The organism is Solibacillus kalamii (assembly GCF_002174535.1).
GTDB classification, from domain to species: Bacteria; Bacillota; Bacilli; order Bacillales_A; family Planococcaceae; genus Solibacillus; species Solibacillus silvestris.
In genome coordinates this window covers 1-115343 of sequence record NZ_NHNT01000009.1, presented here as the reverse complement: position 1 = coordinate 115343, position 115343 = coordinate 1, and the positions used below count along the sequence as shown (strand labels likewise).

Sequence of the window (115343 nt, the reverse complement as noted above, 5' to 3'; positions counted from 1 at the left end):
AAAGACATATGCCTTTATTTTCTTAGCGTTAGTATTTTCAGCAGTGGTGTCCTATTTATTAGGAGATACATTGGTCATCGTTGCAGCTTCAGCCTTGTCATTTTTAGTAGCAGAAACGACAGATACAGAAATTTATACACGTTTAAAATTACCGATGGCGTGGCGCGTGTTTTATAGTGGAATTGTAGGAGGCTTGTTAGATTCGGTTATTTTTGTAGTTGTAGGATTAAGTCCAATTGGTGCAGGCTTTATACCTTGGGTAGCCGTCCCTGCAGCTATAGTTGGTCAAGTGATTGTAAAAATAGTCATGCAAATGATTGGCGCGGCTTTATTAGCGCAAGGTTTAGTATATAAAGAAAAGCGTCTATCTAAAATGTCCGCCTAATTAATGTAATAATATGCTAAAGTATTTTTTACCGCACTTACATTAGTTAAGGTGAACCGTATCATAAGGTTTTTGAAACAGGCACATTCGCTTCATGCGATTGTGCCTGTTTTTCTACTAAAGTATAGGTTGTAACTAAGTAAGCACTTTAATTGGCAACTGTTTCTGAAAATTCATCTCTATCTGCCAAAAAATATAAACCGGTAGCAATGATCGATGTAGAATTAATTTAACTTTGGTTAATTGATCATTTCTATTCTGATGTATTTTGTTTTTGGTCTAATTGATGACTAAAGAAAGTTAGCAGACTTGCACAGACGGCAATTATCCCACCGACCCAAGCTACATTCATTAAATTTCCTTGATGGTACACAATTCCACCTAATGCAGAACCAAAAGCGATACCTACGTTGCTTGCCACTGGCATTAGTGAAGCGGCGAGTCCTGTTGCTTTTGGCTGATAAATTCCTGCAAGGTCAATTAAATATAGCTGAGTAGATGTTGTTAAAAGGATAGCCATTAACGACATTAATCCAATATTTATTAATCCTAAAACAAATTGATTGGTAGTCCAAAATAAACTTGTAAGAACAACTGCTTGCACGAGAAAAACAAACCGAAGGCGACCGATTGCATTTTGGCTAGCAATTTTACCAGCAAGGATGTTGCTGAAAATCGAAATAAACCCATAACTAAATAAGATTATACTAATTGACTTATTTGGTGCTCCCATTTCTTTCAAGATGGGTACAAGGTATGTAAAGACTGCATAAGTTGCGCCAAATCCGAGTGCAGGAATGAAAAAAGCCATCAATATACGAGGCTTGGTCAATAAAGAAAACTGATCACGTATCGAACTGCGTACTTGGCTGAGTCTATGAGGTAAGACAAAAAAGGATGCCAAAAACGCCAATCCTCCTAGGAAAGTGGTTAACATGAAAGTGGCATTCCAGCCGTACTCTTCGGCGATAACAATACCAATTGGCACTCCAACGACATTTGCAAGTGTGAAACCACCGAAAACGAATGAAATAGCAAGTCCGCGTTTTTTAATCGGTATGGTTTCACTTGCTACAATCATGGCTAGAGAGATTAAAACTCCTGTTACAATCGCTGTCATAATCCGTAGTGTAAGGAGCATGATATAGCTTGTCGAAATTACGCACAAAGCATTTAGAATGATGAAAGATGCTATTAAAAACAACATCCATTTTCGCTTTGGTAAATGACTTGTTACTGACATCACCAGTGGTGTAGCGATGGCAAACGTAATTGCAAACGCAGAAACGAGTGTGCCGGTTTTTACATTAGTCATATTAAGACTTGAAGAAATATCTGTTAAGATTCCGACAATAACAAATTCACTTGTCCCGAGAACAAATGTTAATAAAGAAAGTGTTAAGATCAGCAACCAATGTTGCTTTGATAATTTTGTGGAGTGCATAAATACCTCTTTCTTAGATGAATGTAAATGTGTGACATAGTAATTACACAACCTTAACATCATACCAAGAATATGTTTGCCTGAAAAACCCTATCTTAGTCAAGTAGAGGATAATGGATTTCCAGAATTGATATGGATGCAGAGTTAGCAAAAGACCATTAAAAAAAGCGCACTTCTGTTGAAATGCTATTGATAGTAGTAGGTAATAAAAAATATCTATGTAAATAGAAATCAATCGGTTTAAAATTATAATTATTTCTGTTTTAAGAAATAGCTTAATTCATAATCAAATTTATACGAAATAAAAAATCGCACTTAGGAAAGTCACGGTGAACCGTATCATAAGTAGTGGCGGTCAATAAAAAGAACGAAGGAATCCTGTTAGGTTCCTTCGTTTTCTAGTTTTTCTATAAATTTTTGAAGTGCTGTTTTGCTTCAGGCGAGTTTAAATTAAATTGAGATTCATCTTTTAATGATGAGATAGGTCCATTTAAAGGTATAGTGCTCGCTAAATTTTGAGTAGAGTTGTAAGTGACATTGATAGATTATCCATTGGGATAATTGCAATTAAAAATAATAGAATCTCTATTATTATACTTTTATAAACACATACACCTAAATGTACAAATAATGGTACTCTTAATAGGTTGGATTGAATAACTTACGAAAAATTGTAAATGGTGGCTTTAAAAAAATGGAAACTAGAAATGCATATATATATAATTCGCATCAAAGATGTCTCGATAGGAAATTGGATCCTTATACACTTCCGATTCCTGGAGGGAAATTGTCAAAAAGTGAGTTGGTACAAAAGAAGAGGATTCTTGATGATACCATTACAGTGGCGAGAAAATTTATGACGAAGTTAATAGCTGAACTTGATGGGACAGCTGTTTTAATCGTTATCACTGATCATGAAGGATACATTATTGAGTTGTACGGAGATGAAATGATTAAGTGCCAAAGTGAATCGTTAGGTTTATCTACCGGAATCAGGTTAAAGGAAGAAGAGGCGGGAACGAATAGTATTGAAATGGCACTAAAATTAGGGGAATCTGTCCAACTCATTGGATCAGACCATTTCTTCCATTGTTTACATGAAAGTGCTTGTTTCTCTGTACCATTCAATTCTTTAGGTAAAATAGGCGGGACTATTTCGGTGATGATGGCTGCTCATCATGCAAGTTCGTTCCATTCAGGATTACTCCAGTCTGCGGTGGATTCTATAGAACGAGAGGTTAAAGTAAAGCAGCAGAATAAGAAATTATTAATCTTAAATCAAGTGCTGATGGAAAACAGTCGAAACGGGGTCATTATGACCAATGAGGACGGAAAAATAATTGAGATAAATCCTTTTGCTGAGAAAGTATTATCTTGCAATAAAGAAGAAATATGCAATCGCCCTATTACAGAAATCGCAGTAATTGGCGGGTACATGGAAAATGTTTTGAAAGGGAGTAAAAAGTACGAAGATATTGAAATATCTATATCCAATAAAACGTATTTATTTGACTCATTTCCAATTTATAATGAATCCAATCAAATAATTGGAGTATTTGGCCAGTTTAGAGATATTACAGAAAGACTCGTATTAGAAAGGCAACTTATGCTAAGTGAGAAATTGTCAGCAATAGGAAAGATAAGTGCCGGACTTGCTCATGAGATTAGAAATCCTCTTACTTCAATCATAGGTTTATTAGAAGTCTTTAAGGTGAATTTAAAAACAGATAATGACAAGCAAAAAGAATATTTTAGAATCATCTTCAGTGAATTAGAAAGAATAAAAAATCTTGTTCAGCAATTTGTAATGATGGCTAAACCAGATGCAAAAGAAGTCTCTAAATCCAGAGTGAGTATACATGAAATTATAGAAGATATTTTAACGTTAATGGAAAATGATTTTAAAAATAAAAATATAAAGGTCCATTATCAGGCTACTTTTAAAAATAAAATTAATGTAGATAAGGATAAAATCAAGCAAGTTTTTCTAAACGTCCTGCGAAATTCCTTTGAAGCCATTGACTTTGAAGGCAATATATCAATTGCTGTCGATCAAAATCAATCTGATGGTGAGGTTGAAATTACAATCAGAGATGATGGATCTGGAATGGATAAAGATACGTTAGAAAAACTATCCACTCCTTTTCATTCAACGAAAGAAAGCGGGTTGGGACTGGGATTATCGATGAGCTATCACATTATTGAGTTGCATAGAGGAAGAATAAAAGTAAAAAGTGAGAAGGAAAAAGGCACAATCTTTACAATTTGGTTGCCGCAATCTTAAAAATTCAGTACCATTATTGGTGTGTAAGAAAATAGATATGAAAAAAGTTTAGAGGATATTAACTACTAATATCTTCTAAACTTTTTAGTTTCAAATTAAATATTGTTTAAAAACTGTAAAATTGTTTCGGAAACAAACAAAAAGGCAGCATCCCACTTGGAGATGCTGCGGTAGAATTCTTTGTTCCTAAAGAACTCTAATGGGTTTGGCACCCAATAATGCTGATTTAACGATCTTTAATTAACATTTTCGATGTCAAAAATACTACTATTTCAATATAACATAGTAAACCGTGGAATCATTAATAATTATGTATTCTGTGTTTAAGTTTATAAGAAAAACCATATTCGATAAAAGAGGAAATAAACCATCTCATAAGTTGGGGTAGTTTTAATAAATACCACCTAGAACGTTGATTTGTCATCGTTCTAGGTGGTTTTAATTTTTCATGCTTGTCTGTTTTAATATTCCTACTCAACTCGATTTTTTTATTCTATAGTCGTTTTATCCTGGACATTTTCAACATACATTAAAAAAACTTAGAGACATAGGGGGAATTAGTTGCTGCTGTTCTTTATTCTTTTCTCCATTTGCTGTCTTGCTTATGGACTAATTAAAAAACGTTTCATCGCTCTCACCTTTCCTATAATCGGACTTATTATTTTAATGGTTGTTAAGGTGATTTTAGTACCGCTTCCATTAAAGGAAACAATTCTTTTTATTTTTGATTTACGATAAAAATTTGAAGAAAGAAGGTCTAGATGAAAAAAATCGACAAAAAAGTTGCTGATGCCTATTTCCGTGAGAAAAATACGTACATGGCTATTTATTTTGTTATTTGGTTTTTAGTGTCTTTTGTTATGGTAGCGCTTGCAGACTCATTAACTGAAGTTCAATTTTTAGGGTTCCCGTTCCACTATTTTATGGGGGCAATTGGAGCTTTGCTTACTTTCATTATTTTACTTTTTGTAAATGCAATTGTTGGGGACAAAATTGATAAAAAGTATGGGATTAGTGAAGCGCGAAATGAAGAGATAGGCGCAAACAATATGATGAATCACTAATGAGAGGAGGTAATTTATGGATAATCAATTTATAGTGTCAATGTTAATTATACTGGCTACATTTGCTTTATATATTTGGATTGCAGTTTATAACACTGCTAAACAAACATCGGACTTCTATGTTGCTGGTCGTGGGGTGCCACCAATTTTTAATGGAATGGCAATTGGGGCAGACTGGATGAGTGCAGCATCCTTTATCGGGATGGCTGGTACGATCATGTTACTTGGCTATGATGGATTGGCTTATATTATGGGATGGACTGGCGGATATTTATTTTTAACGATATTACTTGCACCGCAGCTTCGTAAATTTGGTCGCTATACTGTACCTGAATTTATCGGGGACCGTTTTAATAGTAAAGCAGCACTAATAATAGCAGCTATATGTACAATTATTATAAGCTTCACGTATTCAATCGGACAGCTATCAGGTTCTGGTGTTGTAATTGGACGTCTCTTTGAAATTGATGCGAAAATTGGAACGCTAATCGGCGTTGTGCTCATTGCATTTTATGCTGCATTTGGTGGTATGAAAGGTATTACTTGGACTCAAGTAGCACAATACGTGATTTTAATTATCGCATATTTAGTACCTGTTATTTTTATGTCATTCCATTTGACTAGTAATCCCTTACCATGGATTTCCTATGGCGAAATTTTAACGAAAATGGGTGAACTCGATCGGGAACTCGGTATTTCGGAGTATTTTGCACCTTTTACAAATGGAACTAAGTGGCAGTTTTTAGCTCTTATGTTTACGTTAATGTGTGGTACAGCTGGACTTCCGCATGTAATCGTACGTTTTTATACAGTAGGTACTATGAAGGCGGCTCGTTGGTCAGGTGCATGGGCATTAGTTTTTATCGGGCTTTTATATTTTAGCGCACCAGCTTATGCAGCTTTTGCTCGCTTTATTTTAATGACGGAAGTGGCTGGTAGAAAAATTGCTGAGCTACCGGCTTGGACTCAATCATGGATTGATACAGGTAAATTAGGGATAGCCGATACGAATGGTGATGGCATTCTTCAATGGCTAGAACTGCAAATTGCCAATGATATTGTCGTAATGGCTACACCTGAAATTGCAAACCTAGGTGTATTTGTTATTGGACTCGTGGCAGCAGGCGCAATGGCAGCTGCATTATCTACAGCTGGTGGTTTAATGATTTCTATATCCTCGTCATTTGCACACGATATTTATTATCGCATCATCAATCCACAGGCATCTGAACAAAAACGCCTGTTAATAGGTCGTATTTCAATTGTTGTGGCAACACTGTTGGCTGGTATTATTGCATTAAACCCACCTGGTGCCATTACTCAAATTGTTGCATGGGCATTCGCGCTTGCAACAGGTACCTTCTTCCCAGCACTTGTTTTAGGTGTCTGGTGGAAGCGTGCTAATGCAAAAGGAACAATAGCGGGTATGCTTGTCGGTTTAGCGGTTACACTTATTTACATCTTTAGTGCGAAGTACGGTGGCTTTACGGTATTAGGCATCATTGATACAGGTGCTGGTATTTTCGGAGCAATTGCTGCCTTCGCTACTAATATTATTGTTTCGCTTTCAACACGGGCTCCTTCACAAGAACTTCAAGATGCCGTTATAAACCTTCGTTATCCAGAACAAATGGTTTATAAAGACGGTGAAGTTTATTTAAATGACGGGTCATCTAAAGAATAAAAATTGAGACCGCAGTTCAATGTACAAAGAAATTAAATAATAAATAAAAAACGTTATTTTGCCTTAAATGCAAAATAACGTTTTTTATGTGTTAGTTCTGTTGTTCTTTAACTTTTACCGATTTGAAAATAGACAGTAAGAAAATAACCAAACCTGCAATACCAATTCCTAAAATTGTGTTAAAGGATGCGCCTGTGTAAAATCCGCTACCGAAGTAGAAAATTTCTCGTAAACCTTCAGAAGCAAAGCGAATTGGTACCCAAGGACGAATGAAGTTTACGAAGAAACTTGGAAGCATTTCCTGTGGTGTCATAAGAACACCCATACCTAAAAGCATGACAACCATGAATAATGTAATGGCCGGTTTGCCGATCCATGCGGTAATTGCTGATACTAATAAGTAGAAACAGAATGCCGCAAATGATACAAAGAAGGCAACTAGGAAGTAGCTTGGCATGTTAATACCGGCGATCTGTGCAAGTGTTGCAACAGTAAAGCCTGAGAATAGGGCGATAATAATGCCGAATAATACTTGCCCGCCAATAAGGCCTAATGTTTGTTTACGTGTTAACAGTTCTTTCTTAAAGATGCCTGATGTTGCTAAAAATACAATGAATCCACCGATTAACGCACCTACCCATGCAGGTACTGCCAATAAAGTTGGAGCACTACCATTTGCAGTAGAAGCTGTAATTGGATTGTATATTTTTTCTTCAGGAACAATTGGATTTACTAAAACAGAAGCCTGTGCAGCATCAATCTTTTCAGTGCCAAGCTGAGCTAGGAAGTTGGCGGAATATTGACTATTTACCTCAGTTACAAAACCGTTTAAAGCAGTTTTTGCAAAGTTTGCACCTGTCATATTAAAGCCTTGGTTAATATATATTTGCAGTTTTGCCGCTTCATTGTTTGTTAGTGCATTTTGTAATGTGTCATTGTAGCCTTCAGGAATGACAAGTGCTGCATAATACTTTTTATCTGCAAAAAGTGCCTTGATATTTTCTTCATTCTCATTTGTAAATGCTATAACGGGTTCTGCACCGTCTATACCTTTACTCATTTGTTCAACAGCCTTGCGAACAGTATCAACGTGTTGCCCCTCATCGTTAACAATAAGAGCAACCGGCAGATTTTTTACTTGCGGATTTCCCTGTGCGAATAAGTTTACCGAAAATAGTGCAATGATTAATATAACAGCAATAGGAGCAGCCCATGCTAATTTTTCTTTAAATAATCTCAAATGAATTTCACCCTTTCTCAAATTTCAACATGTTGTTTATTATTACTCGTTTATTTTATAATTTAAGGGGAAATCAAAGCAATCAACAAAATAAACAGATTGTTCATTTTTGGTGAAAGAGGGTGTTTTTTTGAGCGTTTATACAGAAAAAAATCGAAGAACAAAAGAGCTTATTCAAAAATCATTTATGGAGATGCTGGAAAAGAAAACTTTCGATTCAATTACAGTAGGGGATATTGCGAAAACAGCCAAGATTAATCGTGGAACGTTTTATTTACACTTTATCGATAAGTTTGATTTGCTAGATCAGATTGAATTACAACTGTTTGAAGAGCTAGGGGATCATATTGATGAATTGCAATTAAAATACTCATCTACACATACGTTTGAAAAAGGACAAGAGCAATTAGCTTCCGCATTATTTAATTCGATAAAAATGCAGGCACCATTTTTAAAAATCTTTTTAAGTGAACATGGAAGAGCGGGTTTTCATCTTCGGTTTAGAGCAGCCTTTTCAGAAAAAGTGCGTGTAAACTTGGAGGGGAATGAAAGCTTTAATGCAAATTTAAAGGTCCCGATGGAGTACTTTTTAGCCTTTATCACATCTGCTTTTTTAGGATTAATTGAACAATGGGTTCAAAATAATTTAGACAAGACCCCTGAAGAGATGACTGCATTGTATATTGATATTATCTCCTTTATCCAAAAGAAAAATAATTAGGCTGTTGTGTAATTAGCGCAATAAAAAAAGAAGGTATAATACCTTCTTTTTTAAATACTGCTTGTACGTTGCTTTTTAATGAATCGAACCGCAACGATAATGGCAGCAATTGCAATAATCACATAAAATAGTTGTCTATATTGCTGTGAGACAGAGACAATTCCAAAAGAAATAGAGGCTAATACAAGTCCATAAATCATGTTACCAATTGTAGTAGCTGAGATAAAATACGATATTTTCATTTTGCTTAAGCCGGATACGATGTTAATTAAATTCGTAGGAAGGAATGGCAAAATACGGCCTGACAAAACAAATAGAAAGCTGTTTTGATTGATTTTCTGCTCATATTTTTTTAGTTTTTCCGAAGTAAATAAATTTGCAAAAAAATAGCGGATGGAAATGAAAATCGATGTACTTCCAATAACACTGCTGAATGTACTAAAAAAATAACCACGCCAAAACCCAAACAATGCAATATTAATTGTGATAACTAAAATTAACGGAATAAATGTAAATAAGTTTTGCAGGAGCATTAATAACATCATTATTAAAATAACGATAGTTAGATTATTATGAGCAAGCTCTAAAATAAGCTGGGGTGACAGATCGGAAACAGAAATACCGCTTTTGTAAAGTGCAAAGAATAAACCTGTTAAAATTGCTGGAAATAGAGTCCCTCGTATAAACAACGATTGTTTTTTCATTTTGTAACCTCTCTTAATATAATTCCATTCGATAGTTTAAATGTATTTAATGGAAATTGCTATTAACAAGATTTGAAAAATATGAAAAACGATTACACCTTCTGAGTTATATCTCGTTGTAACCTTTTTTAGTACTAATAAAGGTATATAATTTGATATGATATTCAAGTATAAATCTGGAAACTATAATTTAATTTTCCTTAACAAGATATTGGAAGGGGGAGATGCCATGAGTAAAAAAGATGAAGCATTAACACAAATTGAACAAGTATTGAAGGAATTGAAAAAGGGTGAGGAAGAAAGTGCTGCCACAGCGGTTATAGGACAGCACAGAGGAAACACCAATATTTCCGGAGCAATATTTAAGGTTATATTTAAATTTTGGGGATTTAAGATTTTATTAATTGCACTGCTTCTAAGCCTCATTACCTTTGGAGGTACTTGGTTATTTTTCGGAAATACATTGAAAAAAGATAGTACAGTATTTGTAGAACAGGTTCAGGAATTAGCAACGCTCGCAACGGCTGAAGCACATGTGAAAGTAGTCATTGAGCAAAAGGATAATAAGCTGTTCGGAAATGATATTTCGGTTAATTTACCAGGTACAAAAAGGGAGCTATTATTAATTGTCCCTGCCACAGTCATTGCAGGTGTTGATCTTAAAGGAATAACTTCGGATAATATCAAAATCAACGAAGATGATAAAGAGTTAGAGATTGTCCTGCCACGAGCAACACTGATACAGGATCCTGCAATTCAAATGGATGATGTCAAAACTTTCTCGGACGAAGGATTATTCCGTGGGGAAGTGAAGTGGGATGAGGGATTTGATCTGGCAGCAGTAGCGCAAAAGCAAATTAAAGATGAAGCCATTGAAATCGGGTTGCTGGAATCAGCAGAAAAAAGTGCGGAGAAAGTTCTCGCAGGTTTTTTCCGAAATCTAGGCTATGCTGTGAAAATAACATTTAAATAGATTTTAATTATATCCGTTTAAACAAGAAGATATATTTTGCTGCTTCAAACAGTCTAATTACTAAATTAGGCTGTTTTTTATTTTCTTAAGTACAGAATAATTTGAATAATATATGAATCATTTCTAGCAATTTAAAAATTATATTAAAATTATTATTCATTTATCATGAATATTATTATATAATCACTTTGTTAATGTTCGTGAAAATAAAATATTTAATCTATAAATCACTTATTATAATTAATAATATAGTTTATATACGAACTATATTTAATTAATTTTAATTAAAGTTCGTGTTTTTGGTTAAATGAATAATGAGGAGTTTTAATGTGGGGAAGTTTGAAAACAAGTGGATGCGTGCTGTCATTCCGGCTTTATTGATTCACTGTAGTATTGGTACAGTATATTGCTGGTCATTATTTAAGGGTGATATTGCCTCTTACATCGGAAAACCTGTCAGTGAAGTGGAATGGGCATTCAGTATAGCTATTTTTGTTCTTGGTATGTCTGCTGCTTTTGGCGGGAAATTTGTTGAAAAAGATATTCATAAGTCATCTTTGCTTGCGGCCATATTTTTTGTTGTTGGGATGGCAGCAACAGGATTCTTTATTTATCAAAAATCCTTAATCGGAATTTACATTTCATATGGAGTTGTTATGGGCATTGGGCTTGGAATTGGCTATTTAACACCTGTAAAAACACTGATGCTTTGGTTTAAAGATCAAAAGGGATTGGCAACCGGTCTTGCCGTTGCAGGCTTTGGTTTAGCAAAAGTTATTGCAAGTCCTTTGATGGAAAAGTTACTTGGTGATCGAAATAGTGAAGGGATTTTAGTAAATCCTACAAATATCTATACTATGTTTTATATTTTGGCAGCAATCTATTTAGTAATGATGGTTGTCGGACACTTAATTTTAAAAAAACCGGCTGGATATGAAGAGGAAAGTTTACAAATGCAAAGCTTTAGTTATAGAAAAGTATTAACGAATAAGACATTTATCGGTATTTGGCTGATGTTCTATATTAATATTACATGTGGCTTAGCGTTAATTTCACAGGAAAAAGGCATTTTAGCTTTCATTGGATTTGGAGCGATTGGTTTAGTTAGTTCGCTCACAGCTATTTTCAATGCAGGTGGACGAATTGCATTTTCTTCTTGGGGGGACCGTTTAAAAGATCGTAACTCCATTTATAAAATTATTTTTATTTCTTCTATCAGCATTATTTTATGTACCGTTATATTTGATGGAATAAATAATTCCATGGCCATTCTAATCATTGCCTTACTTTGTATTGTGAATGCAGGTTACGGTGGAGGATTCTCATCTTTACCGCCACTATTATCAGACCGCTTTGGTATCGATAGTATTTCAACTGTGCATGGCCTAGCCTTATCTGCCTGGGCGTTTGCAGGATTGACAGGCAACCAGCTAAGTGCCATTATTCTTGAAAAAACACAATCTTATGACATGGTATTATATGTAATTACAGCTTTGTTTACGCTTGCCACTTTAATTAGTATATTCGTGGTTAAACCGGAAAAAGTGAACTTGGAAAAAGAAGAGTTTGATGAGAAAAAAGAGATAATAATAGGATAAAGTGTGAAGGGTGCTTTAATAAAAGCATCCTTTTTCTTCGTAGGACAAAAAAGCCAAGTTTAGGCTCCATTGGGGATGAAGCTTAAACTTGGCTATATTAATTAAATTTCAAATTCGGTAATTTCATTGTTCTTTTTAGGACCTTTACCATTGCCGTTACCGTTGCCATTCCCATTCCCATTCCCATTGCCATTGCCATTGCCGTTGCCATTACCAGGCTTTACAACAGTCACATCAAACGTTAATGTATGCTCACCATATGTTACTGTAACAGAAGTAGTACCTTGGCCTTTTCCTTTTACAGTGCCTGCTTTAACAGTAGCAATCTTATCGTTTTCAACTTGGTAGTTTGCAAGGTTTGTAACATCTTTTTCTGATGTTTCACCGTTCAACGTTGATACTTCAGTAATTTTAACCTTAACTTCTTTCCCGATGCTTGTCTCAACTTGAGTTTGGTCGACTTCCAGTGTTACAACTGGCTCTTCTATTACAGGAGCTTTAACTGTTACAGTTACTGTTGCTTCATTTTCACCATGTTTAACAGTAATTGTCGTTGTGCCTTCCGCTACTGCAGTTACTAAACCGTTTACAACTGTAGCAACATTTTCATCTGCCACAACATACGTAGCTTGTGAAGTTACGTCTTTTTCTGTTGCATCGCCTTCAGCAGGTGTTGTTGTTTCAGTCACAGCAAGCTGTGCTGTTTCACCAGCTGTCAGATCAAGCTCTGTTGGAGTTACAGAAATAGTGACAACTGGTTCTACTAATTCTTTTTCAAAGATAATCGCTTCGCCAACATTTCCTGCAGCATCTGTAATGACTACTGTTACAGCATTTGTTTCTGCTGTTACCGGGAATGTAAAGCTGCCGTCCTGATTTAAATTGAATGCAACCGGCGCTTGTACTTCGCCGTTTACAGTCGCAACATATGAAGCTTTTAATTTATCATTTAAATTGTAGTTTAAGCCGTATAAATATAATTCTTCATTGTAGTCGATATACTTATCTGTTACTTGTCCTGAAACGACACCGTCAGCCTCTGAACCTGTAATTTCCGGTTTTGTCGTTTTTACAACTACCGGTCCTACATAATCCGATACTACTCCTGTAGCTGCAAGTCCCGTAAAGTCAATTGTATATAGACCATCCGGAATAGTAGTTGCAGGTGCACTGCCCCATGGTTTGTATTGCCCGCCAATATTTAGCGTATATGATCCTTTTCCAAGTGAAGTACCTGAATGCAGATAACCGATATACCCGTCCCCATATTCTCCGCCTTCAGGGTTCATAATATCCCAAAGCTCAATATAGTTTGTAGATACATCTCCAGTTAATGTGAATGAAAGTACAGCTGAGTCTTTAATACCGTCACCGTTAAATGACAGGTCTGACTCTGTAATTTTTAGATCTTTAATTTCAGTAGCTGCCGCGCTGCCAAAGTCAGCTGCGAAAGGTAATGAAGCTTCTGTAGATCCACCGTTTATATGGATAAAGCCTAAAATTTCAGAGCCATTTGGTGCCACAGCTTGTGAAGCAGTTAATGTAATGTTTAACAGCTGCTCACCAGCTAAATTAAAGGTAGACTGATCGACTGTAACAGCTGCATCGCCAAATGTTTTTGTCACATCAACGGATACGTTGTAACTGCCGCCATTTCCTTTCATATCTTTTACTAATACTTGTTTCGTTACAGAAATGTTTCCGTCTTTCAGTGATTGCGGACCAAAAGTAACCGTTCCTTTTTTGTTTTCTACAATTGCACCAGTGCTATCTAAAACTGCTGTATCAAGTGCATACGCAAGAATTTCCGGATGAGCTGCTGCATAAGCATTTACGCGTCCCGCACCTTGAGAGAACACATCATATTTTGCTGTATCCAGCACTTTTGCTGTATTCGAAAGGGCAACTTTTACATCGAAAGCATCCCAATCTGGATTTGCTTGTTTTACTAATGCTGCAATACCTGCAATATGCGGTGTTGCCATAGAAGTACCTGTTTTACGAGCATACGCTTCGTTGTAAACTGCTTCAGGGAAGTCCACTTTATACATAGGAATCGTTGACATAATATTTGTCCCAGGTGCCGTGACATCTGGTTTAATATCGAAGTTTGGTGTAGAAGGTCCACGTGAACTAGAAGAGTTTACATCATCTCCAGTTGTCGTAGTTGAAGCAAACTTGCCGAAGCTTACTTTCCCTGTTCCACCTGCCAATGCAGTGCGAATTGCATTGCCGTCTGTTACTGACATATCGAAAGTTGGCAGGAACTCAAAAGAGTCACCAAGGAATGTGCCTGAAATGTCCGGTGCATTCGTTCCACCGGCAAAGTTATGGATAATTGTAGCGACTGCACCGTTTGCTTTAGCATTTGCAATTTTATCAACAAATGCAATACTACCGCGCGAAATTAATGCCACTTTACCTTCAACATCAATTCCTTCAAAATCTTTCACTTCCCCGTTTCCAGGAATCGCAACTAGATCAAACTCACCTTGAAGCTGAGCTGCTAAGTTTTTACCAAAAGTTGTTCCCATTAAAGGAAGCTGTTTTGTAAAGTTATAGTCGCCAACTGTAATATTAACCTCTCCGTTATACATTGTTTCCGGATTTGTTGTGTTACCGACTGCAATCCCTAAGCGGGCAGTTGCAGGTGTGCCCATTGTTCCACGGTTTGGACCTGAGTTTCCTGTTGCAACAACACCGATTGTTCCAGCCATCATTGCGTTATTGATAGCAAATGATCCTGCATCCGTTTCAGTGTTAGCACCACCACCAAGTGAAAGGTTAATAACATCCATTTCTTCTATAACAGCTGTTTCAATTGCTTTAACAATACCTGATGTCGCACCGCTTCCGTATGCTCCAAGAACGCGGTAAGCATAAAGGTCTACTTTTGGAGCAATCCCTTTAATACCGAATTCGTTAGCGCCAATTGCCGCAATTGTGCCGGCAACATGCGTACCGTGAGAAGTATAGAACGAGCTTCCGTTTGCATTAAATTCAGGTGTTCCTGCTGGACGCTCTGAAGGTAATGTTTCCGATGCATCGTCATCTGCACGAGGTTTAGCGTAAGTTGAAGAGTTAGGAATAAAGTTCTTCCCGCCTTTATAAATGTCAGCAAATTCAGGGTGGTCTGCATCAATACCTGTATCAAGTACTGCCACTTTTATCCCTTGTCCTTCAATTCCTTCATTCCAAAGATTTTCAATACCAAGGAAAGAAATACTTGTATTCATTTGTGCTTCCAATTGCTCATCTTTAATAAGTTCTGATGATTTCGATTTTGTTGTAATTTCTTCTGATGCGTATACCGTTGCATCCGGTTCAATTAAAGTGATTCCTTCTACTGATAGCAGTTTTGGAATGTCATTTGCTTTAATTGTAGCTGCAAACCCGTTTAGTACCGTATCAAAAGTGTATCCTTGAGTCATTTGCACCTGTTTGGCAGTTAACTCTTTTTTTACTTTTGCCTGTTGTGCTTTTACATTTGCGCGAACTTCATTTGCGCGGGCATTAGAAAATTTTTTGCCTTTAATTTGGCTGATTCCTTGCTCTAATGCTACCGGTTTTTCAGATAGATGAACGATAACTGCAACCTCTTGATTGCCTGAAATATTTTGCAGGCTTTCATGAAGAGTTGGACCATCTTTAGACAAGCTTAGCTGTTCAGCAATCGCCGCTTTTAGCTGGAGGGTACTTTCACTCTGTCCATCCTGCTTAAATGGTTTTAATTCCTCAGCACTTGCATTCGAGAATGGAACTAATAAAGAGAGCACCATAACGAAAGCTAGAATACTGCTAAAGAATCTCGTAAATTTAAACTTTTTCAATCCTCATTTCCCCTTTGTATTAAATTTTCGCACTATTCTGTTTAATGCGGTATTACCAATTTATCACAATTGAATTTATCCGAATATCGAAATTTCTGTATTTTCCAAAAGATTGATAAATAGTATCAGTCTGGTAAATAGAGGGTAAATCTATCTTCCTAGTAATTTGGTAAAATAGTAGAACTTTCATACGAAGGAGGGAACTAATTCACTAATTAGGGGAAGGAGATTGTATATATTTTTAATAAAAGGAAGTAAGAGTGGTTAAACTTTAAAGTGAAAAGTATAAAGGGGAAAAGATATTTATACTTTTCAAATAAAAATCAATGGGGGATGGCAATGTCAAATATGGATTTTAAACGCAACTATGCAAAAGCAAGTGGCAAGCAAAGTGCGAATAAGCTAGAAGTAAATCAAAATCGTAAAAACTCCAAGCAAGAGGAGTTTGTATCAGAACTTGATTTTATTTTTAATGCAGCTCCAGCAAAAGAAAGCAATGTTCCTGCTAAAAGAAATAAAACAGGCATGAACGAACCTGAAAGTGAACGAACTGCCTGGAACTAATTTATATTTGACATCTATTTTTTACATTGAATTAAAGAACTAAGGCATAAGCCTTGGTTCTTTTTTATTAGTAGTTACTTTTTAAATTGCAAACCAGTTATATCATTTAACATTTTGGTTCGGCAATTACATAACTGATTGATTTAGTAATGATTTTCCTTATCTACCTTCTTTTCATTTTCGTCAATTTCTTTCATGTATTCCTGGTATTCTTTCTCCACTTCCGATGTTGAGGGGAGAATGTGTTCCTTTGATGAGTCGATCCGCTTTCCATAACGAATCATCTTATAAATTATCATCCCGTTATTTGGCTTTCCGTTAAATGTGGTCATCGGAACTGCATCGAATAATACATAATAAAATGCATAAAAAACAAAGCGATCCCAAAATGTTTTATATTCTTCAATCACCCCGTTAGCAATCAGAAAATTAATCGTAAGACCGAATACAAGATTGATTAAAATAGGTCCCGAATAAATGCTAATATAGGCAAACTTATTTTCATGTTTTAATTTGTCATACGAAAACCAGCTATAAAAATGATAGCAACTGCGGATATCGAACATACCAAACTTTAAAACTCTACGCCCGGATCCGATCGTTACTCTTGGTTTAATTACTCCGAAAAGCCAACTGACTATTACGTATCCCATCTCCCGAATAAATACAACAGCAGGCAGGATAATAAATGCAGAAATGACAAGTGAAATGAGATCGGATATGCCAAACATATTACTATCCCCTCCCAATGAATACTTGTAAGTTGATACCCCCGATTATCAATTCAAAACATAAGCAATCGCTTGATTAACAACACTTACATCCAATTTGTTTGGGGGAAAAAATAGTATAGAGAAATAGTAAAAAAAGTATTGGACTGTATAAATCCTCTAAAGAAACACAAGCCCTCATCACTCATTTTGGTAATTATATCGACCTAAAAAAATTTTTCGCTGAATAATTTATTGCTACTTCATTATGAATTTAACAATTAATTAACAAAAACACTTTTGAAAAAAGATAAAAACGGGTAAGGATAAGTTGTATCTAAAAATGAAAGGTGTGGAAGTGGAATGTCTGAAAAATTATTTACTGCTATTGCAACTGCTTCAGGAGGACGTGAAGGGAAAGTACAGTCGGATGATGGGGTAATTCAATTTGAAACAGCAATGCCAGGAACACCGCGAGCGAAAAAACTTGAAAATGCAACAAACCCGGAACAATTATTTGCTTCAGGTTATGCTGCTTGTTTTGATAGCGCTCTCCAATTAACGGCAAGTAAAGCCCGTGTTAAATTTACGTCTGAAGTAACAGCTAATGTCAGCTTATTGAAAGATGAACAAGATCAAGGGTTTAAGCTTGGTGTTGTGCTTCAGGTGAGAGGGACAGATATAGAGCGCGATCAATTAGAAGAACTGGTGCATAAAGCGCATGAAGTATGTCCTTACTCAAAAGCAACAAGAGGCAATATTGAGGTCACGCTTGAAGTGATTTAAATAAAGTGTCTGGCTTATAAAGATTACAAAATGTAGGTACTTTTAACCCATTTAAAAAAATTAGTGTAATAATAAAGTTTTGTTTTTATTATTTTTTAGAATATTTTGTTTAATTTTTACTGAGTGGGGTACGTATCAATTGAACCTATTTAATAATATTAAATTCCAAAACCCTTAATCTCTCTTCTATTATTTGCTAGGTAGTGTGAGGGTGTTTAAATCAATTGAGAATAAAGGACAGCATAAGAAGTTATAAATTCTACCTAGCTAATGAAGAGTAATTTTATGAAAAGTTACCATCATTTCATTAAAAATCAGCAAGACAGCAGTAAATTTTTACAGCTATGATTCGCTGCTTAAGAACGAAAGGATGAGATTTCATTTGAGAAAGATATTATTTATTTCCGATCATGGCGACCCTTTAATTCCACTTGGAAGTAAACAAGCAGGTGGACAAAACAATTATGTAAAACATTTAGCCCTGCAGCTTGATGGGCTTGGGTACAGTGTTGATATTGTTACCCATTGGAGTAGTGAACAAAAGCCGGCAGTTGAACAGCTGGGTGAGCACAGTAAAGTTTACCGCTTTGCAGGTGGTCAAAAAGGCTTTGTTGATAAGCGTCAGATGTTTACTTTACTTCCTCGTTTATACGAAGAAATGACCGAAACACTGGATATAAGCAGTTATGATGTTGTTCATACCCATTACTGGTTATCAGGAGTACTTGCATATAATCTGCAAAAAGAATATTCATTTTACTGGTGCCATACAAATCACTCCCTTGCCATTGCAAAAGAGCAAGGTACAGGCTTTATAGAAAGTAAGCGTAAGCACTTTGAAAAACTAATTATGGAGCAAGCGGATGTAGTTATTGCTACTACTCCAAATGAAAAGCAACAGATTGAAGTTTTTACAAAGAAAAAAAGTGCAGTATCTGTTGTGCCGGTAGGAGTTTCACCAGTGTATCTGGCATCCCCTGAGGAAGTGGACCAGTTTGCATTTCCATACTATTTTTATGCCGGCCGTTTAGAAACATCAAAAGGGATTTTTGATCTTTTAGAAGGATTCAGACATATGCTGAAAAAGTATGATGTCCCGGATAACGTGAAGCTGCTTATTGCAGGTGGCTGTCCGGAATCAATTGATATTAAAAACTATTGCCCAAAAAGCGAACCGCTAAAAGAAGCAATTAAAGGAATGGAAGATCGTGTATTATTCCTCGGCCCCAAAAATGAAAAACAGTTAAAGAACCTTTACGGTGGTGCCTTAGCAACCATTATGCCTTCACATTATGAATCATTTGGTATGGTAGCTGCAGAAGCGCAGGCTTGTGGCTGTCCTGTAATAGCGACACATGTAGGCGGACTAAAAGATGTCGTCAAATCCGGAGTGACTGGCCTTCATATACCAAAAGCAAATGTGCAAAAATTAAGCGATAGCATGGCGTATTTCTTAAATAGCTCGCCTAAACTATTAAAAATGCGTCGTGATGCAAAACAATATGCAATGAAAGAATTTAACTGGTCTCTCATTTCCCGCAAAGTAAAGGAGCTGTATGAACGAAAAAATGCTTACATTTCCTTACCTTAAACCTCGTGTTTTAGCAACAGATTTAGATAATACGATTGTTAGCGATAAGGTTCCACATACCGATTTGTGGGAAACGCTGGCACTTGAAAACACATCTCTTATATACATTACAGGAAGATACAGGCAGTCGGCGATTGATTTAATTGAACGCGAACAACTGCCAAAGCCGGACATTTTAATATGTGACGTTGGAGCTTCAATCTACCTTGGTCCTTCATTTGAGCTTGATCAGGAATGGGCGAGCAATATTAAGCAGGAAGACTTTGAACAGGTTAATACGATTGCAAAATCCATTGATATCGCCAGACAGCCAATTAATACCTCTTGGCGATTGGCTTATTTTGCGAATGAACTGCAGGTTCAAATACTTAAGAAAGCGATTAAGCAGCATAATTTAGCAGTTGATCTTATTTTCAGCAGTGAAAGAGATGTAGATATTCTCCCTGCAAAAATTAATAAAGGTGCTGCTCTGAAGTATGTACTTAATAAGTGTAAATATGAGGGCGAGGTAGTTGTAGCGGGGGATTCGGAAAATGATCTCAGTCTTTTCAATCTCGGCTATCCTGCAATTGCAGTTGGAAACGCATGTGACGCCATATTAGCAATATCGCAAAATGACCATATTCATTATGCAAAAGGGCACGCATCTGCCGGTGTAAAAGAAATATGGGAAAAACTTTACACGCCATTATCACAAAAGATTCAATAGGTTTTTACTAGACAAATATTTTTTGACTTTACTTCACTATTTTTGCAGATTACAGCCTATTCTTTAAAATTTGTTTCTAAACAATAGGCAAGTAAATAGGTTATTCCGAATTCCTTTCATACGTTAGTAAAGATACATCAAGATGAAGGAAGGAGGATAAAATTGGTTAATAGAAACTGGTTTAATTCTTTTAATGATGAAAGAGGTCAATCGTTTTTCAATAATGCACAGCAATTACCAACGCAAACGGGACCAACTCAGTATGCATCACCGCAAGTATCGCCAACGAGACAATATGTTCAAAGAAATATATCGAACACGGTGGTGCCACACGTTCATCCATCACATTTAACAACGGTCAACCAACATTATATTAACAACCAACACTATTTCCCTCATACACAATCTGTTGTGAATGAGTGTTTCGAAACTAATACAATGTGTGGAACACCGTTTAGACCACATGGTGACTGTGGTTGTTCAAAACGAAGAGGCTGGTAGTCGTTCCTCAATAATTGCATCTAAAAATTAATAAAAAAGATAATAGCACCGTCCTGTTAATGGATAGTGCTATTATTCATGAAAAATAACATAAATATTCCATCTATTTCTGTATATTTTTTTGGTTTTATCAATACATTGAAAGAAAATAACTCATATAAGGAGAAATTACTATTCCAAAAATCGCTTCAGTAAGTACGCATACACCGCCTTTCACATTAGCTCAGTCGAATATTGAGCAATTGACGAAAGAACTTTTTCAACATAAAATTCCAAAGTTAGAACGGTTATTAAAAGTTTTTGAGAATGGTGAAATAAAAACAAGAAATTTATGTGTTTCACCTGACTGGTATCGTGAAGATCATACATTTGAAGAACGCAATGAACTTTATATAAAACTGGCTACCGAGTATAGTGTTGAAGTCATTCAAAAATGTTTAACAAATCGTTCCTTTTTACAACAGGACATCTCTACTGAAGATATAGATGCTATTATTTTTATTAGTAGTACAGGCATTTCAACACCAAGTATTGATGCACGTGTTATGAATATTCTACCTTTTTCAAATGAACTAGTCAGAATCCCGATATGGGGGCTAGGCTGTGCAGGGGGAGCGGCAGGTATTAGTAGGGCTTCTGACTATTGCAAAGCGCACCCCAAGGCAAAGGTACTTGTCGTTTGTGTGGAACTATGCAGCCTTACATTCCAGAAAGATGATTATTCTAAAAGTAATCTCGTAGGTACTTCATTATTTGCTGATGGAGCGGCTTGTGCCCTCGTGTGCGGCGATGATGTTGAGCTAGAGCAAAATGTACCAATCCCATATATTAAGGGACGTGGCTCAAAGTGGATGCCGGATTCTGAAGATGTAATGGGCTGGGATGTAAAGAATAGCGGTTTGCATGTAGTATTTTCAAAAAGCATACCGGTCATTATTTCAAAGTGGCTTGGACCATTTATCCATGAGTTTTTAAATAAGTACGATGTTTTACCTGAACAAATTGTAAACTTTGTAGCACATCCTGGTGGAAAAAAAGTGTTGCAAGCATACGAGGAAACACTGAATTTAACAACGGAACATACAGATGTTTCACGTGAAATACTTCAAAAAAATGGAAACATGTCTTCTCCTACAGTCCTGTATGTTTTGGAGCAATTTATGTTAAATGAAAAAAGAGCGGATACTTTAGGTTTATTAGTTGCTCTAGGGCCAGGTTTTAGCGGAGAAGTCGTATTATTGGAATGGAGGGAGTAAGCTGGTTTTTTATATTGTACTAGCTTTTGTAATTATTCAAAGATTAGTAGAGCTAGTAATAGCAAAAAGAAATGAAAAATTAATGCTTGCTAGAGGAGCATATGAAGTAGGTGCCTCTCATTATCCATTCATGATTGTACTGCATACTGGCTTTTTTGTAAGCCTTCTTATTGAAGTCGTGTTTTTCAGTGGCCAGTTTACGCCGCATTATATATGGCTCATTTTATTTTTATTGTTGCAGATGTTAAGAGTATGGTGTCTAGTTTCATTAGGATCTTTCTGGAATACAAAAATTATTATTTTACAAGGAGCAAATGTAGTAGCGAAGGGTCCGTATTCTTTTATCCGTCACCCAAACTATTTGGTTGTATGTTTAGAAATTGCTGTATTGCCACTTATGTTCCAGGCATATTTTACAGCTATCTGTTTCACAATTTTAAATTTCATTATCCTTTCTATTCGTATTCCACTGGAGGAAAAAGCGTTAAAAGAAGGGACGAACTATACTGCCTATTTGGAACGTAATAATGTTAAGCAGCCATAAATAAAAACACTGATTCTTTATTAAAGGATCAGTGTTTTTTAGCTTTAAATAGAATACACAATGGCTGATTTTATGTATATTTTCTTGGCTGGAGGGTATAGAACTTACAGAATGACTTTACCGAAGTTTAATTCTAATACTTTATCCAACAGGAGGGGTCTTTTTGAAAGCAGTAACGTATCAAGGTGCCAAAAAAGTAGAAGTAAAAGAAGTTCCGGATGCAAAAATTGAAAAGCCAGATGACATTATTGTACGTATTACCTCAACGGCAATTTGCGGGTCAGATCTCCATATTTATCGCGGGGCAGTTCCGGCACGAGAAGATTTTGTTATTGGACATGAACCTATGGGAATCGTGGAAGAAGTCGGACCTGATGTGACAAAAGTTAAAAAAGGGGACCGCGTTGTTATTCCTTTTAATGTTGCTTGCGGCGAATGCTTCTACTGTCAAAATCAATTGGAAAGCCAATGCGACAATGCCAACGAAAATCCGGCGATTGATTCGGGTGCCTATTTTGGATATACAGAGCGCTATGGTAACTTCCCGGGTGGACAAGCAGAATACTTGCGTGTACCGTACGGAAACTTCATACCATTTAAAGTACCTGACAATTGTGAACTAGAGGATGAGGCATTGCTGTTTATATCTGATGTATTGCCGACTGCCTATTGGAGTGTGGAACATTCGGGTGTTAAAAAGGGAGATACGGTTATTGTATTAGGCTCTGGCCCAATCGGCTTAATGGTACAGAAATTCGCATGGATGAAAGGTGCGAAGCGTGTAATGGTAGTAGACCCTTTAAACTATCGTTTAGAACATGCAAAACGTACAAACAATGTGGAAATATTTAACTTTGATGATTTCGATGATGTAGGAAATCATCTTCATGAGCTTACACATGGAGGTGCCGATGTAGTGATCGACTGTGTAGGTATGGATGGTAAAATGTCCCTTGTAGAAAAGGCGCAGCAAAAACTAAAGCTTCAAGGCGGAACCTTAAGTGCGATTGATGTTGGAATTAAGGCTGTCAGAAAATTTGGTACAATTCAGCTGACAGGTGTATATGGTTCAAAATACAATATGTTCCCATTAGGCAATATTTTCGAGCGCAATGTAACAGTGAAAACGGGACAAGCACCGGCTATTCATTATAGTCCAATGCTTTATGAAATGGTTGCTGAAGGGAAGATTGATCCAACAGAAATCATTACCCATAAAGTGCCGCTATCTGAGGCTAGTGAGGCATATAAGAAATTTCATGACCATGAAGATCAAAGTATTAAATTTATTTTAAAACCATAGTAATCTTTTTTCTGTGAATTTAAATAAAAGCATTTTATATAACATCTAAAACATTGCGGATGCAAGGTTTTAGATGTTTTTTAATGAAAACACTGCTTCCAATTGATGCTCTTATATATATATCCGTAGTATGATGGAATTAAGTTGGAAAAAGGAGATGAATGTGAATGAAGAAGTATTATCAAATAGTTTTATTTACAGTGCTAATCGTCATTTTAGCTGCATGCGGTAAGGAAACGGCGGAAAACGAAGAACAGGAAACCACTGTAAATTATGCTGAAGAAGTTACAGAAAATCCAATTGTTACGATCACAATGGAAAATGATGAAAAGATCGTTATTGAGCTAGAGCCAAAAACATCACCTAATACAGTGGCCAATTTTATCTCCCTTGTAGAAGATGGGTTTTATGATGGACTAATTTTCCATCGTGTCATTCCCGGTTTCATGATACAAGGTGGAGACCCGGATGGTACAGGTATGGGTGGACCTGATTATACAATTAAAGGGGAATTTACCTCAAACGGATTTGAAAATACGTTAACACACGAGCGAGGTGTAATCTCGATGGCTCGTTCCCAAGATCCGGATTCGGCGGGCTCACAATTCTTTATAATGACGGAGCAAGCAACACATTTGGACGGTGACTATGCAGCATTCGGCAAGGTAACTGAAGGAATGGAAACAGTTGATGAGATTGTTGCTGCTGAACGCGCGAAAAATGATAAACCGCTGGAAGATCAAAAGATAAAAACAGTTGAAGTTGACACGAAAGGCTTTGATTATCCGGAGCCAGTCGTTCAAAAATAATATGTAAGGGAGTAACCGTAATTAATTATTCGGTTACTCCCTTTTTCCATCCTGCACCTTCTAATAAATAAAGTGAAGGCATGGAGAGCAGTTGTTTTACATCATAAGGACCTTTCTTTTGTAAAAAGGCTTCAACCAATCGATACCCGGTACAATACCCAATCCAAGGGGGTAAATTTAATGCCGAATCCCCGAATAAAAAGGCTTGATGTTCATGCAAACCTGACACATGCAATGCTTGGGTGAAATGAGTATCCCAATAACTTAATACTTCCTCCAAGGAATACCGTTTTGTCCATGAACTTAATGCATACTCTCCATATAAGCTTTCCACCGCATGCTCGGCCAGTCCTTCCATAAGCAATGAATCAAGTAATGTAGGGGGTTCTATTAAAAACCTGCGCCTGCAAATATGATGATATTCATGGGTAAACAGTGCATGAAGTTCTTTTATTGTGACGCGAGGGGATACATACAAACAAATGCCATTAGGATAGGCAACACCATTTTTTACAAATCCGTTTTTTATTGGCAAAATGGCAACAGGTATATCCGGACCGTTCCATAAAAGTATTAATTCCTCTAAAAGTCTTTTTGATATATGCCAAACATCCAATGTTAAGCGGAGTTCCTCATGTTGAAGCAGCCCCTGTTGTAAAAGTTCAAATTGAACGGCCTCAGGTGGAAATCGAGGGAAAATGGATTGGATGATTGGATAGGCTGCCAGCTCACGATGCTCCGTCTTTTCAAATAATAATTTTGTATCAAGAATGGGCATAATTTTCTCCTTTTTCTTAGTGTATGAACTAGACGATGCGCATGTATGTGCAAAAAGCTTGAACATATAGTAGAAAAACTTACAGAAAGGAGGAGAACTTATGAATCACCAAGAGGCATATGATTTGTGCTGCAAACATCACGGAAAACGTGTCAGAATAAATGATAATAAAGGAAATGTCCATGTTGGAAGAATTACGAAAGTAGACAATCGTATGGTTTGGATTATGCCTGATAGGGCGGGCTATGGAATTGGTTTCTGGGGATTTGGTGGAGGATATGGAGCACCAGGTTTTGGCTATGGTATTGCATTAGGAGCAATTACAGGTATTGCACTAGCATCAATTTTTTTCTGGTAATAATAAAAAGGCTGTCACAAAAAATGTGCCAGCCCTTTATTTTATTTATCATTTGTAAAGAAAATAGCAATTGTTCCTCGACCGACATGTGCACCGATCACCGCACCAATTGTTGTGGTTTCAATTGCTTTTGGGTGTAATGAATCTGCAATTGCGGCTTTTATTTCTAGCATTAATTCCTCATCATTACTGTGGGAAATACCGACAACTTTATTCGAAAAGTCTCCTCCACGTTCTTTCATAAGGGCAATCATACGTTGGGTAGCCTTTTTAAATCCACGTGTTTTTTCTATTGGTACAAGCTTACCATCATCCATATTTAAGATAGGCTTAATATTAAGTAATCCACCCATAAAAGCACTCGCTTTTGATACACGACCGCCTTTTGCTAAGTGGTTTAAATCGCCAACTGTAAATAGATGCTCCATTGAATTAGCCATTGTTGTTAGTTTTTCAACGGCTTCATTAAACTCAATACCAAATTTATTTAAACGTACGGCTTCTTTCACTACTAAGCCTTGCCCGTAAGAAGCACATTTCGTATCAATAATTTCTAATTTCAAGTTTGGATAACTTTCTAATACCTGATTTTTCGCCAAAATTGCTGTTTGGCATGTACCAGACAGTTGAGATGAAAAGGCAATATAAACTCCCTCTTCACCGGATTTTGCTAATTCTTCAAAAGCGTTGATAAATACTTCTAATGAAACTTGTGATGTTTTAAGTTGCTCACCTTCAGCAATTGCCGCGTATACCTGGTCTGTTGTGATGCCAATAATGTCATCATACTCAACACCTTTCACTAACACGCGTAACGGAAAAAGATGTACTTCTTCGTTATCAAAAAATGATTTCGGTAAGTCAGAACCACTATCCGTATAAATTTTCATAAACATCCCCCTTATCTCACTCAGATTTGATTTTAGTTTTAATTTAAATTATGAACTATTTAAATTTGTCATGTCTTTCCTATGATAACTGTATTTATTATATAGTTTATGCACAGAGCGATGCCTACTATTCTTACAAAATATTGCCGATATTTCAAGTTGATATTTATAGAAATTCCATTTAATGAAAAGTATAAGCTTCTCATTGTAGCATAACGTAAAATAGACAAAATAGTTAGAAAAAAGTTGTTAGAAAATAAAGAAAACATAAATAAATAATTTTAAGCTTCTACAAAATATGCTCATAAATGTTTCGCCTATTCTCGCAAAAGACAACCTTTTCACTTGCTTGCATTGTCTCGGTTTGTATATATTTTAATCTTTTCACAATTGTGTTACACTACAATAAGGTAATAAATGATATAGAATCAATGGAATCGTCTCCTATAAAGGGTTGTCGATAGTAAAATAGAGCGCTTACATTATTCTAAAAATCTTAATATATATGTAAGGGAAGGTAAAAATGAGTAACAAGCATATCAAATCAGACGTTATCTTAATTGGTGCCGGAATTATGAGTGCTACTTTAGGTACAATGCTTAAAGAATTAGCACCGGATTGGAAGATCAAAGTATTTGAGAACCTAGCTAAAGCGGGTGAAGAAAGCTCTCACGAATTAAATAATGCCGGAACTGGGCATGCTGCTTTATGTGAGCTTAACTACACAAGCGAGAAAAAAGACGGAACAATCGATATTACAAAAGCGATTAACGTTAACACACAATTCCAAGATTCACTACAATTTTGGACACATTTAGTTAACACAAAGCAAATCGAGAAACCTGAAGAATTCATTATGCCACTACCACATATGAGTATGGTACAAGGTGCTAGCAATGTTGAGTATCTTAAAAAGCGTCATGCAGCAATGACAGCGAATCCATTATTCGAAGGTATGGAATTCTCAGATGATCCTGAAACACTAAAACAATGGATTCCTTTAATTATGAATGAACGTAAATCAAGTGAACCAATTGCTGCAACAAAAATCGATTCTGGTACGGATGTTAACTTTGGGGCGTTAACTCGTACGCTAATTACGAATCTACAAAAGCAAGATGTAGATGTAAACTACAACCATAATGTTTTAGATGTAAAACGTTTAAAAGATGGTTCTTGGGAAGTAAAAGTTCATAACAAAGAAAACGGTAAAGTCGAATACCACATTGCGAAATTTGTATTCCTTGGAGCTGGTGGTGGTAGCCTTGAGTTACTACAAAAATCCGGTATTCCTGAATCAAAACATATCGGTGGATTCCCGATTTCTGGTTTATTCTTAGTGTGTAACAATGAAGAAGTAGTGAATCAACACCACGCAAAAGTATATGGTAAAGCAGCGGTTGGTGCGCCACCGATGTCGGTACCACACTTAGACACTCGTTATATCGATGGTAAAAAATCATTATTATTCGGACCATTCGCAGGCTTCTCTCCGAAGTTCTTAAAAACGGGTTCAAATATGGACTTATTTGCATCGATCAAACCACATAACTTATTAACTTTACTAGCTTGTGGTGTGAAAGAAATGTCGTTGAGCAAATATTTAGTTTCTCAATTAGTTCTTTCAAAAGAAGCACGTATGGAGGAATTACGTCAATTCATTCCAACTGCTAAGTCAGAAGACTGGGAAGTTAGCGTTGCAGGTCAGCGTGTACAAGTAATTAAAGACACAGACGCTGGTAAAGGGACATTACAATTCGGTACTGAAGTTGTAACTGCACACGACGGATCTATCGCAGCATTATTAGGTGCATCTCCAGGTGCTTCTACAGCTGTATCTGTTATGTTAAAAGTAATCAACCAATGTTTCCCGGAAGAGATGAAAGCTTGGGAGCCGAAGATTAAGGAAATGATTCCATCTTACGGTGAAAACTTAGTTGAAAATACAGAACTTCTTAAAGAAGTACATGAAACAACAACGAAAGCTTTAGGTTTAAACAAAGCATAATTGTTAATAGGAAGAACCTTTAATCATTGTCGGATTAAAGGTTCTTTTTTTTATAGAGAAATTACGCTATAGTAAATTTGGAGAAGGGAAGGAGGAATACGATGTATAAATTAGATTATGCTTCACCAATTGGCGTTATTGAGATTTCAGGAACTGAACATTTTATAGCATCGGTATTATTTGCAGAGCGAGAAGAAATTGTAAACTTTCCAGCTAATGATACCCCTCAGCTTTTATTGGACTGCAGTACAGAGCTGGATGAATATTTTAAAGGCCGACGCAAAGATTTTTCGGTACTTTATAAATTGCAAGGAACAATGTTTCAAACAACGGTATGGCAAGCATTAACAACAGTTCCTTATGGCAAAACCGCTTCCTATAAAGAAATTGCCCAACAGATTGAAAATGAAAAAGCTGTCCGCGCTGTTGGAATGACAAATAGCAAAAATGTGATAAGTATTATCGTCCCATGCCACCGGATTATCGGCAAAAATGGTAAACTTACAGGGTATGCAGGCGGTTTATGGAGAAAACAGTGGCTGCTTGAACATGAGCTTAAATATAGTTTCAATTTAGATTAACGTTATAGAAATATAATTTTTTTAACTAGTTAGTGAGGTGAATGAATGAACGAGCAGCAATATGATCATATGCTAAATATCGAAACAACCGGCTATCAATACGGTTTTCCCAAATTAGCAAAATACCATCGCTATGAACCTACACCCTATAGCGGACTGGAGCAATTATTCGAATCCTACGAGCTACCCCCTAAAGCACATTTTCTGGATATCGGCTGCGGAAAAGGGCGTGTTCCTATTTATATATATCATCGCTTCCATATTCCCGTTATTGGCATTGAAATGGATCAGAAGTTTTTTACGGAAGCGGAACATAATGCAGAGCAATATTTAAAAAAGGTAAAGAAGAAACAAGCACCGATTCAATTTTTGAACATCATCGCCGAGACATATGAAATTAAAAAATACGATAATGTCTTTTTCTTCTTCAACCCCTTTTCAGTACATGTATTTCGTGAGTTTATAAAGCATGTTATGGATTCCATCACGTTATACCCGCGAATAGTAGATATTATTTTATATTATCCATCCCCTGACTATATGGATTTCCTGCAACAAGAGCAGTCACTACATTGCTATTTAGATATAAAATTACGCCATGAAAAAAATGAAAATGAACGTATCGTCGTTTTTCGTATTCCGAAACAATAAACGGCGTTTTTTTATTATTAGAAAATAGTAGACTGTAAATTTAGAATACATAAAATTAACAGAATAATCGTACTAGACTAATAATTAGTATTCGATTACAATACAGAAGTTGGAATAATTGTTTATATTATTCTCGTAGATTTATTCTGAATATTGAAAATTTAGATTGTGCGAATGTAGGGTATTGGTTATAATTATCAGAAATATCAAACATTTGTAGTATGACTAAGGGGGAAATGATGATGACAAATCACAAAAAGACAAAAAAGTATGGTTCATTATTCATGGCAACAGCTTTATTAACAGGGGTGTTAGCTGGTTGTGGTACAGATGACTCTAGTTCTTCTGGATCAGGAGACGGCGGCAATGCAGCTGGCGACACGATTAAAATCGGAGCCAACTTAGAATTATCAGGTGCTGTAGCTTCATACGGATCATCGATTAATGATGGAGCAAAATTGGCGATTGAAGAAATTAATGCAGCAGGCGGTATAGATGGAAAAAAACTGGAGTACATTCCAGTCGACAATAAATCAGAAACAGCGGAAGCAACTTCTGCTGCAATGAAATTAGCAGAACAAGAAAAAGTAGTGGCAATGTTAGCGCCGGCTACTTCAGGGAACTCTGTTGCAACAGTACAAATTGCAAGTCAGCATAAAGTTCCGATGGTAACAGGGTCAGGTACTGCACCAAATGTAACAGTAAATGATGACGGAACAGTAAATGAATATGCATTCCGTACTTGTTTCATCGACCCATTCCAAGGGACGGTAGCAGCAAACTTCGCGACAAACGAACTACAAGCTAAAAATGTGGCAATTTTTGCGGATAATGCTTCAGATTATGCGAAAGGTTTAGCCGCATCATTTAAGGAAACTATTTCTGCAAATGGCGGAACGGTAGTCGCAGAAGAGGCGTATGTTGCAAAGGACGTAGATTTTAAATCTCAATTAACAAATATTAAAGGGAAAAATCCTGATTTCATTTTCATCCCTGGCTACTATGAAGAAGTAGGGATTATCGTAAAACAAGCACGTGAATTAGGTATTACCGTGCCGCTTATGGGTGCTGACGGTTGGGACTCGCCAACACTAATTGAATTAGCAGGTGCTGATGCGTTAAATAATACCTTCATTACTAACCACTACTCATCTGAAGATCCGGATTCAAAAATTCAGGACTTCGTTACAGCATTTAATGATGAGTACAGCAAATCACCGAATGCTTTCCATGCATTAGGTTATGATTCGATTTACTTTATCGTCGATGCGATTAAGCGCGTAGATGGAGATATTACAGGCGAAGCAATTCAAAAGCAGCTTGCAGCAACGAAAGATTTAAGCTTAGTAACAGGTACTTTCACAGTTGACGAAAACCACAACCCAGTAAAATCAGCAACAGTTCTAGAATTCGTAGACGGCAAACAACAGTTCAACTCTAAAGTTAATCCTTAATTTTTTACGAGTAAGGGGGGCGGAACTAGCCTCCCTTTTTTTTTCATACATCAATAGAGAAAAAAGGAGTGAACTGTATGGAATGGATCCAACAATTAGTGAATGGTATTTCGCTAGGTAGTATTTATGCACTAATCGCACTAGGCTATACGATGGTATACGGAATTATTAAGCTCATCAACTTTGCCCATGGTGATGTTTTCATGCTTGGTGCTTTTATCGGCTTTTATGCCATTGCACGTTGGGAAATGAATGTCTTTTTAGCCCTTATTATCGCGATGATATTATGTGCCGTTATTGGAGTAATAATTGAGCGTGTCGCCTATAAGCGACTGCGTAATGCAACGCGAATCGCAGCCCTTATTACGGCAATCGGTGTCTCACTGTTAATTGAATATACGGTAATTTTCTTTAGAGGTCCGTCACCAGAGGCGTATCCGTCTGTATTTGCAACGAAGAATATAGAAATTTTCGGTGCCCAGATCAGTACACTGGCGATATTCATCTTATCTGTTTCGATTTTCTTAATGATCTTATTACAATTCATTGTTCATAAAACAAAAATCGGTAAAGCAATGCGCGCCGTATCCCATGATGCAGATGCAGCTCGTTTAATGGGCATTAACGTAGATAATACGATTTCAGCCACATTTGCAATTGGTTCCGCACTGGCAGGAGCTGCAGGCGTAATTTTTGGCATTTACTATACACGTATTGATCCGTTAATGGGGATTATGCCTGGTATTAAAGCATTCATTGCCGCTGTATTAGGTGGTATTGGCATTATTCCGGGGGCAATGGTAGGCGGTCTTGTACTAGGGGTTGTTGAAACAGTTGTTTCGGCACTTGGATATTCATTATGGCGAGATGCAGCCGCATTTGTCATCCTGATTTTAATTCTAATATTACGTCCAGCGGGTATTTTCGGTAAAAATACGCGCGAGAAAGTGTAGGTGAACAGCATGAAAAAATCGAAAATCTTTTGGGGTTATGCCGTCCTAGCACTTGTGATTTATGCAGTTGTTCAATTATTGATTTCCAACGGTGTTATCCAGTTCTACTATCAAAACATGTTCATCGCAATGTGTATTAATGTTATTTTGGCGGTAAGTTTACATGTCATTATCGGGGTTACAGGTCAGTTCTCGATAGGGCATGCAGGTTTTCTAGCTGTCGGAGCTTACATATCGGCTATTTGTACAATGAAATTTGGCATGCCATTTATTACAGCCATTTTAATTGGCGCTATTGTTGCAGCACTTGCCGGATTGCTTGTAGGTATTCCTTCACTTCGTTTAAAAGGCGACTACTTGGCGATTGCTACGCTAGGGTTTGCTGAAATTATTCGAATTGTATTTGTGAATACTGACTATGTAGGTGGTGCAGCAGGCTTGCAAGTTGCCCATCAGTCAACATGGACATATGCCTTTTTTGCGACATTCATTACAATTCTCGTCATCTCGAACTTTACGAATTCACGTCATGGTCGTGCGTGTATTTCGATACGTGAAGATGAAATTGCGGCTGACGCAATGGGCATTAACACAACCTATTACAAAGTTGTCGCATTTGCAATCGGTTCGTTCTTCGCTGGAGTGGCGGGTGCCATCTATGCCCATAACTATTATATTATTCAGCCGACAGCTTTCGGGTTTTTAAAGTCATTTGATATTTTAATATTCGTCGTATTGGGCGGTTTAGGCAGTTTATCCGGTTCTGTTATTGCAGCAGTATTACTGACATTCGTCTCTACGTATTTACAGGACTTCCCGGAAACGCGGATGATTATTTACTCACTGATTTTAATATTAGTTATGCTTTATCGACCTACAGGTTTATTAGGTTCAAAAGAGATTACAGCATACTTCAAGTTTGGTAAAAAAGGAGGTACGCGCGTATGAGCAGTGCACTTCTAAAAGTGGAAAAGCTAGGTATTCAGTTTGGTGGTTTAAAGGCTGTTCAAAATGTAGAAATGCATTTGAATCAAGGAGAGTTGATAGGTTTAATCGGCCCGAATGGTGCAGGAAAAACAACAACATTTAATATGCTGACAGGGGTATATGCGCCAACGGAAGGGACAATTATATTCAACGGAAAAGCAATTGGCGGCCTGGATCCATATAAAGTAACACGCCAAGGAATTAGCCGGACATTCCAAAATATTCGCCTATTTAAAGAGTTATCTGTACTGGATAATGTAAAGGTCGCTAACCATGGTTTGGCAAAACATAATTTAGTTTCGAGCATTTTCCGATTACCAAGTCACTTTAAAGGCGAAGAGAAAATGGAACAGGAGTCATTAGCATTTTTGAAAATTTTCGGGCTTGATGTATACCGTGATGAGCTTGCGAAAAACTTGCCATACGGAATGCAGCGTCGCCTGGAAATTGCCCGAGCGTTGGCTGCTGCACCGAAGCTATTATTATTGGATGAACCGGCAGCCGGGATGAATGCAAAGGAAACGCATGATTTAATGGAGCTAATTGCTTTTATTCGTAAGGAATTTGATTTAACGATTTTATTGATCGAACATGATATGAACTTAGTTATGGGTATTTGTGAGCGAATCTACGTACTTGACCACGGACAATTAATTGCCGATGGGACACCTGAAGAAATCCGTTCAAACCCGAAAGTAATTGAGGCTTACTTAGGTGAGGAGGTTACAGAATAATATGCTAATAATTAATGATATCGATGTATTTTATGGTAATATCCAAGCATTGAAAGGAATCTCCCTCGAAGTAAAAGAAGGCGAAATTGTAACATTGATCGGTGCCAATGGAGCAGGGAAAAGCACATTGCTAAAAACAATTTCAGGTTTATTGAAGCCTAAGCGAGGTTCGATTGAATATTTAGGTGCGGCAATCGATGGAAAGCCGGCACAAACGATCGTAAAGGCAGGGCTTTCCCATGTACCGGAAGGACGTCGTGTATTTTCGAATATGACGGTGGAAGAAAATCTGGAATTGGGTGCCTATTTACGGAATGACCGAGAGGCTATAAAAAAGGATTTAAATCATGTGTTTGAGTTATTCCCTCGTCTGTTGGAACGACGCAAGCAGCTTTCAGGGACTTTATCAGGCGGAGAACAGCAAATGCTTGCGATGGGCCGCGCTTTAATGGCTAAGCCGAAGCTGATCATTATGGATGAGCCTTCAATGGGTCTTGCACCTCTTATGGTAAAAAACATCTTCAACATTATTGAAATGGTCAACAAAGAAGGTGTGACAGTATTGCTTGTAGAGCAAAACGCACATATGGCATTATCGGTTGCCCACCGCGCCTACGTTTTGGAAACAGGTAAAATCGTCCTAACAGGTTCAGCAAAAGAACTGCAGGAGAGCGATGAAGTAAGAGCCGCTTATTTAGGCGGATTATAAAATAAAAAAGTCCGCTACTTTCCTATCGGAAATAGCGGACTTTTTCTATAAAGACTCTAACAAATGCTGCCAAACAATGGATTCGTTATCTGATATTTGAATATTTCTTATTGCTTTGGTGTGTAGTTCAGTAACTTAAATAGTTCATTTCTTTCTTTATCTGTAAGGTCACGCCACTGTCCGACTTTTAAATTGCCGATATGAATATTCATAATACGAATGCGCTGTAATCGCTGTACAGAATAGCCAAGTGCAGAACACATTCGGCGAATTTGGCGATTTAATCCTTGTTCTAAAATAATCTTAAACACTTTAGAAGACACCTTCTCTACTCGGCAAGGCAATGTCGTTGTATCTAAAATTTCCACTCCCGAGCTCATATCATGAATAAATTGATCGGTAATCGGCTTGTCTACCTGTACGACATATTCCTTTTCATGATGATTTTCTGCCCTTAAAATTTCATTGACGATATCTCCGTCATTTGTAAGAAGCAGTAAACCTTCTGAATCTTTATCCAGACGTCCGATATGGAAAATACGAAGTGGATGATTTACAAAATCCACAACATTTCCTTCAATTTGTTTTTCTGTTGTACTCGTAATCCCAACAGGCTTGTTCAGTACAATGTAAACTAATTCTTCCTGTCTTTTTACAGGCTTGCCGTCAACTAATACTTCGTCGCCTGTTTCAACTTGGCTGCCGTTTGTCGCAACAACTCCATTGATTTTTACACGGCCATCTTCTACCCATTTATCTGCACCGCGACGGGACACGATACCGGTTTCTGCTAAAAACTTATTGATTCTCATAATTTTTCACCTACTAATAGAATATCTTCAGTATACAGGAGTCTATCTGTACTTGTAATACTTCGTTCGAAATGACAGTCGATCATCTAATGGATAAACTTATCTTTACTGGAATTTACCCATTTTATACATTTTTATTATAGTAATCTCTTCATTTTCAGTATAACAGAATAGGGAATAATAAAATAATCTGAAAATTGTAGTTTAATATTTGAAATGATTCAACTTTTCTGACAATATAATAGATGAAGATACCTCTCACAGAAAAGTGAGCTTTACAGCATGGATGTCAGCACTGCCTTTTTATGAGAAGGTATGGTCACCACAATTTGTGCAAAGGGGAGAGATTTCAATGGCAGCAGTGTATCAAAATCCAAACACGGATGGCGCATTAGTAAATTTCAAGGAGCGTTATGACAACTTTATCGGTGGTAAATGGACACCGCCAGTAAAGGGGGAATACTTCGACAATGTTACCCCTGTTACGGGCAAAGTATTTACCCAGGTCGCGCGTTCTACGGAAGAAGATATCGAGCTTGCTTTAGATGCAGCCCATGCGGCAAAGGATGCCTGGGGTAAGACATCGGCAACTGAACGCTCGAATATTTTACTGAAAATTGCAGATCGTATGGAACAAAATTTAGAAATGCTGGCCGTTGCAGAAACATGGGATAACGGTAAAGCAGTACGTGAAACTTTGAATGCAGATTTACCTTTGGGCATTGATCACTTCCGCTATTTTGCGGGTGCTTTACGTGCACAGGAAGGATCTCTTAGTCAGATTGATGAAAATACAGTGGCCTATCACTTCCATGAGCCGATTGGTGTAGTTGGACAAATTATTCCATGGAATTTCCCGCTATTGATGGCTGTATGGAAACTGGCGCCTGCACTTGCTGCAGGAAACTGTGTCGTATTAAAGCCGGCTGAGCAAACACCAGCATCAATTTTAGTGCTTGTTGAGCTGATTGAAGATTTACTTCCACCAGGTGTGCTGAATGTTGTAAATGGCTTCGGTTTAGAAGCAGGAAAGCCGTTAGCATCGAATCCGCGCATCGGTAAAATAGCATTTACAGGTGAGACGACGACTGGTCGCCTTATTATGCAATATGCATCTCAAAATCTGATTCCGGTTACTCTGGAATTGGGCGGTAAATCACCGAACATTTTCTTTGAAGACATTATGGATGCAGACGATGCATTTTTGGATAAAGCGGTTGAGGGCTTCGTATTATTCGCTTTAAACCAAGGTGAAGTATGTACATGTCCTTCTCGTGCACTTATTCAGGAATCAATCTACGAGAAATTTATGGAGCGCGTATTAAAGCGTGTTGAAGCAATTAAAACAGGCAACCCTTTAGATACAGATACAATGATGGGTGCTCAGGCATCATCGGAACAAATGGAAAAAATCCAATCCTATTTACAAATTGGTAAAGAGGAAGGCGCGGAATGCTTAATCGGCGGCGAGAAAAATGATTTAGGCGGTGATTATGCAGACGGCTACTATATTAAACCGACTGTATTTAAAGGTCATAATAAAATGCGTATTTTCCAGGAAGAAATTTTCGGCCCGGTTGTTGCTGTAACAACATTTAAAACGAAAGAAGAAGCGTTGGAAATCGCAAATGATACATTATATGGATTAGGATCAGGTGTATGGACACGTGATATGAATACTGCTTACCGCTTTGGCCGTGGTATTCAGGCGGGACGTGTATGGACTAACTGCTACCATGCATATCCGGCACATGCGGCGTTTGGGGGCTACAAAATGAGTGGTGTTGGACGCGAAAACCATAAAATGATGTTAAGCCACTATCAGCAAACGAAAAATCTTTTAGTAAGCTATGATGAAAACCGCTTAGGCTTCTTCTAAGAGAGGGGGTGCAGAATTTGGTTGATCGCGTTATAGCAACCGAAGCAGCACTACAGTTGATCGAGAAGTTGAAAGAGCGCCACGGACCGGTTATGTTCCATCAATCGGGAGGCTGCTGTGATGGTTCGTCTCCAATGTGCTATCCGGATGGCGATTTAATTATCGGCAACCAGGATATATTGCTCGGTCATATTGGCGGAAGTCCATTTTATATGCACAAAAACCAATATGATTATTGGAAGCATACACAGATTATTATTGATGTCGTCGATGGGCGTGGCGGAATGTTTTCGTTAGAGGGCGTCGAAGGAAAACGCTTTTTATCTAGATCACGGGCTTTCACAAAAGAAGAGCTTGATGAGCTTCAAGTATAAAGTTGTAAAAGGGAATGCTGGTTCAACAATCAGCATTCCTCTTTTTTGTGGAGTAAAAATCAAATTTTTTTCACTTTAAAATTTTAGGCGTATAATCAAGGTAAGGAGGGTGTACTGATGGATCAAACAGCTTTTATACAATTACTTAAAAATAATAATGAGCGGATGGAGCTTTTTTTCGATGCGGACGTACAAAGTGCTGCCAGGATACCATTAGCAGTACAATTTACATTTTCACGTGAAACATTTAATGGCCCTGCATTTGAGAAAAATGTAAAAGAAATACATAATCAAAAATCAAGGCAATCATTTTTCGAGTTTTTCTCTACACCATCAAATAATTCAGTTTTAACATATAAAATTTTAGCCCATTTCGCTTTGCACCCACAACCTGAACAGGAGCTTCATCGTATAAAGTTAAATGAAAAGGCATTATTGAATGCAGGGTTTAAATACAGCAGCTATCAAAGAATTGCGGCCCTTTTCTTAGTGGATGAAGCACATGCTGGAAAAGCAAAAGCATTACATGATGAAATGAAAAAGCATCATTTTTTCCTGACCGGTAAAGATGATATTCCATATGCAGTTTTACTGACAAAAAAGAAAAATAATCCGGTTAAGCTAGCTCAAACAATGCGGAAATACTATGATGCCTTGCACGGCAAAGGTTTTAAAAATGGGGATGCCTTGCAAGCAATGACACAGCTATTGCCATTGTATAACGAGGAGTTTCAGCCGGTATTAGTTGAGTATGTAGTCGCGATGAAGCAGTCATTTTTAAATAATGGTGTGAAAGTGAAGAAAAGGTCATATCCATATTTAGCTTTGCTGGCGTTAGTAGGGGCTACATCGGAAGTTGTCGATGAAATTGTTGAAATGGAACGAGCACTCGTTAAGCTCCCGATGTTTACTGGGATGCAAGCGTATGCTTTAATGACCGCTGCCCAGTATGTGCTGAAAAGGTTAATTGAAAACGAACTGTTATCTCATTTCAATGATAGTTTATTATTTTTGCAGGCTCTTGAGATGAGCGATTATATAGATGATATCCCAATTTTACTTGCCATCGATATTCTCGATATATTTTTTTAATTTGGGTAAACAATAGTAAGGAGTGAATAAAATGAAACAGACAAAATTATGGATTAACGGCATTTGGGAAAGTACAAATGAAACAAGTAAGTTAACGGCACCTTATACAGGAGAAGTGCTTGCAAATGTAGCAAAAGCATCGGCAGGGGACGTGGAGCGCGCAATCGAAGGCGCACATCAAGCATTCAAATCATTCAAAAATACGACTGCTTATGAGCGCGCAGAAATTTTATACAAAGTCGTGGAAATCATGCGTGAACGTAAAAACGAGCTTGCAGAAATTTTAGCAGATGAAGCGGCAAAACCAATCTCTGCAGGGCTTACTGAATTGGATCGTACTATTGCAACGTATCAATTTGCTGCAGAGGCGGCTAAACAAAGTACAGGCGAAACGATTCCGATGGATGCAGCACCAGGTGTAAAAGATCGAATCGGTTATACAAAGAGAGTACCTTTAGGCGTAGTTTCAGCAATTACACCATTTAATTTTCCATTTAATCTCGTAGCGCATAAATTAGGTCCAGCCTTTGCTGTAGGGAACACAGTTGTACTAAAGCCTGCATCTCAAACCCCGTTAAGTGCACTTGCGATGGCGGAAATTTTCAAAGAAGCAGGTTTACCGGACGGCGCATTGCAAATCGTGACAGGTAGCGGCGGGGAATTGAGCGAGACACTCGTAACACATCCGCTTGTGAAAAAAGTGACGTTTACGGGTAGTGGTGCGGTTGGCTTGAAGATTAAAGAAAAAGTCGGCTTGCGGAAAATTACACTAGAGCTCGGATCAAATGCGGCACTCATTGTTGAGCCTTCAACACCGCTTGAAAAAATTATGAAACGCTGTGTAGGCGGTGCATTTGGATTTGCTGGACAAGTATGTATTTCATTGCAACGAATTTATGTTCATTCTTCAATTTATGAAGCATTTACAAAGGCATTTGTAGAAGAGACAAAGAAACTAGTTGTCGGTGATCCGCATAATGAAAAAACGGATGTGAGTGCAATGATTCACCCGGATGAAGTTAGCCGTATAAAAGAATGGATTGAACAGGCAAAACAGCAAGGTGCAACGGTTGCAACGGGAGCTGAATTTACAGAGCGTACTTGCTCCCCAACTGTCATGACGAATGTGAAGCCCGATATGAAAATTGTTTGCCAAGAGACTTTTGCGCCGATTGTATCCATTGTGCCATATGAGACGCTGGACGAAGCAATTGCACTTGTAAATGAATCGGAGCTTGCGTTAAATGCCGGTATTTACACAAATGTATTAACAGATGCAATGAAAGCCGCGGAAGAAATTGAAGCAGGTGCGGTCATCATTAACGATATTCCAACATTCCGTGTAGATAATATGCCGTATGGGGGCGTCAAAATGAGCGGATATGGTAAAGAAGGCATTAAGTATGCAGTGGAAGAAATGACCGATTTAAAATTTATTACGATGAAGTTGAATTATGAATAGTTTGTACTAGCACTTCCATCTTCCGAATAGTAACATGGAGTGTAGTCTAGAAAGGAGGAAGATTATGAAAAATACTCTGCCAATGAGCTTTTCAAAATCTATCCAAACACGATTAGTACTGCCTCCTGATACAAATCATCATCAGTCGATATTTGGAGGGAAAGTGTTAGCATATATTGATGAAATTGCTGCGATTGCAGCAATGAAACATTGCCAAGGTGAAGTCGTTACTGCTTCTTTTGACTCAGTAGACTTCGTATCCTCTGCCTATGCAGGCGATATGATTGAACTGGAAGCTGTTGTATCTGGAACAGGTCGTACTTCGATGGAAGTATATGTACGGGTTGTATCAAGAAATATTAAAACAGGTGCAAAGAAATTAACGACGGAATCTTTCGTAACGATGGTCGCGATTGACGAAAATGGCAAGCCGAAAGAAGTGCCGGGAGTTGAACCGGAGACTGATTTCGAACGTCATTTATTTGAAACAGGCCCAATTCGTCAGGAACATCGAAAACAAAAGCGTGCATTATCAAAAAAACGTCGTGCATAAAAAAAGGGGATATCAAAGGCAAAATGCCAGTTGATATCCCCTTTTGTAATTAAGCAAAATTAATCATGCAGTTCCTGGACAATGTGCAGCAATGAATCGGATGATGTCATGACATCATTTGTTGTATGTGTCAAACCGGTAATAACAGAAGAAATGGCATGAATGTCCTCATTCGTGTTTTCATATTGCGTTTTAATTCCATGTACCGCTTCTGTAATCGATGTAAAGGAATCCGCCAAGCTTTTTTGCGTATCTACGCTCATTTTTACTTGCTCATCAACACTTGAAACAGAGTCGGACATTTGTGAAATACTAAGTTCGGTTTCTTTAATTAAATGAGAGACGTTTTGAACCGCATTTTTAGTTTCTTCAGCAAGCTTTCGGACTTCATCAGCTACTACGGCAAACCCTTTCCCGTGTTCACCTGCACGTGCTGCTTCAATCGATGCATTTAATGCAAGCAAGTTTGTCTGATCAGCAATACCTGTTACCAATCCTACAATTTCGGCAATTTTTTTAGACGATTGACGGAGTTTAACCATTGACGATTCAAGTGTATCCACACGATCCAAAATGTTGGTCATAATTGCTGTCTGGTTAATTAAATATGTAGTGCCTGTTGTTGATTTGTTTTCTGTTTCCGCTACTAAATTTAAACCTTGTTTTGTATTGGAAGCAATTTCTTCTGATTGGCTCGCGATTTCCTGTAATGATGCATTAGTTTGATCACTAATATGTGTTAACTCTTGTGCAGTATGTTGAATTCGCTCTACAATTCTGTATTTTACATCTAAACTTTCAGTACGTATTCGTTGCTCTTCTTTTTCATATGCTTCAATCACAAGCTGTTGCTCGAAGTTAATGAGTTTTGAAAAAGCATCAACTGCTTTAGCCATGTCAACATTCGACATTTCTATTTTACTGATGAATTCGATAAACGTTGTCATTAGCGATTGGAATGAAGCGATATACCACTTGGATTGAAGTCCGATTTTGACATGGACATGCGCAATCGTTTGTCGCTCCTCTATATATTGTGAATCGATATTACAGTTGAACATCGCTTCTAAATGCTTCGTTAATGTACCTTTTAGCCGATCCATTCGAGCTGAACTCCCAATAACATCTACGAGTTCCGGACTTAAACTGATTGCACCGTAAAACTTTTCCACCATATCCGGGACAACCTGTTGTGCAAAAGGTTCTAACTGTTTAATAACAGCTAAATCCTCTTTCGTTAATTTTAGCAACTGAAGCTGTTTATGTAAGTTAGGATAGTTTGAAACATCCAAATTTACTTGCTGTGCATAATTAGCTATATCAAAATATGGCTTGTTTGAAACTTTTGTCGCTCTTGAAAACAGAATACCCATGTTCTTCCTCGTTTCGTGTATTTATAGAATAATACTATCTTACTGCTTATATCGGATAATATCAGAATTATTCTATAAGGATAAAGAATTTACAGTAATTTGTATATGAGGTAATATAATAACTAATTAAAATGGATGCAGTAAATAGTGAAAGGCGTTGTATTAATGAAGTTTCATAAAGGGCGTTTGAAATTTGTTATACCATTGTCACTTGGGGTGGCGATCGCATCGTATATTATGCTTGTAAACAATTATGCAGAAGTAGGCGGCCGCGACCGGATATTAATAGTTATCGGAGCAACCATCTTAACGGCGATTATTTCCTACTTCTTATTTCCGCAAGAAGGGGACAACCCGAAAGATAGAGGCCCATATTGACCAATTACAGACATCACCGGAAATCTCGAAATAAAAATTCGGGATTTTTTGCCCTCTCTATGAAACTTTTACGAATATTATCCGTAAATAAGCTAATAAACTAAAGTGAGGTTGATAACAAATGGAATCTAAATGGTCGAAAATCATCATTCATGCCAGTGCATTCTTTGCGCCGTTCTTAGTACCGATTCTGTTTTTCTTAATAAGTTCTGAAGATGAAGTAAAGCGTACAGCGATTCAAGCATTGCTTTTCCAAATCGTATTCGGTATCTTCATAGCGATTGCAGGTGTCCTTTCAGTTATATTAATTGGTTTACCATTCCTGTTGGTATTTTTAGCCATCTTCTGGATTGCACCGATCATTGGTATTGTTAAAGCATTCTCTGATCAGCACTGGAATTATCCAATCGTCGGACGCTGGGTATAATTTATCCTCGTCTTGGCAAAGTTTATAAAAGCGGTAAGGTTTGTTTAAAAAACACCTTACCGCTTTTTTACATAAATAGGGATTTATTAATGTGAAAATAGGGAAACCTAAAACAAGAGTGATTAGTTGCATTTCGAAAAATAAATATTGTATATTTAAGTCAAAGATAGTCAAAGTCAGTTGATGAGAGGTGAGAGACAGCATGAGGAATATATCTGACATAATTGAAGGGTATTTGAAGGAAGTTATTGAATTAGAGGGACAGGGACATATTGAAATAAAGCGAAATGAATTAGCAAAGCAATTTGCCTGTGCTCCTTCCCAAATCAATTACGTTATCAATACGCGTTTCACGACCGAGCATGGCTACTATGTAGAGAGTAAGCGGGGTGGTGGCGGTTATATTCGGATTTTGCGTGTAACAATCCACTCTAAGAAAAATTTACTGGACGAAATGGAAACACAAATAGGTAACGCCATAGCCCAAACTAATGCTGAGCGTATTATTTTCCGTTTATTGGAAGAGGATATCGTTACAGAGCGAGAAGCAAGCATTATGAAGGCCGCTTTAGATCGTGTCACATTACAGGTAGCTTTACCACTGCGTGATCAGCTAAGAGCGCGGATTATGCACGCAATGCTACAAACGATTTCTTTTGAAAAGTAGAGGTGGATTATTATGATATGTGAGCATTGTAAACAGCGTCATGCCAATGTTACCGTTACTCAAGTTCACAATGGTCAAAAAGTCGAGCGTCACTACTGTGAAGTATGTGCAACTCAATTTCATCCATTTCAATTTGACGTAAATGAAGAGCCAGCATCTCTTCAGCAGCTTATTTCAAATTGGTTTAATTTCGTACCTGTGAATGCAAAGAAAGAAAGCACGACAACAAATACTGCCAGCCCAAAATCCTGCCCATCCTGTGGGTTTACGTACCGACAGTTTTTAAAGCAAGGCAAATTTGGATGCGGTCAATGTTACGAAACATTTAGTGAGCAATTACCACAGCTACTTGAACGTCTGCAGGCAGGTACTCAGCATGTAGGATATGTGGAAGAAGGACCTTCAAAAGAAAAAGTGGAACAACAAATCCAAGAGCTCCGTTCATCACTGCAGCAAGCAATTGAGGAAGAGCGTTTTGAAGATGCAGCTTCCATACGTGATGAAGTTAGGGAATTGGAAAGTAAAATAAAACAGGAAGGTGAGGGGAACGCATGAACATCGAGCATTTTTTAACGAATGCCAGTCCCAGCTGGATGCAGCACGAAAGCGATTCAGATATCGTCATTAGCACGCGCATTCGGCTTGCTCGTAATATTGCCAATACTCGATTTCCGATTAGTTTTACAGAACAGGAAGCACAAATGATCGAAGAAAAAATGATGCAGTCATTATTATCTTTAGATGACAATCCGTATCAGTTTTCTTATTTCCAAATAAAAGATATGCCCGTTTTACAACGCCAAATTTTAGTGGAGAAGCATTTGATTAGTCCGAATTTGGCACGAAGAAAAAAAATTGGATCATTTTTTTTAACAAAAGATGAATCCATTAGCATATTAGTAAATGAAGAGGATCATATTCGTATACAGAGTCTTACGCAAGGAATGAATTTAAAAGAAGCATTTGATAAGGCTCGTAATATTGACCGCTACTTAAGTAAGTCAATTAATTACGCATATGAAGACCGCTATGGTTATTTGACAAGTTGCCCAACAAATGTCGGAACAGGGCTTCGAGCATCTGTCATGCTCCATTTACCTGCACTCACAATGATGAAACAGATGAATCCATTAATTCAGATGATGACACGATTAGGAATGGTTGTGCGGGGTATATATGGGGAAGGCAGTGAAAATTTAGGCAATATTTATCAAATCTCGAACCAGATTACATTAGGTAAATCAGAAGAAACAATTTTACAGGAGCTTCAGGATGTTGTCGAGCAAGTTATCAAAAAGGAAGAGCTTGCACGCAAAAATTTATTGATGCGTGCCCCCTCCGCGTTGGAAGACCGTTTAAGCCGTTCACTCGGTACGTTAAAGTACGCAAAAATTTTAACGAGTGAAGAAGCGGCAAGCTGTTTATCAAATGTGCGTCTTGGGGTAAGTTTAGGATTATTAGAAGCAATTTCACAGCGTAAACTAAATGAGTGCATGCTTATTATGCAACCTGGACTCATTCAGCAATATATTGGTACTACGTTACAACCAGCAGAACGCGACATGTATCGTGCGAAGCTGTTGCAAGAAAAGTTAAACGAGCAAGATGAAGCTACAAACAATGGGGAAAAAGGAGAGGATTTTCTATGATGTTTAATCGATTCACACAACGTGCTCAAAAGGTATTACAACTTGCTCAAGAAGAGGCAATTCGTCTTAAGCATAAAGAAATCGGAACAGAACATATTTTACTTGGCTTAATTCGTGAAGGTGGCGGAATTGCCGCTAAAGCTTTGGAAGCAATTAATATTAGCCCTCAAATGATCGAAACCGGTATTGAGGAACTTGTTGGGAAAGGCACAGAAGATGTAGGTCCTATCGTTCACTACACACCACGTGCTAAAAAAGTAATCGAACTTTCATTGGATGAATCGCGTAAATTAGGGCATGCATATGTCGGAACAGAGCATATTTTATTAGCTTTAATTCGTGAAGGTGAAGGCGTTGCTGCCCGCGTATTGGCGAATACAGGTGTAAGTATCAATAAAGCCCGCCAACAAGTTTTACTGTTATTAGGTAACAATGACTCAAACACTAGCGGTAATTCCAGTATGACGCAAACAGTAAATACACCAACACTTGATAGTTTAGCCCGCGATTTAACAGCGGTGGCGCGTGAAGGTTCACTTGATCCGGTTATCGGCCGCTCTAAAGAAATTACACGTGTTGTAGAAGTACTGTCACGTCGTACAAAAAACAACCCGGTACTAATCGGGGAGCCGGGAGTAGGTAAAACGGCCATTGCAGAAGGATTGGCACAGCAAATCATCAATAATGAAGTACCTGAAACATTACGCGATAAACGTGTTATGACGCTCGATATGGGAACAGTTGTTGCAGGTACAAAATATCGTGGGGAATTTGAAGACCGTCTTAAAAAGGTGATGGATGAAATTCGTCAGGCCGGCAATATTATTTTATTCATCGATGAGCTTCATACATTGATCGGTGCAGGTGGTGCAGAAGGTGCGATTGATGCATCGAATATTTTAAAACCATCATTGGCACGAGGCGAACTGCAATGTATCGGTGCAACTACATTGGATGAGTACCGTAAATATATTGAAAAAGACGCAGCATTAGAGCGTCGTTTCCAACCGATTCAAGTTGATGAGCCATCTGTTGAAGAAACAATCCAAATTATTAATGGCTTGCGTGACCGTTATGAAGCACATCACCGTGTGAAAATTTCGGATGAAGCGGTAGAAGCAGCAGCAAAATTATCAGATCGTTATATTTCGGATCGTTTCTTACCGGATAAAGCAATTGACCTAATTGATGAGGCTGGTTCAAAAGTGCGCTTACGCTCTTATACTGTTCCACCTAATTTAAAAGAGTTAGAAGATAAGCTGGAAGGCATTAAGTCTGAAAAGAATGCTGCTGTTTCAGGACAGGAATTTGAAAAAGCTGCTGCATTGCGTGATACGGAGCAGAAGCTGAAACAAGAGCTTGAACAACTGAAAAAAGAGTGGAAAGAAAAACAAGGCAAAGAAGAATCTACAGTATATGTAGACGATATTGCACAAGTGGTAGCGATGTGGACGGGAATTCCTGTTTCGAAAATTGCTCAGGCTGAATCTGCGAAGTTATTAAATCTTGAAGAAGAATTACACAAACGCGTAGTTGGTCAAGGTGAAGCAGTAGAAGCAATTTCCCGTGCAATCCGTCGTGCCCGTGCCGGCTTAAAAGATCCAAAACGTCCAATTGGTTCATTTATCTTCCTTGGACCTACTGGTGTCGGTAAAACGGAACTTGCACGAGCACTTGCTGAAGTAATGTTCGGTGATGAAGATGCAATGATCCGTGTAGATATGTCCGAGTATATGGAGAAACATTCGACTTCTCGTTTAGTCGGTTCACCTCCAGGCTATGTAGGATTTGATGATGGCGGTCAATTAACAGAAAAAGTTCGTCGTAAACCATATTCAGTAGTATTGCTGGATGAGATCGAAAAAGCGCACCCGGATGTATTCAACATCTTATTACAAGTGTTGGAAGACGGCCGCTTAACTGACTCAAAAGGTCGTGTAGTTGATTTCCGTAATACAGTTGTCATTATGACATCGAATGTTGGGGCAGATGCACTGAAGTACCGCAAACATGTTGGATTCGGTGCCGGTTTAAATGCATCGAAAGATAAAGACATGAAGAGCACAATGCTGGAAGAACTGAAAAAGGCGTTCCGTCCAGAGTTCTTAAACCGTATTGATGAAATGATCGTATTCCATTCATTAGAAAAAGATCACTTAAAAGAAATCGTATCATTAATGGCGAATTCATTAAAGAAACGTCTAAAAGAGCAGGATATCGAACTGCAGCTTACAGATGCAGCGCTTGAGAAAATTTCAGAAGAAGGTTATGATCCACAATATGGTGCGCGTCCATTACGTCGTGCATTACAAAAACATGTGGAAGACCGTTTATCCGAAGAACTGTTAAAAGGTACTTTAGATAAAACACAAACAGTCGTACTTGACTATGTAAATGATGAGTTTGTCGTACGTACACAAGAAAAAGTAGCAACAAATTAACAAAACCAGACGAGTCGGGATAGTTCCTGCCTCGTCTTTTTTATGCAGACTGAAGTTGCTGGGTACGGGTACATTTACAAGCGAAACGCGTCGGTCACACATACGCAATTAAACGGAATCTACAGGAATTGCTATATGTATGAAAAGCTAACCGAAAAAGAAACTTGCGACGGAATAGTGGGTATTCAATTTTGTTTCGTGTACAATTATAGGAACAAACATTCGAAGGAGCTAGCAAAATGGCAAAAAAGAAATCTAAATTTATGTGCAGCAGCTGTGGCTATGAAGCAGCAAAATGGATGGGGCGCTGTCCTGGCTGTGGCGAATGGAATACGATGAATGAAGAAGTCGAAGTGATCTCAAAAGGGCCACGCGGGGCGTTCCAGCATTCTACAACGGCTACAAAAGCAACCCCTATTATTCATGTGGAAGTACAAGAAGAAACACGTATCGCTACAGAAATGAATGAATTTAACCGTGTACTCGGAGGCGGTATTGTACCAGGTTCACTCGTGCTGATAGGCGGTGATCCGGGTATCGGGAAATCGACATTACTACTGCAAGTATCAGCGCTTCTTTCCAATCAGGGAAAACGTGTTTTATATATATCCGGTGAAGAATCTGTACGTCAGACAAAGCTGCGTGCTGAACGTTTAGGTGTACATACGCCGGAGCTTTATATTTACTCGGAAACGAATCTGGAATTTTTAAATCAAACAATCGATGAAGTCCAACCGAAATTTGTCATTGTCGATTCGATTCAAACGGTGCACCATCCGGAAGTTACTAGTGCACCGGGCAGTGTGTCACAAGTACGTGAATGTACAGCAGAATTAATGCGTATTGCAAAAACAAAAAATATCGCTATTTTCCTTGTTGGTCACGTTACAAAAGAAGGGCAGATTGCCGGTCCGCGTATTTTAGAACATATGGTAGATACGGTGCTTTACTTTGAAGGGGAACGTCACCATAACCACCGGATATTACGCAGTCAGAAAAACCGTTTTGGTTCTACAAATGAAATTGCAATTTTTGAAATGCTTCATGGGGGATTAAAGGAAGTATTGAATCCGTCCGAGCTGTTCTTACAGGAACGTTCACAAGGTGCCCCTGGTTCAACAATCGTTGCATCGATGGAAGGGACACGCCCAATTTTGGTAGAAATACAGTCGCTTGTTACACCAACCAGTTTCAATTATCCGAAGCGTATGGCAACCGGGGTTGATCAAAACCGTGTTCAGCTTTTAATGGCGGTATTGGAAAAACGTATGGGCATGATGCTTCAGGCACAGGATGCGTATATTAAAGTTGCGGGTGGTGTGAAACTGGATGAGCCTGCGATTGATTTAGCTGTCTTAACAAGTATTGTTTCAAGCTTTAAAGATCAGACAGTACGTCCGACAGATTGCTTTATCGGTGAAGTGGGATTAACGGGTGAAGTACGTCGTGTTTCCAGAATTGAGCAACGTGTACAAGAGGCGGCAAAGTTAGGGTTTAAACGCGCCTTTATTCCAGCTTCTAATATTGGGGGATGGGAATTCCCACCGGACATACAAGTCGTCGGTGTCGAAACAATCAGTGATGCACTGCGGGAATCTTTCCAAAATTTATAGGGGACGGGTTTCCAGTAACTCGTACAAAAAAGAGGCATGGAAAGTCAAAACTTTTCATGCCTTTTTTTAAATTATGCTTTACTGTTTTTTCCTTCTTTAAAAATGCGTCTCTTGTGAAAATACCAAAAGGCTTTCCGATCGGTAAGAAATTGAAGCCGAAATGCTTGTTCAATACATTAGCACCTGCACCGTAAAGTGATAAAAGAGCAATGATTAATTCAGAGTTGGCTGCTAATAAATGCATGCCGTGCTCCATAGTTCCAAATGAACTTAATGCCAGACCAATAAATAAGAAGTCGATCATTACAAAGATCGCGAATAGAACTTTATTTGTTTCAGCTGCACCAATCGTCATAAATAGGGTAAAGATTAAATAACCTAAATACACAACACCGAGCTGAGATGTATACAGATGCCTGTAATGTTGCACCAAATACACCGGCTTGAACGAACCAGCTCATACCTACACCCATCCAGAATAAACCGTATGCGCCGAACGCAGTCGTACCGAATGTATTATTATGTTTTGAGTCTAAGACAGATGCGTAAAATTGCGCAATACCACCTAAAAATATTGCCCAAGGAATAACCAAACCTAAGCCCTCTGTCCAGCCTAACTTTTGAGTAGAAGCAACAAATGTTACAATCGCCAAACCGAATAGACCGATTGCAGACGGATCAGCAGTAGTAATTTTTACTTCTTTTGCAGTATTCAAAACGTATTCTCCTCTTCTAGGTTGAAATATTATATTAATATAATATATTCATTAGTTTGTTTAAACTACAGGGAACGGGAATTTAGAATGAGGTACTTCATTATTGAATTTATATCGCGCAAATCTAACTAAAAAAATAGGGAATAATCTAAAAAAATGGGTAAAATCCTAATATTGGAATGCAATTGGCGTTTGTTGTTTATTTACCCTTGCTTTTGGTACCTGGGCTTCGCATGAATGAAACTTTAGATGTATAATTATTAATTGGAGGTGAAACAAATGTTGAAGAAAATAATTCAAGTAGCATTTTTATTTATCGGTGGAGCATTAGGCCTCATTTTCTTACCGCCATTATATGCATTCATGAACTTATCATCCAATCCTTGGCTTAATAATCCATATTTCAGTGTTGCGATAGGTGCTGCTTTGTTATTCGTTTTATCGTTTGCATTATCTGATTACTTTGTGAAATTAATTACTTGGTTAGAGGAAGTATTATTCAAATTGCCTGCAGCGGATTTATTATTTGGTACGCTCGGTTTAATCGTAGGATTATGTGTAGCAACATTGGTCGGTGTCGCGATCAATCAAATGAACATTCCGGTTATTACCGCTGTTGTTCCTGCTATTTTATCCATTGTTCTTGGTTATCTTGGTTTCCGGTTAGGCTTTAGTAAACGGGATGAGCTGTTGCAGATTTTTTCCGGGAAATCGACGAAAAAGCGTCAGAGTGACGGTTCTGTCAAGGAAGTTCAGGATCAGGAGCAGTATAAATTACTTGATACAAGTGTCATTATTGATGGCCGTATTGCTGATATTTCAGCAACAGGGTTTGTTGAAGGGGTTTTAGTTGTACCTCAGTTTGTATTGACGGAACTACAGCATATCGCGGATTCATCTGATACATTGAAGCGTACGCGTGGTCGCAGGGGTCTAGATATTTTAAAACGGCTTCAGGACGAACGTGCGTCGAAGGTACTTATTACGGAAGTTGATTTTGAAGATGTGTCTGAAGTGGATTTAAAGTTGGTTCGATTAGCCAAAAACATGAGTGCCCAAATACTGACGAATGATTTCAACTTAAATAAGGTCTGTGAACTGCACCGTGTACAAGTATTGAATATTAATGATTTGGCAAATGCGGTGAAACCGGTCGTAATTCCGGGTGAAGATATGCAAGTCGTAGTCATTAAAGACGGGAAAGAACACAATCAAGGTGTGGCCTATTTAGATGACGGTACAATGATTGTAGTAGAAGGCGGCCGAAGCTATATTGGCCAGGCAATTACAGTGACGGTAACGAGCGTACTTCAAACATCGGCAGGGCGTATGATTTTCGCCAAGCCAAAAGAGGATTAGGATGTGAAGCATTTTGCGTTATGAAGTCGTTTTGCCGGCAGCAGGAAGCGGAAAGCGCATGGGTGCCGGGCAAAATAAATTATTTTTAAACTTAGCGGATAAACCGATTTTAGTTCATACACTTCTTGTTTTTGAACAAGATGAAAACTGTACAGGGATTTGGCTTGCCGTAAAAGATGAGGAACGGCCATTTATCCAGGCGCTCATCGAAAAACATAATATTACAAAAGTAAAAGGCCTGCCGACAGGTGGTGAAGAACGCCAACATTCAGTGCATTCGTGCATAAAAGAAATGAGTGCAGTGGATGTTGTCCTTGTTCATGATGCTGCAAGACCTTTTATTACCATTCCGAAAATTACCGAACTTGCAAAAGTCGCCTATGAAAAAGGAGCAGCTATTGCAGGAGTTCGTGCGAAGGATACGATGAAGGTCGTCCATAACGGTCTGATTAAAGAAACCGTTGACCGTGAGTCTTTATGGATGGTTCAAACACCACAAGCGTTCCGTTATGATTTACTGGCAGAAGCTGAGGATGTAGCTGAAAAGGTAGGTTTTTTAGGAACGGATGAAGCGATGCTCGTGGAGCGTTTAGGACATGATATTCATATTGTGGAATGCAGTTATGAAAATGTAAAAATGACAACGCAGGAAGATCTGATTTTTGGGGAAGCTATTTTAAAACAACGAAAATAGAAGATACCTTGAAAAGAAAATAGGTTTGCGAGGCTTTTTTCGCACAAGTTGATTATACTAATGATAATGAGATTACCAGAAAGAAGGTGAAGGCTAGTTTACTTTGTAGGCTAGCAACGATATGTTTCGAATTGGACAAGGGTTTGACGTTCACGAATTTGCAGAAGGACGTCCATTAATTTTAGGTGGTATTACAATTCCACATGAGCGCGGTTTAGTAGGTCATTCAGATGCCGATGTACTTTTACATACAGTAACAGACGCGGCATTGGGTGCAATTGGTGAAGGGGATATCGGCCGTCACTTCCCTGATACAGATCCGGAGTGGAAAGATGCAGATTCAGCGAAGTTACTTGAATACATCTGGAAGATGGTTGAAGAGCGCGGATATAAATTAGGCAATGTGGATTGTACGATTATGGCACAGCGTCCGAAAATGGCCCCATATATTTCACAAATGCAAAACCGTATCGCACAACTACTGAATGCGGAACCTTCGCAAGTAAATGTAAAAGCGACAACAACAGAGAAGTTAGGTTTTGTTGGCCGTGAAGAAGGAATTGCAGCAATGGCAACGATTCTTTTAGTAAAAGTATAAAGTGGGATAAAATTGAGGGCGTGTGTCAAAAATCGGCACACGCTACTTTAATTTAATAACTTACAGTGGTAGAATGGTTAAAGTTTAAAAGACATCTATTGTGCCGATATTGGACAATATAATGTCCGTTCATATCCATATAAAAGTAAACTTTTTATATGCGGAAAAGGTAGAGCGTTTTGACGCTAAAATTAGGAGGCAATATTATGACGAAAACAGTTCGCGTTCGTTATGCACCATCGCCAACAGGATTCTTACATATCGGTGGCGCACGTACAGCTTTATTCAATTATTTATATGCAAAACATCACAACGGTACTTTTGTAGTACGTATTGAAGATACAGATATTGAGCGTAATGTAGAGGGTGGGGAAGCTTCTCAACTTGATAACTTACGCTGGTTAGGCATTACTCCAGATGAGTCCGTTGATATCGGTGGCCCATATGCACCTTACCGTCAAATGGAACGTCTTGATATTTATAAAGAGCATGCAGAAAAAATGCTGGAAAACGGACAAGCGTATAAATGTTTCTGTACTTCAGAAGAGCTTGAAGCATCACGCGAAAAACAAAAAGCACAAGGTGTTGCAGCACCTGCATATGATGGAAAATGCCGTCATTTAACAGCAGAGGAAGTTGCAGAAAAAGAGGCTGCTGGTATCCCGCACACAATTCGTATGCGTGTTCCGGAAAATGTTACGTATAAGTTCACTGATTTAGTTCGCGGCGAAGTATCGTTCGAATCAAAAGATATCGGCGACTGGGTACTTGTAAAAGCAAACGGTATTCCAACGTACAATTATGCCGTAGTTCTGGATGACCACTTCATGGAAATTACACATGTATTCCGTGGGGAAGAGCATTTATCAAACACACCAAAACAAATGATGATTTTTGACGCATTCGGATGGGAATATCCGCAATATGGTCATATGACATTAATTGTAAATGAAGAGCGCAAGAAATTATCGAAACGTGATGAATCAATCATCCAGTTCGTTACACAATACAAGGACCTTGGTTACTTACCGGAAGCGATGTTTAACTTCTTTGCATTGCTTGGCTGGTCACCGGAAGGAGAAGAGGAAATCTTCTCACATGACGAATTTGTAAAGCTGTTTGATGAAAAACGCTTATCAAAATCACCATCTATGTTCGATAAAACAAAACTAACATGGATGAACAACCAATATATTAAAAAAATGTCTCATGAAGAGGTAGTTGCTTTAGCATTGCCACACTTGCAAAAAGCAGGCTTACTTCCAGAAGAGCTGTCAGAAGAGCAACATGCATGGGCTTCTGATTTAATCGCGCTTTACCATGAGCAAATGAGCTTCGGTGCAGAAATCGTAGAATTATCGAGCCAATTTTTCACAGAAGAAATTGCATATGATAAAGAAGCAAATGAAGTGTTAGCGGGTGAAACTGTGCCGGCTGTTATGGCTTCATTTAAAACTCAATTAGAAGCTTTAGAAACTTTTGATGCCGCTTCAATTAAAGCGGCGATTAAAGCTGTGCAAAAAGAAACGGGTGTAAAAGGTAAAAATCTGTTTATGCCAATCCGTGTTGTGACGACTGGTCAAACACATGGTCCGGAATTACCGAATGCCATTGCTTTAATCGGCAAGGAAAAAACAATTGCACGTGTTGAAAAATTTGCAAAGTAATCCATTTTGTATCTAGGGAGCTTACTTAACAGTTCTCTAGAATGGATAAAATGATTGATTTTTCTGAAAATAGATGTAAAATGAATATAATTCTATAAGTGATAGCACGTTGAGAAGGAGAAGTACGCTGCGCACCCCTTATTAGAGAGGATCACCACCGGCTGAAAGTGATCCAGGTTAAGGCAAAGCTGAAATGCACCTTTGAGTATTTAACTGAATTTGCAGTAGGTTAAATCGATTTGTCCACGTTACAGGACTTTAAGCGGAAAAAGTATGGCTACTTTTTCAACCAGAGTGGAACCGCGCATCTAGCGTCTCTGTCACCTTCTTTAGGTGATGGAGACGCTTTTTTCATTGGAATGACAAATTAATCCAATAAACATCGAAAAGAGCACTATGAAAAAGGAGAGGCAATATGACGATTCAAATCTTCAATTCGTTGACAAGACAAAAAGAACCATTTATTCCGTTGGAGGAAGGCAAAGTAAAAATGTATGTATGCGGACCGACTGTATACAATTACATTCATATTGGGAATTCCCGTCCGGTAATCGTCTATGATACAGTACGCCGCTATTTACAGTATGCAGGCTATGAGGTGAAATTCGTTTCGAACTTTACCGATGTGGATGACAAAATTATTAAAGCAGCAAATGAATTAGGTGAAGAAACTTCTGTCTTAACAGATCGCTTTATCGCTGCTTACTTTGAAGATATTACGGCGCTTGGATGCCAAAAGGCGGATGCCCATCCACGTGTAACAGAGCATATGGATGATATTATCGAGTTTATAAAAGTGCTGATCGACAAAGGCTACGCATATGAATCCCAAGGCGATGTTTATTATCGTACACGTAAATTCAATGGCTACGGTAAGTTAAGTCACCAATCTATCGATGATTTAAAAGTAGGAGCACGTATTGAAGCCGGCGAGAAAAAGGAAGACCCGTTGGATTTCGCATTATGGAAAGCGGCGAAAGCAGGCGAAATTAAGTGGGCATCACCATGGGGAGAAGGACGTCCAGGATGGCATATTGAGTGTTCTGTAATGGCACGCGAGCATTTAGGTGATACAATCGATATTCACGCAGGCGGACAGGATTTAACATTCCCTCACCATGAAAACGAAATTGCCCAATCTGAAGCGCATAATGATAAAACATTCGCGCGTTATTGGATGCATAACGGCTATATTAATATTGATAATGAAAAAATGTCAAAATCACTGGGCAACTTTATATTAGTGAATGATATCCGCCAGCAAATTGACCCGCAAGTGTTGCGTTTCTTTATGCTGTCTGTTCATTACCGTAATCCGATCAACTTCGCTCAGGACTTAGTGGAAGCAGCGAAAAATGGTTTAGACCGTATTCGTACATCTTATACGAATGTGGAGCACCGTCTCACATCTTCTGCAAGTTTAGGGGATAACAGTGAACAATGGCTTGAAAAAATTGGTCAGATTAAAGTTGATTTCGAAAACGCGATGAATGATGACTTTAATACAGCAAATGCGGTTTCGGCGCTATTTGAACTTTCTCATATTGCCAATGTGTATTTAAACGAAGCAAATACGGATAAAGAAGTATTGCAGGCAATTTTAACGATGTTTGATACAATTGGAAATGTACTAGGTATTCATATAAAAGTAGAAGCAGGCTTACTCGATGAAGAAATCGAGGCATTAATTGAGGAACGTAACCAAGCCCGCAAAAACCGTGATTTCGCTCGTTCAGATGAAATCCGTGACCAGCTGCTGGGCATGGATATTGTGCTTGAAGACACTCGTCAAGGTACACGCTGGAAACGAGGACAGTAAATGCAAAATTTAACACCACATGATGTCATACAGCTAAATGCACTGGCGCTCGCTTATATGGGCGACGCCGTGCTGGAACAAAGAATTCGGGAACATTTAATATTGTCGGGCCGCGCAAAGCCTAACACATTGCATAAAGAGGCGACGAAATATGTTTCGGCCAAGTCCCAGTCCAATATTGTACATCGTATGATCGAAGAAAATTATTTAACAGAAGAAGAGCAAGCTGTTTTCCGCAGAGGACGCAATGCCAAATCAGGATCTGTTCCGAAAAACACAGATGTACGCACATATCGTAATAGCTCAGGATTTGAAGCGGTTTTAGGCTTCCTATTCCTCAGCAATGAACATCATCGCGCAAATGAAATAATCGATTACGCAATCGAAATTGTCGAACAGGCAAAAGGAGTGTAACTATGGCAGAGAAAAGACAGCCAAGTCGTAAACCAAGAGATTTTAAAGGGCGCGATAAAAAAGCAGATACTTTTAAAACTCATGAGAAAAAGCAACAAGAAAAACCGCAATCTGCTCAGGAAGAAGTAACAGGAGAAATGATTGCAGGAAAAAACCCAGTACTTGAAGCACTTCGCTCCGGCCGTGAAATCAATAAGTTATGGATTGCTGAAGGCGTTAAGAAAACGGGTGTACAGGAGTTAATGGACTTAGCGAAAGAGCAAGGTGTCCTCGTGCAGTTTGTACCAAAGCAAAAAGTCGATAAGCTTGCAGAAAATCATCAGGGGATTGTGGCATCGGTCGCGGCATATGACTATGCAGAATTGGATGATTTATTTAACGTAGCGAAGGCAAAAAATGAAGACCCGTTTTTTTTAATATTGGACGAGTTGGAAGATCCGCATAACCTAGGATCGATTATGCGTACGGCAGATGCGATCGGTGCACACGGTATCATTATTCCGAAGCGTCGTGCAGTAGGTTTAACAGCAGTAGTTGCTAAAGCTTCCACAGGTGCTATCGAGCATGTACCTGTTGTGCGTGTGACCAATTTGGCCCAAACGGTGGATGAGCTAAAAGACCGCGGTGTATGGATTGCCGGAACAGATGCAAAAGGTTCGGCAGATTATCGTAAAATGGATGCAACATTACCGCTTGCATTAATTATTGGTAGTGAAGGTAAGGGAATGAGCCGTCTTTTAAAAGATAAATGTGACTTCTTATATCACTTACCAATGGTTGGTCATGTAACATCATTGAATGCTTCCGTAGCAGCGGCATTACTTATGTATGAAGTGTACCGCAAACGACAAGAAGCTAACGGATGAGGTCATGCAGAACATATTGCTAGTAGACGGCTATAACATGATCGGTGCATGGAGTGAGCTTCGTCCGTTACGCGAGCCTCACTTCGAAGATGCACGTGATCGGTTAATTGAACGAATGGCGGAGTATAAAGCGCATACAGGCTGGCGTGTTATTGTTGTATTTGACGCGCATCTTGTTCCGGGCACTGAACAACTTTATATTCAGCATGCCGTGGAAGTGCTTTATACACGTAAAAACGAAACAGCGGACGAGCGCATTGAAAAATTATCGAACGAATTAAAAGGGCGAAAAATCCAAATACACGTCGCAACATCCGATATGACTGAACAAAATGTTGTATTTGGTCATGGTGCATTAAGAAAATCGGCACGTGAGCTTGAAATTGAAATGCAAATTATTCAATCTAAAATTTCATCCAAAGTAAAAGAATCGACCGACGAAAAACCGGCCTCAAGAATCAAGCTATCAAAAGAAGTGGAACTACAGTTTGAAAAATGGAGAAGAGGGCTCAAGTAATAGATTGCCCGTTATTTCCAATTAAGTTATACTATTCCTAATTATTCTAGCGTAACTGAGGTGATTTTCATTGCTTAAAAGTGAGAAGTTACAAATGGTACTACGTTTTGAACATTTGACAGATGAAGAGCTTGTAGAACAAGTGCATCTAGGCAATACAGATGCGTTAGATTTTTTAATTTCAAAATACCGATTGTTTGTTAAGGCGAAAGCGCGGTCGTATTTTTTAATTGGTGCGGACAAAGAAGATATAATTCAAGAAGGAATGATTGGCTTATATAAAGCGATTCGGGATTTTAAAGAGGACAAGCTTGCGTCATTCCGTGCCTTTGCAGAACTTTGCATTACACGGCAAATTATTACGGCAATTAAAACAGCTACTAGACAAAAGCATATTCCGCTAAATTCATATGTTTCTTTAGATAAGCCAATTTATGATGAAGAATCAGAGCGCACACTGATGGATATTATTACGAGTCCTATTTCGGACGATCCTGAGTATTTGATGATTAATCGCGAAGATTATCTTTATTTGGAAGAGAAGATGGGTGAAGTATTAAGCGAACTCGAACAGCAGGTGTTGGTACGTTATTTGGAAGGACAATCCTATAATGAAATTTCTGAAGAATTGGATCGACATGTAAAATCCATTGATAATGCATTACAGCGGGTGAAGCGCAAATTGGAGCGTCATCTTGAACTAAAAGAAATGACTTAAACACCACGAGCCTTTATTGACAGTGGGAAATTTAGGTGTTAGTCTTTAAAGGACAAACTGCCGAAAAGGTGATAAACATGGCAAAGAAAGTCGTTTTAAGTTGTGAAAAATGTGGTTCGAGAAACTACAGTGTCCCGAAAAAAGAAGGGGCAAGCGAGCGTTTAGAACTGAAGAAATTTTGCTCTCACTGTAATGAGCATACAATGCATAAACAAACGTTATAAATGAAAATAGATTAATTCGTTGTTCGGAGGTTAGGCAAAGATGAGTAAAGTAACAAACTTTCTACAAGAAGTCGGCTCAGAAATGCGCAAAACAAGTTGGCCGAAAAGTAAAGAGTTAACGAAGTATACGGTAGTAGTAGTTTCTACAGTTATCGTAATGGCGTTATTCTTTACAGCAATAGATTTAGGAATCTCAGAATTATTCCGTTGGTTCTTGTCTCTGTAAGCTATATCATGTTAATATTTCGAAATAGCCCGTCCATGCCATATAACGGGTTTTTTCATTTGTTAAAAAATGCTGACAGCTTATATTTAAAGAAATAGATTATTGAAGTTTTGTGAACAGGGAAATATATACCCTAACACACTTAATGTAAAGGAGGGACGGACGATTTAGTCCTACCTATATGGAGAAAAATTGGTATGTAGTTCATACGTATTCCGGTTATGAAAACCGAGTAAAAGCAAATCTTGAAAAACGCGTTGAAACGATGGGGATGCAAGATAAAATTTTCCGTGTAATCGTAGCTGAGCATGAAGAAATCGATGTAAAAGAAGACGGCAAGAAAAAAGCAGTAATGCGTAAAATCTTCCCGGGTTACGTTTTAGTAGAATTGATTATGACAGATGACGCTTGGTATGTCGTTCGTAATACACCTGGTGTGACAGGATTTATCGGTTCTTCGGGCGGCGGTGTAAAACCAACTCCTTTATTACCGGAAGAAGCAGAACGTCTGCTTGCACAAATGGGTATGAACGAATCCTTATTAGGTGAAGTTGAGATTTCTGTTGGTGAAGTTGTAGAAGTTCTAGAAGGACCATTTGCACATTTCCAAGGTCGCGTAGAAGAAGTAGATGTGGACAAAGCAAAATTAAAAGTTCTTGTTGATATGTTCGGTCGCGAAACAGTAATGGAGCTAGACTTTAACCAAGTTCAAAAAATATAGAATTATTTATACTTGATTAAGCAATTTAAAAGTGTTATCATTTCAAAGGTCAGACTGTCCAAGTTTTGGGCGTGTGATTATAATTAGTTTTAATGTTATCGGCAAGTTAGCTGACGAACAGATATTTGAGTGGGAGGGGCAACCCAATTACCACATCACGGACTTAAGGAGGTGTGTCTCGTGGCTAAAAAAGTTATTAAAGTTGTAAAACTTCAAATCCCTGCTGGTAAAGCAAACCCAGCGCCACCGGTTGGTCCTGCATTAGGTCAAGCAGGTGTAAACATTATGGGATTCTGTAAAGAATTTAACGCTCGTACTGCTGATCAAGCTGGTCTTATCATTCCAGTTGAAATTTCAGTATTTGAAGACCGTTCATTCACTTTTATTACGAAAACTCCGCCAGCTGCAGTATTACTTAAAGTAGCTGCTGGTATCCAATCTGGATCTGGTGAACCAAATCGTAAAAAAGTTGCAACGGTTAAACGTGATAAAGTTCGCGAAATCGCTGAACAAAAAATGCCAGACCTTAACGCTGCTTCAGTTGAAGCTGCTATGTTAATGGTTGAAGGTACTGCGCGAAGCATGGGTATTACGATCGAAGACTAATCCCATCTTCAACACTTGATGATGTTTTTGTTTTTGGAAGGTTGCTGCACTCGGATACTTGTTTGATGAGTGCGCAACCTTTATTCGTGGGAGGTCAAATCCGTTACAACCACAATCAAGGAGGAAATTATAATGGCTAAAAAAGGTAAAAAACTGCAAGAAGCAGCTAAATTAATCGACCGCGCTACTTTATACTCTGTAGAAGAAGCAGTAGCATTAGCGCAAAAAACAAGCACAGTAAACTTTGATGCAACTGTAGAAGTAGCATTCAAATTAGGTATCGATACTCGTAAAAACGACCAACAAATCCGTGGTGCGGTAGTATTACCACACGGTACTGGTAAAACTCAACGCGTATTAGTTTTCGCTAAAGGCGAAAAACTTAAAGAAGCAGAAGCTGCTGGCGCAGACTATGTAGGCGATGCAGAATACATCCAAAAAATCCAACAAGGTTGGTTTGATTTCGATGTAATCGTTGCAACTCCTGACATGATGGGTGAAGTCGGTAAATTAGGTCGTGTATTAGGTCCTAAAGGTTTAATGCCAAACCCTAAAACAGGTACAGTTACATTTGACGTAACAAAAGCAATCGAAGAAATCAAAGCTGGTAAAGTAGAGTACCGTGCTGAAAAGTCTGGTATTATCCACGCACCAATCGGTAAAGTTTCTTTCGATACAGAAAAATTAGTAGAAAACTTCTTAGCTGTATTTGAAGTAGTTCAAAAAGCTAAGCCAGCTGCAGCAAAAGGAACTTACATGAAGTCTGTAAACGTTACAACTACAATGGGTCCTGCTGTAAAAGTTGACGCTGCTAACGTAACAGTTAAATAATTTCCGATTTTATAAAAATCGTAAAATAAAATTTGTTGACAACGCGCTTCTTACTTGGTAAGATGAGTGCTGTTGTGAATCATCCATTTGTACCGTAGACAGTAGGGGTGCCATATGCACTTAATGATCCTACCGAGGACATAGGAGTTCGGATTCTTTTTAAGATGATGTACTTTCAGCCTCTATGTCTATTTTGATGTAGAGGCTTTTCTTTGTCGGTATAAATGACTCATTCTAATAGGAGGTGTCATCATGAGCAAAGCAATCGAAACTAAAAAAGTTCACGTTCAAGAAATCGCTGAAAAATTCTCAGCTGCTGCTTCTATCGTAGTAGTAGATTACCGTGGTTTAACTGTAGCGCAAGTAACAGAATTACGTAAGCAATTACGTGAAGCTGGTGTTGAGTTCAAAGTATACAAAAACACTTTAACTCGCCGTGCTGCTGAAACTGCTGGTTTAGAAGGAATCAATGAATTCTTAACTGGTCCAAACGCTATCGCATTCTCTAACGAGGACGTAGTAGCTCCTGCTAAAATTATTAACGAATTCGCTAAGAAAAACGAAGCGTTAGAAATTAAAGCTGGTATTATCGAAGGTACTGTGGCATCAGTGGAAGACGTTAAAGCTCTTGCAGAACTTCCATCTCGCGAAGGTCTATTATCAATGCTTTTATCTGTACTTCAAGCTCCAGTGCGCAACTTCGCACTTGCAACAAAAGCTGTTGCAGAACAAAAAGAAGAGCAAGGCGCTTAATAGCAGCCTCATAACTTCAAAAATCAGGCAAATTGCCTAAAACTAATAAACATTCCATAGGAGGAAATTAAAATGAACAATGAACAAATCTTAGAAGCTATCAAAGCTATGACAGTTCTAGAGTTAAACGATTTAGTAAAAGCAATCGAAGAAGAATTCGGTGTAACAGCTGCTGCTCCAGTAGCAGTAGTTGCTGGCGGTGCTGCTGCAGCTGAAGAAAAAACTGAGTTTGACGTAGTATTAGCTTCTGCTGGTGGAGAAAAAATCAAAGTAATCAAAGTGGTTCGTGAAATCACTGGTTTAGGCTTAAAAGAAGCTAAAGAAGTTGTTGATAACGCTCCTAAAGCTCTTAAAGAAGGCGTTTCTAAAGACGAAGCTGAAGCTATCAAAGCTAAACTTGAAGAAGTTGGCGCTTCAGTAGAAGTTAAATAATTTTAGTTTAACTTTAATTGCTAAGCTATGAGCTTAGTTTAATAAGGAAAGCTCGTCACAATTTTGCGGCGGGCTTTTCTTTATTAACTTTTGTGGATATGAAAATATTGATTTTTATAGTAACCCACATGAAAAGACATCATTTTGCACAAATTAGCGCAAAATGTATTTTTTCTAAGGAGGCGTGTTGCATGTCTGAACATTATTATTCAAATAAGCCTCAAACTGAGAGTAAACCACGCCAATGGAAATTCACTTTATTAGGCAATACATTTACGTTTGAAACGGATACGGGTGTATTCAGTAAAAGCGAAGTAGATTTTGGTTCCCGTGTACTAATCGATGTGTTTGAAATGCCTAAAATTGATGGTGTTTTGCTTGATGTAGGTTGTGGCTATGGACCAATCGGATTATCGATTGCAAAAAACAACCCTGATCGTGAAGTTTACATGATGGATATAAATTCACGAGCGGTTAGTTTGTCTCAAAAAAATGCCCAGCTTAACGGGGTTCAAAATGTACGTATTTTTGAAAGCGATGGATTAGCGGCTGTAGAACCTGAAACGAAAGTGGCTGCTGTATTAACAAATCCTCCGATTCGTGCCGGTAAAGAAACGATCTTTAAGTTTTATGACGGTGCATATGAATTGTTGGAGGAAAATGGTGAGCTGTGGATTGTTATTCAGAAGAAGCAAGGCGCTCCATCAACTATGAGTCATTTAGAAGGAATGTTTTCAGAAGTAGATGTCGTTGAGAAGAAAAAAGGATATTGGATTATTCGTGCAAAAAAATAAGTAAGATTAGTTTCCAATATTGACTTGACAAATCGAGTATGATAACATAATAAAATGCAAAATTATTATTTTGAGGTAGTATGCCCTTTTGCATTAAATATTCAAAGTTACGGGTATACTGCTAAGAATAAGTTAAGTTTAACCGAAAATGAGGTTTAAAAAAAGTCTCGTTTTCTTTTTGTCTTTCGAAATCATACACTATTTGTATGTTTTTGCAAAGACCTATTATCGCTTTATTGAGGGGTGAATGAGTTGACAGGTCAACTAGTTCAGTACGGACAACACCGCCAGCGTAGAAGCTTTGCGCGTATTAGTGAGGTGCTGGAACTTCCGAATCTAATCGAAATCCAAACAGCATCTTATGAGTGGTTCCTTGAAGAAGGGTTGCGCGAGATGTTCCACGACATTTCTCCAATCGAAGATTTTACAGGTAATCTTTCATTAGAATTCGTCGACTATACTTTAGGAGAACCTAAGTATGATGTGGATGAATGTAAAGAGCGTGACGTTACTTATGCTGCACCATTACGTGTAAAAGTACGTTTGCACAACAAAGAAACAAACGAAGTGAAAGAGCAAGACGTCTTTATGGGTGATTTCCCATTAATGACGGAAACAGGTACGTTTATTATTAACGGTGCTGAGCGTGTTATTGTTTCACAGTTAGTTCGTTCTCCAAGTGTATACTTCCACGAAAAAACGGATAAAAACGGTAAAAAAGGCTTTGGTGCAACGGTTATTCCAAACCGTGGTGCATGGCTTGAATATGAAACAGATGCTAAAGACGTTGTTTATGTACGTATCGATCGTACACGTAAATTACCAGTAACGGTGCTTTTACGTGCATTAGGTTTTGGCTCGGATCAAGAAATTTTAGATATCATTGGCGACAATGAATATTTACGTAATACGTTAGAAAAAGATAACACGGAAGGTACTGAAAAGGCCCTTCTTGAAATCTATGAACGCTTACGTCCAGGTGAACCACCAACAGTTGAGTCTGCGAAGAACTTATTATATTCTCGCTTCTTCGATGCAAAACGCTATGATTTAGCGAATGTTGGTCGTTACAAAATGAACAAAAAGCTTCATATCAAAAATCGTTTATTCAACCAAACTATTGCAGAAACGTTAGTGGATCCTGATACAGGGGAAATTATCGTAGAAGCAGGTACATTATTAGACCGCCGTAATTTGGATAAGTTAATTCCTTATTTAGAAAGTGGTGTCGGTTTCCGTACATTAAACCAAGTTGGTGGTGTATTGGAAGATGATATTACAATTCAGTCGGTTAAAATCTTTGCACCAAATGATGAAGCGCAAAAAGAAATTAATGTTATTTCAAACGCCTATGTAGATGAAGAAGTGAAAAATATTACTCCAGCCGATGTATTGGCATCAGTATCATACTTCTTCAACTTATTATATGACGTTGGTAATACAGATGATATTGACCATTTAGGTAACCGCCGTTTACGTTCTGTTGGCGAATTACTACAAAACCAATTCCGTATTGGTTTATCTCGTATGGAGCGTGTAGTACGTGAGCGTATGTCAATTAACGACACAGCAGCAATCGTACCACAGCAATTAATCAATATCCGTCCTGTTATCGCTTCAATTAAAGAGTTCTTCGGTAGCTCTCAATTGTCTCAATTCATGGACCAAACAAACCCGTTAGCAGAATTAACGCATAAGCGTCGTCTATCTGCATTAGGGCCTGGTGGTTTAACACGTGAGCGTGCTGGTATGGAAGTACGTGACGTTCACTACTCTCACTATGGTCGTATGTGTCCGATCGAGACGCCTGAGGGACCAAATATCGGTCTTATTAACTCATTATCTTCTTTCGCAAAAGTTAACAAGTTTGGCTTCATTGAAACTCCTTACCGCCGTGTTGATCCAGAAACAGGTGCTGTAACGAGTGAAATCCATTACTTAACTGCTGATGAAGAAGATAACTATGTAGTAGCACAAGCGAACTCAATCTTAAATGAAGACGGTACTTTCGCGAATGAAGAAGTTGTTGGACGTTTCCGTGGTGACAACACTGTATTCTCTAAAGACCGCATCGACTACATGGATGTATCGCCTAAACAAGTAGTATCTGCTGCGACAGCATGTATTCCGTTCTTAGAAAACGACGACTCAAACCGTGCGTTAATGGGAGCGAACATGCAACGTCAAGCTGTTCCATTACTATATCCAAACGCACCATTCGTTGGTACGGGTATGGAACACGTAGATGCACGTGATTCTGGTGCTGCTGTAGTTGCCAAATTCGATGGTATTGTTGAACATGTAGAAGCACGTTCAATTCACGTACGTCGTATTGAAGTAGTAGATGGCAAAGAAGTTAAAGGCGATCTAACAAAATATAAATTACAAAAATTCATTCGTTCTAACCAAGGTACTTCTTATAACCAACGTCCAATCGTAAAAGTTGGCGACCGTGTAAAACCTCGTGATATTTTAGCTGATGGTCCATCTATGGAAAAAGGCGAATTAGCACTTGGTCAAAACGTACTTGTTGCGTTCATGACATGGGACGGCTTCAACTACGAGGATGCTGTAATTATGAGCGAACGCCTTGTTAAAGACGATGTATATACTTCTGTTCATATTGAAGAATATGAATCAGAGTCTCGTGATACAAAGCTTGGACCTGAAGAAATCACACGTGATATTCCAAACGTGGGTGAAGATGCACTTCGTAACTTGGACGACCGCGGAATTATCCGTATCGGTGCAGAAGTTCGCGATGGTGATATTCTAGTAGGTAAAGTTACGCCTAAAGGAGTTACAGAGTTAACTGCGGAAGAGCGTTTATTACATGCTATCTTCGGTGAAAAAGCTCGTGAAGTACGTGATACGTCTCTACGTGTACCACACGGAGCTGGCGGTATCATTTTAGATGTTAAAGTATTCAACCGTGAAGACGGCGATGAATTACCACCAGGTGTAAACCAACTAGTTCGTGCTTATATTGTTCAAAAACGTAAAATCCGCGTTGGTGACAAAATGGCCGGACGTCACGGTAACAAAGGTGTAATTTCACGTATCTTACCGGAAGAGGATATGCCGTTCATGCCGGACGGAACTCCAGTTGATATCATGCTTAACCCACTAGGGGTACCTTCACGTATGAACATCGGACAAGTGCTTGAGCTACACTTAGGTATGGCTTCACGTTACTTAGGTATTCATATGGCTTCACCAGTATTCGATGGTGCCAACGAAGCCGATGTTTGGGAAACGATGGAAGAAGCTGGTATGAACCGTGATGGTAAAACAATTCTTTATGATGGACGTTCAGGTGAGCCGTTCGATAGCCGTGTTTCTGTTGGTATCATGTACATGATCAAACTAGCGCACATGGTTGACGATAAACTTCATGCACGTTCAACTGGACCTTACTCATTAGTAACGCAACAGCCGCTTGGTGGTAAAGCACAATTCGGTGGTCAGCGCTTTGGTGAGATGGAGGTTTGGGCACTTGAAGCATACGGTGCAGCATACACGTTACAAGAGATTTTAACTGTAAAATCGGATGACGTTGTAGGTCGTGTGAAAACATACGAAGCAATCGTAAAAGGTGAAAGTGTTCCAGAACCAGGTGTTCCAGAATCATTTAAAGTATTAATTAAAGAACTTCAATCATTAGGTATGGATGTGAAGATGCTTACAATCAACGACGAGGAAGTGGAATTACGCGACCTTGACGATGAAGATGAAGTAGCTGCACCTGTCGAACGATCTAATGATAAAGAAGAAGACCCAGTAGAATCATTTGAATAACTTCAATTGAATCGGGCAGGTATATGCCCTGCCCGATTTTTCTTATATTTTAGATGCAAGTTTCATTATGGCCTAATATGAAATTTTGTAAGTGTAGAGCTACATTAAAAGTCATTTACGACTTATAACTAAAGGGAGGTAGGCTCCTTGATCGATGTTAATGAATTTGAATATATGAAAATTGGTTTAGCTTCACCTGACAAGATCCGTTCTTGGTCATACGGAGAAGTAAAAAAACCAGAGACAATTAACTACCGTACATTAAAACCAGAAAAAGATGGTCTATTCTGTGAACGTATTTTTGGACCAACTAAAGACTGGGAATGTCACTGTGGTAAATATAAGCGCGTACGTTATAAAGGTGTCGTTTGTGACCGCTGTGGCGTAGAAGTAACGCGTTCGAAAGTTCGCCGTGAACGTCAAGGACATATCGAACTAGCAGCACCTGTATCACATATTTGGTACTTCAAAGGTATTCCAAGCCGTATGGGTCTTATTTTAGATATGTCTCCACGTGCATTGGAAGAAGTAATTTACTTTGCTTCATATGTAGTAATCGAGCCAGGTCAAACGTCTTTAGGCTATAAAGACTTACTTTCTGAAAAAGAATACCGTGCATACCGTGAAAAGTATGGCAGTGAATTCGAAGCAGCAATGGGTGCTGAAGCCATTAAACGTCTTTTAGAAAAAATTGACTTAGAAGATGAAACACAAGTTTTAAAAGAAGAGTTAAAATCTGCACAGGGCCAACGCCGTACACGTGCGATTAAACGTTTAGAAGTAGTAGAGTCATTCCGTAACTCAGGCAACAAACCAGAGTGGATGATTTTAGATGTACTACCGGTAATTCCGCCAGAGCTTCGTCCGATGGTGCAATTAGATGGTGGACGTTTTGCTACATCTGACTTAAATGACCTTTACCGTCGTGTTATTAACCGTAACAACCGTTTAAAACGTTTACTTGACCTTGGTGCACCAAGCATTATCGTTCAAAACGAGAAACGTATGTTACAAGAAGCGGTTGACGCATTAATCGATAATGGTCGTCGTGGTCGTCCTGTAACAGGTCCTGGTAACCGTCCTTTAAAATCACTTTCACATATGCTGAAAGGGAAACAAGGTCGTTTCCGTCAAAACTTACTTGGTAAACGTGTAGACTACTCTGGTCGTTCGGTTATCGTAGTAGGTCCTAACTTAAAAATGTACCAATGTGGTCTTCCAAAAGAAATGGCAATCGAACTGTTCAAACCTTTCGTAATGAAAGAGTTAGTGGAACGTGGCCTTGCCCATAACATCAAGAGTGCAAAACGTAAAATTGAGCGTTTACACAATGAAGTTTGGGACGTATTAGAAGATGTAATTCGTGAGCATCCGGTATTACTTAACCGTGCACCGACATTACACCGTCTTGGTATCCAAGCATTCGAGCCTACACTAGTAGAAGGCCGTGCAATCCGTCTTCACCCATTAGTATGTACAGCTTATAACGCTGACTTCGATGGTGACCAAATGGCGGTTCACGTTCCATTATCAGCTGAGGCACAAGCAGAAGCCCGTTTACTTATGTTAGCGGCACAAAACATCCTTAACCCGAAAGACGGGAAACCAGTAGTAACTCCATCTCAGGATATGGTATTAGGTAACTATTACTTAACACTTGAGCGTGAAGGTGCTCGTGGTGAAGGTGCTGTATTTAATGATTCAAACGAAGTGTTAATCGCCTACCAAAACGGTCATGTACATTTACACTCTCGTATTGCGATTAAAGCAAGCTCATTAAATAACCCGACATTTACAGAAGAACAAAATAAAATGTTCCTATTATCGACTGTAGGTAAAGTAATCTTCAATGAAATTTTACCACGCTCATTCCCTTATATTAATGAGCCGACTTCAGTCAACTTAGAGCAAAAAACACCTGAAAAGTACTTCGTGAACTTAACAATTGACGAAGAGTTACTGAAAGAAATCGAAGCAACAGAAGGCTATGCTGATTTATCTGAATTAGAAAAAATTGAAGCACAACGCCGTGCTATGTTAGCGAAGCACTTCACAAATATGCCTGTAGTAGATCCTTTCCGTAAAAAATTCTTAGGGAATGTTATTGCTGAAGTATTTAAAGAGTTCCACATTACAGAAACTTCTAAGATGCTTGACCGCATGAAAAACTTAGGTTTCAAATATTCTACTCGTGCAGGTATTACAGTAGGTGTATCTGACATCGTCGTATTACCGGATAAAGGCGTAATCCTTGAGGAAGCCCAAAGCAAAGTAGATAAAGTAATGATCCAGTTCCGCCGTGGTTTAATTACTGAGGAAGAGCGTTATAACCGAGTTATTAACGTATGGACAGCTGCGAAAGATGAAATTCAAGGCAAGCTGATGAAATCTTTACAAAAAACTAACCCGATCTTCATGATGTCTGACTCTGGTGCCCGTGGTAACGCATCGAACTTTACACAGTTAGCTGGTATGCGTGGTCTGATGGCCAACCCGGCTGGTCGTATCATCGAGTTACCAATCAAGTCTTCATTCCGTGAAGGTTTAACAGTATTAGAGTACTTCATCTCTACACACGGTGCGCGTAAAGGTCTTGCCGATACAGCACTAAAAACTGCCGATTCAGGTTACTTAACTCGTCGTTTAGTAGACGTAGCACAAGATGTTATCGTTCGTGAAGACGACTGTGGTACTGACCGCGGTTTATTAATCGGTTCATTAATGGAAGGAAACGAATTGATTGAAGCGTTAGACGAACGTATTGTTGGTCGTTACGTGAAGAAAACAGTTCGCCATCCAGAAACAGGAGCTGTTATTGTAGAGCGTGATGGTTTAATTACACAAGATATTGCTCGCGTAATCGATGATGCAAATATCAAAGAAATTACAATCCGTTCTGCATTTACATGTAATACAAAACACGGTGTATGTAAAAAATGTTACGGTATGAACTTAGCTACTGGTGAAGGGGTAGAAGTTGGTGAAGCAGTTGGTATTATTGCTGCACAATCTATCGGTGAACCAGGTACACAGTTAACGATGCGTACATTCCATACTGGTGGGGTAGCCGGTAATGATATTACACAAGGTCTTCCACGTATCCAGGAAATTTTCGAGGCGCGTAACCCTAAAGGTCAAGCAGTCATTTCTGAAATTACTGGTACAGTGATCGAAATTGAAGAAATTCGTGAAGGTCTTAAAGAAGTAACGATCCAAGGTGATGTGGAAACACGTAAATACCAAGCACCTTACAACGCGCGTCTAAAAGTAGCAGAAGGCGACACAATTATAGCGGGTCAAACATTATCTGAAGGTTCTATCGATCCGAAGCAATTATTAAAAGTTAAAGATGTATCGACAGTTCAAGAATATTTATTAAAAGAAGTACAGAAAGTATACCGTATGCAAGGGGTAGAAATCGGAGACAAACACATCGAAGTAATGGTTCGCCAAATGCTTCGTAAAGTGCGTGTGATTGAAGCAGGTGACACTGAGTTATTACCAGGTTCACTTCTTGATATTCACCAATTCTCTGAGGCGAATGCTGAAGCCGTACTTAGCGGGAAAACACCAGCAACTTGCCGTCCTGTCATTTTAGGTATTACAAAAGCTTCTCTTGAAACAGAATCATTCTTATCAGCTGCATCATTCCAAGAAACAACACGTGTGTTAACGGATGCTGCAATTAAAGGTAAACGTGATGAGCTTCTAGGTCTGAAGGAAAACGTAATTATCGGTAAACTAGTTCCGGCTGGTACAGGTATGCAACGTTACCGTCAAATCCGTATGGAGCAAGAAGAATCAGCAGAAGTAACTACAGCTGAATAGCAGTATTTAATGAAGAGATCCCCGTCAGAGACGTATTCTCTGACGGGAGATTTTCTTGAAAACCTCCTTGAAATAAATATTAACCAACATACTTTCATAAGAAATCTGTTGACAGTGTAAGTTTGGAATGATAATATATTGAAGGTTGATAGTTAACTGTCTGTACTTAGGAGGATATGAAAATGTCTTACGATCAAGTAAAACAGGCCAGTAAAACAATCATAGGTATAAAGCAAGCAGTGAAAGCAATGTATGCTGGACAAGTAACAGCTCTTTTTGTCGCAATCGATGCAGACAAATGGGTAACCGATCCGGCCATTCTTCTCGCGAAAGAAATCGGTGTACCAGTTAATTACGTCGATTCAAAGAAAGAACTTGGTAAAGCTTGCGGCATTCATGTTGGAGCTGCAGTTGTTGCGATTACTGCGATGTAGTTTTTGTGTAAAGTACACAAAGACTTTGTTTTTACCCAAAAAATGAACCACCTGGATGTGTGGTATTGAAACAAGGAAAAAATGAAGGGAGGACAAATCGATGCCTACAATTAACCAATTAGTACGTAAGCCTCGTCAATCTAAAAGCACGAAATCAAAATCTCCAGCGTTAAACAAAGGATATAACTCATTTAAAAAATCTTTAACTGACGTTAAGTCTCCTCAAAAACGCGGAGTTTGTACTCGTGTAGGTACAATGACACCACGTAAACCGAACTCGGCTTTACGTAAATACGCTCGTGTACGCTTAACTAACCAACTTGAGGTTACTGCGTATATCCCAGGTGAAGGTCACAACTTACAAGAGCACAGTGTAGTTCTTATCCGTGGCGGACGCGTAAAAGACTTAGCTGGAGTACGTTACCACATCGTTCGTGGTGCACTTGATACAGCTGGTGTTAACGGTCGTTTACAATCTCGTTCTAAATACGGTACTAAACGCCCTAAAGAAAAAAAATAATTTAAGTTTAAATATACAACGATTTGAAAGGAGGAAAACACATGCCTCGTAAAGGTCCTGTTTCCAAACGTGACGTGTTACCAGATCCACTTTATAACTCAAAATTAGTAACTCGTTTAATCAACAAAATGATGATTGATGGTAAAAGAGGTACTTCTCAAAAGATTTTATACGGAGCTTTCGAATTAGTTCAAGAGCGTTCGGGTCAAAATGCTTTAGAAGTATTTGAAGCTGCATTAAACAACGTAATGCCTGTATTAGAAGTACGTGCTCGTCGTGTTGGTGGTTCTAACTACCAAGTACCAGTAGAAGTTCGTCCAGAACGTCGTACAACTTTAGGTTTACGTTATTTAGTAAACTATGCTCGTCTTCGTGGAGAAAAAACGATGGAAGAGCGCTTAGCTAACGAAATCTTAGATGCATCTAACAACACAGGTGCTTCAGTTAAGAAACGTGAAGATATGCACAAAATGGCAGAAGCGAACAAAGCATTCGCTCACTACCGTTGGTAATTTGATCTTTGCTCTAGCATTGCTGGGGCTAAGATTTTTACCATCTATACAGTTAACCCAATATGGAAGGAGAAATTTCCTATGAAACGCGAATTCTCTCTAGAGAATACTCGTAATATTGGGATCATGGCTCACATTGATGCTGGTAAAACAACAACTACTGAGCGTATCCTTTATTACACTGGTAAGATTCACAAAATCGGTGAAACTCATGATGGCGGTTCTCAAATGGACTGGATGGAGCAAGAACAAGAGCGTGGTATCACGATCACTTCTGCTGCAACAACAGCTCAATGGAACGGTCACCGTATTAACATCATCGATACTCCAGGACACGTAGACTTCACTGTTGAAGTTGAACGTTCTTTACGCGTACTTGATGGTGCTGTAACAGTATTAGATGCTCAATCTGGTGTTGAGCCTCAAACTGAAACAGTATGGCGTCAAGCTACAACATACGGAGTTCCTCGTATCGTATTCATCAACAAGATGGATAAAATGGGAGCTGACTTCCTATATTCTGTAGGTACATTACATGAGCGTTTACAAGCTAATGCTCACCCAATCCAATTACCAATCGGTGCTGAAGACGAGTTCCGCGGAATTATCGATTTAATCGAAATGAACGCTACTTTCTACGGTAACGATGAAGGTACAGATGTAACTGTAGGAGAAATCCCTGCAGAATTCATGGATCAAGCTGAAGAGTACCGTGAGAAATTAATCGACGCTGTTGCAAGTGTTGATGAAGAACTTATGGAGAAATACTTAGAAGGCGAAGAAATTACTAAAGAAGAATTAAAAGCAGCAATCCGTAAAGCTACTATCGCGGTAGAATTCTACCCAGTACTTTGTGGTACAGCATTCAAACACAAAGGTGTTCGTAAAATGTTAGATGCTGCTGTTGATTATCTTCCAGCTCCAACAGACGTAGAAGCTATTAAAGGTACGGATGTTGACGGTGAAGAAGAAATCATCCGCCATTCTTCTGATGAAGAGCCATTCTCAGCTCTTGCATTCAAAGTAATGACAGACCCATTCGTAGGTAAGTTAACATTCTTCCGTGTGTACTCAGGTACATTAGAAGCTGGTTCTTACGTACAAAACTCTTCTAAGGGTAAACGTGAGCGTGTAGGACGTATCCTACAAATGCACGCTAACTCTCGTGAAGAGATTGCAAAAGTATACTCTGGTGATATTGCTGCTGCAGTAGGTCTTAAAGATACTACAACAGGTGATACTCTATGTGACGAGAAAAACCTTGTTATCTTAGAGTCAATGGAATTCCCAGAACCAGTTATCTCTCTTTCTGTAGAACCAAAATCTAAAGCTGACCAAGATAAAATGGGTCAAGCTTTACAAAAACTACAAGAAGAAGATCCAACATTCCGTGCACATACTGACACTGAAACAGGTCAAACAATCATCTCTGGTATGGGTGAACTTCACCTTGATATCTTAGTTGACCGTATGAAACGTGAATTTAAAGTTGAAGCTAACGTGGGTGCTCCAATGGTATCTTACCGTGAAACATTCCGTAGCGAAGCTAAAGTTCAAGGTAAATTCTCTCGTCAATCTGGTGGTCGCGGTCAATACGGTGACGTAACGATCGAGTTCTCTCCAAACGAAGAGGGTAAAGGTTTCGAATTCGAAAACGCTATCGTTGGTGGTGTTGTACCTCGTGAATACATCCCTGCAGTAGAAGCGGGTCTACGTGACTCTCTTGACCGCGGTGTTGTTGCTGGTTACCCATTAATCGACATTAAAGCGAAATTAGTATTCGGTTCTTACCATGACGTTGACTCAAGTGAAATGGCGTTCAAAATTGCTGCATCTATGGCTTTAAAAGAAGCAGCTAAAAAATGTAACCCAGTTATCTTAGAGCCAATGATGAAAGTAGAAGTTGTAATTCCAGAAGAGTACCTTGGTGATATTATGGGTAACATTACTGCTCGTCGCGGTCGCGTAGAGGGTATGGAAGCTCGTGGTAACTCTCAAGTAGTACGTGCTATGGTTCCACTATCTGAAATGTTCGGATATGCTACAACTTTACGTTCTGCAACTCAAGGTCGCGGTGTATTCTCAATGACGTTTGATCACTATGAAGAAGTACCAAAATCAATTGCAGAAGATATTATCAAAAAAAATAAAGGTGAATAATTGAAATTTCACCTTGCATCAAGTATAAATAATTTGTAAGCTATGATTGACTGACTATAGATGGGGCCCGTTTATAGTCGGCATCTTAGAATAATTTTAAAAAAATAAAACATATCTCTGAGGAGGCATTTTCTAATGGCTAAAGAAAAATTTGACCGTTCTAAAACGCATGCTAATATTGGTACAATCGGACACGTTGACCATGGTAAAACAACTTTAACTGCTGCTATCGCAACAGTTCTTTCTAAAAAAATGGGTGGTGCAGCTAAATCTTACGCTGACATCGATAACGCTCCAGAAGAAAAAGAGCGCGGTATCACAATCAATACTTCTCACGTAGAGTATGAAACTGAAACTCGCCACTATGCACACGTTGACTGCCCAGGACACGCTGACTATGTTAAAAACATGATCACTGGTGCTGCACAAATGGACGGCGGTATCTTAGTAGTATCTGCTGCTGACGGTCCAATGCCACAAACTCGTGAGCACATCCTTTTATCTCGTCAAGTAGGTGTTCCTTACTTAGTAGTATTCATGAACAAATGTGATATGGTAGACGACGAAGAATTATTAGAATTAGTTGAAATGGAAATCCGTGACTTATTATCTGAGTACGACTTCCCAGGCGACGATATTCCAGTAATCAAAGGTTCTGCTTTAAAAGCTTTAGAAGGCGAAGCAGAATGGGAAGAAAAAATCGTTGAGTTAATGGACGCTGTAGATTCTTACATCCCAACTCCAGAACGTCAAACTGACAAACCATTCATGATGCCAGTAGAGGACGTATTCTCTATCACTGGTCGTGGTACAGTTGCAACTGGCCGTGTTGAACGTGGTCAAGTTAAAGTTGGTGACGTAGTTGAAATCGTAGGTATCGAAGAAGAAGCGAAACAAACTACTGTAACTGGTGTAGAAATGTTCCGTAAATTATTAGACTATGCTGAAGCTGGTGACAACATCGGTGCTTTATTACGTGGTGTTGCTCGTGAAGACATCCAACGTGGTCAAGTATTAGCTAAACCAGGTTCAATCACTCCACACACTAACTTCAAAGCTGAAGTTTATGTTTTATCAAAAGAAGAGGGTGGACGTCACACTCCATTCTTCTCTAACTACCGTCCTCAGTTCTACTTCCGTACAACTGACGTAACTGGTATCTGCATGTTACCAGAAGGCGTAGAAATGGTAATGCCTGGCGACAACATCGAAATGACTGTTGAATTAATCGCTCCAATCGCTTTAGAAGAAGGTACTAAATTCTCTATCCGCGAGGGTGGCCGTACTGTAGGCGCTGGCGTAGTAGCATCTATCCAAAAATAATTTTAGCTTATCGCTAATTTTCAAAAACATCTTGCAGGGACGCTTGCAAGATGTTTTTTTGTGCCCTTTATAACGTAAATGCATAATGTTTATTCAATATATGTATTTCATTTATATATAATGACTCTTGTATAATGAAACGTAAGAACAGGGGATTCTAATTCATTATTAGAAACGTTCATTTAAAAGGGGGATTTAATGGTGACAAATTACGTGCAAGTGGGGAACTTACAAGTAGCAGAAGTGCTATTTCAGTTTATTAATGAGCAAGTATTACCAAACAGTGGAGTAGAGCAAACGGCATTTTGGGACGGCTTCGATAAGCTGGTTCATGAGTTGGCACCTGAAAATAAAGCATTGCTTGCTCAACGTGATGCACTGCAAGAAGAAATTAATGAGTGGCATAAAGGAAATAAGGGGAATTTCCAATTTGCCGAATATAAGACGTTTTTAGAAGAAATCGGTTATGTAGAACCAAAAGCAGAAGACTTCCAAGTGGAAACAGAAAACGTAGATACAGAAATTGCTTATCAGGCAGGTCCGCAATTAGTAGTACCTGTCAGCAATGCACGCTATGCAATTAATGCAGCAAATGCACGTTGGGGAAGTTTCTATGATGCACTATACGGTACAGATGTCATCAATGACGAAGACGGTACTGAAACAGGAAAAGGTTATAATCCGATTCGTGGTAACAAAGTAATCGATTATGCGAAAAAGTTTTTAGATCAAGCGGCTCCTTTAAAAGCAGCTTCACATAAAGATGCAATAACATATAAAATTGCAGAAAGTAAATTAGTAATTACACTCGTAAATGGTGAAACGACGACATTGGCAGAGCCGGAAAAGTTAGTAGGCTACCAAGGAACAACAGAACAGCCGACTGCGATTTTACTGAAAAATAATGATTTACACATTGAAATTCAAATTGACCGAAATCACCCAATTGGAAAAGATGATGCAGCTGGGGTAAAAGATATTTATTTAGAGTCAGCTATTACAACAATTATGGACTGCGAGGACTCGGTAGCAGCAGTAGATGCAGAAGATAAAGTGGAAGTTTATGCGAACTGGTTAGGGCTAATGAAAGGCGACTTAACGGCAACTTTTGCAAAAGGATCGAAAACGGTAACACGTACATTAAATCCTGACCGTGTATATACGGGAGTTAATGGTGATACGGTAACATTAAATGGCCGCTCTTTAATGTTTATTCGCAATGTAGGTCACTTAATGACAAATCCGGCTATTTTAGATCAAGATGGCAGCGAAGTGCCTGAAGGAATTATGGATGGTGTCGTAACGAGCTTAATAGCGAAGCATGAAGTTATTGGCAATGGTTCGTATAAAAATTCGCAAAAAGGCTCTATCTATATTGTAAAACCAAAAATGCACGGCTCAAAGGAAGTAGCGTTTGCAAATAAACTATTTGAGCGTGTAGAAGATTTAATCGGATTGGAACGATTCACGTTAAAGATTGGTGTTATGGATGAAGAACGACGTACATCACTTAACTTAAAAGCATGTATACGTGAAGTGAAGAATCGTATCGTATTTATTAATACAGGATTCCTGGATCGTACAGGGGATGAGATCCATACATCAATGGAAGCGGGACCAATGATTCGCAAAGGAGAAATGAAAACATCAACATGGCTCACATCTTATGAAAAATCCAATGTCATCGTTGGGTTAAATGCAGGCTTGCAAGGCCGTGCACAAATCGGAAAAGGGATGTGGGCAATGCCGGACTTAATGGCGGATATGATTGAGCAAAAAATCAATCATCCAAAAGCAGGGGCAAATACTGCTTGGGTACCATCGCCGACAGCCGCAACATTACATGCAACACATTACCATGAAGTAAATGTAAAAGACGTTCAAAAAGGTATTGTGTCATCGGAAGATTTACAAGATGCGATTTTGGAAATCCCAGTAGCGGCAAATACAGATTGGACACGTGAAGAAATTCAACATGAGCTTGATAATAATGCACAAGGAATCCTAGGATATGTAGTCCGTTGGGTGGAACATGGTGTGGGCTGTTCAAAAGTGCCGGATATTAATAATATCGGCTTAATGGAAGATCGCGCAACGTTGCGTATTTCAAGTCAGCATGTTGCAAACTGGCTGCATCACGGTATTTGTACGAAAGAACAGGTAGAGGAATCATTGAAACGTATGGCAAAAGTTGTAGATGAGCAAAATGCAGACGATCCGGAATATTCACCAATGTCAGCAAACTACGAGGATTCTGTAGCTTTCCAAGCAGCAAGTGAACTGATATTTAAAGGTTATGCTCAACCAAATGGTTACACAGAGCCGATTTTACACAAAAAGCGTATTGAAGCGAAAGCAAAACAAAAAGTAAACGCATAAGGTTTACTAAGCTACTACTATTTCTTCTGAGATAGTAGTCTTTTTTGTTTAAGTATCTGAAATTAATGGAAATTTAATCAATTTAGAGTGAAAATGGTATAATAGTAATAAAATAGTAAGGGCAACAGGAAAGAAGAGAGTTAAATATGCTAAATAAAATTGAATCTTTAGATGCGCTAATTTCCATGATAACGATCGTGAAAGAAGCAATTCCAGCAGACTTATCAATTGCAATATGTGATTTAGAAAAGTTTGTAGCCTATTTCCCTGCGGAAGATTTAGACCTGAAAATACGTGTTGGTCAACAATTAAATCCGGAAGAGCCATTAAAGATGGCATTAAATAAAAAGCGCCGTTTAGAGGCCATTGTACCAGCCGATTATTATGGTTTTGAATTTATGGGTACAGCGACGCCATTATTTGATAAAACAGGTAAAACAGTCGGAGGAATTGCTGTTCAATTGAGAAAGCACTCGGAGTTAATAGAAATTTCCCAAGCAATAATGGGTTCTCTATCAAATGCGAACAAGCAGATTGGCAGTATTGCAGGTGGTTCTACAAAATTGAAAGAATCAGCAGATGAGTTATTAAAACAATCAAAGCAGGCTGAAATGAATGTTCAACAGACTTCCGACATTTTAACGTTGTTGAAACGTATGGCGGACCAAACCAATTTGTTAGGATTAAATGCGGCAATCGAAGCTGCCCGTGCAGGTGAAAAAGGGAAAGGATTTGAAGTCGTAGCGACGGAGATCCGTAGATTTTCGAAAGAAACAGTTGAATCAACACAGAAAATTAGAGAAACGATCGCCCAAATTAGTGAGGCTACACAAAACATTACGAACTCTATTGCCCAAATCTCCACTATTGGAACATCACAAAGCGAATCTATTCAACATGTTTCCGACTTTGTGATTGAAATTCAAACAATGTCTGCGCAGTTAAATGAGTATGCAAATAAATTATAAAATGGTTGCCTAGAGATTCAAATTTTCTAGGCAACTTATTTATTGGGAAACAAATTCACGGGCAAGTTTAATAAATTCCCGCACTGCAAAAGGCAAGTATTTATTTTTCTTCCACGTAACCCCCAGTTCAAGAAAAATGGCTTCTTCCTGAAAAGGGATGCATTTAATCGAAGTGTAAGGAATTTTCTCGGCAAGCTTTTCCGGAAGCAGTGCAATCCCCAATTTTGCCTGAACCATTTCGATAAATAAATCTTTCTGAGTCGTTTCACAGGCAATCGTAGGGAAAAACCCGTGTTTGGAACACTCCTCGATAATGCGATCATATAAAATAAAGTCTTTCCGATAAATAATAAAAGTTTCACTCGCTAAGTCACTTAGCTGGATCGACTCCTTCTTTGCCAAAGGATGGCTTTCATGTACGATTAACACTAAAGGGTCTTTTAAAAATCGTATTGTTTCCAAAGATTCATTCGAGGAAGTTACACTGCATACTAAACCAACATCCAGTTCGCCTGCTTCAATTTCGTGGCGTATACGCTTCGTTCCGACTTCCGTTAATAAAATTTCGATATATGGATTAAGCTCTTTATAATAGCTGATTAGTTTCGAAAAAAACTCTGCCCCAACGATTGGTGGAATCCCGATACGGATTTGTCCTTTTTTTAATTGCATTAAGTCCGTTAACTCGGAACGTAAATTTTGAAATGATTCAAGTACTTGCATTGAATTCACAAGAACGGCATGACCGGCATCTGTTAGTTCAAGCTGTTTGGATGACCGGTAAAATAACGGGACACCCAGTTCCGATTCAAAGTTTTGAATTGCTTTACTAATTGATGGCTGTGACACATGCAAAGTAGCTGCCGCTTTCGTAAAACTTAAATGCTTTGCCACTTCAACAAAGTATTCGATTTGGCGTAAATCCATTTTTCTTTCCCCACCTCTTCTCTAATTCCTGTAATTGAATTGATTATAGCAAAGTTTGGAAGTGTTGGACTGTTAGTTTTTTGTATAATGGGAGTATATAGAAGGAGTGATGTTCTTTGAAGGTGTTATTAATAGAAGATGATGTCTCCATTTTTGAACTGATAGGCGAACGATTAGCACAGTGGAATATACAAGTAATCGGACCAGAAGACTTTCAACATATAATGGTGACGTTTAAAGAAGAAGAACCTCAGCTTGTTATTATCGATATTCAGCTGCCTGCATTTGATGGCTTCCATTGGTGTCGTGAAATAAGGGCAATATCGAATGTCCCTATTTTATTTCTTTCCTCACGCGATCACCCGATGGATATGATCATGGCGATGCAAATGGGAGCAGATGACTTTGTGCAAAAACCTTTCCATACGGAAGTATTAATCGCAAAAGTACAAGCATTGCTCCGACGCGCTTATAATTATCAGGAAGCACAGCAAAGTAATATTGAAAAATGGAATGGAGCTGAAATTCATTATGACCGCGCGATTGTTCATTTTAAAGACCAGCAGATAGAGTTAACGAAAAACGAGCTGTTTATTTTAAAGGTGCTCGTAAAGGCGAAAGGGCAGATCGTTTCCCGTGATGAACTAATGCGTAAATTATGGGATGATGAACGCTTCGTAAATGACAACACATTAACGGTCAATGTAAATCGTTTACGCCAACGGTTAGAGGATATTGGTCTTATCAATGTGATTATGACGAAAAAAGGCCTTGGCTATTTGGCGGTGGATGCATGATCCGCTTGTTTATAAGACAATATATTTCTATGATGCTGTTTGTCATCATTCTTCAACTGCTATTGAATTTAATACTATTTCTAGATAAAGGTTTCCACGATGTTTCGCTACTCTATTTAAACATCATTTGGTTTACACTCGTTGCCGGTTATTTCAGTTTACGTTATGTGAAAGACAGGAAATTGATGAAGCCGTATGTGAAGTTTAAAGGAAACTATTTTGATCTTATTCATGAAGATTATAAAGAGCAGTTGGCTAATAAGAATGCAAAAGTACAGGAACAGAAGCAAATTGTATTAGAACGGCAGGACGAGCTTTTAGCATGGGTACATGAAATGAAGTCCCCATTAACCGCAATGCAGCTGTTGCTGGAAAAAGTAGAGAAAAGCGAAGTAAAGGAACGCATTGAAAATGAATGGCTGCGTCTTTATTTACTATTAGACCAGCAGCTTCATGCAACACGTCTTATGACGATCGAGCTTGATAACCGAATTGAAAAAGTACACGTAAAAGATGTACTTATTCAAGAAATTAAAGCACTGCGCACCTGGTGTTTTGAAAAGAAAATCGCTTTCGACCTGGAAGTGGACGATCTGACTGTACACTCAGATACAAAGTGGCTAGGTTTTATCGTACGGCAAATTTTATCGAATGCGGTAAAGTATAGTGATGTCGGGGGAGAAGTTAGAATAACCGCTCATATGACGAACGAGCAAGCTGTTCTCATCATTCAAGATGAGGGAATCGGTATAAAGAGTGAAGATTTGCCTCGTGTATTCCGCAAATCCTATACTGGAACAATTGGCCGTGAAACGAGTGCTGCAACAGGAATGGGGCTGTACCTCGCTAAACAGGCGGCAGAATCACTGCATATTCTTCTGGCAATCGAATCAACAGAAGGGATAGGTACTACTGTGAAAATTACTTTCCCAAAAATGAATGATTACCAAAAAACGCTTGGAATGTGACGAACTTGTCACTTACCGAGCTTTTTTGTCATGTAAATCAAACGATTCACATGACCGGAACATGTAGAATGAAAATAACAAGAAAGGATGGAGAACAATGAGCATTTTAATCGCACGTAAAGTTCGAAAAACATATGGTAAGCGATCGCTTGCGCAAGAAGTATTAAAGGGCATTGATTTAGAAGTGGAAAAGGGTGAATTTGTCGGCATTATGGGTGCTTCAGGTTCGGGAAAAACTACGTTATTAAATGTACTTTGTTCCATAGATCAAGTGACAGACGGATTTGTCGAGATCAATGGGCAAAAGCTTCAAGGGATGAAGGAACGTACATTAGCAAAATTCCGCCGGGATGAGCTAGGTTTTATTTTTCAGGACTATAATTTACTCGACACTTTGACGGTGAAGGAAAATATTCTACTGCCGTTATCGCTAAGTTCAATTCCAAAGGCAGCGGCAGAGCAACGTTTAAAGGAGCTTGTATCGATTTTAGGGATAGCAGATATTTTATCGAAATACCCGAATGAAATTTCCGGTGGTCAAAAGCAGCGTACTTCCGCAGCAAGAGCATTAATATCGAATCCATCCCTTGTGTTTGCAGATGAACCAACAGGGGCACTTGATTCAAAAGCGGCCACTGCACTGCTCGATAATTTAGCAAAAATTAATAAAGCAAAAAATGCAACGATCATGATGGTTACCCATGATGCCATTGCAGCCAGCTTTTGTTCCCGTGTACTGTTTTTAAAAGACGGCCAAATTTATACGGAACTGTATAAGGGCGATAAATCACGCAAAGAGTTTTTCCAGCAAATTTTGAATACGCAAAGTGTTTTAGGCGGTGAGCAGAGTGAAGCTTAGTCGGCTTGTATTTAAAAGCATGCTAAAAAATATGCGTCACTATTACTTATACTTTTTCGCACTCATTTTCAGTGTGACGCTATTTTTCTCATTTGTGACATTGCAGTACAATGAATCGATCATTGAAGCGACGAAAGCGAGCGGAACGGCAGCTTCCGGATTTGAAGCGGCATCGTATATGCTGTATTTTATCGTCCTGTTCTTTGTGTTGTATGCCAATCACTTATTTATTAAACGTCGCAGCAAGGAAATTGGGTTGTATCAATTGGTCGGCATGACAAAAGGGCTTGTGACACGCCTGATTGCCTTTGAAAATATCCTGCTATTTATAGGTGCGGTAAGCATCGGAATTTTACTTGGTTTTTTAAGTTCACGTTTGTTTGCGATGATTTTACTGAAGCTACTAAAATTTGATGCGGTCGTAACATTAAGTATCAGCAAAGTAGCGGTTGTGAATACGTTAAGTGTATTTGGTATTTTGCTCGCAGTTCTTTTAGCACAAATGGCATTTATGGTACACAGAACTACATTACTCTCGTTATTTAACGCTTCCAAGCAAGCGGACGAGCGTGTGAAACGCTTTAGTGTATTCCCTATGGTGATGGGGGCTATCGGATTAGCGTTGATTATTTATGGCTACTATAAAAGTACGTTATTATTCTCAGGGCAAACAACAAATCTATTTTTAAGCATGGTTATTATTTTAGCGACGACAATTGGCGGGACTTACTTTGTTTTCCGCTATTCGGTTGCATTCATATTAAATATGTTCCGCCTAAGAAAGAAAGGGCATTTAAATCTGAACGATGTTTTGGCGCTGACACCAATTATGCACCGAATGAAGGGCAATGCTAAATCACTGACGCTCATTACTGTCATTACAGCGGTATCGCTTGCAATTACGACACTTTCCTATATTAGTTACTATTCGGCAGGCAGTACAGCAGAAAATTCTGTACCAGCAGACTATATAATGGTAGATGGACGTGGAGAGTCTTTCATTGAAGCGTTGAAGAGAGAAGGAATCGCATTTGAGGAAAATAAGTTTAGGTTAACGAGCGCCCAATTTGATATGGCGGAAATTTTTTCTGGTGAAATAGTAGAAATGCTTCAAGGCGATACGTTAGCGGATGTCCTAATGATTCCGCTTTCGGACTATCATCAGCTCGATCCTGATGTCATGCTTTCAGAGGGTGAGGCAATTATTGCAGGCTATAACGGGTTCCAGGCAAATATATTGCCGCTAGAAGCACCACACGACTTTATATTCCTGCATCAAGAGCACCAGTTTCCGCTAAAAGTTAAGGAAGTGAACGATACTTCGATTGTGGCATGGCGTATTACAGGAGGCGGTTTTGTAGTTATCGTTGAAGATACTCTGTTTAACCAGATCCAGCAATTAAACAACGAGCATGAAATTGGCTATCTAACAAAAGAGCAAACATCCATTAACCTGATTGATGCGAATGATGAAACATATGAAGCTGCTGAAAAGCTCTACAAACAAACAGGTGCCAACATAGTATTTGAAGATGATGAAATAGACCGTGGGGTAAATAAATTAAGCTCACTGCGATCAACGGTTGAATATAATTTAAATCTATATGGAACGACAATTTTTACAACCGCGTTTTTAGGTTTAGCCTTTTTACTGGCAACGGGCAGTATATTATACTTTAAACAAATGTCTGAAGCGGATGAAGAAATGGAATCCTATAAGATTCTCCGAAAGATTGGCTATACAGAAGAGGAATTAACGCGCGGTATAATGAAGAAGCAGTTATTTAACTTTGGTGTACCATTACTTATCGGATTACTCCACAGCTACTTTGCTGTAAAATCCGGCTGGTTTTTATTCGGCACAGAATTGACTACGCCTCTTCTTGTTACAATGGCTTTATATATTGTCATGTACATCGTGTTTGCAGCATTAACAATCAATTATTACAGAAAAATTATAAAACAGGCTTTATAATACTTCAAACCGTCAATTTTCTCTTATTTGACGGTTTTATTTTATCTTTATCCGTTGACTCGCGTTCGTTTTTCTTGTAACTTTAACACATTAGTAATTTAGCAGACGAAAGTGAAGTGTACAACATGAATGCTGTTTTAATAGCGGTAGGGGTTATGCTTATTTTAAGCCTACTACGTATAAATGTCGTTTTATCTCTGACGGTCGGGGCGATTATTGGTGGCCTTGCCGGCGGATTAAATATAACAGAAACAATCAAGGCCTTTGTCGACGGTCTTGGCGGTGGTGCAACAATTGCGCTAAGCTATGCACTGCTTGGTGGATTTGCACTTGCAATCTCACGTACCGGTATACCTGAAGTATTAGTGAAAGCAATTTTAAAAATTGTACAGAATGAAGGCGATACTCAAAAAAAAGGTGCTGCCAAAGCATTAATATTCTTAGTGCTGCTGGCAATGGCGATTATGTCGCAAAACCTGATTCCGGTGCATATTGCATTTATTCCATTAATCGTACCGCCGATGATTAAAATTATGAACATGCTGCAAATTGACCGCCGTTTAATCGCATGTATTCTAACATTCGGGTTAGTAATGCCGTATATGTTCATTCCTGCAGGGTTTGGTTTGATCTATCAGGGGATTATAGTCGATCAAATGGCCTTAGCGGGGTTAGACGTTGCTTTGGGAGATGTTCCAAAGGCGATGGCTATAGTAGCGTTAGGGATGGCTGTAGGGCTTGTAGGTGCCTTCGTTGCCTATCGTAAACCAAGACAATACGAAAACGTTGAACTGGAAACAACGAATGACTTAAATAAAGAAGTAAATAAACTGCACATCATATTCGCTGCAGTAGCACTAGTTACTTCTATAGCAGTACAAGTAATGACGGATTCAATGATTGTCGGATCAATTGCCGGTATTATAATTTTGTATATAACAGGGACGCTAAAAGTAAAAGAAGCAGATGCAGTCCTATCGGATGGAATGCGGATGATGGCGTTTGTCGGTTTCGTTATGATTTCAGCAAACGGGTTCTCTGCTGTCATTAATGCGACAGGAGATGTGGAGTTATTAGTATCCGGTGCAATGGATATTTTTAACGGGAATGTAAGTATTGCAGTTTTAATTATGTTAATTGTCGGTTTAATCGTCACAATGGGAATTGGTTCTTCATTTGCAACAATTCCAATCATTGCAGCAATCTTTGTTCCAATTGCAATGGAACTGGGACTAAGCGAATTAGCGATCATCTGTTTAATCGGAACAGCGGGTGTACTTGGTGATGCTGGCTCACCGGCATCCGATTCTACATTAGGACCGACAGCAGGATTAAATGTCGACGGACAGCACAACCATATTTGGGATACATGTGTACCGACATTTCTCTTCTATAATATTCCACAGATTATTTTCGGCTGGATTGCAGTCGTTTTCTTCCTATAATACAGTCGTCGCTTTCAGCAAAGAGAAAGCGACGATTTTTTCATTTTCTGTAGCAATTATTTTCAGAATAATATATTTAAAGCATATTACTCCCTTTTCAGTTGCTTTCACCGTCATAAACTTATATACTAGAAAACGGCTCAAAAAGAGCGAACCTATTTATAAAGAATAAAACATTATGAAAAGAATTTTGCTAAAAGACTTGCGAACTTCTTTTTTATTGTATATAATGTTGAATGTTGGTCTTTGACTGCGATGAAGCGAGAGGTTGCCGACACACCCGGCCGCTTTGCCATGGCGGTGTGTAGGAGAAATTTTCGTGGAGAATGTCTAGAAAATAGGCGAGAAGGAGGGAAAGTAATGGCAAAACAAAAAATTCGTATTCGTTTAAAAGCATATGATCACCGTATCCTTGATCAATCTGCTGAGAAAATCGTTGAAACTGCGAAACGTTCAGGTGCTGGAGTATCGGGTCCGATCCCACTACCAACTGAAAGATCTGTATACACGATCTTACGTGCGGTTCATAAGTACAAAGATTCTCGTGAGCAATTTGAAATGCGCACACATAAACGTCTTATCGACATCGTTAACCCGACACCACAAACTGTTGATGCGTTAATGAAGCTTGATTTACCATCTGGCGTTGATATCGAAATCAAACTTTAATGGTAAAAACAAATATAAACTTTTTTCTAAAATTTACAGGAGGTGTGACAAATGACTAAAGGAATCTTAGGTAGAAAAATTGGTATGACTCAAGTTTTCGCTGAAAACGGAGATCTTATCCCAGTAACAGTAATCGAAGCTACTCCAAACGTAGTTTTACAAAAGAAATCTGTTGAAACTGATGGCTACGAAGCGATCCAATTAGGTTTTGAAGATAAGCGCGTTAAGCTTTCAAACAAACCTGAACAAGGTCACGTAGCAAAAGCAAATACTGCTCCTAAGCGCTTCATCCGTGAGTTCCGCAACTTAGAAGCTGCGACTTACGAAGTTGGTCAAGAAGTCAAGGTTGAAATTTTCGCTGAAGGCGATGTAATCGATGTAACAGGTGTAACAAAAGGTAAAGGTTTCCAAGGTGTTATTAAACGTCATGGTCAATCTCGCGGCCCTATGTCTCACGGTTCTCGTTACCACCGTCGTCCTGGTTCAATGGGTCCAGTTGCTCCGAACCGCGTATTCAAACAAAAGAAATTACCTGGTCAAATGGGTGGCACAGTTGTTACTATTCAAAACCTTGAAATCGTTAAGGTTGATGTAGAGCGCAACTTACTACTTGTTAAAGGTAATGTTCCTGGTTCTAAAAAAGCATTAGTAACAGTTAAAACTGCTATTAAATCAAAATAATTCTCTTAAAGAAAGGAGGAAACAGGAATGACAAAGGTTTCAGTACTTAGTCAAACAGGTGCTTCAGTTGGTGAAATCGAATTAAACGATGCGATTTTCGGAATCGAGCCAAACGAAGCTGTATTATTCGACGCTGTAGTTGCACAACGTGCTTCTTTACGTCAAGGTAATCACAAAGTTAAAAACCGTTCTGCAGTTGCTGGTGGTGGTCGTAAGCCATGGCGTCAAAAAGGAACTGGTCGTGCTCGTCAAGGTTCGATCCGCTCTCCACAATGGCGTGGCGGTGGTGTTGTATTCGGTCCTACTCCACGTAGCTACTCTTACAAACTACCTAAGAAAGTTCGTCGCTTAGCGATTAAGTCTGCTTTATCTGCAAAAGTATTAGAGCAAAACTTAGTAGTACTTGATGCATTATCATTTGATGCACCAAAAACAAAAGATTTCAAATCAGTATTAGCTGCTTTAGAAATCAGCAAAAAAGCATTATTCGTAACTGCTGAAGTTAACGAAAACGCTATTTTATCTGCTCGTAACATCCCTGGTGTTACAGTGTTAACAGCTGAAGGAATCAACGTATTAGATCTATTAGGTCACGATAAAGTTGTATTCACTCAAGATGCTGTAAAAAAAGTTGAGGAGGTGCTTGGATAATGGAAGCACGTGATATCTTAAAACGTCCGGTCATTACTGAGCGTTCTTCAGAAATTATGGCAGAGAAAAAGTATACTTTCGAAGTAGACACTCGCGCTAACAAAACTCAAGTTAAAGACGCTGTTGAAGAAATCTTCGGTGTTAAAGTTGAGAAAGTAAACGTAATGAACTACAAAGGTAAGTTCAAACGCGTTGGTAAATTCGGTGGATACACTAACAAACGTCGTAAAGCGATTGTTAAATTAACTGCTGATTCAAAAGAAATCGAGTTATTCGAAATCTAATTTCAAATTTATATAAGTAACCTTAAAGAAGGAGGGAATACAAATGGCGATTAAAAAGTATAAGCCAACCTCAAATGGTCGTCGTAACATGACGTCTTCTGACTTTGCTGAAATCACTACTAATAAACCTGAAAAGTCTTTATTAGAACCGACTAAACGCAAAGCTGGTCGTAACAACCAGGGTAAAATTACTGTTCGTCATCACGGTGGCGGTCACAAGAAACAATACCGTGTTATCGATTTTAAACGTCTTAAAGACGGCATTCCAGGACGCGTTGCTACAATCGAGTACGATCCAAACCGTTCTGCGAACATCGCTTTAATTAACTATGCTGACGGTGAAAAACGTTACATCTTAGCTCCGAAAGGTCTTGAAGTAGGTCAAACTATTTATTCAGGTCCAGAAGCGGATATCAAAGTAGGTAACGCATTACCATTAGCAAACATTCCAATGGGTACTACAATCCATAACATCGAAATGAAACCTGGTAAAGGTGGACAATTAGTACGTTCTGCTGGTACTTCTGCGCAAGTATTAGGTCGTGAAGGCAAGTACGTAATCGTTCGCTTACAATCTGGTGAAGTACGTTTAATCCTTGCTACTTGCCGTGCAACAATCGGTCAAGTTGGTAACGAACAACACGAACTTATCAACATCGGTAAAGCAGGTCGTTCTCGTTGGTTAGGTAAACGCCCAACAGTACGTGGTTCTGTAATGAACCCTAACGATCACCCACACGGTGGTGGTGAAGGACGTTCTCCAATCGGACGTAAATCTCCAATGACACCATGGGGCAAACCAGCTCTTGGTTACAAAACTCGTAGCAAGAAAAATAAATCATCTAAATTTATTATTCGTGGACGTAAAAAATAATGTGGTAAAACTACGGTTCAGTTCGAGAGCCGTGGTCGTATCACGGAGGGAGGTTCCTAAATGGGTCGCAGCTTAAAGAAAGGACCTTTTGTTGATGACCACCTAATGAAAAAGGTGGAAGCACAAGAGGCTTCTGAGAAAAAACAGGTTATCAAAACTTGGTCTCGCCGTTCTACTATCTTCCCAAACTTCATCGGTTTAACAATCGCTGTATATGATGGACGTAAACACGTTCCTGTATACGTAACTGAAGATATGGTAGGTCATAAACTTGGTGAGTTCGCACCAACTCGTACTTATAAAGGTCACGGTGCAGATGACAAGAAAACAAGACGCTAATTTTGAGAGGAGGTAAATCCTAATGACACAAGCTAAAGCTATCGCTCGTACAGTTCGTATCGCTCCTCGTAAAGTTCGTCTAGTAGTAGACTTAATCCGAGGCAAGCAAATTGGTGAAGCAGTTGCAATTTTACGTCATACTCCAAAAGCGGCGTCTCCAGTCGTTGAGAAAGTATTAAAATCTGCAGTTGCTAACGCTGAACATAACTATGAGTTAGATGTTAATAACTTAGTTGTATCTGAAATCTTTGTTGATGAAGGTCCAACATTAAAACGTTTCCGTCCACGTGCACAAGGTCGTGCGTCGGCAATCAACAAACGTACTAGCCACATTACAATCGTGGTATCTGAGAAGAAGGAGGTTTAATCCGTGGGTCAAAAAGTACATCCAATAGGACTACGTGTTGGTGTTATTCGTGACTGGGAGTCAAAGTGGTTCGCTGAGAAAGACTACGCTAACTTATTACACGAAGACATCAAAGTACGTAAATATATCGAAACTAAACTTAAAGATGCATCTGTATCTAAAGTAGAAATCGAACGCGCTGCAAATCGCGTAAACATCACTATTCACACTGCGAAACCAGGTATGGTTATCGGTAAAGGTGGTACGGAAGTTGAAAACTTACGTAAACACTTAACTGAAGTAACTGGTAAACGTGTGCATATCAACATTATTGAAATCAAACGTGCAGATCTTGACGCTAAATTAGTAGCTGAAAACATCGCTCGTCAACTTGAGAACCGCGTATCATTCCGTCGTGCTCAAAAACAATCAATCCAACGCACAATGCGCGCTGGTGCAAAAGGTATTAAAACACAAGTATCTGGTCGTTTAGGTGGCGCTGATATCGCGCGTGCTGAACACTATAGTGAAGGAACTGTTCCGCTTCATACATTACGTGCTGACATTGATTACGCACATGCTGAAGCTGATACTACTTACGGTAAACTAGGCGTTAAAGTTTGGATCTACCGTGGTGAAGTCCTTCCTACTAAAAAGAACTCTGTGGAAGGAGGCAAATAATATGTTATTACCTAAACGCGTAAAATATCGTCGTGAACACCGTGGTAACATGCGTGGAGAAGCGAAGGGCGGTAAAGAAGTATCTTTTGGTGAGTTTGGCTTACAAGCTACAACAGCATCTTGGATTACAAACCGTCAAATCGAATCTGCTCGTATCGCAATGACTCGTTACATGAAACGTGGCGGTAAAGTTTGGATCAAAATCTTCCCACATAAGCCTTACACGAAAAAGCCTCTAGAAGTCCGAATGGGTTCTGGTAAAGGTTCTCCTGAAGGTTGGGTAGCAGTAGTAAAACCAGGAAAAGTAATGTTCGAAATTGCTGGTGTATCTGAAGAGGTGGCACGTGAAGCACTTCGTTTAGCATCACATAAACTTCCTGTTAAATGTAAAATTGTAAAACGTCAAGAAACTGGTGGTGAATCTAATGAAAGCTAATGAAATCCGTGACCTTGCCACTAATGAAATTGAATTAAAAGTAAAATCACTGAAAGAAGAGCTTTTCAACCTTCGCTTCCAATTGGCGACTGGTCAATTAGAAAACACAGCTCGCATCCGTGAAGTTCGCAAAGCGATTGCACGTATGAAAACTGTGATTCGTGAAAGAGAAATCAGTGCAAATAACTGATAAAGGAGGGTTTTAAGTATGACTGAGCGTAACCAACGCAAAGTTTACACGGGCCGTGTTGTTTCAGACAAAATGGATAAGACAATTTCTGTATTAGTTGAAACTCATAAAAAGCACAAGCTTTATGGCAAGCGTGTAAAATACTCGAAAAAGTTTAAAGCTCATGATGAGCTAAACACTGCGAATATCGGTGATATCGTACGTATCATGGAAACTCGCCCGCTATCAGCTACTAAACGCTTCCGTTTAGTTGAAGTTGTAGAAAAAGCGGTTATTATTTAATAACACATTTCGGAATAAAATATATTTCCGAAGGGAGGTAACCTAAGTGATTCAACAAGAAAGTCGTATGAAAGTTGCTGACAACTCAGGTGCACGTGAAGTTTTAACGATTAAAGTACTTGGAGGTTCTGGTCGTAAAACTGCAAACATCGGAGATATCGTTGTTTGTACAGTTAAGAAAGCAACACCAGGTGGCGTTGTCAAGAAAGGTGACGTTGTTAAGGCTGTTATCGTTCGCACAAAATCAGGTGCTCGTCGTAAAGACGGTACTTACATTAAATTTGATGAGAATGCTTGCGTAATTATCAAAGATGATAAATCACCACGCGGAACTCGTATTTTCGGACCAGTTGCACGTGAATTACGTGATGGCAACTTCATGAAAATCGTTTCTTTAGCTCCAGAAGTTCTTTAATTTCATGACAGTACCAATCAAGGAGGTGCGACACATAATGCATGTTAAAAAGGGCGACAAAGTAAAAGTAATTACTGGTAAAGACAAAGGTAAAGAAGGCGTAATCTTAGCTGCTTTCCCTAAACAAGACCGTGTTCTTGTTGAAGGTGTAAACATCGTTAAGAAACACGTTAAACCTAACCAACTTAACCCACAAGGTGGAATTGTATCTCAAGAAGCTGCAATCCACATTTCGAACGTAATGCTAATCGATCCTAAATCTGGCGAGCCGACTCGTGTAGGTATTGAGATCAAGGATGGCAAAAAAGTTCGTGTTGCAAAAAAATCAGGTGTAGTAATCGACTAATAAGTAAATTGAGAAGGGAGGTACACACATGAGCCGCCTAAAAGAAAAGTATTCAAATGAAGTTTCACCTGCTCTAATGAGCAAGTTCGAATATAAATCAGTAATGCAAGTTCCAAAAGTGGAGAAAATCGTAATCAACATGGGTGTTGGTGACGCTGTTCAAAACTCAAAAGCTCTTGATGTAGCTGTAGAAGAATTAACAATAATTACTGGTCAAAAACCAGTAGTAACTAAAGCGAAAAAATCTATCGCAGGTTTCCGTTTACGTGAAGGTCAAGCGATCGGTGCTAAAGTTACATTACGCGGTGAGCGTATGTATGAATTCCTGGATAAATTAATCTCTATCGCACTTCCACGTGTACGTGACTTCCGTGGTGTTTCTAAAAAAGCATTCGATGGTCGCGGTAACTATACATTAGGTGTTAAAGAGCAATTGATTTTCCCAGAAATCGATTACGATAAAGTTTCAAAAGTACGCGGTATGGACATCGTGATCGTAACTACTGCGAATTCTGACGAAGAAGCTCGCGAGTTATTAACACAGTTCGGTATGCCGTTCCAAAAGTAATAAAATAAGGAGGGCGAAGACGTGGCAAAAAAATCAATGATCGTTAAACAACAACGCACGCAAAAATTTAAAGTTCAAGAATATACACGTTGTGAACGCTGTGGCCGTCCACACTCTGTATACCGCAAATTTAAACTTTGCCGTATTTGTTTCCGTGAACTTGCATATAAGGGACAAATTCCTGGCGTTAAAAAAGCCAGCTGGTAATCCCCTAATTTGGGAAGGAGGTAAATTTTCATGACAATGACTGATCCGATTGCAGATATGCTTACACGCATTCGTAATGCGAACATGGTTCGTCACGAGAAGTTAGAAGTTCCTGCTTCTAACGTTAAGAAAGAGATCGCTGAAATTTTAAAGCGTGAAGGTTTCGTACGTGATGTAGAATATGTAGAAGACAACAAGCAAGGTATCATCCGTATTTTCTTAAAATATGGTAAAGAGAACGAGCGTGTTATCACTGGTCTTAAACGTATTTCTAAACCAGGTTTACGTGTATATGCTAAAACAAACGAAGTACCTAAAGTATTAAACGGTCTTGGTATCGCTTTAGTATCTACTTCAAACGGTTTATTAACTGACAAAGAAGCTCGCGCTAAACAAGTTGGCGGAGAAATCTTAGCATACATTTGGTAATTAGTAAGAAAAGAACGGAGGTGCAATATAAATGTCTCGCGTAGGTAAAAAAGTTATCGAGGTACCTGCTAACGTAACAATCGAAGTCGGTGCCGACAATCTTGTTACTGTTAAAGGTCCTAAAGGCGAATTAACTCGTCAATTCAACCAAGATATGAAAATCGAGCAAGAAGGCAACGCTTTATCAGTTGTTCGTCCTTCTGATTCTAAAGAACACCGTACAAACCACGGTACAACTCGTGCGTTACTAGCTAACATGGTAACAGGTGTTTCTGAAGGCTTCACTCGTACTCTAGAACTTGTCGGTGTAGGTTACCGTGCACAGTTACAAGGTACTAAGCTTGTACTAAACGTTGGTTACTCTCACCCAGTTGAGTTTACACCTGAGCAAGGTTTAGAGGTCGAAGTTCCTTCGAACACGAAGATCATCGTTAAAGGTATTTCTAAAGAGCGTGTTGGTGCATTAGCATCTAACATCCGTGACGTACGTCCACCAGAGCCATACAAAGGTAAAGGGATCCGTTACGAAGGTGAATTCGTTCGCCGTAAAGAAGGTAAAACAGGTAAATAATGCGGCATAAACCGCATTAATTTTTGAAAGGAGTGACCACTGTGATTACGAAACAAGATAAAAATCAAGTTCGTAAAAAACGTCATGGGCGTGTTCGTTCTAAAATTTCGGGTACTGCACAACGTCCACGTTTAAACGTATTCCGTTCTAACAAGAACATCTATGCACAACTAATCGATGACGTAGCTGGCGTAACTTTAGTTTCTGCTAATACTCAAGAAAAAGCTTTCGAAGGTATGGGCGCAAACGTAGAAGCTGCTGCTAAAATCGGTGAAACAATCGCTAAACGCGCTGCTGAAAAAAATATTACTACAGTAGTATTTGACCGTAGCGGTTACTTATATCACGGACGTGTAAAAGCTTTAGCTGAAGCTGCACGTGAAAACGGCTTAGAATTTTAATAAGAAGGAGGGACATACTTCATGAGTCGCATTGACGCAAACAAATTAGAACTTGAAGAACGCGTAGTTACAATTAACCGTGTTGCTAAAGTTGTTAAAGGTGGTCGTCGCTTCCGCTTCTCTGCTCTAGTAGTAGTAGGAGATAAAAATGGTCATGTAGGATTTGGTACTGGTAAAGCCCAAGAGGTTCCAGATGCAATCCGTAAGGCTGTTGAAGACGCGAAGAAAAACTTAATCGAAGTACCACGCGTGGGTGGAACTACTCCACACTTAGTGCAAGGTCGCTTCGGTGCAGGTTCAATCTTAATCAAACCTGCAGCTCCTGGTACAGGAGTTATCGCTGGTGGTCCAGTACGTGCCGTACTTGAACTAGCTGGTATTACTGATATTCTTTCAAAATCTCTTGGTTCAAACACACCAATCAACATGGTGCGTGCAACTGTAGCAGGTTTAACTGAATTAAAACGCGTAGAAGAAGTTGCAAAACTACGTGGTAAATCAGTGGAAGAGTTATTAGGATAAGGGGGGGAATTATAATGGCTAAATTACAAATTACCCTTAATAAATCTGTCATCGGTACTAAACCAAACCAACGTAAAGTTGTTGAGGCTTTAGGATTACGTAAATTAAACCAAACTGTGGAACAAGCTGATAACGCTGCAATCCGCGGGATGATTACAAAAGTAGCTCACTTAGTTACTGTTAAAGAAATTTAATTTCAATTATACGAACAAGGAGGTGCCACCCAAATGAAACTTCATGAGTTAAAACCAGCAGAAGGTTCACGTAAAGTACGTAACCGCGTTGGTCGTGGTATCGGTTCTGGTAACGGTAAAACTTCTGGTAAAGGTCATAAAGGTCAAAACGCTCGTTCTGGCGGCGGCGTTCGCCCAGGATTTGAGGGGGGTCAAAACCCACTTTTCCGTCGTTTACCTAAACGTGGCTTTACGAACATTAACCGTAAAGAATACGCTATCGTTAACCTTGACGCGTTAAACCGTTTTGAAGATGGTGCAGAAGTAACACCTGCATTATTATTAGAAACTGGTATCGTGAGCAACGAAAAAGCTGGAATCAAAATTCTAGGTCATGGTACGTTAAGCGTTAAGCTTAATGTTAAGGCTCACAAATTCTCTGCTTCTGCTAAAGAAGCAATTGAGAACGCTGGCGGAACAACTGAGGTGATCTAATGTTTCAGACAATCTCTAACTTTATGCGCGTTCGAGATATACGAAATAAAATCATCTTCACACTTTTAATGTTAATCATTTTTCGTCTCGGAACATTCATTCCGGTACCAAATGTTAACGCAGATGTATTAAAGGCAACTGATGAGTTCAGCTTAGTAGGTTTCCTTAATACGTTTGGCGGTGGTGCATTGGCAAACTTCTCAATCTTTGCGATGGGGATTATGCCGTACATCACAGCCTCAATTATTGTTCAGTTACTTCAAATGGATGTAGTTCCTAAGTTTGCAGAATGGGCGAAACAAGGTGATGTAGGTCGACGCAAGTTGGCTCAATTCACTCGTTATTTCACGATTGTATTAGCATTCATTCAATCTTTCGCAATGAGCTTTGGGTTTAACCAATTTTATGGCGGATCATTGATTACGGATACTAGTATTCAATCATACTTAACGATTTCAATCGTATTAACTGCAGGTACAGCATTCATATTGTGGTTATCTGAACAAATTACTGCATATGGTGTTGGTAATGGTATTTCTATCATTATCTTCGCTGGTATCGTAGCTGCGATTCCTAACGCAGTAAACCAAATCTATGCACAACAAATTGATGGGGCTGGCGAGCAATTGTTTATCAATATTGCCATTTTAGTTCTATTAGTTCTAGTGCTGCTTGCTGTTGTCGTTGGAGTTATTTATATTCAACAAGCGTTGCGTAAAATTCCAATCCAATATGCAAAACGAGTTGCTGGGAATTCACCTAAAGTTGGTGCACAGCAAACGCATTTACCGTTAAAAGTAAATGCTGCAGGGGTTATTCCGGTAATCTTTGCGGTTGCGTTTATTGTTACACCTCAAACTTTAGCAACATTCTTTGGAGATAATAATGTAACAGCGTTTATTACGAACACGTTTGACTATACTAAACCTGTTGGTATGTTAATCTATGTTGCTTTAATTATCGCCTTCACATACTTCTATGCTTTCATTCAGGTGAATCCGGAAAATGTGGCAGACAACTTGAAAAAGCAAGGTGCCTATATCCCGGGTATTCGCCCAGGTAATGACACTCAAGCTTACTTAACAAAAGTTCTTTATCGTTTAACATTAGTTGGTGCTTTATTCTTAGTAGTTATTTCAGTAATGCCGATTTTATTCATTAACTTCATGAACCTGCCAGCTTCGGCTCAAATCGGGGGAACAAGTATGATTATCGTAGTCGGTGTTGCACTTGAAACAATGAAACAGTTAGAGTCTCAATTAGTGAAGCGTCATTATAAAGGCTTTATGAAATAATGCAGGTTTAGGAAACATTCTCGTTTCCTTACCGGCTTATGCTATAAAGGGGAGTATTACGTATGAATATCGTTTTAATGGGTCTTCCAGGTGCCGGTAAAGGTACTCAGGCTGACAAAATTGTTGAGAAGTACGCAATCCCTCATATTTCTACAGGCGATATGTTCCGTGCCGCTATTAAAGAAGGTACAGAATTAGGTTTACAGGCCAAAGCGTTTATGGATCAAGGTGCATTAGTACCTGATGAAGTAACGATTGGTATTGTTCGTGAACGTCTTTCACAACCAGACTGCGAAAAAGGTTTCTTATTAGACGGATTCCCGCGTACAGTTCCTCAAGCTGAAGCTTTAGACAGCATCCTTGAAGAATTAGGACGCCCAGTTGAGCATACAATTAATGTTCAAGTTGAAAAAGAAGAATTAATCGCACGTTTAAGTGGTCGTCGTATTTGTAAGACTTGTGGTACATCATATCATTTAGTGTTTAATCCTCCAAAAGTGGATGGCATTTGTGATAAAGATGGAGGCGAGTTGTACACGCGTGCAGATGATAATCCTGAAACTGTTACAAACCGTCTGGAAGTAAATATGAACCAAGCACAACCTTTACTTGATTTCTATAAAGCAAAGGGAGTACTTACAAATATTAATGGACAGCAAGAAATTTCAAAAGTATTTGCTGATCTTGATGCTCTATTGCAGAGCAGCCGCAGCTGATATCCGTCCGGGCGCTAGACAGCTTCCGCGGTAGTCATGCGGAGGCAACAACGAAACATAATTTTTTGAGAGTTGCAAAAGCATATTGTGCCCGGTATATACTATAAAGGTTGAGCACTAAATTAGTGTGATGACATCTTTGTAACGTATAATGGGTTTCGTGGAAGCATCTGTGTAACGGGTATGAATCTCTCATCAAGACATTCCGGCTATCGTGTTAACATAAGGATGCGGTTCCTTATAGGATACTGTTTCCATGGATTGTGTGAAGCGAAACCAGACGAGCGTCTTATTCTACATCTCTCATGCAATCCAAACCATATGTTGAAACGAGTTGCTTCTTAATTAGGAGAAACAGTTGCAAGAGCTCGCATGAGTTTTTTGATATAAGCATATAGAAGGGAGTCGAGAAGATGGCGAAAGACGATGTAATTGAAGTCGAAGGGACAGTTCTTGAGACTTTGCCAAACGCGATGTTTAAGGTAGAATTAGAAAATGGGCACACTGTGCTTGCACACGTATCTGGAAAGATCCGTATGCACTTTATCCGTATCCTACCTGGAGATAAGGTTACTATTGAGTTATCTCCTTATGATTTAACTCGCGGTCGTATCACATACCGTTTTAAATAATCTTTTGCACTCCGGACTATTAAGGAGGTTAGGTTAGATGAAAGTGAGACCATCTGTGAAACCGATCTGCGAAAAATGTAAAGTAATTCGCCGACGCGGTAAAGTAATGGTAATCTGTGAAAATCCTAAACACAAACAAAAACAAGGATAATTAATCAAGGAGGTGCACTAACGAATGGCACGTATTGCTGGTGTTGATATTCCTCGCGACAAACGCGTTGTAATTTCATTAACATACATTTACGGTATTGGTAAAACTACTTCTCAAAAAGTATTAGCAGGTGCAGGTATTGACGAAAATACTCGCGTTAAAGACTTAACAGAAGATCAATTAAACCAAATTCGTGAACAATTAGATTCATACAAAACTGAAGGTGACTTACGTCGTGAAGTTTCTTTAAACATCAAACGTTTAATGGAAATTGCTTCAAACCGTGGTATCCGTCACCGTCGTGGTTTACCTGTTCGTGGTCAAAATACGAAAAACAATGCGCGTACGCGTAAAGGTCCACGTAAGACTGTAGCGAACAAGAAAAAATAATTAAGTAAAGGAGGTTCCTTCTTAACATGGCTCGTAAACAACAAACTCGTAAACGTCGTGTGAAAAAGAACATCGAATCTGGTGTTGCTCACATCCGTTCTACATTCAACAATACAATCGTAACGATCACTGATATGCAAGGTAACGCATTATCTTGGTCTTCAGCTGGTGCTTTAGGTTTCCGTGGTTCACGTAAATCAACTCCATTCGCAGCTCAAATGGCTGCTGAAACAGCTGCAAAAACTTCAATGGAACATGGTTTAAAAAACATTGAAGTAACAGTTAAAGGTCCTGGTTCAGGTCGTGAAGCTGCAGTACGTGCACTTCAAGCTGCTGGATTAGAAGTAACTGCTATTAAAGACGTTACTCCAGTTCCTCATAACGGTTGCCGTCCGCCAAAACGTCGTCGTGTGTAATGGGTGCAGCTTAGAAGTATAATTACTTCTACGTACATCATGTTACTTTGTACAAAAGTCTTGTGCATTTTATAGTCTAACTCAGATTAACAACTTGATGATAAGAACCTATACATTAGATGTTTTGAAGGAGGGTAAATTGGAATGATCGAAATTGAAAAACCAAAGATTGAAACAGTGGAGATTAGCGAAGATGCCAAATACGGCAAGTTTGTTGTAGAACCGCTTGAACGCGGTTATGGTAATACTTTGGGGAATTCTCTACGTCGTATCCTTCTGTCTTCATTACCTGGAGCTGCTGTTACGTCAATTCAAATTGACGGCGTATTACACGAATTCTCAACTGTAGAAGGCGTTGTAGAAGATGTCGCTTCGATTATCTTAAACGTGAAAAAGCTAGCTTTAAAAATCTACTCTGACGAAGAAAAAGTTATTGAGATTGATGTAAAAGGTGACGGAACGGTTACTGCAGCTGACATTACACATGACAGTGATGTAGAAATTTTAAACCCAGATCTATATATCGCAACAATCGCTAAGAACGGTCATTTACGTATGCGTATGTACGCACAGCGTGGCCGTGGTTATACTCCTGCTGATCAAAACAAACGTGAGGATCTTCCTATCGGCGTGATCCCGATCGACTCTATTTACACTCCAGTTTCACGCGTCAACTTCCAAGTAGAGAACACTCGTGTTGGACAAAATTCTGACTACGACAAGTTATCACTTGATGTATGGACAGATGGAAGCATCGGTCCTAAAGAGGCGATTTCACTTGGAGCGAAAATTTTAACTGAACACTTAAATATCTTCGTTGGCATGACGAACGAGGCACAAACTGCTGAAATCATGGTCGAAAAAGAAGAAGACCAAAAAGAAAAAGTATTAGAGATGACTATCGAAGAACTTGATCTTTCTGTTCGTTCTTACAACTGCTTGAAGCGTGCTGGTATCAATACGGTACTAGAATTAGCTAACAAGTCAGAAGACGATATGATGAAAGTACGTAATCTTGGTCGTAAGTCTCTTGAAGAAGTTAAGCATAAGTTAGAAGAGCTTGGTTTAGGATTGCGTAAAGAAGACTAAGCGAAAAATTATAAAATTTAGCTAGATCAGATATATTTAAAAGGAGGGAAACGTCCATGGGTTACAGAAAACTTGGTCGTACAAGTTCTCAACGTAAAGCATTATTACGCGACTTAGCTACTGATTTAATCATCAACGAGCGCATCGAAACTACTGAAGCGCGCGCTAAAGAAACTCGTAAAGCTGTTGAGAAAATGATTACTTTAGGTAAACGCGGAGATTTACATGCTCGTCGTCAGGCAGCAGCATTCATCCGTCGTGAGCTAGTAACAGTTGGAGAAGGCGAAGAAGAAAAAACTGTTTTTGCACTTCAAAAATTATTTGACGATATCGCACCTCGTTATGCGGAGCGTCAAGGTGGTTACACTCGTATTCTTAAAGTAGGTCCTCGTCGTGGAGACGGCGCACCAGTAGTAGTTATCGAATTAGTTTAATTCTTAATAACATACAGGTGGAAAAGGGGTGTCCGGTTCACCGGTTGAACCCGCACCCCTTTTTTATATAAACAAAATTGATTTATACGACATAATTAAGCTGAGCGTTATGATGAGCGGGGTAGTAAATACTGGCGTCTCGTTTAGCTCTCCGCACCTCATTCAACGGATTCTCGGGCTTGAGCACCCGCGAATTTTGTAAATGTAACGACAAGCGCATTTCTCTGAATGAGGTGCGCGCTTTTTTATTTATGGAATGAAGGGTTGAGCCCCTAAATTCCCAATACATATGCAAACATAAAGTACGTTTAAAGAGGTGGCCGTTCGCGCAAAACTTGTTTGAAAACGTGCTTTATTTTTATATAGGTATCATTTCCTGGGAAATTTAAACTGACTACTAATATGTCATACAATAGCGAAGCAGAGGGGAGATTAGCTGCGCATGAGTGAAATTTTATCATTTAATCAAGTAACCTACTCCTATACACCGGAAGAGCCTCATACACGCAATGCAGTAGAGGATGTTTCTTTTACGATCAATAAAGGGGAATGGATTACGATTGTCGGCCATAACGGTTCCGGAAAATCGACAATGGCTAAATTGATGAGTGGCTTACTAATGCCACAGCAAGGGGAAATCCGGATTAAACGTGAAATCCTCACAGAAGAAAATATATGGGATATTCGATCACAGATTGGGATAGTCTTTCAAAATCCGGACAATCAGTTTGTAGGGGCTACTGTGCAGGATGATGTAGCTTTCTCGCTGGAAAACAACGGTGTTCCGCATGAAGAGATGGTTAAACGTGTGCAAAATGCACTGAGACAAGTAAAGATGGAAGACTTTATCAACCACGAGCCTCATCATTTATCAGGCGGACAAAAGCAGCGTGTTGCCATTGCAGGGGCATTAGCGATGCATCCGCAAATATTAATATTGGATGAAGCGACATCGATGCTGGATCCTCAAGGCCGTGAAGAAGTGTTAACAATCGTGGAAGCATTGCGTAAAGAAATTGAACTTACGGTACTCGCGATAACTCATGATCTCGAAGAAGCATTATTGGCCGATCGCATTATTTTTATGAATGCAGGAAAAAAATACGCTGAGGGAACGCCGGAAGAGATTTTTGCTTTAGGTGATGATCTCGTACAGTTTGGTTTGGATATGCCGTTTGCGATGAAAATGACGAAGCTGTTGCAAGCACAAGGTGTACAACTTGTAGGACAACATATGACAGAAGAAGAGCTGGTGAATGACTTATGGACATCCAACTTCAACAAGTAAGCTATGCCTATGCAAAAGGCACTCCATTTGAAAAGCAAGCTTTACATGAGGTTGACTTAACAATTAAAAGTGGAACATTTCAGGCGATTATCGGACATACAGGTTCTGGGAAATCAACAATCCTCCTTCACTTTAATGGATTATTAAAACCTTCGAGCGGTACAGTGAAAATCGGGGACCGAATCATTGAAGCCGGAAAAAAGGCAAAAGATTTAAAAACAGTGCGTCAAAAAGTAGGCATCGTGTTCCAGTTTCCTGAGCACCAACTTTTTGAGGAAACCGTATTAAAGGATATTATGTTTGGTCCGATGAATTTTGGGGTGTCTGAAGAAGAAGCGGAAAAACGAGCCCGTGAGCTGATTTCGTTAGTAGGGTTGCCGGAAGAAATATTGGACAAATCCCCATTTGACCTATCAGGTGGACAGATGCGCCGTGTTGCCATTGCGGGTGTACTGGCAATGGATCCTGAAGTAATCGTTTTGGATGAGCCAACAGCGGGTCTTGATCCACGTGGTCAAAAGGAAATTATGGACTTATTTTATACGCTACATAAAGAGCGCGGTTTAACAACGATACTTGTAACACATAGTATGGAAGATGCAGCACGCTATGCGGATTCGGTTGCGATTATGCATGAAGGACGGTGTGTGTTAACTGGAGATCCGCGTACGATTTTCAGCGATCGTCAAACGCTTGCCCAATTCCGTCTGGAGCCGCCACGTATTGTTCGTTTTCAGCATCAGGTGGAGAAGATGATGGGTAAAACGTTAGCAAAAGTATGCTTAACTGAAGAAGAGCTTGCCGTAGAAATAGGACAGGCCATTCCAAAGGGGCGTGAACAGCAATGATGGAAAAAATGATTTTTGGGCGCTATATACCAGGGAATTCATTTGTGCATAAGCTCGATCCGCGCTCAAAGCTGCTTTTTGTTTTTGCATTTATTATCGTAGTCTTTTTTGCCAATAATGTGGTAACCTATGCGATGCTTTTGGCGTTTACATTACTCGTTATTTTACTGTCGAGAATACGCCTTTATTTTTTAATCAACGGCTTAAAACCTGTCATATTCTTAATGCTCTTTACTTTGATTTTGCATTTGTTTATGACGAGGGAAGGACCTGTATTAGTTGATCTTGGCTTTATGAAAATATATGAAGAAGGCTTACGACAAGGGATGTTCATATCAATGCGCTTTTTAATGCTAGTATTTATGACATCGATCTTAACGTTAACGACTTCCCCTATTTCAATTACGGATGGTCTGGAAGTACTGCTCGATCCGTTTAAAAAGGTAAAGCTGCCTGTTCATGAGCTTGCACTAATGATGTCGATTTCTTTACGTTTCATTCCAACATTAATGGATGAGACAGATAAAATTATGAAAGCACAGATGGCTCGCGGTTCAGATTTAAGTGCAGGACCAATTAAAGATCGTCTAAAGGCGGTCGTGCCATTGTTAGTACCGCTCTTTGTCAGTGCATTTAAACGAGCGGAAGATTTAGCCACTGCAATGGAAGTGCGCGGCTACCGTGGAGGCGAAGGGCGTACGAAATACCGTCAGCTAAAGTGGATGGTTAGAGATACAGCTATTTTAGTTGTACTTGTATTATTGGGCGTCCTGTTATGGATGCTGCGCAGTTAGAGGAGTAAAGATATGGTGAGATTAAAAGCAACGATTAGCTATGACGGTACCGGCTTTGCTGGCTATCAGGTGCAGCCGGGTGAACGTACAGTACAGCTTGAAATCGAAAAAGTATTAACAACAATGCAAAAAGGGACACAAGTTAAAATTACAGCAAGTGGCCGTACAGATGCGCGTGTCCATGCAACGGGTCAGGTTATACATTTTGATACAGCTCTAGAGATTCCGCCCGAGAAATTTCAAAAGGCATTAAATGTCCAATTGCCGCGTGATATTCGTGTACTCCACATGGAGCAAGTAAAGGAAGACTTTCATGCCCGCTATGATGTATCAGGCAAGCGTTACCGATATATTTGGGATTGCAGCACTGTTCAAAGCCCATTTAGAAGGCATTATACAGTCGAGACAAGTGGAATTAAGCCGAATGTAGAAGCAATGCGTGAAGCCGCACAAGCAATTGTCGGGACACATGACTTCAGCTGTTTCTGCGCGGCGAATACGAGTGTTGTAGACAAAGTACGTACGGTTGAAACGCTGGAACTTGTCTGGCAAGGGGAAGAGCTGCATATGACAATTAGCGGCAACGGCTTTTTATATAATATGGTGCGGATCATTGCAGGTACATTATGGGAAGTTGGCATTGGACGAAGAGAAGCTTCTTCATTAGAAAAGACGATTGCTTCGATGGACCGTGCACAAGCAGGTAAAACAGCACCAGCACATGGTCTTTATTTAGAACAAGTTTTTTATCAAGATTTGTGATTTTTTTTGAAAAACTTTTCCGTTTCTCTATAAAATCCGAGAGAAATCGGCTTGTGAAAAGGGTTAACAACCTCTCCAGGTGTTCAATTAAATATCTTGACTTTAAACGCGATCCAGTATATGATGATGTATGGTATTTTCATTACCACCACAAAAATAAGCCCCGAAACTTATAAAGTGTATATAATGAAAAATAACGGTAATTCATATCGATTAGGAGGATACAAACATGCGCACAACTTTCATGGCTAAAGGTCAAGAAGTAGAACGTAAATGGTTAGTAGTTGACGCAGAAGGCCAAACGTTAGGTCGTTTAGCTTCTGAAGTAGCTTCTATCTTACGCGGTAAACATAAACCAACTTTCACACCAAACGTTGATACAGGAGATCATGTGATCATCATCAACGCTGATAAAATTGAGTTAACAGGTAACAAATTACAAAAGAAAATTTACTACCGTCACACTCAGTTCGCTGGTGGTTTAAAACAACGTACAGCTGGTGAAATGAAGGAAAAATACCCAACTCAAATGCTTGAATTAGCAATTAAAGGTATGCTTCCAAAGAACTCTTTAGGTCGTCAAATGTTCTCTAAATTGAACGTTTACACTGGTTCTGAACATCCACATGCTGCACAAAAACCAGAAGCTTACGAGTTACGTGGTTAATCAATAAACTATAATAGGAGGAAATAACTTTGGCACAAGTACAATACATCGGCACAGGTCGCCGTAAAAGCTCAACTGCTCGCGTACGTTTAGTACCAGGCGAAGGTAAAGTAGTAATCAACAACCGTGATGTTGCAGATTACCTACCATACGAAACTTTACACTTAATTATCAACCAACCATTAGTAGCTACAGAAACTAAAGGTTCATATGACGTTCACGTTAACGTAAACGGTGGTGGATTCACAGGTCAAGCTGGAGCAATCCGTCACGGTATCGCACGTGCATTATTACAAGTTGATCCAGACTTCCGCCCAGCTTTAAAATCAGCGGGTCTATTAACTCGTGATTCACGTATGAAAGAACGTAAAAAACCAGGTCTACGCGGCGCTCGTCGTGCACCTCAGTTCTCAAAACGTTAATCTTTACGATTACTATTTTGCGAAATTACAAAACCCTTTCTTGGAATTTTTCCGAGAAAGGGTTTTTTTTATTCATTGGCAAAGCCAAATGTTGAATGCAGTTTTCCTTTAATTTTTGTGAGAGGCAAATGATTTCCCCTTAGCCACGATTTAAAGTCAATGACTACAGGCAACGCATCTCCACCTAAAGCAAAAACACATTTACCTTCAGTTGGAACATAGCCAACCGTATGGAGAGTACCATCCCATGCTCCGTATTTTGTAGCAAAGACACCGTTTTCGATACCGTTCATTAATTTAAACGCATTTTCAAAAGCAAGTGGATTTGCCTGGGCATTCGAAATAATATGTTCGCGCGCTAATGAATCCTCTGTTCGGTAACGGTTTTCTTCTATCAGAACTTTAAAGTGATTCGTGCAGGCTGTTGCATCCCGAACGGCAATATTGCGCGGGGATGCTTCTACTGCCACCATCATTTGGTCTGCATCAAGTAATACATAATTAAATGAATGCTTATGGGGAATATTCTTTAGTAATGAAATGCCCTCTTCAACATTCGCGCAACGTTCCAATAATAGACGTCCAATCATATTGCACACAAAGCCATCCGCCCTGTTTTTCGTATTTACAAAGTTATAACCGACAACCAGCCCTTTTTCATTCATTCCATCCATACGTCCTGTAATTTGCATAGAAGGTCCGAGTGTCGCGTAGCCACCATCAGTTGGGGCATATAACACAAAACGCCCATCGTAAGTTTGGGGGTCATTGTCATAGTTGCGGATCATATAAGATAGGTTTGTCGTAATAGAGCAGCCGCTTTTTTTATGTGCTGCATAATAGCCTCCATAATGCAGTAAAGCCTGTTCTTCCTTATAACCAAGTGCATAAGTAAGACCTTCTATTTCCTCTTCAATTCCTGGACCGAACCGGGTTAAAAGTTGCTTAACATATGTTTTATCTATAGAAAACCTATGATCCAATTGTTTATAAAGTCTTTCTCTATTATAAAAAAGAGGCGAATTATTTAAGAGCTCTCCTTGGTAGACACCGAACTCATAATGCGATCCTCTAAATTGGATAATATCGCTCGTCACGTTTTTCATGATGTACTCCTTTAATGAATCTGTTTTTTTCATAGTAACGATTTTTAATGAACAAACAAAATAAAAGGATTTGAATAAAGTACTCTTCCTAAATACTTTAGTGGTAGTATTTTTGTATACATTAGTATACAATGGTATTCAAAAAGGATGGGGTTAAAAATATGAGGTCTGAAACCAGAGGGAGACATCGAGGCGAAGGAGAACATGGTAGTCGCCGTTCAAAGGGTGCACAAACATTCCGGCGCGGGCGTGCATTGGAGTTTTATCGCCAACTCGAAATGAAGCGCTCAACATTGAAACAACAGCTGGAGTCCTCGGAATTGAAATCGATTCATCCTGTCATTGCAGGGGAATTGAAAGCAACTGAAGCAATTATGAATGATTTTGTCGGCTTGTTTCAGCTGAATGAATTGTTGGAAGAAGCACAAGCAACAGAAGAGGAATAATTTTTCACAACATAAGGAAGTGAACTTGTTTAATGCAAGCAGTATGGAAACTCTCAAAATATATTAAGCCATATATATTATTTGCGATCATCGCTCCTGTAATGATGGTTATTGAGGTAAGTATGGATTTACTGCAGCCTACAATATTACAGCATATTATTGATGATGGGATCGCTCAAAATGATACGTCATATATTGTGAAAATGTTTGGCTTAATGATAGCGACATCCTTAATCGGCTTAATTGGCGGGATAGGGTGTTCGATTTATGCATCACGGACGGCCGTAAACTTTTCAACCGATCTACGGCAGGATTTATATGAAACGATTACGTATTTTTCAAATAGCAGTAAAGATAAATTTACGCTCGGAAAGCTTGTTACAAATTTAACGAGTGATATGGAAATGCTTCAGCGGGCATTGACGATGTTATTGAAAGTATTTGTCCGTGGACCAATGATGTTTATCGGGGCCATTGTCATTGTCTTTATTACAGCGCGCGAGCTATTTCCGATTTTATTGGTCGTGGTTCCGATTTTGGCATTTTGCATGTATTATTTTACGGCACTTTCAGGAAAGCTTTTTCATAAAGTGCAGAAGGTTGTCGATATGGTAAACACGAAAGTTCAGGAAAATTTGGCAGGTATTCGAGTCATTAAGGCATACAACAGGAAAAATCACCAAATTGAACAGTTTACCGAAGTGAATACACAGCTGATGAAACGCAGTATGGCAGCCGATCAAATTATAGGTGTACTCGCACCGCTTACGATGTTTGTCGTGAACTTAGGCATTGTAGCAGCACTTTGGATGGGTGCGATCAAAGTGGATAACAACACGTTGCAAGTAGGGGTTATTCTTGCCTTTATCAACTATTTAATGATGGTCATGCAGGGGCTGATGAGTTCATCAATGGTACTTGTACAGCTGGCACGTGCAATACCAAGCGCGGGGAGAATTGTAGAAGTGCTGGAAGAGAAAACAGACTTAACGAGCCCTTTAAAACCAGAGATAAAAGAAATTCAGGGAAGTATTAGTTTCGAAAATGTAAGCTTCTCCTATTTAAAAGAAACAGAATCCGTGTTGAAAAATATTAGCTTCCACGTGAATGCTGGAGAAACAGTCGGCATTATCGGAATGACAGGAAGCGGGAAATCGACATTAGTTAAAATGATTCCACGCCTGTTTGATCCTGACAGTGGCAGCGTAAAAATAGACGGAGTGCCAATTGGCAGCTATTCATTGGAACATTTACGACAGTCAATCGGTTTTTCCCCGCAAAAAGCCACATTGTTTTCGAAAACGATTGCCGACAACTTGCGCTACGGTAAATCCGATGCAACGTCAGAGGAAATTGTACAGGCATTGCAGTCAGCAAACGCAAAGGAATTTGTCGACAAGCTGGATGCAGGGACAGAATATTTGCTCACACAAGGGGCGACAAACTTGTCCGGTGGGCAAAAGCAGCGTTTGGCAATGGCGAGATCCTTTATCCGGAAACCGAGTATTTTAATTTTGGATGATGTGACAAGTGCGGTTGACAGTATTTCTGAAAAAACGATTCAACGGGCGATTGAAGAACAGTTCAGTGATGCTACAAAAGTGATTGTTTCGTCGAAAATCTCTTCTATTCGCCATGCCGATCAAATACTTGTAATGGACGACGGGAAAATTGCTGCACAAGGAACACATGAGCAACTATTGCTGGAAAGTATATTGTATCAAGAAATGGCAAAAACACAGGCAGAAAAAGGGGTGACCTTAAGTGAATAAACAACAAGGGGAACCGCCTGTACCAATGAGGCATCCAGGTGGGCGATTTACTGGTCCAGTTGTGAAGCCAAAAAATCAAAAGGAAACACTGCTTCGGATTTGGAGCTATTTACGTGTTCAAAAGGTAGAGCTGATCAGTGTCGTAATTTTCGTTATTATTAGTACACTATTAAGTTTAGTCGGACCATTTTTAATCGGAAAAACGATCGATGATTATATTGTGAAGCTCGATGTGCCTGGGGCGATTCGCATGGCACTTATTTTGGCAGGGGTCTATATCGCATCGTCCGTACTCACTTGGCTTCAAACATTTGTCATGATTCGTGTTTCACAGAAGACCATTCGCCGGTTGCGTCAACAGCTGTTTGAGCAGTACCAGTCACTGCCGCTCGCCTTTTATGATAAAAAACAGCAGGGCGATTTAATGAGCCGGATGACCAATGATATCGAAAATTTAAATGCGGCATTGTCCCAAAGTGTCATACAAATTGTTTCAAGTTTTTTAACGATTGTGGGGACGGCCTTTGCACTCTTTTATTTAGATTGGCGATTAGCACTAGTAACGCTCATTATTATTCCGCTTATCGTTTATGCGACAAAGCAGATTATTAAACGAAGCAGCGTGAACTATAAGGCACGTCAACGGGATCTGGGCAATTTAAATGGTTATATTGAGGAAACCATTTCGAATGCGGATATTATCACACTTTTCGGGCAGGAAAAATCAACGCTTGCTGAGTTCAAAGAAGCCAATGAGCAATTGCGCGGTTCAGCGATGCGAGCCGATATTATTTCAGGCTTCATGGGTCCGATCAATAACTTTATGAATAACTTTGGATTAAGCCTTGTTATTGGCGCAGGTGCCATTATGGCTGTCACAAGCGGACTGACAATCGGTGTAATTGCTTCATTCGTTACGTATACCCGTCAGTTTTTCCGGCCAATCAATCAGCTATCCAACCTGCTCAATACATTCCAATCCGCTATTGCGGGTTCAGAGCGTGTTTTTGAAGTGTTAGATGAAACAAAAGAAGTAGCGGATATCAAAAATGCAAAAGCGAAAGAACAGTTCAGTGGGGATGTAAAGTTCGAAAATGTTCAGTTTGCATATGAAACAGGCAAGCCTGTATTGCACGGAATTGATTTTGAAGCAAAAGCAGGAGAGACAGTTGCCATTGTTGGTCCGACTGGTTCCGGGAAGACAACAATTATTCAGCTGCTAACACGATTTTATGATGCGACAGGTGGCCGGATTTTATTGGACGGCGAACCAATTCAGCATTACAGAATGACGAACGTGCGCGACCATGTGGGTGTCGTGCTGCAGGATACTTATTTGTTTTCAGGAACCGTGCGTGAAAATATCCGTTTCGGCAAGCTTCATGCAACGGATGATGAAGTTGAACAAGCAGCAAAAATTGCGTATGCACATAATTTTATTAAGTATTTGCCTGAACAGTACGATACCGTGCTGACAAGCGGGGGCTTAAATTTAAGTCAGGGGCAGCGCCAGCTTATAGCGATTGCCCGTGCGATTCTAGAAGATCCGGACATTTTAATTTTAGATGAAGCAACTTCAAGTGTTGATACGATGACAGAAGTGCATATTCAGAAAGGCTTGAACAATTTGATGGAAGGGCGAACAAGCTTTGTCATTGCACACCGTCTTAAAACAATTGAAAATGCAGACAAGATCCTTGTCATTAAAGACGGTCAAATTTTAGAACAAGGAAATCATGATTCTTTAATGAATGAACAAGGTTTTTATGCAACATTACAACGTCAGCTCCAGTCTCAATGATAAGGCGAATATTCCGCCGTCCTTTTGCGTATAGTAGGCAAAAAGGACGGTGTTTTTTTTGAAACGTTGGCTTGCACTAATATTCGTAATTTTTTGTTCGATGCTTGTCGTTGTATATGAGACGAACGCATCCGACCGGCGATTTTTTTTACCCGAGCCATTAGGTGGGGTAAGAATTGTGTTAGATGCTGGTCATGGAGGAATTGATGGTGGTGCTTCAAATGGAGAGGTAATTGAAAAAGACGTGACACTGGCAATTACAAAAAAAGTAGCTCGTCAATTGACACGTTTAGGGGCGGAAGTAGTATTAACACGTTCAACGGATGGAGATGTTTTAAGTGAACATGCACCAAGTGAGACATTTCCAACACTTCGTGAGCGTAAAAAGCAGGACATTTTTCTACGTGAAACATTAGTGGAATCACATGAACCGGATCTGTTTATTACGATTCACGCAAATGCAATCCCAAATAGTAAATGGCGAGGGGCACAAGTGTTTTACCATCATACTGGACATGAGAAAAGTCAGGCGCTCGCACAGGCTGTACAACAATCAATTCGAGAGACAATGGAAAATACGGATCGCGAAGCACTGGCGATAAAAAATGTGTATTTATTAAAGAAGGTTGAAAAACCTGCTGTATTAGTAGAAACAGGATTTTTAAGTAATGAGGAAGAGCGAGATTTACTGGCAAATGACAGCTACCAGGAGAAAATGGCTTTTGCGATTGCGCGGGGCATTGAAAATTATATTCACGTAAAATACGAGTAGGCAACATGTAATAACAATACGAATCGATTATGATATACTAACAATGGAAATTTCATTCAGGGGAGTGTTTGATATGTTAAATGAGGAACAAGTCCGAGAACTGTTAGGAGAACTACAAGATCCGTTTTTACATAAATCACTAGCAGAAACTAAAGGTGTAACAAACGTTTCGATTAAAGCAGAAAAAGAGCATGTTAGTGTTCGTATTGCAATTGCAAAAACTAATACGCCTGAACAAATGACACTTCAAATGAAAATTGTTGAAGTGCTAAAAGAAAATGGCGCGGCTTCCGTTGGGATTCGTTTTGAAGAGTTACCTGCAGAAGTTCTGCAATCATTCCGTGGACAAGCGACGGAAGCAGAAGCTCAGGATATTTTATCACCTTTATCAAGCGTACAGTTTATCTCAATTGCATCAGGTAAAGGCGGAGTAGGGAAATCTACGGTATCTGTTAATATGGCTGTTGCATTAGCACGCCTAGGCAAAAAAGTCGGATTAATCGATGCTGATATTTATGGATTCTCTGTACCGGACATGATGGGTGTAACAGAAATGCCGGTCGTAAAAGAGGACCGTATTTACCCAGTGGAACGTCTTGGTGTAAAGGTCATCTCAATGGGATTCTTCGTTGAAAACAATGCACCTATCGTATGGCGCGGACCAATGCTTGGGAAAGTATTGGATCAGTTCTTCCGTGATGTCGAGTGGGGCGATTTAGACTACCTACTATTGGATTTACCACCAGGAACGGGAGACGTAGCACTGGATATTCACCAAATGCTGCCGTCTTCAAAAGAGATTGTTGTGACAACACCTCACCCGACAGCTGCTTTCGTAGCAGCCCGTGCAGGTGCGATGGCATTACAAACAAATCATGAAATCCTAGGTGTTATTGAGAATATGGCTTGGTATGAAAGCAAATCAGGCGAAAAAGAATTCGTATTTGGTCAAGGCGGCGGTCCGAAGCTAGCTGATGAACTGCGCACAAAATTACTTGGTCAAATTCCGCTAGGACAACCAGATTGGACAGAGGAAGACTTCGCACCTTCTGTATATGCAGAATCGCACCCAACAGGTAAAATCTATTTACAAATTGCTGAAGAAATTATTTCAGAATTAAATAAATAACAAAAAAACAACCAGTTGTCCCAATGAGACGACTGGTTGTTTTTTTATTAGCCTCCACCGCTGTCTTTCCCGCCGCCGCTTTCTTTCTCTGAGCCAGATCCGGATTCAGACCCCGAACCAGAACCCTTTTCGGAAGATGCTTCGCCGCTTTTCTTAATGAGCTCCTGCCATTTTGTCTGCATAAGCGGATTTTCGATTGTTTCCATTACGATTTTCTCCAGCTCTTTTCGCATAACAGCACCTTTCATGATGCTTTCAAGCTGTTTCTGCATATCTGGCTGACCGAAGAAAGACGTTAGAGATTCTTGGTAACTCGCGTCATTCAGTAGATTTTTCATTAAATCTTCCTGCTGATCCTGCATACTTTTTGCAAATGTTTCTTTAAATTTCGGGTCTTCGAATGTTTTAATCCAAAAATCCATTGCATCTTTTGATAACATTGTCTCTTCAGTCGCTTTTTTAACTTCTTCGGTATTTAAAATAAGCAACTCCCGAAAATTCTTATCTTCAAACATTTGGCGAATTGCTTTTTTCCCATCCTCTGTCTGAATGGCATCGACCATAATTTTCTTTACTTCATCATAAGATAATGTCGTCGATTTGGCATCATTACAACCGGCAAGGAGAATGAGGGAAAAGGCTAATATGATTAAACGTTTCACTTTTCTCACGTCCTTTCTTCATTTATGCGCTTTCGCTTATTGTTCACAATTTTACTGATTATATGTAACATCTTTTAAGAGAGGTCGCTTTTTTCAAATCAAATTGATAAAATATACAAGATATATTAAAAAATGGGGGAATTTGTTCGTGACGATACGAAACTGGGTGAAGTTTGCTTTTTGGGCATTAGTAATCGGTGGTTTAGTTAATGCAGTTGCCTCGTTAATTATTCGTTGGGACTTTTACCAGCCATACTTAGCGAATGGAGAAATCTCAGAATTTCTTGCTGCAGTAGTTTGGAATGTCGTATTAGGGATGACGATGAGTGTAATGGCACAAGCAGGCTTTTTCGCTTATTTAACATTACATCAAGTCGGGGTCAATATATTTAGATCATTAACACTTTGGAATTGGATTCAAATTTTATTAATAATAATTGTGCTTGCGGATATTATTGTTTTCCGTTTTGCACCAGGCGCAAATGCAGCAGGTGAATGGTTCATTTATGGCTTCTTACTTGCAGTGCTGGTCGGCGCGGCTATATGGACTGCGATAAAAAAAATCAAAATGACGCAAAAGCCGCATGTATTGATTTCGACATTGTTTTTCATGATTGTTATCACATCTTTGGAATGGATCATCGCATTGATGGGGAGACAGGATAATATTGATGTGTATGTCGCACTCTTATTATTCCCATTAGTAGCCGTTAATGCATACCAAATTTTAATGTTGCCAAAATACAACGCACAATCAGAAGAAGACCGTAAAAGATTGGAAGAGCGTCGTAAAGCGCGAAAAGAAACTACTAAAACGGCAAAAGCATAAAAAAAGGGCGATCACAGAAATGAAAAATTTCGTGGCAGCCCTTTTTTAGTTATATAGTAGATTCCCTTATATCAAGGGAAACGCTTTGTAGAAATTTCATAGCCAAATATATTTTGTTCAATTGATACAAATTTATGCGCTTTTATAAATTCATTAATGCCTTCAAAAGAAACTTCCTTATCTCGATGTAAAGGAATACTTACAAATGAACCTTCAGGAATTTTATTTTCTTCTATAGGAAATGTATAAGTTGGAGCAACGATGTTAATTCCCAGCTCATGCAAAGCTGATTGCATAGAAGTATCGACTTTGTAATCCGCTGTCGCAAACCAAAGCGGCTTTTTGTAAAATGTTTTTTCATAGATTGCGATTTGTTTTTTTAATAGGTTCTTATCTTCATATTGATCACTGCTTGAACCAAGCAATCCGACACGAATATTTTTTTCCCTCAGTATTTTTACTAATTCAGGACTTCGTAATAACCAGTCACTTTCAGCTAATATAAGCGGATATGGTTCACTTAGATTTGCGATCCAGTCCTCAAAACCTTTATGAGAATAACTTAACTCAATGATTAAGCTTTGCCCAAACTGACCTTTTGTAATGACTGCAGGGGCATCTGTTAGTTGAAATACAGGGGAAATACTATTTTTATCATCAAAATAAATAAAAACTAGAAATAAGCATAAAACCAGTGATACCAACGTTTTGTACATACCTTATTACCCACCTTCAATTAGTTTTAAACGCGGTTATATAAAAAACTTATGAAAAAGTGTTGACGGATATAACAAGGGGGTGATACTATAAGTAGGTCGCCAAGAGATGAAGCGGCAAACGAAACACAATGAACCTTGAAAACTGAACAAGCAACGTTAATGAAACAAGCTTCTTAAATGAAGCAAACAATAGATTTCAACTTCTAACGAAGTTGGATCGCTAGCAAAGCAAATGAGCTTTCAAACTACTTTTATGGAGAGTTTGATCCTGG

The 115343-nt window shown here is 39.0% G+C and carries 122 protein-coding genes, 1 pseudogene and 2 other annotated features (1 of these 125 running past the window's edge); of the genes and pseudogenes, 109 read left to right on the top strand and 14 right to left on the bottom strand.

Annotated features, from left to right (window positions below):
- Positions 1-385: the 3' portion of a VUT family protein gene (locus tag CBM15_RS13410; protein ID WP_087617902.1), read on the top strand. 164 nt of this gene lie to the left of the window's left edge; 385 of the gene's 549 nt are visible here — the last part of the coding sequence; its start codon lies off the left edge, out of view; it ends in the stop codon at positions 383-385.
- Positions 386-638: 253 nt separating this feature from the next.
- On the opposite strand, the gene CBM15_RS13405 is transcribed toward CBM15_RS13410, so the two are convergent.
- Positions 639-1829 (bottom strand): MFS transporter, encoded by a 1191-nt coding sequence (locus tag CBM15_RS13405; RefSeq protein ID WP_087617901.1) that lies wholly within the window; start codon positions 1827-1829, stop codon positions 639-641.
- A 652-nt stretch (positions 1830-2481) separates the two neighbouring features.
- Here CBM15_RS13405 and CBM15_RS13400 point away from each other — a divergent pair.
- The 3 genes from CBM15_RS13400 to CBM15_RS13390 all read left to right on the top strand — a co-directional run bounded on the left by CBM15_RS13400 (position 2482) and on the right by CBM15_RS13390 (position 6861).
- Positions 2482-4113, top strand: coding sequence for an ATP-binding protein (locus CBM15_RS13400; RefSeq protein WP_239835852.1), 1632 nt, complete (start codon positions 2482-2484; stop codon positions 4111-4113).
- Positions 4114-4874: 761 nt separating this feature from the next.
- On the top strand, positions 4875-5177 hold the full coding sequence (locus CBM15_RS13395; protein WP_008408321.1) for a DUF4212 domain-containing protein: 303 nt from the start codon (positions 4875-4877) through the stop codon (positions 5175-5177).
- A 16-nt stretch (positions 5178-5193) separates the two neighbouring features.
- On the top strand, positions 5194-6861 hold the full coding sequence (locus tag CBM15_RS13390) for a sodium:solute symporter family protein (RefSeq protein ID WP_087617899.1): 1668 nt from the start codon (positions 5194-5196) through the stop codon (positions 6859-6861).
- 91 nt (positions 6862-6952) lie between these two features.
- Here the strand turns inward: CBM15_RS13390 and CBM15_RS13385 are convergent, their stop codons facing one another.
- Positions 6953-8101, bottom strand: coding sequence for a YhgE/Pip domain-containing protein (locus CBM15_RS13385; protein WP_087617898.1), 1149 nt, complete (start codon positions 8099-8101; stop codon positions 6953-6955).
- Between the two features lie 130 nt (positions 8102-8231).
- Here CBM15_RS13385 and CBM15_RS13380 point away from each other — a divergent pair, with 130 nt between their 5' ends.
- Positions 8232-8822, top strand: a complete 591-nt coding sequence (locus tag CBM15_RS13380) for a TetR/AcrR family transcriptional regulator (protein WP_087617897.1) — start codon at positions 8232-8234, stop codon at positions 8820-8822.
- Between the two features lie 50 nt (positions 8823-8872).
- Here the strand turns inward: CBM15_RS13380 and CBM15_RS13375 are convergent, their stop codons facing one another.
- On the bottom strand, positions 8873-9526 hold the full coding sequence (locus CBM15_RS13375) for a TVP38/TMEM64 family protein (RefSeq protein ID WP_087617896.1): 654 nt from the start codon (positions 9524-9526) through the stop codon (positions 8873-8875).
- Between the two features lie 229 nt (positions 9527-9755).
- Here CBM15_RS13375 and CBM15_RS13370 point away from each other — a divergent pair, with 229 nt between their 5' ends.
- Both CBM15_RS13370 and CBM15_RS13365 read left to right on the top strand, forming a co-directional pair.
- Entirely contained in the window at positions 9756-10499 is a 744-nt protein-coding gene (locus CBM15_RS13370; RefSeq protein ID WP_087617895.1) for a DUF4230 domain-containing protein, read from the top strand.
- A 329-nt stretch (positions 10500-10828) separates the two neighbouring features.
- Positions 10829-12097, top strand: a complete 1269-nt coding sequence (locus CBM15_RS13365; RefSeq protein ID WP_087617894.1) for an OFA family MFS transporter — start codon at positions 10829-10831, stop codon at positions 12095-12097.
- A gap of 101 nt (positions 12098-12198) precedes the next feature.
- On the opposite strand, the gene CBM15_RS13360 is transcribed toward CBM15_RS13365, so the two are convergent.
- Positions 12199-15927, bottom strand: coding sequence for a S8 family serine peptidase (locus tag CBM15_RS13360; RefSeq protein WP_087617893.1), 3729 nt, complete (start codon positions 15925-15927; stop codon positions 12199-12201).
- Between the two features lie 339 nt (positions 15928-16266).
- On the opposite strand from CBM15_RS13360, the gene CBM15_RS13355 reads away from it, so the two are divergent.
- Complete coding sequence (locus CBM15_RS13355) at positions 16267-16491, top strand: hypothetical protein (protein WP_087617892.1); 225 nt, start codon at positions 16267-16269, stop codon at positions 16489-16491.
- A gap of 143 nt (positions 16492-16634) precedes the next feature.
- Here CBM15_RS13355 and CBM15_RS13350 read toward each other — a convergent pair whose 3' ends face one another.
- The gene (locus CBM15_RS13350) at positions 16635-17222 is read right to left on the bottom strand and encodes a hypothetical protein (protein ID WP_087617891.1); all 588 of its coding nucleotides are present in this window, start codon (positions 17220-17222) and stop codon (positions 16635-16637) included.
- A 342-nt stretch (positions 17223-17564) separates the two neighbouring features.
- Between CBM15_RS13350 and CBM15_RS13345 the strand changes: the two genes are divergently transcribed.
- The 8 genes from CBM15_RS13345 to CBM15_RS13310 all read left to right on the top strand — a co-directional run bounded on the left by CBM15_RS13345 (position 17565) and on the right by CBM15_RS13310 (position 24700).
- Positions 17565-17987, top strand: coding sequence for an organic hydroperoxide resistance protein (locus CBM15_RS13345; protein WP_087617890.1), 423 nt, complete (start codon positions 17565-17567; stop codon positions 17985-17987).
- Between the two features lie 382 nt (positions 17988-18369).
- Positions 18370-19578 carry a glycosyltransferase gene (locus tag CBM15_RS13340; RefSeq protein WP_087617889.1) on the top strand — a complete coding sequence of 403 codons (1209 nt, stop codon included), beginning with the start codon at positions 18370-18372 and terminating at the stop codon, positions 19576-19578.
- The gene (locus CBM15_RS13335; RefSeq protein WP_239534847.1) at positions 19556-20287 is read left to right on the top strand and encodes an HAD-IIB family hydrolase; all 732 of its coding nucleotides are present in this window, start codon (positions 19556-19558) and stop codon (positions 20285-20287) included. The genes CBM15_RS13340 and CBM15_RS13335 overlap by 23 nt, the downstream gene beginning before the upstream one ends.
- 162 nt (positions 20288-20449) lie before the next feature.
- Positions 20450-20788 (top strand): CotD family spore coat protein, encoded by a 339-nt coding sequence (locus CBM15_RS13330; protein WP_008407064.1) that lies wholly within the window; start codon positions 20450-20452, stop codon positions 20786-20788.
- Between the two features lie 173 nt (positions 20789-20961).
- On the top strand, positions 20962-22044 hold the full coding sequence (locus tag CBM15_RS13325) for a type III polyketide synthase (RefSeq protein ID WP_193433798.1): 1083 nt from the start codon (positions 20962-20964) through the stop codon (positions 22042-22044).
- 1 nt (position 22045) lies between these two features.
- Positions 22046-22588 carry an isoprenylcysteine carboxyl methyltransferase family protein gene (locus tag CBM15_RS13320; protein ID WP_087617886.1) on the top strand — a complete coding sequence of 181 codons (543 nt, stop codon included), beginning with the start codon at positions 22046-22048 and terminating at the stop codon, positions 22586-22588.
- A gap of 163 nt (positions 22589-22751) precedes the next feature.
- Positions 22752-23891 carry a zinc-dependent alcohol dehydrogenase gene (locus tag CBM15_RS13315; protein ID WP_008407061.1) on the top strand — a complete coding sequence of 380 codons (1140 nt, stop codon included), beginning with the start codon at positions 22752-22754 and terminating at the stop codon, positions 23889-23891.
- Positions 23892-24058: 167 nt separating this feature from the next.
- Entirely contained in the window at positions 24059-24700 is a 642-nt protein-coding gene (locus CBM15_RS13310; protein ID WP_087617885.1) for a peptidylprolyl isomerase, read from the top strand.
- Between the two features lie 25 nt (positions 24701-24725).
- Here CBM15_RS13310 and CBM15_RS13305 read toward each other — a convergent pair whose 3' ends face one another.
- The gene (locus tag CBM15_RS13305) at positions 24726-25478 is read right to left on the bottom strand and encodes a DUF2268 domain-containing putative Zn-dependent protease (protein WP_087617884.1); all 753 of its coding nucleotides are present in this window, start codon (positions 25476-25478) and stop codon (positions 24726-24728) included.
- Between the two features lie 100 nt (positions 25479-25578).
- Between CBM15_RS13305 and CBM15_RS13300 the strand changes: the two genes are divergently transcribed.
- On the top strand, positions 25579-25836 hold the full coding sequence (locus tag CBM15_RS13300; RefSeq protein WP_008407058.1) for a hypothetical protein: 258 nt from the start codon (positions 25579-25581) through the stop codon (positions 25834-25836).
- Positions 25837-25877: 41 nt separating this feature from the next.
- On the opposite strand, the gene CBM15_RS13295 is transcribed toward CBM15_RS13300, so the two are convergent.
- Positions 25878-26726, bottom strand: a complete 849-nt coding sequence (locus tag CBM15_RS13295; protein ID WP_087617883.1) for a DegV family protein — start codon at positions 26724-26726, stop codon at positions 25878-25880.
- A gap of 523 nt (positions 26727-27249) precedes the next feature.
- On the opposite strand from CBM15_RS13295, the gene mqo reads away from it, so the two are divergent.
- From mqo to CBM15_RS13255, 8 genes are all read left to right on the top strand, one after another.
- Positions 27250-28734, top strand: coding sequence for a malate dehydrogenase (quinone) (gene mqo, locus CBM15_RS13290; protein ID WP_014822386.1), 1485 nt, complete (start codon positions 27250-27252; stop codon positions 28732-28734).
- 101 nt (positions 28735-28835) lie between these two features.
- Positions 28836-29315 (top strand): methylated-DNA--[protein]-cysteine S-methyltransferase, encoded by a 480-nt coding sequence (locus CBM15_RS13285; RefSeq protein WP_087617882.1) that lies wholly within the window; start codon positions 28836-28838, stop codon positions 29313-29315.
- Positions 29316-29360: 45 nt separating this feature from the next.
- On the top strand, positions 29361-29966 hold the full coding sequence (locus CBM15_RS13280; RefSeq protein ID WP_087617881.1) for a class I SAM-dependent methyltransferase: 606 nt from the start codon (positions 29361-29363) through the stop codon (positions 29964-29966).
- A gap of 242 nt (positions 29967-30208) precedes the next feature.
- Positions 30209-31420 (top strand): ABC transporter substrate-binding protein, encoded by a 1212-nt coding sequence (locus CBM15_RS13275; protein WP_087617880.1) that lies wholly within the window; start codon positions 30209-30211, stop codon positions 31418-31420.
- A 77-nt stretch (positions 31421-31497) separates the two neighbouring features.
- Positions 31498-32373, top strand: coding sequence for a branched-chain amino acid ABC transporter permease (locus CBM15_RS13270; protein ID WP_008407046.1), 876 nt, complete (start codon positions 31498-31500; stop codon positions 32371-32373).
- Between the two features lie 9 nt (positions 32374-32382).
- The gene (locus CBM15_RS13265) at positions 32383-33321 is read left to right on the top strand and encodes a branched-chain amino acid ABC transporter permease (RefSeq protein WP_014822390.1); all 939 of its coding nucleotides are present in this window, start codon (positions 32383-32385) and stop codon (positions 33319-33321) included.
- Positions 33318-34094, top strand: coding sequence for an ABC transporter ATP-binding protein (locus tag CBM15_RS13260; protein WP_087617879.1), 777 nt, complete (start codon positions 33318-33320; stop codon positions 34092-34094). The genes CBM15_RS13265 and CBM15_RS13260 overlap by 4 nt, the downstream gene beginning before the upstream one ends.
- Before the next feature lies 1 nt (position 34095).
- The gene (locus CBM15_RS13255; protein ID WP_008407040.1) at positions 34096-34803 is read left to right on the top strand and encodes an ABC transporter ATP-binding protein; all 708 of its coding nucleotides are present in this window, start codon (positions 34096-34098) and stop codon (positions 34801-34803) included.
- 107 nt (positions 34804-34910) lie between these two features.
- Here CBM15_RS13255 and rluF read toward each other — a convergent pair whose 3' ends face one another.
- Positions 34911-35615: a 23S rRNA pseudouridine(2604) synthase RluF gene (gene rluF, locus CBM15_RS13250; protein ID WP_087617878.1), complete on the bottom strand. Its 705-nt coding sequence runs from the start codon at positions 35613-35615 to the stop codon at positions 34911-34913.
- A gap of 352 nt (positions 35616-35967) precedes the next feature.
- Here rluF and adh point away from each other — a divergent pair, with 352 nt between their 5' ends.
- The 5 genes from adh to CBM15_RS13225 all read left to right on the top strand — a co-directional run bounded on the left by adh (position 35968) and on the right by CBM15_RS13225 (position 40975).
- Entirely contained in the window at positions 35968-37494 is a 1527-nt protein-coding gene (gene adh / locus CBM15_RS13245) for an aldehyde dehydrogenase (protein ID WP_008407036.1), read from the top strand.
- Between the two features lie 17 nt (positions 37495-37511).
- Positions 37512-37868, top strand: a complete 357-nt coding sequence (locus CBM15_RS13240) for a DUF779 domain-containing protein (protein WP_087617877.1) — start codon at positions 37512-37514, stop codon at positions 37866-37868.
- Between the two features lie 117 nt (positions 37869-37985).
- Positions 37986-38960 (top strand): DUF4003 family protein, encoded by a 975-nt coding sequence (locus CBM15_RS13235; protein WP_087617876.1) that lies wholly within the window; start codon positions 37986-37988, stop codon positions 38958-38960.
- A 31-nt stretch (positions 38961-38991) separates the two neighbouring features.
- Positions 38992-40422 (top strand): aldehyde dehydrogenase family protein, encoded by a 1431-nt coding sequence (locus CBM15_RS13230; RefSeq protein WP_087617875.1) that lies wholly within the window; start codon positions 38992-38994, stop codon positions 40420-40422.
- Positions 40423-40486: 64 nt separating this feature from the next.
- Entirely contained in the window at positions 40487-40975 is a 489-nt protein-coding gene (locus tag CBM15_RS13225) for an acyl-CoA thioesterase (RefSeq protein ID WP_008407032.1), read from the top strand.
- 59 nt (positions 40976-41034) lie between these two features.
- Here the strand turns inward: CBM15_RS13225 and CBM15_RS13220 are convergent, their stop codons facing one another.
- Complete coding sequence (locus CBM15_RS13220; RefSeq protein ID WP_087617874.1) at positions 41035-42348, bottom strand: globin-coupled sensor protein; 1314 nt, start codon at positions 42346-42348, stop codon at positions 41035-41037.
- Positions 42349-42513: 165 nt separating this feature from the next.
- On the opposite strand from CBM15_RS13220, the gene CBM15_RS13215 reads away from it, so the two are divergent.
- The 7 genes from CBM15_RS13215 to radA all read left to right on the top strand — a co-directional run bounded on the left by CBM15_RS13215 (position 42514) and on the right by radA (position 49523).
- Positions 42514-42726, top strand: coding sequence for an acyltransferase (locus CBM15_RS13215; protein WP_087617932.1), 213 nt, complete (start codon positions 42514-42516; stop codon positions 42724-42726).
- 121 nt (positions 42727-42847) lie between these two features.
- Positions 42848-43153 carry a DUF4870 domain-containing protein gene (locus CBM15_RS13210; protein ID WP_087617873.1) on the top strand — a complete coding sequence of 102 codons (306 nt, stop codon included), beginning with the start codon at positions 42848-42850 and terminating at the stop codon, positions 43151-43153.
- 202 nt (positions 43154-43355) lie between these two features.
- Positions 43356-43820, top strand: a complete 465-nt coding sequence (locus CBM15_RS13205) for a CtsR family transcriptional regulator (RefSeq protein WP_087617872.1) — start codon at positions 43356-43358, stop codon at positions 43818-43820.
- Positions 43821-43832: 12 nt separating this feature from the next.
- Positions 43833-44375, top strand: a complete 543-nt coding sequence (locus CBM15_RS13200; RefSeq protein ID WP_008407026.1) for a UvrB/UvrC motif-containing protein — start codon at positions 43833-43835, stop codon at positions 44373-44375.
- Positions 44372-45469 (top strand): protein-arginine kinase McsB, encoded by a 1098-nt coding sequence (locus tag CBM15_RS13195; RefSeq protein WP_014822399.1) that lies wholly within the window; start codon positions 44372-44374, stop codon positions 45467-45469. Before CBM15_RS13200 ends, CBM15_RS13195 begins: the two co-directional genes overlap by 4 nt.
- A complete protein-coding gene (locus CBM15_RS13190; protein ID WP_014822400.1) occupies positions 45466-47910 on the top strand; it encodes an ATP-dependent Clp protease ATP-binding subunit in 2445 nt (814 codons plus the stop codon). The genes CBM15_RS13195 and CBM15_RS13190 overlap by 4 nt, the downstream gene beginning before the upstream one ends.
- Positions 47911-48149: 239 nt before the next feature.
- Positions 48150-49523, top strand: a complete 1374-nt coding sequence (gene radA, locus CBM15_RS13185; RefSeq protein WP_008407021.1) for a DNA repair protein RadA — start codon at positions 48150-48152, stop codon at positions 49521-49523.
- A gap of 109 nt (positions 49524-49632) precedes the next feature.
- Here the strand turns inward: radA and CBM15_RS13180 are convergent.
- Positions 49633-50239, bottom strand: a pseudogene (locus tag CBM15_RS13180) (acetate uptake transporter); the annotation flags it as partial.
- Positions 50240-50518: 279 nt separating this feature from the next.
- On the opposite strand from CBM15_RS13180, the gene CBM15_RS13175 reads away from it, so the two are divergent.
- From CBM15_RS13175 to CBM15_RS19620, 26 genes are all read left to right on the top strand, one after another.
- Positions 50519-51598 carry a PIN/TRAM domain-containing protein gene (locus CBM15_RS13175; RefSeq protein ID WP_008407019.1) on the top strand — a complete coding sequence of 360 codons (1080 nt, stop codon included), beginning with the start codon at positions 50519-50521 and terminating at the stop codon, positions 51596-51598.
- 13 nt (positions 51599-51611) lie between these two features.
- Entirely contained in the window at positions 51612-52292 is a 681-nt protein-coding gene (gene ispD / locus CBM15_RS13170) for a 2-C-methyl-D-erythritol 4-phosphate cytidylyltransferase (RefSeq protein ID WP_087617871.1), read from the top strand.
- Between the two features lie 121 nt (positions 52293-52413).
- Complete coding sequence (gene ispF / locus CBM15_RS13165; RefSeq protein ID WP_087617870.1) at positions 52414-52890, top strand: 2-C-methyl-D-erythritol 2,4-cyclodiphosphate synthase; 477 nt, start codon at positions 52414-52416, stop codon at positions 52888-52890.
- A 206-nt stretch (positions 52891-53096) separates the two neighbouring features.
- The gene (gltX, locus tag CBM15_RS13160) at positions 53097-54557 is read left to right on the top strand and encodes a glutamate--tRNA ligase (RefSeq protein ID WP_087617869.1); all 1461 of its coding nucleotides are present in this window, start codon (positions 53097-53099) and stop codon (positions 54555-54557) included.
- 100 nt (positions 54558-54657) lie between these two features.
- Positions 54658-54879: a binding site (T-box leader), on the top strand.
- Between the two features lie 93 nt (positions 54880-54972).
- Positions 54973-56376 (top strand): cysteine--tRNA ligase, encoded by a 1404-nt coding sequence (gene cysS / locus CBM15_RS13155; RefSeq protein ID WP_087617868.1) that lies wholly within the window; start codon positions 54973-54975, stop codon positions 56374-56376.
- Positions 56377-56790 (top strand): Mini-ribonuclease 3, encoded by a 414-nt coding sequence (locus CBM15_RS13150; RefSeq protein WP_008407010.1) that lies wholly within the window; start codon positions 56377-56379, stop codon positions 56788-56790.
- Positions 56791-56792: 2 nt separating this feature from the next.
- The gene (gene rlmB, locus CBM15_RS13145; RefSeq protein ID WP_087617867.1) at positions 56793-57656 is read left to right on the top strand and encodes a 23S rRNA (guanosine(2251)-2'-O)-methyltransferase RlmB; all 864 of its coding nucleotides are present in this window, start codon (positions 56793-56795) and stop codon (positions 57654-57656) included.
- A 4-nt stretch (positions 57657-57660) separates the two neighbouring features.
- Entirely contained in the window at positions 57661-58173 is a 513-nt protein-coding gene (locus tag CBM15_RS13140; protein ID WP_008407006.1) for an NYN domain-containing protein, read from the top strand.
- 94 nt (positions 58174-58267) lie between these two features.
- On the top strand, positions 58268-58891 hold the full coding sequence (gene sigH, locus CBM15_RS13135; protein ID WP_169797433.1) for an RNA polymerase sporulation sigma factor SigH: 624 nt from the start codon (positions 58268-58270) through the stop codon (positions 58889-58891).
- Positions 58892-58968: 77 nt separating this feature from the next.
- Positions 58969-59115, top strand: coding sequence for a 50S ribosomal protein L33 (rpmG, locus tag CBM15_RS13130; RefSeq protein ID WP_039967164.1), 147 nt, complete (start codon positions 58969-58971; stop codon positions 59113-59115).
- 40 nt (positions 59116-59155) lie between these two features.
- Positions 59156-59341, top strand: coding sequence for a preprotein translocase subunit SecE (gene secE, locus CBM15_RS13125; protein ID WP_008407002.1), 186 nt, complete (start codon positions 59156-59158; stop codon positions 59339-59341).
- 181 nt (positions 59342-59522) lie between these two features.
- Positions 59523-60062, top strand: coding sequence for a transcription termination/antitermination protein NusG (gene nusG / locus CBM15_RS13120; RefSeq protein ID WP_008407000.1), 540 nt, complete (start codon positions 59523-59525; stop codon positions 60060-60062).
- A gap of 180 nt (positions 60063-60242) precedes the next feature.
- Complete coding sequence (gene rplK / locus CBM15_RS13115; RefSeq protein WP_008406998.1) at positions 60243-60668, top strand: 50S ribosomal protein L11; 426 nt, start codon at positions 60243-60245, stop codon at positions 60666-60668.
- 132 nt (positions 60669-60800) lie between these two features.
- Positions 60801-61499, top strand: a complete 699-nt coding sequence (rplA, locus tag CBM15_RS13110) for a 50S ribosomal protein L1 (RefSeq protein WP_087617866.1) — start codon at positions 60801-60803, stop codon at positions 61497-61499.
- Positions 61500-61573: 74 nt separating this feature from the next.
- Positions 61574-61719 (top strand) — a sequence feature (ribosomal protein L10 leader region).
- Positions 61720-61751: 32 nt separating this feature from the next.
- Positions 61752-62252 (top strand): 50S ribosomal protein L10, encoded by a 501-nt coding sequence (gene rplJ, locus CBM15_RS13105; protein ID WP_087617865.1) that lies wholly within the window; start codon positions 61752-61754, stop codon positions 62250-62252.
- Positions 62253-62324: 72 nt separating this feature from the next.
- Complete coding sequence (rplL, locus tag CBM15_RS13100) at positions 62325-62684, top strand: 50S ribosomal protein L7/L12 (RefSeq protein WP_008406994.1); 360 nt, start codon at positions 62325-62327, stop codon at positions 62682-62684.
- Positions 62685-62875: 191 nt separating this feature from the next.
- On the top strand, positions 62876-63478 hold the full coding sequence (locus CBM15_RS13095) for a class I SAM-dependent methyltransferase (RefSeq protein ID WP_087617864.1): 603 nt from the start codon (positions 62876-62878) through the stop codon (positions 63476-63478).
- 243 nt (positions 63479-63721) lie between these two features.
- Complete coding sequence (gene rpoB / locus CBM15_RS13090; protein ID WP_173364513.1) at positions 63722-67276, top strand: DNA-directed RNA polymerase subunit beta; 3555 nt, start codon at positions 63722-63724, stop codon at positions 67274-67276.
- A 147-nt stretch (positions 67277-67423) separates the two neighbouring features.
- A complete protein-coding gene (rpoC, locus tag CBM15_RS13085) occupies positions 67424-71104 on the top strand; it encodes a DNA-directed RNA polymerase subunit beta' (protein WP_087617863.1) in 3681 nt (1226 codons plus the stop codon).
- Between the two features lie 182 nt (positions 71105-71286).
- Positions 71287-71538 carry a ribosomal L7Ae/L30e/S12e/Gadd45 family protein gene (locus CBM15_RS13080; RefSeq protein WP_008406985.1) on the top strand — a complete coding sequence of 84 codons (252 nt, stop codon included), beginning with the start codon at positions 71287-71289 and terminating at the stop codon, positions 71536-71538.
- Between the two features lie 100 nt (positions 71539-71638).
- On the top strand, positions 71639-72058 hold the full coding sequence (rpsL, locus tag CBM15_RS13075; RefSeq protein WP_008406983.1) for a 30S ribosomal protein S12: 420 nt from the start codon (positions 71639-71641) through the stop codon (positions 72056-72058).
- A 41-nt stretch (positions 72059-72099) separates the two neighbouring features.
- Positions 72100-72570 (top strand): 30S ribosomal protein S7, encoded by a 471-nt coding sequence (rpsG, locus tag CBM15_RS13070; protein WP_008406982.1) that lies wholly within the window; start codon positions 72100-72102, stop codon positions 72568-72570.
- A gap of 81 nt (positions 72571-72651) precedes the next feature.
- Positions 72652-74730 carry an elongation factor G gene (gene fusA / locus CBM15_RS13065; protein WP_087617862.1) on the top strand — a complete coding sequence of 693 codons (2079 nt, stop codon included), beginning with the start codon at positions 72652-72654 and terminating at the stop codon, positions 74728-74730.
- A gap of 135 nt (positions 74731-74865) precedes the next feature.
- Positions 74866-76053 carry an elongation factor Tu gene (gene tuf / locus CBM15_RS13060; protein ID WP_008406980.1) on the top strand — a complete coding sequence of 396 codons (1188 nt, stop codon included), beginning with the start codon at positions 74866-74868 and terminating at the stop codon, positions 76051-76053.
- 198 nt (positions 76054-76251) lie between these two features.
- Positions 76252-78432 carry a malate synthase G gene (locus tag CBM15_RS13055; protein WP_239534845.1) on the top strand — a complete coding sequence of 727 codons (2181 nt, stop codon included), beginning with the start codon at positions 76252-76254 and terminating at the stop codon, positions 78430-78432.
- Positions 78433-78578: 146 nt separating this feature from the next.
- Positions 78579-79400 (top strand): methyl-accepting chemotaxis protein, encoded by an 822-nt coding sequence (locus CBM15_RS19620; protein ID WP_087617861.1) that lies wholly within the window; start codon positions 78579-78581, stop codon positions 79398-79400.
- Between the two features lie 39 nt (positions 79401-79439).
- Here the strand turns inward: CBM15_RS19620 and CBM15_RS13045 are convergent, their stop codons facing one another.
- Positions 79440-80327: a LysR family transcriptional regulator gene (locus tag CBM15_RS13045; RefSeq protein WP_087617860.1), complete on the bottom strand. Its 888-nt coding sequence runs from the start codon at positions 80325-80327 to the stop codon at positions 79440-79442.
- Between the two features lie 116 nt (positions 80328-80443).
- Here CBM15_RS13045 and CBM15_RS13040 point away from each other — a divergent pair, with 116 nt between their 5' ends.
- From CBM15_RS13040 to rpsI, 40 genes are all read left to right on the top strand, one after another.
- Complete coding sequence (locus CBM15_RS13040; RefSeq protein WP_087617859.1) at positions 80444-81124, top strand: response regulator transcription factor; 681 nt, start codon at positions 80444-80446, stop codon at positions 81122-81124.
- Positions 81121-82092 carry a sensor histidine kinase gene (locus CBM15_RS13035; RefSeq protein ID WP_087617858.1) on the top strand — a complete coding sequence of 324 codons (972 nt, stop codon included), beginning with the start codon at positions 81121-81123 and terminating at the stop codon, positions 82090-82092. Before CBM15_RS13040 ends, CBM15_RS13035 begins: the two co-directional genes overlap by 4 nt.
- A gap of 97 nt (positions 82093-82189) precedes the next feature.
- Positions 82190-82951: an ABC transporter ATP-binding protein gene (locus CBM15_RS13030; RefSeq protein WP_087617857.1), complete on the top strand. Its 762-nt coding sequence runs from the start codon at positions 82190-82192 to the stop codon at positions 82949-82951.
- Positions 82941-84926 (top strand): FtsX-like permease family protein, encoded by a 1986-nt coding sequence (locus tag CBM15_RS13025; protein WP_087617856.1) that lies wholly within the window; start codon positions 82941-82943, stop codon positions 84924-84926. The genes CBM15_RS13030 and CBM15_RS13025 overlap by 11 nt, the downstream gene beginning before the upstream one ends.
- 125 nt (positions 84927-85051) lie before the next feature.
- The gene (locus CBM15_RS13020; protein WP_008406971.1) at positions 85052-86371 is read left to right on the top strand and encodes a Na+/H+ antiporter family protein; all 1320 of its coding nucleotides are present in this window, start codon (positions 85052-85054) and stop codon (positions 86369-86371) included.
- Positions 86372-86731: 360 nt separating this feature from the next.
- The gene (rpsJ, locus tag CBM15_RS13015) at positions 86732-87040 is read left to right on the top strand and encodes a 30S ribosomal protein S10 (RefSeq protein WP_008406970.1); all 309 of its coding nucleotides are present in this window, start codon (positions 86732-86734) and stop codon (positions 87038-87040) included.
- A gap of 51 nt (positions 87041-87091) precedes the next feature.
- On the top strand, positions 87092-87721 hold the full coding sequence (rplC, locus tag CBM15_RS13010; RefSeq protein ID WP_008406969.1) for a 50S ribosomal protein L3: 630 nt from the start codon (positions 87092-87094) through the stop codon (positions 87719-87721).
- A 27-nt stretch (positions 87722-87748) separates the two neighbouring features.
- Positions 87749-88372 (top strand): 50S ribosomal protein L4, encoded by a 624-nt coding sequence (rplD, locus tag CBM15_RS13005; protein WP_008406968.1) that lies wholly within the window; start codon positions 87749-87751, stop codon positions 88370-88372.
- Positions 88372-88656, top strand: a complete 285-nt coding sequence (rplW, locus tag CBM15_RS13000) for a 50S ribosomal protein L23 (RefSeq protein WP_008406966.1) — start codon at positions 88372-88374, stop codon at positions 88654-88656. The genes rplD and rplW overlap by 1 nt, the downstream gene beginning before the upstream one ends.
- Positions 88657-88699: 43 nt before the next feature.
- The gene (rplB, locus tag CBM15_RS12995) at positions 88700-89530 is read left to right on the top strand and encodes a 50S ribosomal protein L2 (protein ID WP_008406964.1); all 831 of its coding nucleotides are present in this window, start codon (positions 88700-88702) and stop codon (positions 89528-89530) included.
- A 60-nt stretch (positions 89531-89590) separates the two neighbouring features.
- Positions 89591-89869: a 30S ribosomal protein S19 gene (gene rpsS, locus CBM15_RS12990; RefSeq protein ID WP_004233637.1), complete on the top strand. Its 279-nt coding sequence runs from the start codon at positions 89591-89593 to the stop codon at positions 89867-89869.
- A gap of 22 nt (positions 89870-89891) precedes the next feature.
- Positions 89892-90236 (top strand): 50S ribosomal protein L22, encoded by a 345-nt coding sequence (gene rplV / locus CBM15_RS12985; protein ID WP_008406963.1) that lies wholly within the window; start codon positions 89892-89894, stop codon positions 90234-90236.
- A gap of 3 nt (positions 90237-90239) precedes the next feature.
- Positions 90240-90896: a 30S ribosomal protein S3 gene (gene rpsC / locus CBM15_RS12980; RefSeq protein WP_008406961.1), complete on the top strand. Its 657-nt coding sequence runs from the start codon at positions 90240-90242 to the stop codon at positions 90894-90896.
- Position 90897: 1 nt separating this feature from the next.
- Positions 90898-91332 carry a 50S ribosomal protein L16 gene (gene rplP / locus CBM15_RS12975; protein WP_008406960.1) on the top strand — a complete coding sequence of 145 codons (435 nt, stop codon included), beginning with the start codon at positions 90898-90900 and terminating at the stop codon, positions 91330-91332.
- Positions 91322-91522 (top strand): 50S ribosomal protein L29, encoded by a 201-nt coding sequence (gene rpmC, locus CBM15_RS12970; RefSeq protein WP_008406958.1) that lies wholly within the window; start codon positions 91322-91324, stop codon positions 91520-91522. Before rplP ends, rpmC begins: the two co-directional genes overlap by 11 nt.
- 18 nt (positions 91523-91540) lie before the next feature.
- Entirely contained in the window at positions 91541-91804 is a 264-nt protein-coding gene (gene rpsQ, locus CBM15_RS12965) for a 30S ribosomal protein S17 (protein ID WP_008406957.1), read from the top strand.
- A 46-nt stretch (positions 91805-91850) separates the two neighbouring features.
- Positions 91851-92219, top strand: coding sequence for a 50S ribosomal protein L14 (gene rplN / locus CBM15_RS12960; RefSeq protein WP_008406955.1), 369 nt, complete (start codon positions 91851-91853; stop codon positions 92217-92219).
- 37 nt (positions 92220-92256) lie between these two features.
- Positions 92257-92565: a 50S ribosomal protein L24 gene (gene rplX / locus CBM15_RS12955; protein ID WP_008406953.1), complete on the top strand. Its 309-nt coding sequence runs from the start codon at positions 92257-92259 to the stop codon at positions 92563-92565.
- A gap of 28 nt (positions 92566-92593) precedes the next feature.
- Positions 92594-93133 (top strand): 50S ribosomal protein L5, encoded by a 540-nt coding sequence (gene rplE, locus CBM15_RS12950; RefSeq protein WP_008406951.1) that lies wholly within the window; start codon positions 92594-92596, stop codon positions 93131-93133.
- 21 nt (positions 93134-93154) lie between these two features.
- Positions 93155-93340: a 30S ribosomal protein S14 gene (gene rpsN / locus CBM15_RS12945; protein ID WP_008406949.1), complete on the top strand. Its 186-nt coding sequence runs from the start codon at positions 93155-93157 to the stop codon at positions 93338-93340.
- A 30-nt stretch (positions 93341-93370) separates the two neighbouring features.
- Positions 93371-93769: a 30S ribosomal protein S8 gene (gene rpsH, locus CBM15_RS12940; protein ID WP_008406947.1), complete on the top strand. Its 399-nt coding sequence runs from the start codon at positions 93371-93373 to the stop codon at positions 93767-93769.
- Positions 93770-93800: 31 nt separating this feature from the next.
- Complete coding sequence (gene rplF / locus CBM15_RS12935) at positions 93801-94340, top strand: 50S ribosomal protein L6 (protein WP_087617855.1); 540 nt, start codon at positions 93801-93803, stop codon at positions 94338-94340.
- Positions 94341-94381: 41 nt separating this feature from the next.
- The gene (rplR, locus tag CBM15_RS12930) at positions 94382-94741 is read left to right on the top strand and encodes a 50S ribosomal protein L18 (protein ID WP_008406944.1); all 360 of its coding nucleotides are present in this window, start codon (positions 94382-94384) and stop codon (positions 94739-94741) included.
- A gap of 21 nt (positions 94742-94762) precedes the next feature.
- Entirely contained in the window at positions 94763-95263 is a 501-nt protein-coding gene (rpsE, locus tag CBM15_RS12925; RefSeq protein ID WP_008406937.1) for a 30S ribosomal protein S5, read from the top strand.
- A 14-nt stretch (positions 95264-95277) separates the two neighbouring features.
- The gene (gene rpmD, locus CBM15_RS12920) at positions 95278-95457 is read left to right on the top strand and encodes a 50S ribosomal protein L30 (protein ID WP_008406936.1); all 180 of its coding nucleotides are present in this window, start codon (positions 95278-95280) and stop codon (positions 95455-95457) included.
- Positions 95458-95490: 33 nt separating this feature from the next.
- Complete coding sequence (gene rplO / locus CBM15_RS12915) at positions 95491-95931, top strand: 50S ribosomal protein L15 (RefSeq protein ID WP_008406935.1); 441 nt, start codon at positions 95491-95493, stop codon at positions 95929-95931.
- Positions 95931-97226 (top strand): preprotein translocase subunit SecY, encoded by a 1296-nt coding sequence (gene secY, locus CBM15_RS12910; RefSeq protein WP_087617854.1) that lies wholly within the window; start codon positions 95931-95933, stop codon positions 97224-97226. The genes rplO and secY overlap by 1 nt, the downstream gene beginning before the upstream one ends.
- A gap of 62 nt (positions 97227-97288) precedes the next feature.
- A complete protein-coding gene (locus CBM15_RS12905) occupies positions 97289-97942 on the top strand; it encodes an adenylate kinase (protein WP_087617853.1) in 654 nt (217 codons plus the stop codon).
- A 413-nt stretch (positions 97943-98355) separates the two neighbouring features.
- Positions 98356-98574, top strand: a complete 219-nt coding sequence (infA, locus tag CBM15_RS12900; protein WP_008406932.1) for a translation initiation factor IF-1 — start codon at positions 98356-98358, stop codon at positions 98572-98574.
- A 37-nt stretch (positions 98575-98611) separates the two neighbouring features.
- Positions 98612-98725 (top strand): 50S ribosomal protein L36, encoded by a 114-nt coding sequence (gene rpmJ / locus CBM15_RS12895; RefSeq protein WP_000868344.1) that lies wholly within the window; start codon positions 98612-98614, stop codon positions 98723-98725.
- A gap of 24 nt (positions 98726-98749) precedes the next feature.
- Positions 98750-99115 carry a 30S ribosomal protein S13 gene (rpsM, locus tag CBM15_RS12890; RefSeq protein ID WP_008406720.1) on the top strand — a complete coding sequence of 122 codons (366 nt, stop codon included), beginning with the start codon at positions 98750-98752 and terminating at the stop codon, positions 99113-99115.
- Between the two features lie 26 nt (positions 99116-99141).
- A complete protein-coding gene (gene rpsK / locus CBM15_RS12885; protein WP_008406718.1) occupies positions 99142-99531 on the top strand; it encodes a 30S ribosomal protein S11 in 390 nt (129 codons plus the stop codon).
- 144 nt (positions 99532-99675) lie between these two features.
- On the top strand, positions 99676-100620 hold the full coding sequence (locus CBM15_RS12880) for a DNA-directed RNA polymerase subunit alpha (protein ID WP_008406717.1): 945 nt from the start codon (positions 99676-99678) through the stop codon (positions 100618-100620).
- Positions 100621-100676: 56 nt separating this feature from the next.
- Positions 100677-101054, top strand: a complete 378-nt coding sequence (gene rplQ / locus CBM15_RS12875; protein WP_008406715.1) for a 50S ribosomal protein L17 — start codon at positions 100677-100679, stop codon at positions 101052-101054.
- A 442-nt stretch (positions 101055-101496) separates the two neighbouring features.
- On the top strand, positions 101497-102342 hold the full coding sequence (locus tag CBM15_RS12870) for an energy-coupling factor ABC transporter ATP-binding protein (protein WP_087617852.1): 846 nt from the start codon (positions 101497-101499) through the stop codon (positions 102340-102342).
- Positions 102318-103190 (top strand): energy-coupling factor ABC transporter ATP-binding protein, encoded by an 873-nt coding sequence (locus CBM15_RS12865; protein WP_087617851.1) that lies wholly within the window; start codon positions 102318-102320, stop codon positions 103188-103190. The genes CBM15_RS12870 and CBM15_RS12865 overlap by 25 nt, the downstream gene beginning before the upstream one ends.
- Complete coding sequence (locus CBM15_RS12860) at positions 103187-103984, top strand: energy-coupling factor transporter transmembrane component T family protein (protein ID WP_087617850.1); 798 nt, start codon at positions 103187-103189, stop codon at positions 103982-103984. Before CBM15_RS12865 ends, CBM15_RS12860 begins: the two co-directional genes overlap by 4 nt.
- Positions 103985-103996: 12 nt before the next feature.
- On the top strand, positions 103997-104746 hold the full coding sequence (gene truA, locus CBM15_RS12855; RefSeq protein WP_087617849.1) for a tRNA pseudouridine(38-40) synthase TruA: 750 nt from the start codon (positions 103997-103999) through the stop codon (positions 104744-104746).
- A 229-nt stretch (positions 104747-104975) separates the two neighbouring features.
- Positions 104976-105413 carry a 50S ribosomal protein L13 gene (rplM, locus tag CBM15_RS12850; protein WP_008406709.1) on the top strand — a complete coding sequence of 146 codons (438 nt, stop codon included), beginning with the start codon at positions 104976-104978 and terminating at the stop codon, positions 105411-105413.
- Between the two features lie 29 nt (positions 105414-105442).
- A complete protein-coding gene (rpsI, locus tag CBM15_RS12845) occupies positions 105443-105835 on the top strand; it encodes a 30S ribosomal protein S9 (protein WP_008406708.1) in 393 nt (130 codons plus the stop codon).
- Between the two features lie 68 nt (positions 105836-105903).
- Here rpsI and CBM15_RS12840 read toward each other — a convergent pair whose 3' ends face one another.
- Positions 105904-106941 carry a C45 family autoproteolytic acyltransferase/hydrolase gene (locus CBM15_RS12840; protein WP_087617848.1) on the bottom strand — a complete coding sequence of 346 codons (1038 nt, stop codon included), beginning with the start codon at positions 106939-106941 and terminating at the stop codon, positions 105904-105906.
- 161 nt (positions 106942-107102) lie between these two features.
- Between CBM15_RS12840 and CBM15_RS12835 the strand changes: the two genes are divergently transcribed.
- The 5 genes from CBM15_RS12835 to CBM15_RS12815 all read left to right on the top strand — a co-directional run bounded on the left by CBM15_RS12835 (position 107103) and on the right by CBM15_RS12815 (position 112861).
- Positions 107103-107387, top strand: coding sequence for a hypothetical protein (locus CBM15_RS12835; protein WP_008406705.1), 285 nt, complete (start codon positions 107103-107105; stop codon positions 107385-107387).
- A gap of 32 nt (positions 107388-107419) precedes the next feature.
- A complete protein-coding gene (locus CBM15_RS12830) occupies positions 107420-109159 on the top strand; it encodes an ABC transporter ATP-binding protein (RefSeq protein ID WP_087617847.1) in 1740 nt (579 codons plus the stop codon).
- Positions 109152-110960, top strand: a complete 1809-nt coding sequence (locus CBM15_RS12825; protein WP_087617846.1) for an ABC transporter ATP-binding protein — start codon at positions 109152-109154, stop codon at positions 110958-110960. The genes CBM15_RS12830 and CBM15_RS12825 overlap by 8 nt, the downstream gene beginning before the upstream one ends.
- A 58-nt stretch (positions 110961-111018) precedes the next feature.
- Complete coding sequence (locus tag CBM15_RS12820; protein WP_087617845.1) at positions 111019-111732, top strand: N-acetylmuramoyl-L-alanine amidase; 714 nt, start codon at positions 111019-111021, stop codon at positions 111730-111732.
- Positions 111733-111805: 73 nt separating this feature from the next.
- Entirely contained in the window at positions 111806-112861 is a 1056-nt protein-coding gene (locus tag CBM15_RS12815) for a P-loop NTPase (RefSeq protein ID WP_087617844.1), read from the top strand.
- A gap of 47 nt (positions 112862-112908) precedes the next feature.
- Here CBM15_RS12815 and gerD read toward each other — a convergent pair whose 3' ends face one another.
- Positions 112909-113523, bottom strand: a complete 615-nt coding sequence (gerD, locus tag CBM15_RS12810) for a spore germination lipoprotein GerD (protein WP_193433796.1) — start codon at positions 113521-113523, stop codon at positions 112909-112911.
- Positions 113524-113671: 148 nt separating this feature from the next.
- Here gerD and CBM15_RS12805 point away from each other — a divergent pair, with 148 nt between their 5' ends.
- The gene (locus CBM15_RS12805) at positions 113672-114352 is read left to right on the top strand and encodes a KinB-signaling pathway activation protein (protein WP_087617842.1); all 681 of its coding nucleotides are present in this window, start codon (positions 113672-113674) and stop codon (positions 114350-114352) included.
- 71 nt (positions 114353-114423) lie between these two features.
- On the opposite strand, the gene CBM15_RS12800 is transcribed toward CBM15_RS12805, so the two are convergent.
- A complete protein-coding gene (locus CBM15_RS12800) occupies positions 114424-115068 on the bottom strand; it encodes a hypothetical protein (RefSeq protein ID WP_087617841.1) in 645 nt (214 codons plus the stop codon).
- Positions 115069-115343: the final 275 nt, after the last annotated feature.

Bases quoted from the DNA above. Each gene is read 5' to 3' on its own strand.
- CBM15_RS13405 (WP_087617901.1), bottom strand. From the start codon at position 1,829: ATGCACTCCACAAAATTATCAAAGCAACATTGGTTGCTGATCTTAACA.
- CBM15_RS13395 (WP_008408321.1), top strand. From the start codon at position 4,875: ATGAAAAAAATCGACAAAAAAGTTGCTGATGCCTATTTCCGTGAGAAA.
- CBM15_RS13390 (WP_087617899.1), top strand. From the start codon at position 5,194: ATGGATAATCAATTTATAGTGTCAATGTTAATTATACTGGCTACATTT.
- CBM15_RS13375 (WP_087617896.1), bottom strand. From the start codon at position 9,526: ATGAAAAAACAATCGTTGTTTATACGAGGGACTCTATTTCCAGCAATT.
- CBM15_RS13370 (WP_087617895.1), top strand. From the start codon at position 9,756: ATGAGTAAAAAAGATGAAGCATTAACACAAATTGAACAAGTATTGAAG.
- CBM15_RS13355 (WP_087617892.1), top strand. From the start codon at position 16,267: ATGTCAAATATGGATTTTAAACGCAACTATGCAAAAGCAAGTGGCAAG.
- CBM15_RS13350 (WP_087617891.1), bottom strand. From the start codon at position 17,222: ATGTTTGGCATATCCGATCTCATTTCACTTGTCATTTCTGCATTTATT.
- CBM15_RS13345 (WP_087617890.1), top strand. From the start codon at position 17,565: ATGTCTGAAAAATTATTTACTGCTATTGCAACTGCTTCAGGAGGACGT.
- CBM15_RS13335 (WP_239534847.1), top strand. From the start codon at position 19,556: ATGCTTACATTTCCTTACCTTAAACCTCGTGTTTTAGCAACAGATTTA.
- CBM15_RS13310 (WP_087617885.1), top strand. From the start codon at position 24,059: ATGAAGAAGTATTATCAAATAGTTTTATTTACAGTGCTAATCGTCATT.
- CBM15_RS13305 (WP_087617884.1), bottom strand. From the start codon at position 25,478: ATGCCCATTCTTGATACAAAATTATTATTTGAAAAGACGGAGCATCGT.
- CBM15_RS13300 (WP_008407058.1), top strand. From the start codon at position 25,579: ATGAATCACCAAGAGGCATATGATTTGTGCTGCAAACATCACGGAAAA.
- CBM15_RS13295 (WP_087617883.1), bottom strand. From the start codon at position 26,726: ATGAAAATTTATACGGATAGTGGTTCTGACTTACCGAAATCATTTTTT.
- mqo (WP_014822386.1), top strand. From the start codon at position 27,250: ATGAGTAACAAGCATATCAAATCAGACGTTATCTTAATTGGTGCCGGA.
- CBM15_RS13285 (WP_087617882.1), top strand. From the start codon at position 28,836: ATGTATAAATTAGATTATGCTTCACCAATTGGCGTTATTGAGATTTCA.
- CBM15_RS13280 (WP_087617881.1), top strand. From the start codon at position 29,361: ATGAACGAGCAGCAATATGATCATATGCTAAATATCGAAACAACCGGC.
- CBM15_RS13275 (WP_087617880.1), top strand. From the start codon at position 30,209: ATGACAAATCACAAAAAGACAAAAAAGTATGGTTCATTATTCATGGCA.
- CBM15_RS13270 (WP_008407046.1), top strand. From the start codon at position 31,498: ATGGAATGGATCCAACAATTAGTGAATGGTATTTCGCTAGGTAGTATT.
- CBM15_RS13265 (WP_014822390.1), top strand. From the start codon at position 32,383: ATGAAAAAATCGAAAATCTTTTGGGGTTATGCCGTCCTAGCACTTGTG.
- CBM15_RS13260 (WP_087617879.1), top strand. From the start codon at position 33,318: ATGAGCAGTGCACTTCTAAAAGTGGAAAAGCTAGGTATTCAGTTTGGT.
- CBM15_RS13255 (WP_008407040.1), top strand. From the start codon at position 34,096: ATGCTAATAATTAATGATATCGATGTATTTTATGGTAATATCCAAGCA.
- rluF (WP_087617878.1), bottom strand. From the start codon at position 35,615: ATGAGAATCAATAAGTTTTTAGCAGAAACCGGTATCGTGTCCCGTCGC.
- adh (WP_008407036.1), top strand. From the start codon at position 35,968: ATGGCAGCAGTGTATCAAAATCCAAACACGGATGGCGCATTAGTAAAT.
- CBM15_RS13235 (WP_087617876.1), top strand. From the start codon at position 37,986: ATGGATCAAACAGCTTTTATACAATTACTTAAAAATAATAATGAGCGG.
- CBM15_RS13230 (WP_087617875.1), top strand. From the start codon at position 38,992: ATGAAACAGACAAAATTATGGATTAACGGCATTTGGGAAAGTACAAAT.
- CBM15_RS13225 (WP_008407032.1), top strand. From the start codon at position 40,487: ATGAAAAATACTCTGCCAATGAGCTTTTCAAAATCTATCCAAACACGA.
- CBM15_RS13220 (WP_087617874.1), bottom strand. From the start codon at position 42,348: ATGGGTATTCTGTTTTCAAGAGCGACAAAAGTTTCAAACAAGCCATAT.
- CBM15_RS13215 (WP_087617932.1), top strand. From the start codon at position 42,514: ATGAAGTTTCATAAAGGGCGTTTGAAATTTGTTATACCATTGTCACTT.
- CBM15_RS13210 (WP_087617873.1), top strand. From the start codon at position 42,848: ATGGAATCTAAATGGTCGAAAATCATCATTCATGCCAGTGCATTCTTT.
- CBM15_RS13205 (WP_087617872.1), top strand. From the start codon at position 43,356: ATGAGGAATATATCTGACATAATTGAAGGGTATTTGAAGGAAGTTATT.
- CBM15_RS13200 (WP_008407026.1), top strand. From the start codon at position 43,833: ATGATATGTGAGCATTGTAAACAGCGTCATGCCAATGTTACCGTTACT.
- CBM15_RS13195 (WP_014822399.1), top strand. From the start codon at position 44,372: ATGAACATCGAGCATTTTTTAACGAATGCCAGTCCCAGCTGGATGCAG.
- CBM15_RS13190 (WP_014822400.1), top strand. From the start codon at position 45,466: ATGATGTTTAATCGATTCACACAACGTGCTCAAAAGGTATTACAACTT.
- radA (WP_008407021.1), top strand. From the start codon at position 48,150: ATGGCAAAAAAGAAATCTAAATTTATGTGCAGCAGCTGTGGCTATGAA.
- CBM15_RS13175 (WP_008407019.1), top strand. From the start codon at position 50,519: ATGTTGAAGAAAATAATTCAAGTAGCATTTTTATTTATCGGTGGAGCA.
- ispF (WP_087617870.1), top strand. From the start codon at position 52,414: ATGTTTCGAATTGGACAAGGGTTTGACGTTCACGAATTTGCAGAAGGA.
- gltX (WP_087617869.1), top strand. From the start codon at position 53,097: ATGACGAAAACAGTTCGCGTTCGTTATGCACCATCGCCAACAGGATTC.
- cysS (WP_087617868.1), top strand. From the start codon at position 54,973: ATGACGATTCAAATCTTCAATTCGTTGACAAGACAAAAAGAACCATTT.
- CBM15_RS13150 (WP_008407010.1), top strand. From the start codon at position 56,377: ATGCAAAATTTAACACCACATGATGTCATACAGCTAAATGCACTGGCG.
- rlmB (WP_087617867.1), top strand. From the start codon at position 56,793: ATGGCAGAGAAAAGACAGCCAAGTCGTAAACCAAGAGATTTTAAAGGG.
- CBM15_RS13140 (WP_008407006.1), top strand. From the start codon at position 57,661: ATGCAGAACATATTGCTAGTAGACGGCTATAACATGATCGGTGCATGG.
- sigH (WP_169797433.1), top strand. From the start codon at position 58,268: ATGGTACTACGTTTTGAACATTTGACAGATGAAGAGCTTGTAGAACAA.
- rpmG (WP_039967164.1), top strand. From the start codon at position 58,969: ATGGCAAAGAAAGTCGTTTTAAGTTGTGAAAAATGTGGTTCGAGAAAC.
- secE (WP_008407002.1), top strand. From the start codon at position 59,156: ATGAGTAAAGTAACAAACTTTCTACAAGAAGTCGGCTCAGAAATGCGC.
- nusG (WP_008407000.1), top strand. From the start codon at position 59,523: ATGGAGAAAAATTGGTATGTAGTTCATACGTATTCCGGTTATGAAAAC.
- rplA (WP_087617866.1), top strand. From the start codon at position 60,801: ATGGCTAAAAAAGGTAAAAAACTGCAAGAAGCAGCTAAATTAATCGAC.
- rplJ (WP_087617865.1), top strand. From the start codon at position 61,752: ATGAGCAAAGCAATCGAAACTAAAAAAGTTCACGTTCAAGAAATCGCT.
- rplL (WP_008406994.1), top strand. From the start codon at position 62,325: ATGAACAATGAACAAATCTTAGAAGCTATCAAAGCTATGACAGTTCTA.
- CBM15_RS13095 (WP_087617864.1), top strand. From the start codon at position 62,876: ATGTCTGAACATTATTATTCAAATAAGCCTCAAACTGAGAGTAAACCA.
- CBM15_RS13080 (WP_008406985.1), top strand. From the start codon at position 71,287: ATGTCTTACGATCAAGTAAAACAGGCCAGTAAAACAATCATAGGTATA.
- rpsL (WP_008406983.1), top strand. From the start codon at position 71,639: ATGCCTACAATTAACCAATTAGTACGTAAGCCTCGTCAATCTAAAAGC.
- rpsG (WP_008406982.1), top strand. From the start codon at position 72,100: ATGCCTCGTAAAGGTCCTGTTTCCAAACGTGACGTGTTACCAGATCCA.
- fusA (WP_087617862.1), top strand. From the start codon at position 72,652: ATGAAACGCGAATTCTCTCTAGAGAATACTCGTAATATTGGGATCATG.
- tuf (WP_008406980.1), top strand. From the start codon at position 74,866: ATGGCTAAAGAAAAATTTGACCGTTCTAAAACGCATGCTAATATTGGT.
- CBM15_RS13055 (WP_239534845.1), top strand. From the start codon at position 76,252: ATGGTGACAAATTACGTGCAAGTGGGGAACTTACAAGTAGCAGAAGTG.
- CBM15_RS19620 (WP_087617861.1), top strand. From the start codon at position 78,579: ATGCTAAATAAAATTGAATCTTTAGATGCGCTAATTTCCATGATAACG.
- CBM15_RS13045 (WP_087617860.1), bottom strand. From the start codon at position 80,327: ATGGATTTACGCCAAATCGAATACTTTGTTGAAGTGGCAAAGCATTTA.
- CBM15_RS13035 (WP_087617858.1), top strand. From the start codon at position 81,121: ATGATCCGCTTGTTTATAAGACAATATATTTCTATGATGCTGTTTGTC.
- CBM15_RS13030 (WP_087617857.1), top strand. From the start codon at position 82,190: ATGAGCATTTTAATCGCACGTAAAGTTCGAAAAACATATGGTAAGCGA.
- CBM15_RS13020 (WP_008406971.1), top strand. From the start codon at position 85,052: ATGAATGCTGTTTTAATAGCGGTAGGGGTTATGCTTATTTTAAGCCTA.
- rpsJ (WP_008406970.1), top strand. From the start codon at position 86,732: ATGGCAAAACAAAAAATTCGTATTCGTTTAAAAGCATATGATCACCGT.
- rplC (WP_008406969.1), top strand. From the start codon at position 87,092: ATGACTAAAGGAATCTTAGGTAGAAAAATTGGTATGACTCAAGTTTTC.
- rplD (WP_008406968.1), top strand. From the start codon at position 87,749: ATGACAAAGGTTTCAGTACTTAGTCAAACAGGTGCTTCAGTTGGTGAA.
- rplW (WP_008406966.1), top strand. From the start codon at position 88,372: ATGGAAGCACGTGATATCTTAAAACGTCCGGTCATTACTGAGCGTTCT.
- rplB (WP_008406964.1), top strand. From the start codon at position 88,700: ATGGCGATTAAAAAGTATAAGCCAACCTCAAATGGTCGTCGTAACATG.
- rpsS (WP_004233637.1), top strand. From the start codon at position 89,591: ATGGGTCGCAGCTTAAAGAAAGGACCTTTTGTTGATGACCACCTAATG.
- rplV (WP_008406963.1), top strand. From the start codon at position 89,892: ATGACACAAGCTAAAGCTATCGCTCGTACAGTTCGTATCGCTCCTCGT.
- rplP (WP_008406960.1), top strand. From the start codon at position 90,898: ATGTTATTACCTAAACGCGTAAAATATCGTCGTGAACACCGTGGTAAC.
- rpmC (WP_008406958.1), top strand. From the start codon at position 91,322: ATGAAAGCTAATGAAATCCGTGACCTTGCCACTAATGAAATTGAATTA.
- rpsQ (WP_008406957.1), top strand. From the start codon at position 91,541: ATGACTGAGCGTAACCAACGCAAAGTTTACACGGGCCGTGTTGTTTCA.
- rplX (WP_008406953.1), top strand. From the start codon at position 92,257: ATGCATGTTAAAAAGGGCGACAAAGTAAAAGTAATTACTGGTAAAGAC.
- rplE (WP_008406951.1), top strand. From the start codon at position 92,594: ATGAGCCGCCTAAAAGAAAAGTATTCAAATGAAGTTTCACCTGCTCTA.
- rpsH (WP_008406947.1), top strand. From the start codon at position 93,371: ATGACAATGACTGATCCGATTGCAGATATGCTTACACGCATTCGTAAT.
- rplF (WP_087617855.1), top strand. From the start codon at position 93,801: ATGTCTCGCGTAGGTAAAAAAGTTATCGAGGTACCTGCTAACGTAACA.
- rpsE (WP_008406937.1), top strand. From the start codon at position 94,763: ATGAGTCGCATTGACGCAAACAAATTAGAACTTGAAGAACGCGTAGTT.
- rpmD (WP_008406936.1), top strand. From the start codon at position 95,278: ATGGCTAAATTACAAATTACCCTTAATAAATCTGTCATCGGTACTAAA.
- rplO (WP_008406935.1), top strand. From the start codon at position 95,491: ATGAAACTTCATGAGTTAAAACCAGCAGAAGGTTCACGTAAAGTACGT.
- secY (WP_087617854.1), top strand. From the start codon at position 95,931: ATGTTTCAGACAATCTCTAACTTTATGCGCGTTCGAGATATACGAAAT.
- CBM15_RS12905 (WP_087617853.1), top strand. From the start codon at position 97,289: ATGAATATCGTTTTAATGGGTCTTCCAGGTGCCGGTAAAGGTACTCAG.
- infA (WP_008406932.1), top strand. From the start codon at position 98,356: ATGGCGAAAGACGATGTAATTGAAGTCGAAGGGACAGTTCTTGAGACT.
- rpmJ (WP_000868344.1), top strand. From the start codon at position 98,612: ATGAAAGTGAGACCATCTGTGAAACCGATCTGCGAAAAATGTAAAGTA.
- rpsM (WP_008406720.1), top strand. From the start codon at position 98,750: ATGGCACGTATTGCTGGTGTTGATATTCCTCGCGACAAACGCGTTGTA.
- rpsK (WP_008406718.1), top strand. From the start codon at position 99,142: ATGGCTCGTAAACAACAAACTCGTAAACGTCGTGTGAAAAAGAACATC.
- CBM15_RS12880 (WP_008406717.1), top strand. From the start codon at position 99,676: ATGATCGAAATTGAAAAACCAAAGATTGAAACAGTGGAGATTAGCGAA.
- rplQ (WP_008406715.1), top strand. From the start codon at position 100,677: ATGGGTTACAGAAAACTTGGTCGTACAAGTTCTCAACGTAAAGCATTA.
- CBM15_RS12870 (WP_087617852.1), top strand. From the start codon at position 101,497: ATGAGTGAAATTTTATCATTTAATCAAGTAACCTACTCCTATACACCG.
- CBM15_RS12865 (WP_087617851.1), top strand. From the start codon at position 102,318: ATGGACATCCAACTTCAACAAGTAAGCTATGCCTATGCAAAAGGCACT.
- CBM15_RS12860 (WP_087617850.1), top strand. From the start codon at position 103,187: ATGATGGAAAAAATGATTTTTGGGCGCTATATACCAGGGAATTCATTT.
- truA (WP_087617849.1), top strand. From the start codon at position 103,997: ATGGTGAGATTAAAAGCAACGATTAGCTATGACGGTACCGGCTTTGCT.
- rplM (WP_008406709.1), top strand. From the start codon at position 104,976: ATGCGCACAACTTTCATGGCTAAAGGTCAAGAAGTAGAACGTAAATGG.
- CBM15_RS12840 (WP_087617848.1), bottom strand. From the start codon at position 106,941: ATGAAAAACGTGACGAGCGATATTATCCAATTTAGAGGATCGCATTAT.
- CBM15_RS12835 (WP_008406705.1), top strand. From the start codon at position 107,103: ATGAGGTCTGAAACCAGAGGGAGACATCGAGGCGAAGGAGAACATGGT.
- CBM15_RS12830 (WP_087617847.1), top strand. From the start codon at position 107,420: ATGCAAGCAGTATGGAAACTCTCAAAATATATTAAGCCATATATATTA.
- CBM15_RS12815 (WP_087617844.1), top strand. From the start codon at position 111,806: ATGTTAAATGAGGAACAAGTCCGAGAACTGTTAGGAGAACTACAAGAT.
- CBM15_RS12800 (WP_087617841.1), bottom strand. From the start codon at position 115,068: ATGTACAAAACGTTGGTATCACTGGTTTTATGCTTATTTCTAGTTTTT.